The organism is Variovorax pasteuri (genome assembly GCF_051216435.1).
Taxonomy (GTDB): domain Bacteria; phylum Pseudomonadota; class Gammaproteobacteria; order Burkholderiales; family Burkholderiaceae_C; genus Variovorax.
In genome coordinates, this window is record NZ_JBPJZS010000001.1 from 786,857 (window position 1) to 898,721 (window position 111,865).

Below are 111,865 nucleotides of genomic sequence, written 5' to 3' on the forward strand. Positions count from 1 at the left end.
CGAGAGCTTCAGCACCACCGCCGCGGGCTTGCCGGCCACCGTGTGGAGCAGGTCGCAATCGGCGTCGGCGGCAGGGGCGGACGGGCCCGAAGGCAGGGCCATCTGCCCCTTCTTCGTCTTCTCGGCGGCAGGCGGACCGGCCACGGGGGCGGGCACCGGCAGGCCGGCGCTGGCCAGGTGCTTCATCAGGCAAAGGTAGTAGGGCAGCTGCTCGGCGCTCAGGCGCTCGAACAGCGTCAGCACGAACTCGCCGGACTCGGTGGTCGCGAAGTAGTTGGTGTTTTCAATGCCGCCCTCGATGCCGCGCAGCTCGCGCAGCGGGCCCAGGCCCAGGCGTTGGACGAGCGCGTCCGCCTCGCCGAAACCGACTTCGGTAAAAACTGCCATGGCGGTACTCAGCGCGGCGCCGCGGCTGGGGAGAAGACGAAAGCGGAAGAACGCACGGCCATCAGAACTTCATCACGTTCCAGACGCGCGGTCCGTTGGCGCCCGTTTCCGAGGAGCCCTGGCGGCCCGTGGCCTGGTCGGCCGGCAGCACCTCGTAGCCCGGCACGTTGGACTTGGGCTTGACGTTGATGCTCTGCGTGCGGCCGCCGTAGCGCACCTCGTCGACCGAGGCGCCGCTGTCTTCGGTGTGCAGGTTCTCCACCTTCTGGTTGCGTCGGCCGTCGGCGCCGGTCTGCTCCGGCGCGGGTTGCGCCTGGGCAGGGGTGGCTGCAGCGGGCGCGGGCTGCTGCGCGTGCACGGCGGTCACCGCGGCAAGGGGGGCTGTGAAAGCCAGCGCCAGCAGGATGCGGCGGGCGACCAGGAGTGTGGAGCTAGGCATGCCCCGATTGTAGGCGCGCGCCCGGTTTCGGCGCGTCGGTTGCCACCTCTGGCCGTCGTGGTTCTGGACGCCGCGTCGGGCACGGCAAAATGCCCCGATGACCGACAAGAAAACGCTGCTGCTCGTCGATGGCTCGAGCTATCTCTACCGCGCCTTCCACGCCATGCCCGACCTGCGGGCCGTGCCCGGCGACCCCAAGAGCCCGGCGACCGGCGCGATCCGGGGAATGATCAACATGATGACCGCGCTGCGCCGCGAGGTGCGCGCCGACTACGCGGCCTGCATCTTCGACGCCCCCGGCAAGACCTTCCGCGACGACTGGTACCCCGAGTACAAGGCCAACCGCTCGCCCATGCCGGACGACCTGCGCAGCCAGATCGACCCCATCCACGAAGTGGTGAAGCTGCTCGGCTGGCCGGTGCTGAGCGTGCCCGACGTGGAGGCGGACGACGTCATCGGCACCTTGGCCAAGATCGCCGCCGCGCAGGGCGTCGAGGTGATCGTCTCCAGCGGCGACAAGGACCTGAGCCAGCTGGTGGACGAGCACATCACCATCATCGACACCATGAACGGCAAGCGGCGCGACGTGGCCGGCGTGACGGCCGAATTCGGCGTGCCGCCCGCGCTGATGGTCGACTACCAGACGCTGGTGGGCGACACCGTCGACAACGTGCCCGGCGTTCCCAAGGTCGGGCCCAAGACGGCCGCCAAGTGGCTGCTGGAGTACGGCTCGCTCGACGCCCTGGTCGAACGCGCCGCCGAGGTGAAGGGCGCCGCCGGCGAGAACCTGCGCCAGGCCCTGGACAAGCTGCCGCTGAGCCGGCGCCTGGTGACCATTCGCACCGACTGCGACCTCGAAGGCCATGTCACCGGCCTGCCGTCGCTCGACGCGCTGCCCGTGAGCGCGCCGCAGACCGCAGAACTCAAGCCCTTCTACGAGAAGTTCGGCTTCAAGAGCCTGGTGAAGGGGCTCGAAGCCCAGGAAGTGCCGCCCGAACTCATCGAGGAAAACCTCAAGAAGAAGTCGGCCTCCAAGGCCAGCAGCGACCAGGGCGGCCTGTTCGACGAGCCTTCCGAGCTCGACGCGCTGGAAGCCGCCGCCCCCGCGAGCAACCTCAGGTACGACACGATCACCACCTGGGAACAGTTCGACGCCTGGCTCGCCAGGCTCGAAGCCGCCGAGCTCGCCGCCGTCGACACCGAGACCACGTCGCTCGACGAAATGGTCGCGCAGATCGTCGGCGTGAGCTTCAGCGTCACGCCGGGCGAGGCGGCCTACATTCCGCTCGCGCACAACTACCCCGACGCGCCCGCGCAGCTGCCCATCGACGAGGTGCTGGCAAAGCTCAAGCCCTGGCTGGAGAACGGCGAGAAGAAAAAACTCGGCCAGCACATCAAGTACGACCGCCATGTGTTCGCCAACCACGGCATCGAGGTGCAGGGCTACGCGCACGACACCATGCTGCAGAGCTACGTGCTCGAAGTGCACAAGCCGCACGGCCTGTCGAGCCTGGCCGAGCGCCACCTGGGCCGCAGCGGCATCTCGTACGAAGACCTGTGCGGCAAGGGCGTGCACCAGATCTCGTTCAGCCAGGTCGACATCGCCAAGGCGGCCGAATACTCGTGCGAGGACAGCGACCAGACGCTGGATGTGCACAACACGCTGTGGCCCCAGCTCGAGAAGGACGAGAAGCTGCTGTTCGTCTACCGGCTCGAGATGGATTCGAGCGAGGCGCTCTACCGCATCGAGCGCAACGGCGTGCTGATCGACGCACCCACGCTGGCCGCGCAGAGCCACGAACTCGGCACGCGCATCATGGCGCTGGAGCAGGAGGCCTACGACATCGCGGGCCAGCCCTTCAACCTGGGGTCGCCCAAGCAGATCGCCGAGATCTTCTTCACCAAGCTGGGCCTGCCGGTGGTCAAGAAGACGCCGAGCGGCGCGCCCAGCACCGACGAAGAGGTGCTGGAGAAACTGGCCGAAGACTATCCGCTGCCCGCGAAGATCCTGGAGCACCGCGGCCTGTCGAAGCTCAAGGGCACCTACACCGACAAGCTCGGCCAGCTCGCCAACCCCCGCACCGGGCGCGTGCACACGCACTACGCGCAGGCCGTGGCCGTCACCGGCCGCCTCAGCAGCAACGACCCCAACCTGCAGAACATCCCGATCCGCACCCCCGAAGGTCGCCGCGTGCGCGAGGCCTTCGTGGCGCCCGCGGGCAGCGTGATCGCCAGCGCCGACTACTCGCAGATCGAGCTGCGCATCATGGCCCACATCAGCGGCGACGAGTCGCTGCTGCGTGCGTTCACCGAAGGCATCGACGTGCACCGCGCCACGGCCGCCGAGGTGTTCGGCTCCACGCCCGACCAGGTGTCGAGCGAGCAGCGCCGCTATGCCAAGGTCATCAACTTCGGCCTGATCTACGGCATGAGCAGCTTCGGGCTGGCCAAGAACCTCGGCATCGAGACCAAGGCCGCGGCCTCGTACATCGAGCGCTACTTCGCGCGCTACCCGGGCGTGAAGGCCTACATGGACGAGACCAAGGCGCTGGCCAAGGAGCAGGGCTATGTGGAGACCGTGTTCGGCCGGCGCCTGTACCTGCCCGAGATCAACTCGCCCAACGGCCCGCGCCGCGGCGGCGCCGAGCGCGCGGCCATCAACGCGCCCATGCAGGGCACCGCGGCCGACCTGATCAAGCTCAGCATGGTCAAGGTACAGAACGTGCTTGACGAAGAAAAGCGCGGCACCCGGATGATCATGCAGGTGCACGACGAACTGGTGTTCGAAGTGCCCGAGGCAGAGGTCGAATGGGTGCGCACCGAGATCCCCCGTCTCATGGCCGGCGTGGCCGCGCTGAAGGTGCCGCTGCTGGCCGAGATCGGTGTCGGTCCCAACTGGGACAAGGCGCACTGAAGAAGAGACAACGAAACACATCCACATGCACATGAAACTCCCGCACCGCCAGTTCCTGCTCGCCGCCGTCTGCTCCGCCTTCCTGGGCACCGCCTTCGCCGCCCCCGACGCCCGCGTCGCCGCGCTCGCCGCCAAGGAAAAGCCCGCGCTGCTCGACACGCTCAAGGAGCTTGTTTCCATCGAGTCGGGCAGCCGCGACCTCGACGGGCTCGAGAAGATCTCCGACCTCATCGCCGCCAAGTTCAAGGCGCTGGGCGGCGAGGTCGAGCTGATCGACCCGAGCGCCGAGGCCTACCGCATGGAAGACACGCCCGAGAAAATGGGCCGCGTGGTGCGCGCCACCTTCAAGGGCACGGGCAAGAAGAAGATCCTGCTCATCGCGCACATGGACACGGTCTACACCGTGGGCATGCTCAACAAGCAGCCGTTCCGCATCGAGGGCGACAAGGCCTACGGCCTGGGCATCGCCGACGACAAGCAGGGCATTGCCGTCATCACGCACATCGTGTCGATGCTGCAGGCAATGAAGTTCAAGGACTACGGCACGCTCACCGTGCTGATCAACGGCGACGAGGAAATCAGCTCGCCCGGCGCGCGCGCCCTCATCACGCGCATGGGCGCGGAGCACGACGCGGTCATGTCCTTCGAGGGCGCCTACGTGAAGGACGACAAGCTCTCGCTGGCCACCGCCGGCATTGCCTCGGTCACGCTGCACGTTGCGGGCAAGGCCTCGCACGCGGGCTCGGCGCCCGAACTGGGCGTGAACGCGCTGTACGAGCTGTCGCACCAGATCCTGCAGATGCGCGACCTGTCCGACCCGGCCACCGGCCTGAAGATGAACTGGACCATCTCCAGGTCGGGCAGCAACCGCAACGTGATTCCGGCCAGCGCCACCGCGGGTGCCGACGTGCGCGTGCTGAAGGTGAGCGACTACGACCGCATCGAGCAGCAGGTGAACGAGCGCGTGAAGAAGCAGCTGATTCCCGAGGCCAAGGTCGAGCTGAAGTTCGAGCGCCGCCGTCCGCCGCTGGAAGCCACCGACGCCTCGCGCGCCATGGCCCGCCATGCGCAGCAGATCTACAAGGACGAACTCGGCCTGCCGCTGGGCGCCGACGACAAGGCCGCCGGCGGCGGAACCGACGCGGCCTTCGCGGCGCTGAAGACCAAGGCGCCCGTCATCGAGCGCTTCGGCCTGCAGGGCTTCGGCGCGCACTCGGCCGATGCGGAATACGTGCTGGTCGATTCCATCGAGCCGCGCCTGTACCTGGGCACCCGGCTCATCATGGACATAGCCCACGGCAAGACCGCAAACTGATCGGCCGTCCGCGATGCGCCTGCGCCACATCGAGGTCTTCAACGCGATCATGCTCACCGGCAGCGTGAGCGCGGCGGCGCGGCTCATCAACATCACGCAGCCGGCGGTCAGCCGCACGCTGCAGCACGCCGAGCTGCAGCTGGGTTTTCCGCTGTTCCAGCGCGCCAAGGGCCGGCTCACGCCGACCACCGAAGCGCTCACGCTGTACCCCCACATCGAGCGGCTGTTCGCGCAGCTCGACGAGGTGCAGCGGCTCGCGGCCAACCTGCGCACCGCGGGCGACACCGGCGAGCTGCGCATCCTCAGCGTGCTGGCGCTGAGCTACGACATCCTGCCGCGCGCGCTGAAGTCCTTTCGCGAGAAGCATCCGGGCTACAAGATCACGGTCGAGTCGCTGCACTCGCCGCAGATCATGTCGGCGCTGCTGCTGCAGGAGGCCGACGTGGGCTTCGCCTTCAGCCCGGCCGTGCATCCTTCGCTCACGCAGGAGACGCTGGCCGACAGCCGCATGGTGTGCATCGCGCCCAAGGGCCTGCTGCCGCGCGCGCTGGTGCGCAACGGCTCGGTCGCCCTGCACGACCTGATCAACCGGCCGGTGATCGGCCTGGACAGCCGAGACCCCGTGGGCACCAGCCTGAGCCAGGCGTGCCGGCAGGCGGGCGTGGGTTTCCAGCAGGCGGTGGTGACGGTGCAGACCTACCACGCCGCGCTGGCCATGGCGCACCACGGCATCGGCGTGGCGCTGGTCGACGGCTGCACGGCGCGCTCGGCCGACCGCGAGAAGGTCGACGTGCTCACGCTGGAGCCGAACATCCCGGTGCCGATCCGCGCGCTGCGCTTTGCCGCCAAGCCCGACTCGGTGGCGGTGCGCGGCATCACGCGGTGCATGCAGGAGGCGCTGCAGGACGCGGTATAGCGGCGCGGCGGTGATTGTGCCCTCTGCTCTGGCAGAGGGCACAGGAGTTCAGGCCTCCAGCGCCAGCACCACCCGAAGCGCCGACCCGAAGGCCAGCGTGAACCCCAGCGCGCCGTGCCCCGTGTTGAACAGCATGTTCGACGGCGCGCTCTCCAGCCGCCCGATGATCGGCAAGCCCTTCGGCGTGGCAGGCCGCATGCCCGTCCAGGGATGCAGTTCCTCGAGACGGCTCGCCTGCGGGAAGACCGCACGCGTCGCGGCCGCCAGCGTCTCGATGCGCGTGGCCGGAATGCTCGCGTCGTGCCCCACCAGCTCCGCCATGCCCGCCACCCGCAGGCGCGAGCCGATGCGTGCGAACACCACCTTGCGGGCGCTGTCCGTCACGTTCACGCGCGGTGCGGCACCCGGCGCCGGGTCGACCTCCACCGTGATGCTGTAGCCCTTGAGCGGGTACACGGGCAGGTAGGCGCCCAGCGCGCGCCCGAGCTTGTGCGAGGCCGACCCCAGCGCCATGACGAAGGCGTCGGCTTCCACGTCGCTCTCCATGCCACCCTTGCTGGTGCGCACCGCCCTGATGCGGTTCTCGCTGCGCGCGAAGCCGTGCACGTCGGTGCCGAGCATGAAGCGCACGCCGCGCGCACTCAGCGCCCGCATCAGCTCGGCACACACCTTGAGGCAATCGGCCGCGCATTCGCTGGGCGTGTACACCGCGCCGGCCATCTGGCCGCGATAGCCCTGCAGCGCCGGCTCGATGGCGACGCATTCGTCCGGCGTCACCAGCCGCTGCGCGCTGCCCATGGCGCGCTGCAGGTCGAGCTGTGCGCGCGCGCCTTCGAGCGAAGCCGCGCTGGCATACAGCACCAGCTTGCCGGTGGCGGAGAAGTCGCAGTCGGGCGAGATGTCGGAGCGCATCGCCTCGAACTGCGTGCGGCTCGACGCGGCAAGCGCCAGCAACCGGGCCGTGGTGTCGCGCGAAGTCCCGGCGTTGCAGGCCGCGAGAAATTCCATGCCCCAGCGCCACTGCAGCGGATCGAGCTGCGGGCGCAGCTTCAGCGGCGAGGTGGGCGAGAGCAGCAGCTTGGGCAGCTGCTTCCAGATGGACGGGTCGGCCAGCGGCTGCACGTACGAATAGCTGAGCTGCGCGCCGTTGCCGCCGCTGGCGCCCGCGCCGGGGGCGGCACGGTCGATCACGGTGACCTGATGGCCCTGGCGTTCGAGCTGCCAGGCGGTGGCCAGGCCCACGATGCCGGCACCGAGCACACACACATGCATGGGGCAACTTTCCGGAGGTTGAGAAGACAGCCGTGACTGTAGGTGCGCCCGCCGACCCGCGGAAATGCCAAAAGAAAGCTGGCCCATGAGTTTTGGACATGGGCAGGGGTTCATTTGGAATTGTCGCTTTGTGTCACTCCTTCTTACACTGGCGCTCTGTTCAATCCAACCGAATGAAGGCTCGAATGAAACTCTCCGTCCTGATGGCTTCCCTGGCCGCCGCGGTGCTCTTCACCGCTCCGGCGGCGCAAGCGGCCGACACGCTGGCCAAGATCGCCGAGTCCGGCAAGATCACGCTCGCCTACCGCGAGTCGTCGGTGCCCTTCAGCTACCTGGACGGCCCCAACAAGCCGATCGGGTTCTCGGTGGAACTCTCCAATGCCGTGGTCGAAGCGGTGAAGAAGAAGCTGAACAAGCCCAACCTGCAGGTCTCGCTGATGGCGGTCACCTCGCAGAACCGCATTCCGCTGATCACCAACGGCACCGTCGACCTGGAGTGCGGCTCCACCACCAACAACAGCGCGCGCGGCAAGGACGTGGCCTTCGCCATCAACCATTTCTATACCGGCACGCGCCTGCTGGTGAAGAAGTCTTCCAGGATCAAGGACTACGCCGACCTTGCGAAGAAGACCGTGGCCAGCACCACCGGCACCACCAACGCGCTGGTCATGCGCAAGTACAACACCGAGAAGAACCTCGGCATGGACATCGTGCTCGGCAAGGACCACGCCGACTCTTTCCTGCTGGTGGAAAGCGACCGCGCCGTGGCCTTCGCCATGGACGACATCCTGCTGTTCGGCCTGATCGCCAACTCCAAGTCGCCGGCCGACTACGAGGTGGTGGGCGAGCCGCTGCAGGTCGAGCCCTACGCCTGCATGCTGCCCAAGGACGACCCGGCCTTCAAGAAGCTGGTGGACGACACCTTCAGCGCCATGATGAAGAGCGGCGAGTTCGAGAAGCTCTACACCAAGTGGTTCATGCAGCCGATCCCGCCGAAGGGCGTGCCGCTGAACCTGCCGATGAGCGACCAGCTCAAGGAAAACCTCAAGGCCCTCAGCGACAAGCCGGCGAATTGAGCTCGCCCCCGGGCTGCGCGCACATCGTGTCGCTTCGCCTGCCCCCTGCCGGGGGCCATACCTGCGGCCCGGCAAAGCCGGTTCCGCGGTATTCCTGAAACAGAGAAAGATCATGGCTTCGACGAACGTAGTTGGCATCTTGGGGGGCATGGGCCCCGCGGCGGGCGCCGACTTCGTCCGGCTCTTCGTGCAGGCCTGCGCGCAGCAGATGCGCGCGCGCGGCGAGCCGGTGCGCGACCAGTCCTTTCCCGAGCACTGGCTGGCGCAGGTGCCGGTGCCCGACCGCACCGACGCGCTGGCATCGGCCGAGCAGGGCGCGCACCAGCCGCTGGAACCGATGCTGCAGGCCCTGGGCCGCCTGGCTGCGCTGGGCAGCCGTGCCGTGGCCATCGCCTGCAACACGGCGCACGCCTGGCATGGCAGCCTGCAGGCGCGTTTTCCGCAGGTCGAGCTGCTGCACATGGCACGCGAAACCGCGCGCCAGCTGGCCGCACAGGGCGCCAGCGACGTGGCGCTGATGGCCACCGAAGGCACCTACCGCGTGCGTCTCTACGAGCAGGCGCTGGCCGAGGCCGGGCTGGGCTGCCACATTCCGTCGGCCGACGAGCGCCGCATCATCACGCGCGGCATCTTCGAAGGCGTGAAGGCCGGCAACATGCCGCTGGCCGCGCAGTGCTTTTCCGACGTGGCGCTGCGGCTGGCCGAGCGCCATGGGCCCGTGACGATCATCATGGGCTGTACCGAGGTGCCGCTGGGCCTGCAGGGCTCGGCCGCCGTGGCCGGGCTGGACCTGGTCGACCCCGCGCAGGTGCTGGCGGCCGCGCTGGCACGCCGTGCGTACGGTTCCCGGGTTTGACACCAAGCCTACCGAATTTCGGGGCATAGGGCCACCGGCGGACTGGGCCTGCATTGCGGCGTGCGTTTTTCTGCGCCACGCCCCGTGTGCATCCCCCTTGACACGGTTGATAAGATGAAAGCTGCTCTGGCCAATGGAACTCCGGCGGCCAGGGCATCGAGCTTCGTCGTGTACCCCGAAGCAGGCCACGCATTCCATGCCGACCACCGCCCCAGCCATGTCAAGAGCGCGGCGGACGACGGCTGGCAACGCGCCACGGCCTGGTTCAAGCCCATGGCGTCGCCTGAACCCGGCGCCCTGTAGCCACCCCCGCCGAAGGCCGTCGAATGACGGCCTTTTCTCTTTTTATGAACGGATCACGGTCCTGAAACAGTTTCAGCGGCCGTCCCTCTTGCGCAAGCAGCTATGAATTTGATAGTCATCATCGCGGCGACCCTGGTCTCCGGCATCGGCAGCGTCTGGCTCGCGGCCCTCCTGTTGAAGGTGGGCGTGCGCAACGGCTCGGGCGGGGTGAACCCGCAGCACCTGCTGAGCCTGGCGGCCGGCGCGCTGCTGGCCACCGCCTTCATGCACCTGTTGCCCGAGGCCTTCGAAAGCCGCATCGAACCCGCGCTGCTGTTCGGGGTGCTGCTGTTCGGGCTGGTGTTCTTCTTCCTGCTCGACAAGGCCGAGCTGTGGCACCACGGGCATGAGCATCACCATGGCGACGAAAAAAGCGGGCACGAAGGGCACGACCACGGCCATCACGCCGGTCACGCGCATTCCCATGCGCACGAGCAGGGCCCCCGCACCGGCGGCTGGGCCGTGCTCACCGGCGACAGCGTGCACTGCTTCGGCGACGGCATCCTGATCGCCTCGGCCTTCACCGCCGACATGCGCTTGGGCCTGGTGGCCGCGCTGGCGGTGCTGGCGCACGAAATTCCGCACCACATCGGCGACCTCGTCGTGCTGCGCCAGAGTTCTTCCAACCAGCGCGCCGCGCTGGTGAAGGTGTCGCTTGCCGGCACCATGACCGCGCTGGGCGGCATCGTGGGCTGGTGGCTGGTCGACCAGCTGCACAGCTGGCTGCCTTACTTCTTGGTGCTGGCCGGCAGCAGCTTTGTCTACGTGGCGCTGGCCGACCTGATTCCGCAGCTGCAAAAACGCCTGCCTGCGCGCCAGACCGCCGCGCAGATCCTGTGGCTGGTCGCGGGCATCGTGCTGGTCACGGCCGTGAGCCGCCTCGCGCACGGCGAGCATGGGCACGAACACGGCCACGACGACCCGGGCCACGGCGAGCACGGCCACGTGCACAAGGACTGACACGAAAGTTCGACGTCGGCAGGCGGCATGCGCGGCGGGAAACTTTCCGACACCGACGCTGCGTGCCGGATGAGCCGCAACGGCTGAAACAGGCGCACCATAGGGGGCCTGTCAGCAATCAGCCGAGGAACCGATCATGAACAACATCGACGCCACCGCGCGAGCCGCCGCATCGTCCGAGGACGACGAGGAAGACAACACGCCCGCCGATGATTTCGAAGAACCCGAGAACGAGGGCTCCGACGACCTGTCGGAGGAAACCGGCATCGACCTGACGGATGCGAGCGAGCTCGACGCCGACAACGTGCCGGCCGACGAAGAATTCGACCGCGTCATGAACGCCCCCGACTGAAGCGCCTCAGGCCGCGTCCCGCCGCGTGATGACCTGCCCGTTGCGCGCCCCGCTGTGCGCACCGTCGCGCCAGGTCACCGCCCCATTGACGATCACCGCATCGATGCCTTCGGCCGGCTGCATCGGCGTTTCGTAGTTCGCGGTGTCGCGCACGGTCGCGGCGTTGAAGATCACCACGTCCGCGTGGTGGCCCGGCTTCAGCGTGCCGCGCTCGTGCAGGCCGAAGTTGCGTGCCGTGAGCCCCGTCATCTTCCACACCGCCGTCTCCAGCGGAAACAGCCCGACGTCGCGGCTGTAGTGGCCCAGCACGCGCGGGAAGGTGCCCCACAGGCGCGGGTGCGGCTTGTCGCCCAGCGGAATGCCGTCGGAGCCGATCATGGTCTCGTCGAACGCGAGGATGCGCTGCACGTCGTCCTCGTCCATCATGAAATAGATCGCGCTGCCGGGCTGCAGGCGAACGGCCGCCTCTTCGCCCGACACGCCCCATTCGGCCGCGATGTCCTTCAGGTCGCGCCCCGCGCACTCGGGGTGCGGCTCGCTCGACGCGATGAGCACGCGGCCTTCCATCATTCCGCGGTCGGTGCGGATCATGGTGGAGCCCGCGGTATACGGATAGCAGTCGAGCCCGATGCACTGGTGCTGCATCGCCTCCTTGATGAAGGGCAGCGTCACCTTGGTCTTGCCGAAGTTCTGCGTGTTCTGCACCTTGTGGTGCGACACCACCACCGGAATATCGAGCGCGCGGCCGATGTGGAAGGTTTCTTCCAGCGACTCCATCACGCGGTCGCTTTCGTCGCGCATGTGCGTCACGTACAGCGCCTTGCGCGATGTGAGGGGGCGGCCGACTTCGATGATCTCCTCGGTCGTGGCCTTCACGGCCGGCGGGTAGAAGGTGCCGGTCGACAGCCCGATGGCGCCGGCCTGCATCGCTTCTTCGACCAGCGCCTGCATGGCGGCGATCTCGGTGTCGTTCGCGGGCCGGTCGAGGTCGGCCATGACCACGGCGCGCAGGGTCGAGTGGCCGACCATGGCCGCCACGTTCACCGACGAGGGCGTGGCGCGCAGCGCGTCGAGGTAGGCTGCGAAGGTCGTGAAGCGGCCTTCCGCGGGTGAGTCGAGCAGGCTCAGCGGCATGGGCAGGTCCATGTCCGTGCGCAGCGGCGCGGCGCTGATGCCGCAGTTGCCGGCCACCACGGTGGTCACGCCCTGCGACACCTTGAACGGCATCTGCGCCTGCGACAGCACGGCCTGGTCGTCGTGCGTGTGCGAGTCGATGAAGCCGGGCGCGACGATGCGGCCGGTGGCGTCGATCGTCTGTTCGGCCGTGTGGCCCGTGAGCTTTCCGATGGCGGCGATGCGGCCACCGGTGATGCCGATATCGGCGTCGAAGCGCGGCGCCTTGGTGCCGTCGATCACGGTGCCGCCGCGAATCAGCAGGTCGTAGTGGGGTGTCTTGTCGGTCATCGGTGAGGTGCTTTCAACGGAAGTGGCAGGCGACCCAATGGCCGCCGCTGGAAGACGAGGGACGTTCGCTCAGCGCGGGCGTCTGCGCCTTGCACACGGCCTGCGCCATCGGGCAGCGTGTGTGAAAGCGGCAGCCCGAAGGCGGATTCGCGGGGCTCGGCGGATCGCCCTGCAGCAGCATGCGGCGCGCAGGCGTGCGCGGGTTGGGCACAGGCACGGCCGACAGCAGGATCTCGGTGTACGGATGCAGCGGCGCGGAGAACAGCGTGTTCCGGTCGGCAATCTCCACGATGTGCCCGAGGTACATCACCGCCACGCGGTGGCTGATGTGGCGCACCACCGCCAGGTCGTGCGCCACGAAAAGATAGGCGATGCCGAACTCCGCCTGCAGGTCCATCAGCAGGTTCACCACCTGCGCCTGCACCGACACGTCCAGCGCGGACACCGGCTCGTCGCACACGATGAGCTTGGGGTTCAACGCCAGCGCGCGCGCAATGCCCAGGCGTTGGCGCTGGCCGCCCGAGAACTCGTGCGGGAATTTCTTTGCAGCCTCGGGCCGCAGGCCCACGCGCGAGAACAGCCACTGCACGCGCTCACGCCGCTCGGCCGCCGCGCCCATGCCGAAGTTCTTCAGCGGCTCCGCCACGATGTCGCCCGCCGTCAGGCGCGGGTTCAGCGACGCATACGGGTCCTGGAAGATGATCTGCAGGTCGCGCCGGCGCATGCGCATGTCTTCGGCCGGCAGCGTCAGCAGCTCCTTGCCTTCCAGTTCCACCGAGCCCGAGGTCGGCTCCACCAGCCGCATGACCGACTTGGCCGTGGTCGTCTTGCCGCAGCCCGACTCGCCGACCAGCGACAGCGTCTCGCCGCGCGCGACCGAGAACGACACCCCGTCGACCGCCTGTATCGCCGGCTTGGCCGGCCGCAGCCAGCGCTTGGGCGAGATGTAGTGCTTGCGCAGGTTGCGCACCTGCAGCAGTGGCGTTGCAACGGTCGTCATGCGGCGATCTCCTCGGCACCGGCCCAGTGTTCCTCGACCGCGAAGCAGGCCACCACGTGGTCGCCGCCTTGCTGCGTGAGCCTGGGCGTCTCGGCGCGGCAGCGTTCGCGCGCATGGCTGCAGCGCGCCGCAAAGGCGCAGCCGCGGCCCAGCTCGTGCGCGGCCGGCACCAGCCCCGGAATCTCCGTGAGCCGCGTGCTCGCGGTGTTCATCGCGGGCATCGAGGCCATCAGCGCGCGCGTGTAGGGATGCAGCGGGCGGTCGAACAGGTCGATCACGTCGGCTTCTTCCACCTTCTTGCCGGCGTACATCACCACCACGCGGTCGCAGCTCTCGGCCACCACGCCCAGGTCGTGCGTGATCATCACCACGCCCATGCCCAGCTCCTGCTGCAGCCGCTTGATGAGGTCGAGGATCTGCGCCTGGATGGTCACGTCCAGCGCCGTGGTCGGCTCGTCGGCGATCAGCACTTCGGGGTTGCAGGCCAGGGCCAGCGCGATCATCACGCGCTGGCGCATGCCGCCCGACAGCTGGTGCGGGTACTCGTTCACGCGGCGCTCGGGCTCGGGGATCTGCACCACGCGCAGCATCTCGACCGCGCGCTGCATCGCATCGGCGCGGCTGGCCTTCTGGTGCAGCTGCACCGTCTCGGCGATCTGCCGGCCCACGGTGAGCACCGGGTTCAGCGAGGTCATCGGCTCCTGGAAGATCATCGAGATGCGGTTGCCGCGAATCTGCCGCATCTCGCGCTCGCTCAGCTGCATCAGGTCGGTGCCGCGCAGACGCACCGCGCCCATGTGCCGGCCCGGCGGCGTGGGCACCAGCCGCAGGATCGACAGCGCCGTCACGCTCTTGCCGCAGCCCGACTCGCCGACCACGCCCAGCGTGCGGCCCGCGCGAACGGTGTAGGAGACACCGTCGACCGAGCGCACCACGCCGGCCAGCGTGTGGAAGTGGGTGCGCAGGTTGTCGACCTCGAGCAGCGGCTCGCCGGGGGCGAGGGCAGTGTGGGACATGGTGAGGGTCATGGCGCTTCGCTCACAGTTGACGCGCCAGGCGCGGGTCGAGCGCATCGCGCAGGCCGTCGCCCAGCAGGTTGATGGCCAGCACCGTGGCCGCCAGCAGCAGCCCCGGATACAGGATGATGTGGAACGCCACCGTCACGAAGTTGCGGCCCTCGGCCATCATGTTTCCCCAGCTCGGCGTCTGCGATGGCACGCCCACGCCCAGGAACGACAGCGCGGCCTCGGTCAGCACCGCGGCGGCCGCCACGAAGGTGGCCTGCACCACCAGCGGCGCCACGATGTTCGGCAGCACGTGGCGAAGCAGGATCATCGGCAGCCGCGTGCCCACCGCATGCGCCGCCTCCACATAGAGTTGCTCGCGCAAGGTGAGCGCCAGCGAGCGCACCAGCCGCACCACGCGCGGGATCTCGGGCACGGTGATGGCGGCGATCACCGTCGTCAGGCTGGCGCGCGTCACCGCCATCAGCGCGATGGCCAGCAGGATGCCGGGGATGGCCATGAGCCCGTCCATCACCCGCATGATGGGTCCGTCCGCCCAGCGCACGAAGCCCGACACCAGGCCGAGCGCGACGCCGGCGAAGGTGGCCAGCACCGCCACCGCGGCACCCACGATCATCGACACCCGTCCGCCCCACACCGCGCGGCTGAACACGTCGCGGCCCAGTGCGTCGGTGCCGAACCAGTGCTCGGCCGACGGCGTCTGCATGCGCGCGAGCGGGTCGATGTCCTGCGGGTCGTGCGTGGCGATCCACGGCGCGGCCAGCGACAGCACCGCCACCGCGATCAGCAGCAGCGCGCCGACGATCAGCGTCGGGTGCTTGCGCACCCAGCGCCAGCGCGGCGGCACGAAGGGGGTTTCGTCATGCGCTTCGTCGTGCATTTCGTCATGCGTTCCGTCGGTGGCAGGGGAAGGGGGCAAGGGAAGTACCGTGGACATGGCGTGGGGTTCTTCAGTAGCTGATGCGCGGGTCGAACAGGCGGTAGCTCAGGTCGATCAGCAGGTTGATCAGCACGTACACGCCCGCCGACAGCAGCAGCACGCTCTGGATCACGGGGTAGTCGTGGCGCTGCACCGAGTCGATCACGAGCCGGCCCACGCCCGGAATGGCGAACACCGTCTCGGTGACGACCACGCCGCCGATCAAGAGCGCAATGCCCGCGCCGATGGTGGTGGCGATGGGAATGGCCGCGTTGCGCAGCGCATGCCCCAGCACCGGCAGCACGCCCAGGCCCTTGGCGCGCGCGGTGCGGATGTAGTCCTCGTGCAGCACCTCGAGCACGGTGGCGCGCGTCATGCGCGTCACCAGCGCGATGTACACCAGCGCCAGGTTCACGCAGGGCAGCACCAGCGAGCGCAGCCACTCGAAGGGGTTTTCGCCGAAGTGCACATAGCCCTGCACCGGAAACCACGGCAGCTGCACCGCGAAGCTGTAGACCAGCAGGTAGCCCACCAGGAACACCGGCACCGAGAAGGCCAGCACCGCGAACAGCATCACCAGCCGGTCGATCCAGCTGCCCGCGCGGTAGGCCGCGAGCGTGCCCAGCGGCACCGCCACCAGCAGCGTGATGAGCATGGTGAGCGCCGCGATCGACACGGTGGGCTCCAGCCGCTGCCCCAGCAGCTGCGTGACCGGCATCTGCGTGAAGATCGAGGTGCCCAGGTCGCCCGTGAACAGCTTGCCCACCCACAGCCCGAACTGCTGCCACAGCGGCAGGTTCAGCCCGAGCGCGGCGCGCAGCTTCTCGATGTCTTCCGTGGTGGCGAGGTCGCCCGCGATGAGCGCGGCCGGGTCGCCCGGCGACAGGTGGATCAGCAGGAACACCACCACGGCCACGACCGCCATGACCGGGAGTGTCGAGAGAAAGCGTCGAAGGATGTAGCCCATGGCGGTGCCCTTGAACTGGGGTGGCTGGCGTTGTGCTGGCGGGGGCTGCGCGAGGGTGCGGCTACTTGTCGAGCACCCACACCGTCGGCATGCCGGACCAGAGCTTGTCCAGCCCCTTGAGGTTGGCGCGCGCGGCGAACGCGGCCGAGTACTGGCCTGCGTTGATGTACGGCACGGCCTCGTAGGCGCGGCGCTGGAAGGCGTCGAGCAGTTCCTTGCGCTTGGCCGGCACGGTCTCTTTCAGCCAGGCGGTGCGCAGCTCGTCCAGCGGCTTGTCGCAGGGCCAGCCGGGCAGGGTGTTGCCGCAGGCCGCACCCAGGTAGGCGTTGGCGATGGGCGAGTTGGCGTCGAACTCGCCGGCCACCGTGACGTACATGTTCCAGCCGCCCGCATCGGCCGCGTCGCGCTTGGCGCGGCGCGCGCCGATGGAGGCCCAGTCCATGCTCTGCGCGTCGACGTTCATGCCGATGCTCTTCATGGTCTGCGCGGCCATCAGCGCCTCGGCGTTCAGGTAGGGCACGTCGCTGGGCACCATCAGCACCACCTTCTCGCCCTTGTAGCCGGAGGCCGCGAGCATCTGCTTGGCCTTGGCCACGTCGGCCTTGCGGTAGGGCTCGGCGCCGGCGGCCGTGTCGTTCGGGCTGCCGCAGATGAAGTAGGTGGCGCAGTAGGCCATGCGCATGTCCAGCGGAAAGCCCATGGCCGCCACGAAGCGTTCCTGGCTCACGGCCTGCAGCAGCGCCTGGCGCACCTTCGGGTTGTCGAAGGGCGGGTGCAGCTGGTTCATCACCAGGAAGCCCTGGTAGGTGCCGAAGGCGCCGATCTTCACGCCGGCGTCGGTGCGCAGCGGTGCGATGTAGTCGGGCGGCAGTTGCTCGATGAGGTCGACCTCGCCGCGCTTGAGCGCGGACACCGCGCTGTTGGCGTCGGGCAGGTAGAGCCATTCGACGCGGTCGAAGGTGGTCTTCTTGCTGCCGGCCAGGCCGCTGGGCGGCTCGCTGCGCGGCACGTAGTTGGGGTTGCGCACGAACACCGTCTTGTTGCCGGGCACCCATTCGTCGCGCTTGAAGATGAAGGGGCCCGAGCCGATGACCTCGGTGAGCGGCGAGGTGGCGGGCAGCTTGGCAATGCGCTCCGGCAGGATCACCGGCGGAAAGCCCGAGGGCTTGGCCAGCGCGTCGAGCACCATGCCGAAGGGCTCGTTCAGCGTGAGCGTGAAGTTGCGTGCATCGGTGGCCTTCCATTCGGCGCCCACGGCCGTCATGGCGCGGCCCAGGCTGTCGCGCGCGGCCCAGCGCTGCAGCGAGGCCACGGCGTCGGCCGAGGTCACGGCGGCACCGTCGGAGAACTTCAGGCCCGGGCGCAGCGTGAAGCTCCACTGCTTGCCGTCCTTCGAGGTGGTGTATTTCTCGACCATCTGCGGCTGGGGCTTGCCGGCGGCGTCCTGCGCGAACAGGGTGTCGTACACCATGTGGCCGAAGTTGCGCGAGATGTAGGCCGTGGTGAAGGTCGGGTCGAGGATCTTCAGGTCGGCATGCGCCACCACCTTCAGGGTCTTGGGCGGTGTCTGCGCGAGCGCCGGGAGGCTCAGGGCAGAGGCTGCCGAAAGGGCCAGGGCAACCATTGCTGCATGGGCGGCAAGCGTTCGTCGTTTCATCGTCGGATCTCCGGTCGGTGGGGCGAAAAGAAAAAGAACCAAGGAAAGATGGAGCTCAGGCCGCCACGCCGATCGGCCACTTGGGCAGGCGCGCCTTGCGATAGGGCAGGGTCGTCAGGTCCAGCGTTACCGCGCCGGGTGCGCCCGCGTAGATCACGTGCTTCGCCACCTTCGAGTACGACGCATAGAAATGCTGCGACGACTTGACGACGACGATCTTCTTCGCGGCCAGGTCGCAGCCCAGCTGGGTGAACAGGTCGGTGCCCATGGCCTGGTTGCGCCGCGTGATCAGCACGATCTCGATGCCGTCGACCTCGACGAGCGCGCAGTCGCCCATCGCCGTGGGCGTGTTCGACAGGCCCGTCATCACCAGGTCGTGCTGCAGCGCCTTCACGGTGCAGGCCAGGTCCAGCGGGTCGCCCGACAGCGGGCTGATCTTGCCGCCGATGCGCATCTGCAGCTTCGCGCCCACGCCCGCGTCGAAGGCGATGCGCACCGCAATCGGGTCCCACATGGGGCCCAGTGCCGCGTTGGTGATGCCGCGCTCCAGCATGCGGCGCAGGATGAAGGTGGCGTCGCTCGCCGCGCCGCCGCCGGGGTTGTCGGCACCGTCGGCCAGCACCACCGGGCCGCCGTCGAAGGCCAGCGCCTCGTCGAGCGAGGCGTCGATGCCCGGGTAGTTCACCGTGAGGCCGTCGCGCATGGCGATGACCTCGTCGGCCAGCTGGCGCGCGAGTGCGTCGGCCTTCGCCTGGTCGCCGTCGGTGTACACGAGCACCTTGGTGCCCATCTCGGGCACGTCGCCCCACGAAAAGCCGTGGGTGAGCGAGACCGAGAGCACGCCGTCTTTCCCCTCCAGCGCCTGCATGCGCTGCACGAAGCTGCGCGCCGGTTCGCGCGAGGTGTGCACGGTGACGATGATGTCGCAGTCCACCATCGCGGCCACGGGCCTGACCTTGCCTTCGACCGCCGCTGCGCAGATGTCGACCAGCTCCAGCCCGCGTTCGAGCACGTCGGTGTGCGGGTACTCCTTGAACGAGACCATCACGTTCGCGTTGTCCACCATCGCGGGCGTGAGGTGGTTGTGCGGGTCGAGCTCCGCGCCCACGATGACGTCGGGCCCCACGATCTGCCGCACGCGCACCAGCATGTCGCCTTCGCAGTCGTCGTAGCCGTCGGCCACCATCGCGCCGTGCAGGCCGAGCAGCACCATGTCGACGGGCAGCGCCGCGCGCAGGTCGTCCAGCATTTCGTCGCGCAGCGTCTCGTACGCATGGCGCGTGGTGATGCCGCTGGGCTGCGCGCCCGCGACCATGCCTTCGAGCAGCGTCCAGCCCTTTTCCTTGCCGCGGATGCGCGCGGCCCACAGCGGGCCCGAATAGATCGTCAATGCATCGGGATGCTGGCCGGCGGGGAAGTAGCCGCGGTCCTTGAAGGAGGCGATGCCGGTGGGCATCGGGCCGAAGGTGTTGGTTTCGGTGGCAAGGGAGGCACTGAAGACACGCATGGAGGGCTCTCGTGATGTTTGTTTTTGTGAACGGCTCAGCTGGCGGTGGCCGCGCGCAGGCGCTGCGGACCCAGCATCTCGGCCGTGAGCCCGAAGCCGGCGATGCGCTCGGGCAGCGGCAGTCCGCGTGCCAGCGCGGCGCAGGCCTCGCCCATGGCGGCCGAGGTCTGGATGCCGTAGCCGCCCTGCGCCGCGACCCAGAAGAAGCCCGGCGCGCCAGGCTCGAAGCCGCCGACGAGGTCGCCGTCGGGCACGAAGGAGCGCAGGCCGGCCCAGGTGCGCGTGGGGCGGCGGATGGTGAGCGTGGTCGCCTCCTCGATGCGGTGCATGGCGATGGCGATGTCCATCTCCTCGGGCTGGATGTCCTGCGGCTCCACCGGGTCGGCGTTGGCCGGCGAGCCGAGCAGCATGCCGGCGTCGGGCTTGATGTACCAGCCCTCGTCGGCGCCGAACACCATCGGCCAGTGCGCCACGTTGGCGCCGCTTTCGCCTTCGGGCGGCGCGAAGATGAAGGCCGAGCGGCGGCGCGGCTCGATGCCCAGCGGCGGCACGCCCGCCATGCGCGCGACGGCGTCGACCCAGGCGCCCGCCGCGTTCAGCACCACCGGTGCCTCGTACACGGCGCCGCCGGCCGTCACGCGCCAGAGATCGCCCACGCGCTCGATGGCCGTCACGCCCGCATCGCACACCAGCTTGCCGCCGGCCCTGCGCATGCCGCGCAGGTAGCCCTGGTGGATGGCGTGCACGTCCATGTCGGCGGCGTCGGGTTCGTACACCGCGCCCAGCACCTGGTCGGGGCGCAGCACCGGCACCATCTCGCGCGCCTGCTCACCGCTCAGGCGCGAGGCGCCGGTGTCCATGGCGCGCAGCACCTCCCAGTGGGCTTCGAGCTCGGCCATGTGCCCGGCGCCCGCGACCATCATGGCGCCGCGCGGCGTGAGGAGCGGGTGTTCCGCGAAGCCTTCGGGCGGGTGTTCGAGAAAGGCGCGGCTCGCCATGGTGAGGGCGCGCACCTGCTGCGTGCCGTAGCTTTCCATGAACAGGGCAGCCGAGCGGCCGGTGGAGTGGTAGCCGGGTTGGGACTCGCGCTCGAGCAGGATCACGCGGGCATGCGGTGCCAGCCAGTGGGCCGCCGAAGCCCCGGCAATGCCGCCGCCGATCACGAGGAAGTCGGCCACGATGGGTGTGGGTGTTGGAGAAGTCATCGGCGAAAAGTGTAGGAACAATTTTGCGGATACGCAAATCAAATCAGGGGCTCCAAGGGGAAACCATGGTGCACCACGCCGGTGAAATTTGCGTTCACGCAATTTGCGCATACGCAATTTCTGCGCCCGCGTCACACGGCTTGGCAGCGATGGCGCGCGCCGGACTGGCAGAATCTGCCTGCACCACCAGAGAAAGACGCGCGTGAATCCACACACAGGGACCAAGCCGGCAACCAGGCCCAAGGAGCAGCCGCCCACCCTGGACCGCACCACATTCGGCCATCGCCTGCGCACCGCGCGCAAGCGTTTCGGCTGGACGCTGGCGGAGCTGGCCGAGCGCTCGGGCGTGTCGATCACCACCATCTCGCGCGCCGAACGCGGGCAGCTGGCGCTGGGCTACGAGAACTTCACCGCGCTGGGCCGGGCGCTGGACATGGACATGAACGCGATGTTCGCGGGCGCCGGCGTCAAGCCCGCGCAGCTCGACGGGCCGGTGGTCACGCGCGCGGGCAAGGGCGTGGTGTACCGCGGCCTGGCCATCGCCTACGAGTTCCTGGGCACCACCGCGGCGGGCAAGCAGATGAGCCCGATCGTCGGCACCGTGCATGCGCGGCAGGTGCACGGGCCGGAAGACTTCGTGCGGCATGCGGGCGAAGAGTTCGCCTATGTGCTGTCGGGCGAGATCGACGTGCACTTCGACAACGGCGAGGTGGTGCGCCTGGGGCGCGGCGACTCGCTGTACTTCGACAGCCGCCTGGGCCATGCGTACGTGAGCGTGAGCCGGCAACTGGCGCGCATCATCGGCATGACGATCGGCGAGAGCGAGCACATGCAGTCCGCGCGCGAGGCGCCTGCACTGAAGCCGGTGCGCAAGCTGGCGGCGCCGAAGAATGCGCCGAAGAAGGCGCCGCGCGGCGGCAAGGGCTGAGCTGGCGCCTTCGCTTCAGCCGCAGGCGAACACGCAGGCGAAGGCCGCGCTATCCGGGGGCTGTTTCCGCCATCCGAGCTGCCTGCGCGACCAGCTCCCGCATCCATGCGTGACCCACGTCGTGCTCGTCGCGCCCGTGCCAGACCGCACGCGTGACCGACGTCGCAACTGCGTACGGCGGTTGTCGGCGAATCAGATCGCCGCTTTTCGTGAGCGCCACGGCCAGGGACGCAGGCACGACGGAAAGCATGTGGGTGTCGCGAAGCAGCGCGGGAATGGCGAGCGAGTGCGGGACGGTGACTCTGGAACGCGGCACCTCCTTCGATTCGAGGAGCGCCTCCTCCAGCGCATGCCTGTCGAACATCTCCGACTGGCGTGCGAGGCCGCGTTCGACGATGAAGCCCCCCACCGCACCTTCCTCCTCCCCGCCGACGGACAGCGTGACAAGGGGGTACTTCGCCAGGTCGCGCAGCGTCAGCTTCCTGCGGGAAGCGGGGTGTCCCTTGCGCATCAGGATGGCCTCGCCCTGGGACATCAGCGTTCGTGAGTTCAGGCGAGGCGGGATCTGCGAAAAGATGCCGATCGCCAGGTCGATGCGCCCCAGGTCGATCTGTTCGGCCAGGTCCAGCCGCGTGGAAGGCCGGATGACGAGTTCCACCCCGGGTGCGACCTTTTGCAGCTCGCGGGACAACGGCGCAACGATCACGGCAGTCACGTGATCGTTCGCCGCGAGGACGAAGCGCCGCCTGGACTTCTCGGGAGAAAACGGCTCCACGCCGAGCACGACGTCGATGCGGCGCAGCGAGTCCCGCACGCCCGGCGCCATCGCCGTTGCACGGCCGGTCGGCACCATGCCCTTTCCGGTGCGCATGAAAAGTTCGTCGCCGACGAGCTCGCGCAACCTGCGCAACGCATGGCTGACCGCGGACGGCGTCAGGCTGAGGCGCTTGCCCGCCAGGAGCAGGTTGCGGTCCTCGTAGATGGCCTCGAACACCTTCAACAGGTTCAGGTCGACACGACCGATGCTCATGATCTCGCTCCGCAAGTTGAACCGCATGCATTATGAAACTGCAAATACATCAGTTCCATTCATTTCATGCATCGCCCATGATCGCGTTCAGTCATTCAGCCGGAGACGAAACCATGAAGGCCGATACCCTCATCCACACGCAGGAGGCGCTGATCGAGCGCTGCATCCCCTTCCTCGATGAAGTGAAGGACATGACCGCCGGCAGCGCGGTCGAACGCTGGTTGAACCAGAAGTACGGGCCGCAAAGCGAGCTCTACCAGGCCTTGTCCGTCCTGGTGAGGGCGGGCGTGGCGGACGGATGGGCAGCGAACGTCGAGATCGACGGCCCGGGCTATCGCCGCAGCCGCATCGCCGAGCCCTCCGAGCGCACGCGCTACTTCAGCATCACGGCTGTCTACATGGACAGCGCCGGGAACAGGCAGGGCCATTCCGACCATCGGCTCCGCGGGCAATACCACGGCCATCCCTATGGCGAGTTCAACATGGTCGTGCCGATGAATGCCGGCGCCGCGCTGAACGGGCCGAACGGCTGGAGCACCGGCGGCTGGACCGCACCGGCGCCAGGCAGCCACCATTACCCGGAAGCCAGGGGCGGCGCCGTGATCGCGCTGTTCTTCCTGCCCTCCGGCCGGATCTCGTACCACGACGCACCACAGGGGTGACCCATGGACCTCACGGCAACGGAATGGCCACAGGACGCGATCGCGAGATGCGTCGCCACCGTCGTGCGCTCGCGGCGCTCGGTGCGTGCCTTCAAGGCGCAGCCGCTGCGCCGGGAACTCGTGGAAGAGATTCTGGAAGATGCGGCATGCGCCCCGAGCGGCGCCAACATCCAGCCCTGGCGGGTGTATGCCGTCAGCGGCGACAAGAAGGACGAATTGGCCGACGCCCTGGTCCGCGCTTCCCGCGCCGGAGCCGCCCCTGCGCCCGCCCACTTCCCCGAGCCGTTGCCGGACGTGTTCCGTGCGAGGTTGACGGATTTTGGAGGGCGCTACTACGCTTCGCTCGGAATCGATCGCAGCGACGCTGCGGCGCGCACTCGCCAGACCGAGCGCAACTACGCGTTCTTCGACGCGCCGGTAGGTTTGATCTTCAGCATCGACCGCAGATTGAAGCCGCACAGCTGGATCGACCTCGGCCTGTTCGCGCAGACCTTGATGATCGTGGCGAAGGCGCGTGGCGTCGACACCTGCCCGCAGGTTGCCTTCGCACAGTTCCACGACGTGATCGCCTCGCACCTGCACATGGCGGCGGATGAAGTGACGGTCTTCGGCATGTCCATGGGCTACGGCGACCCGCAGGCCGAGGTGAACCAGACAAGGATGCCGCGGCAGCGCGTGCGGGACTTCGCGCGACTCTTCGGGTTTTCGCCATGACTTGGCGGCAAGTCGCCTGTACGCCGTGTACGGACAGTGGATTCAGCAATCGGAGAACACCATGATGCTCGAGAAAATCCCGGGGGTGTGCATCCCCGACAGCAAACTCGCGCGCGAAGCGACCCAGCTCGTTCGCGACACCGAGGGCGATCTGCTCTTCCACCACTCGCTGCGGGTGTATTGCTGGGGCGGCTTGACGGGTCGCCGCACGGGGTTGAAGTTCGACCCCGAACTGCTCTACGCGGCTTGCATGTTCCACGACATCGGCCTCACCGCGCGCTACCAAGCCAGCCCGCTGCGCTTCGAGGTGGACGGCGCGAACGCCGCACGTGATTTCCTCCAGGGGCACGGCATCTCCGCGAGCGACATCGAGACGGTCTGGAACGCCGTCGCCCTGCACACCACGCCCGGCATACCGCAGTTCATGCGTCCCGAGATCGCCCTGTTGCAGGCGGGGGCCGGCATGGACGTGGCGGGCCGCGGCTACGAACACTTCACGGATGCGCAGCGCGAGGCCGTGGTCGCGGCCTTTCCGAGAGAGGCTGACTTCCAGCACGGCATCATCGACGCCTTCTACCAAGGCATGAAGCACCGCCCCGACAGCACTTTCGGCACCTTCAACGATGACGTGCTGGCGTTCAAGGATCCAGCCTTTCGGCGGACCGACATGTGCAGCATCATCCTCGGGTCGAGCTGGACGCGCGCTAGCACCCCCCACGGCCCGGGAGGCTGCGGTCACCACGGGTAGCGCGCCGCAGGGCTCAGTCGCTCACGAACCTCGGATCCAGTTCCGCCAGAGCGAACTTGCGCACGTGATCGACGAAGGCGCCCACCAGCAATGACGACGGCCTGCGCGCCGGCGTGAGCACGGAAAATTCCGTCACCATCACCGGCTCGAAGGGCAGGAAGGTCAGGCCCCGTTCGCCGTGCTCCAGCGCGGTGATCGGGTCCACCAGCGACACGCCGAGCCCCGCGGCCACCATCGCGCAGACGCCGGCCGACACCTGCGTCTCGACCTGCAGCTTGCGCTCGATGCCGTAGGACGCGAACAGCGCGTCGATGTGCAGCCGCGATTCGAGCGCTTGCGGATGCGAAACGAAATGCTCGCCGCTCAGGTCGGCCGGGCGGATCAGCTTTTTCTTCGCGAGCCGGTGGTCGCTTGGCATCACGCACACCATGCGGGTCGAGATCAGCCGCTCGCCGTGCGTGCTCGAGTGGCTCATCGGCAGGATGACGAAGCCGACGTCGCAGCGCTCGCTCACCACCAGGTCCACCACCGTGCGCGACGAATGATTGGCCAGCGACACCCGGATGTCGTTGTGCTCGGCCAGGAAGCCCGCAATGGCGCGCGGCAGGAAAGACAGCGCCAGCGCGGGCGCAGCGGCGATGCGCAGCGCGCCGCGCTGCAAGGCCCGTATCTCGTCGGCGGTTCGTGCGATGCGCTCCATGCCGATCAGCGAGCGCTCGACCTCCTCGCTCAGCGCCTCGGCCTCCGCGGTGGGCTGCAGGCGCCCCCGCACACGCAGGAAGAGCGCGAAGCCCACGCTTTCCTCCAGGTCGGCCACCAGCCGCGTGACGGCGGGCTGCGACACATGCAGCGACTCGGCCGCGCGCGTCACGGTCTGCCACTGCATCACGGCGCGAAAGGCCTCCAGCTGACGAATCTTCATGTGACGAACTCCATACGTGAATGTTATGGGCTTCCGAAAAAAAACGATTGTTCAGCCGGTGGCCGCGTCGCTAACCTGCGTTCTGCGAGTGAAACGAACCGCAGGACCCATTCTGGTGCGCCATAAGCAAAACGCATCACTATAGGGAAAACCCCGACTTTTTGGTGCGCAACAAAGGAAATCCCATGATGCTTCGTCCCGTTTTCGCGGCCGTGAATGCGGCGCTGTCCACTGTGCTGGCGCTCGGTGCGCTGGGCGCGGTGTCCACCGCGTCGGCCCAGCCGACCACGCTGTACATCGGCTCCTACGGCGGGTCGACGGAGAAGGCCTTCAAGGAGAGGCTGATCCCCGCGTTCGAGGCGAAGAACAACGTCAAGATCGTCTACGTGCCGGGCAACTCGACCGACACGCTGGCCAAGCTGCAGGCGCAAAAGGGCAAGCAGGAGCTCAACGTGGTGCTGCTGGACGACGGCCCGATGTACCAGGCGGTGCAGTTCGGTTTCTGCGACAAGCTAGGCAACCCGCCGGTGCTGAAGGACCTGTACCCGGTTGCGCGCATGACCGACAGCGCGGTCGGCATCGGCATCGTGGCCACCGGCATCGCCTACAACACCGAGGCCTTCAAGAAGGCCAACCTGCCTCCGCCGGACTCGTGGGAAGCGCTGACCGACAAGCGCTTCAAGCAGAAGATCGCGATTCCGCCGATCAGCAACACCTACGGGCTGCAGGCGCTGCTGACCTTCGCCAAGCTGCGCAAGGGCGGCGACAAGAACATCGACCCGGGCTTCACGGCGATGGCGCGCGAGGTCGGCCCCAACGTGCTGGCGTGGGAGCCGTCGCCGGGCAAGATGACCGAGCTGTTTCAGAACAACGACATCCTGCTGGCCGTGTGGGGCAGCGGCCGCGTGCAGGCGCTGAAGGACACGGGCTTTCCGGTGCAGTTCGTGATTCCGAAGGAGGGCGCACCGGCCCTGCTGACGGCCGCCTGCCCGGTGGCGCAGAACACCGCCCCGGCGCTCTCGCAGGCCTTCGTCAGCTACCTGCTGACGCCCGAGGTGCAGGCCATCCTCGCCGACACGCAGGGCTGGGGCCCGGCCAATGCCACCACCCAGCTCACGCCCGCGGTCGCGGCCAAGGTGCCGTACGGCAAGGCGCAGATCGACAAGCTGCTGCCCACCGACTGGCCGGTGGTCAACGAGAAGCGCGCCGAGTGGACCAACCGCTGGAACCGAACCGTCGAACGCTGAGCAGGCACGCATGACCTTTCTTCAACTCGATCGACTCGGCAAGACCTTCGGCGACTTCCGCGCCGTGGAAAGCCTGAGCCTGGACGTGGAGCGCGGCGAGTTCATCTCGCTGCTCGGCCCCTCGGGCTGCGGCAAGACCACCACCCTGCAGATGGTGGCGGGCTTCGTCGAGCCGACGCGCGGGCGCATCTGCCTGAACGGCGCCGACATCACCGGCATGCGGCCCGAGAAGCGCGGCATGGGCGTGGTGTTCCAGAGCTACGCGCTCTTTCCGCACATGACGGTGGCCGACAACATCGGCTTCGGCCTGGAGATGCGCGGCATGCGGCGCGCCGAGAAGCTCAAGCGCATCGACGAGACGCTCGACCTCGTGCGGCTGCCGGGCCTGGGCAAGCGCTATCCGAAGGAGCTCTCGGGCGGCCAGCGGCAGCGCGTGGCCATCGCCCGTGCGCTGGCGGTGCGCCCCGAGGTGCTGCTGCTCGACGAGCCGATGTCCAACCTCGACGCGAAGCTGCGCGAGGACATGCACGTCGAACTGCGCGGCATCCAGCGGCACCTGGGCATCACCACCATCCTGGTCACGCACGACCAGGTCGAGGCCATGACCATGAGCGACCGCATCGCGGTGATGCACGGCGGGCGCATCGTGCAGCTCGCCACGCCGTACGAGGCCTACGAGCGGCCCGAGTCGGCGTTCGCTTCGTCTTTCCTCGGCAAGACCAATGTGCTGAAGGGCGTGGTTGAAGCCCGCAACGCGCGCTGCTGCGAGGTGCGCGTGGGCAATTCGCTGCTGCACGTGCCGCACCAGGAGAAGGCGCTCGCGCGCGAGGTCAATGTCTACGTGCGGCCCGAGAAGGTGAGGCTGGCACCTGCGTCGGCTGCCGACGGCATTCCCGCCACCATCCGCACGCGGCTCTTCCTGGGAAACCACTGGCTGGTCGAGGTCGACAGCGCGCTCGGGCCGATGCGTGTGAGCCATCCCAACATCGGCGCGGTGCCGCCGGCCGAAGGCGAGGCCGTCGCGGTGCACTGGCTGGACGACGACCTGCGCCTGCTGGACACGGAGGCCGCGCATGGCTGAGGCCGCCACCGCCCCACGCGCGGCTTCCAGTGCCGGTGCAGGCGCGGGTGCCGCACCCTGGTTCCTCAGCGCGCCCGCGCTGCTGCTGTTCCTCGGGCTGCTGGTGATTCCGCTCGCGCTCACGGCGTTGCTGTCGTTCCACGCGTTCGACGGCACGCGCGGCGTGCTGCCCGACTACACGGCGCGCAACTACCTCGAGATCTTCTCGGACTCGTACTACTACGAGATCTTCCTGCGCACGGCCGGCCTGGCGCTGGCGGTCACGCTGCTGTCGGTGCTGTTCGGCGTGCCGGAGACCATCATCCTGTCGCGCATGAAGGCGCCGTGGCGCGGCATCTTCCTGATCGTCATCCTCGGGCCGCTGCTGGTGTCGGTGGTGGTGCGCACGCTGGGCTGGGCCATCCTCATGGGCAACAACGGGCTCATCAACGCGGGCCTGCAGGCGCTCGGCCTCACCGACGAGCCGGTGCGCCTGCTGTTCACCACGACGGGCGTGGTCATCGCGCTCACGCACGTGCTGATGCCGTTCATGGTGATCTCGGTGTGGGCCTCGCTGCAGAAGCTCGACCCGCAGGTCGAGAACGCGGGGCTCTCGTTCGGGGCGGCGCCTTTCACGGTGTTCCGGCGGGTGATCCTGCCGCAGATATTGCCGGGCATCCTGTCGGGCGGGATCATCGTGTTCGCGCTGGCGGCTTCGGCCTTCGCCACGCCGGCCATCCTGGGCGGGCGGCGGCTCAAGGTGGTGGCCACGGCCGCCTACGACGAGTTCCTGAGCACGCTGAACTGGCCGCTGGGCGCGTCGATCGCCATCCTGCTGCTCATCGCCAACGTGATCGTCATCGCGGGCTTCAACCGCTGGCTCGAGCGGCGCTACGCGCAGGTCTTCGAGGCTTGAGACACAAAGGCACCCCATGCGCAAGAACGGACTGCTCTCCCTCATCTATCACACGGTCTTCATCGCCTTCATCCTGGCGCCGCTGGTCGTGGTGGTGCTCGTGTCGTTCACCGGCAAGGGCTACATCTCGCTGCCGACCGACGGCTTCTCGCTGCGCTGGTTCCGCGCCATCGGCGGCGCCACCGAGCTGGTCAACGCGTTCTGGCTCTCGCTGTGGCTGGGCCTGGCGAGCGCCACGGTCGCGGTGGTGCTCGCGGTGCCGGCTGCGCTGGCGCTGGTGCGCTACCGCTTCCCGGGGCGCGGCGTGCTCTCGGCCTTCTTCATGTCGCCGCTGATGATTCCGCACGTGGTGCTGGGCGTGGCGTTCCTGCGCTTCTTCACCACCATCGGCGTGTCGGGGTCGTTCGTGTGGCTTGCCTTGACACACGTCGTGGTGGTGATGCCCTACGCGCTGCGGCTGGTGCTGGCCTCGGCCACGGGGCTGGACCGCGATGCCGAGAAGGCCGCGCTTTCGCTCGGTGCGAGCCGCGCGACCGCCTTCCGCCGCATCGTGCTGCCGCTGATCCTGCCGGGCGTGGTGGGCGGCTGGATGCTCGCCTTCATCCAGAGCTTCGACGAGCTCACGATGACGGTGTTCGTCGCCACGCCGGGCACCACGACGCTGCCGGTGGCCATGTACAACCAGATCGCCCAGACCATCGATCCGCTGGTGGCGTCGGTGTCGACCGTGCTCATCGTCGGCACGGTGGTGCTGATGGTGCTGCTCGACCGCCTCGTCGGGCTCGACCGCGTGCTGATCGGCAAGGGCTGAACGCGCGCTGTCCGTCTGCCCTGCATCGGGCATTTCCTTTTTCTCGCATTCCATGAACACAAGTGATTTGATCGTCGTCGGCGGCGGCCTGGTCGGCACCGCGCTGGCCTACGGCGCCGCGCGCCGCGGCACCCGCGTGACCGTGCTCGACGAGGGCGACGACGCGTTTCGCGCCTCGCGCGGCAACTTCGGGCTCGTCTGGGTCCAGGGCAAGGGCTTCGGCATGACGCCGTATGCGCGCTGGTCAATGGGGTCGGCCGCGCAATGGCCGCAGCTTGCCGCCGCGCTGGAAGCGGACAGCGGCATCGACGTGCAACTGCGCCAGCCCGGCGGCTTCCATTTCTGCTTCAACGACGACGAGATGCAGGCGCGCCAGGCGCGCATGCACGACATTCGTGCTGCGCTCGACGGCGACTACCCTTTCGAGATGCTCGACCATGCGTCGCTTGCGGCCCGGCTGCCCGCCATCGGCCCCGGCGTCGCGGGCGCGAGCTACTCGCCGATGGACGGCCACGCCAATCCGTTGAAGCTGTTGCGCGCGCTGCACGCGGCCTGCCGACACCACGGCGTGCGTTTTGCGCAGGGCAGCCGTGCGACGCGGGTCGCGCCGCTGGCCGACGGCTTCGAGGTCGAGACCGCGGCTGCGACATGGCATGCGCCGCGCGTGGTGCTCGCGGCCGGCCTCGGCAACCGCGCGCTGGCGCCGCACGTCGGCCTGCATGCGCCGGTGCAGCCCAACCGCGGCCAGGTGCTGGTGGGCGAGCGTGTCGCCCGCTTTCTGGACCATCCGACCACCTACGTGCGCCAGACCGACGAAGGCACGATCCAGCTCGGCGATTCGCTGGAAGACGTCGGCCTGGACGACGGCACCACCGCCGATGTGCTCGCCACCATCGCGCGCCGCGGTGTGCGCAGCTTTCCGGTGCTGCAGAGCCTGCGCCTGGTGCGCGCGTGGGGTGCGCTGCGGGTGATGACGCCCGACGGCTTTCCCATCTACCAGGCGTCGACGCAGTGCCCCGGCGCCTTCGTCGTGACCTGCCACAGCGGCGTGACGCTGGCCGCCAACCATGCGTTTTCCATCGCACCGTGGATCGCCGGCCAGGCGGGGAGCGATCTTCCGGCCGGCATCGACGCCTTCAGCGGCGACCGCTTCCTCAACGGCAACGAGACCTTCCACCATGCCCACTGATGTCCGCTTTCGTTCCCTGGTTCCCGCCGGCACTTCGCCGCGCGGCGAGCCGGTGGTCACCCTGCATTTCGACGGCCGCGCGCTGCAGGCGCCGGCCGGCTGCAGCGTGGCCGCGGCCCTGCTCGCCAACGGCGTTTCTGCCTTCCGCACCACGCCGGTGAGCGGGGCGCCGCGCGCGCCCTATTGCATGATGGGCGCGTGCTTCGACTGCCTGGTCGAGATCGACGGCCAACCCAACCGGCAGAGCTGCCTGGTCGCGGTGGCCGAGGGCATGCGGGTGAACACGCAAGTCGGCCTGCGTTCGCTCGATGTCCCGGGTGCCGTGCTTGCCGGGGAGGCCGCGCATGTCGAATGAACGTTGCGACATCGCCATCGTCGGCGCCGGTCCGGCCGGCATGTCGGCCGCCATCGTCGCCGCGCGGCTCGGCGCCAGCGTCGTCGTGCTCGACGAGCAGCGCGGTGCGGGCGGGCAGATCTACCGCGCCATCACCGACGCGCCCGCGCGCCGGGTCGACCTGCTCGGGCCGGACTATGCCGCGGGCCGCCCGCTCGCCGAGGCCTTTGCCACCAGCGGTGCACGGCACCTCACCGGCGCGGCCGTCTGGCAGGTCACGCCCGAAGGCGCGGTGCATTACCTGCGCGACGGTGCGACCGCGACGCTGCAGGCCGAGCGCGTGGTGATCTGCTCGGGCGCGATGGAGCGACCGTTCCCGATTCCGGGCTGGACGCTGCCGGGTGTGCTCACCGCCGGCGCCGCGCAGATCCTGTTGAAGAGCGCCGACGTGGTGCCGGCCGAACCGGTGGTGCTGGCGGGCTGCGGGCCGCTGCTCTACCTGCTCGGCTGGCAGTACGTGCGGGCGGGCGTGCCCATTCGCGCGCTGGTCGACACGACGTCGATGGCGGACTACCGGCGCGCGCTGTCGCACCTCGGCGGCGCGCTGGCCGGCTGGCGTTACCTGAAGAAGGGGCTGTCGCTCATGCGCGTGCTCAAGCGCGCCGGCGTGCCCTTCCATACCGGTGCCGAGGACCTGGCCGCGGAAGGCGGGGAGGGTGTCGAAGCCTTGCGCTTCACCGTCGGCGGCAAGCCGCATCGCATCCAGACCTCGACCCTGCTGCTGCACCACGGTGTGGTGCCGAACACCCAGTTCACCTGGTCGCTGCGGGCCAGGCACACATGGGACGACGCGCAGCTGTGCTGGCGGCCCGAGGCGGACGCCTGGGGTGCGCTGGACGTGCCACGCGTCCATGTGGCCGGCGACGGCCTGGGCATCGGCGGCGCGCTGGCAGCGGCGCTGCAGGGCGAGCTTGCCGCGCTCGGCGCGATGCATGGGCTCGGCCGGATCACCACCGGTGAGCGCGACACGCGCGCCGCGCCGGTTCGCGCGGCGTTGCAGGACCACCTGCGCATTCGCCCCTTCCTCGACGCGCTGTACCGGCCCAAGAAGGCCAACCGCATTCCGGCCGACGACGTGATCGTGTGCCGCTGCGAGGAAGTCGCCGCTGGCGACATCCGCAAGTTCGTGGCGCTCGGATGCGACGGCCCGAACCAGGCGAAGGCCTTCGGGCGCTGCGGCATGGGCCCGTGCCAGGGGCGCCAGTGCGGCCTGACCGTGACCGAGCTGATCGCCGACGCGCGCGGCGTGACGCCGGCCGAGGTGGGCTACTACCGCATCCGGCCGCCGATCAAGCCGATTTCGCTCGGCGAGCTCGCGGGCGCGGAATGAAGCGCTCGGCGGACGCGATCGTCGTCGGCGGCGGCCTGCACGGCTTGTCGAGCGCGCTGCACCTCGCGCGTCGCGGGCTTGAGGTCATCGTGCTGGAGTCCGAGTTCTGCGGCCGCCATGCCTCCGGCGTGAACGCAGGCGGCGTGCGCACGCTGGGCCGGCACGTCGCGGAGATTCCGCTTGCGCTGGCGTCCCGCGCGCTGTGGCACCGGCTGGCCGATCTTGTCGGCGACGATGCGGGCTTCGCGCCCAGCGGCCAGCTGAAGGTGGCCGAGACCGACGACGAATTGCAGACGCTGCGCGCCGACGTGGCGCGTCTGCACGCGCTCGGCTTCGACCATGAGGACATCGTGGATGCCCGGCAGGTGCGCGAACTCGTGCCCGCCATCGCACCGCATGTGGTCGGCGGCATCTGGGCGCGCGACGACGGCCATGCCTTGCCGTACCGCGCCGTCACCGCGTTCCGTCTCGCGGCCCAGCGCGCGGGTGCCGAGGTGAACGAAGAAACGCGCGTCGAACGCATCGACCATCGCGCCGGCCGCTGGCATGTGGCAACCACGCGCGGCAGCTTCGACGCCACGCACCTGGTCAACACCGCGGGCGCATGGGCCGGCGCGCTCGCCGCGCAGGCCGGCGACGCGGTGCCGGTCGAAGGGGGCGGGCTGATGCTCATGATCACGCACCGCGCGCCGCCCTTCGTCACGCCGGTGCTCGGCGCGACAGGCCGCGCGCTGTCCTTCAAGCAGTTCGCCAACGGCACCGTGCTGATCGGCGGTGGCCTGCGCTGCACCGCCGACCTGGCCGCGCGGCACGGCATCGTCGACATGCCCAGGCTCGCCCGCAGCGCGCGCACGGTGACCGACCTGTTCCCGCATCTGAAGCCGCTGGGCGTCAACCGCGCATGGGCCGGCGTGGAAGCTTTCATGCCCGACGGCATTCCCGTGATCGGGCCCAGCCGCGCCGCGCCGAATCTGGTGCATGCCTTCGGCTTCTCGGCGCACGGCTTCGAGCTGGGGCCGATCGGCGGGCAGATCGTCGCCGAGCTCGTCACCGAAGGGCGCAGCACCTTGCCGATAGAAGCCTTCGCCGTCGACCGCTTCGCGCGCCGGACGGCCGCATCCTTTCAACCCGCCCAACCCATCCAACAAGGAAACACACCATGAGCGACATCCAGCGCCACGACTCCAACGCACGCCTTTCACGCATCGTCGTGCACAACTCGGTGGTGTACGTTGCGGGCGTCACCGCGAACGACCGCAGCGGCGATGCCCAGGCGCAGACGGCCGACATCCTGGCCAAGATCGACGGCTACCTGGCCAGCGTGGGCACGAACAAGTCGCGCCTGCTGTCGGTGCAGATCTGGCTGCAGGACATCGACCGCGACTTCGCCGGCCTGAATGCCGCCTGGGCGGCGTGGATTCCCTCGGATGCCATGCCCACGCGCGCGACCTGCGAAGCCCGGCTGGCCGCGCCCGACCTGCGCGTCGAGATCATCGTGACCGCGGCGTTGTAGGCCGCGCAGCCGGACCTTACTGAGGCGGTTGTCCGGGCTCGCCGGGGCGGCCCGGCGGACGCTTTTGCTGCGCGGCGGCGGCCGCCGCCAGGCGCTGCTGCTGCTGGGCCTGCTGTTGCTGCGCTTGCTGTTGCTGGTGCTGCTGTTGTTGCTGTTGTTGCTGCGCCTGTTGCTGTTGGCGCTGCACCTGCTGTTGTTGCTGCTGGGCCTGCTGCTGCGCGCGCTGCTGGGCCTGCGCCTGTTGTTGCGCCATGGCGGCCTGCTGTTGCTGGCGTTGCTGCTGCATCGCCTGTTGCTGCTGCGCCCTTGCCGCCTGCTGGGCTTGTTGTTGCGCCTGCTGCTGCTGGCGCATCTGTTCCTGCTGGGCCTGTTGTTGCTGCCGAGCCTGGTTCTGGACCTGCTGTTGCTGCGCCTGCTGCTGTTGTTGCTGGCGCTGGATCTGCTGTTGCTGCTGCTGGGCCTGTTGCTGCGCGCGCTGCTGGGCCTGCTGCTGTTGCTCGCGCGCCTGTTGCTGACCCTGTTGCTGCTGCGCCTGCTGTCGGCGTGACTGCTCCGCCTGGGCTTGTTGCTGCTGGGCCTGTTGTTGCGCGCGCTGCTGGGCCTGCTGCTGTTGCTCGCGTGCCTGTTGCTGGCCCTGTTGTTGCTGCGCTTGCTGCCGGCGTGCCTGCTCCGCCTGGGCTTGTTGCTGCTGTGCCTGTTGCGGCCCTTGCGGGTTGCCGCCGCGCGCTTGCTGCGCCTGCTGGGCTTGCTGCATCTGCTGCTGGCGCTGCTGCATTTGTGCCTGTCGCGCTTGCTGCTGTTGATCGCGCGCCTGCTGTTGCTGCACCTGCAATTGCCGGGCTTGTTGCTGAGCCTGTTGCTGCTGGGCTTGCTGCTGTTGCTGCTGAGCGCGTTGCTGGGCTTGTTGTTGTTGAGCTTGCGCCTGTGCCTGTTGCTGCGCGATCACCGCTTGCTGCTGCTGTTGCTGACGTTGCTGTTGCTGCTGGGCCAACTGCGCCTGTTGCTGTTGCTGAGCGAAGGCCGGCCCCGCCGCGAAATTGGGCGGCGTGCCGCCGCGTGGACCGCCGTTGTTGTTGTAGACAGTGCGCTCGTTCACGTTGTTGATCACGGTGGTCGAGCGCGACACGTAGGTGCTGTTGTTGTAGACCACGGCCGGCCGTGCGAAGGCGGGCGGTGCGCCACGGTCGCGATCGCGGTCACGCCCGCGCGGACCACCCCAGTTCACGTTCCAGGAGTTCCAGCCCCAGCCATGCCGCTCGAGCGCGCTGCCCACCACCACCCCGGCGCCGAACGCAAGCACGCCCGCCGCGGCCAGCTGGCCGCCGCTGTAGCCCTGCGCCACCTGCACCGGCGGCGCATAGGCATAGCCGGGATACACCGGCTCGGACGCGCCGTAGATCACCTGCGGGTCATAGGCCGGCACGTACACCAGGTCGGGCTGCACCGGTTCGATGGTGATGTACTGCGGCGGCGGCTCGATCACGGCAGGGCCGCCGTACACCGGCTGCATGTCGGGCGACGGTGCGTAGTTCTGCGGCGCCGAGGCGCTGGCCACACGCAGCTTGTCGTTGTTCTTCAGCCGGCCTGCCTTCGAGGCGCGCTGGCGCATGACCTGGATCGCGTTCATCACGTCCGCCGGGTCGTTGTAGTAGGCCTGGCCGAGCGCCGTGGTCCAGGGGATGTTGCCCGCCAGCTGGTCGACCACCGAACGGAAGGCGGTGAGCGACTTCACGCTCGGGTCCCACGCCTGCTGGTTGGCCGCGTCGGCCAGCGGACCGGCCTTCAGGTTGCGGTTCTGCGTTAGCCAGTCGTGCGCGGCGGTGATCTGCTCGGGATAGGTGGCGCCCGCAAGGACCTGGGCCACCAGCTTGTCGGGGTAGAGCGCGATGGGCGCGACCAGCTGGTAGAGCTGCTCGGCCGAGGGCGGCGTGTAGGCCACGGGCGTGGGCGCCGCGGGAGCGGCTGCCGGTGTCTGCGGCACCGAGGGCGCGGGCATCGTGGTCGCCGGGTCGGCGGCCGCTGCGGGCGTGCTGGGGGTCTTGTCGCAGCCTGCGAGCACGAGGGCGCTGATGCACAGCGAGATCGTCAGCAGGCGGGGGGCGAAGTTGTTGTTTGTCATCGGAGTTCCATGAGGACGCCGGCGTCGGGCCCGGAACTCTTTCAACGGCGCGCGGCGGCAGGCGATGACAGAGCCTGCGCCGTGGATGCAACCGACTGTGTCGGCGATGCGCCGTCAACCCTGTCGGCGTACAGCCACATGACCCCGAGGCCAAGGGCTACAGGGCTTTGGCTTTCTTTACTTGGCGCCGCCGGTGTACTTGGTGACGTTGGCGGCGCTCACGTGATAGCCGCTCACGCCCATCATCGAGTCGTTGCGCAGGGTCTGCAGCTTGCCGGTGACCCACACGGTGTCCATGGCGCGGAACTTGGCGCCCTTTTGCGGCACCACGTGCAGGATCTGGTTGGCCGGCGGCGGCGGGGTGTGGATGCAGGCGCCGAAGTAGGGCACCAGCAGGAACTCGGTGACCTCGCCCTTGGCCTCTTCGAGCGGCACGATGAAGCCCGGGATCTTCACTTCCACGCCGTTCATCGACGGGTTGGTCGGCGCGTTGTTCGACACCTCCTGCATCTTCATGAGCAGCTCGTTGGCGCGCGGGTCGCCGTCATCCAGCGCGCTCAGGTCCATGCCCTTGAACTCCTTGGCCGGGTCCCAGTCCTTGGGCACCAGCTCTTCCCAGGTGATCTGTCGCGCCTGGCCCGCGGCGGGCTTGGCGGCGGCTGCAGGGGCTGCCGACTTGCCGCCCAGCGGGTTGGTGGCGGTGGTGTCCTTGGGGGAGGGCTCGGCGGCCCAGGCGGCAGCGGCGAGGCCGGCGCCGGCAATCAGCATTGAAAGCCGTGTGAAAGCTTTGGAGGAGTTCGATGCGTGTGCGATGGGCATGGTTCAGATCCTCGGCGAGAGGCCGTCGGCAAGAGAGAGGCGATAGGCACGGATGCCGGGCAACAGGCTTGCCAGCCATCCGGCGGCCAGCAGGCTTGCCATCAGCAGCCATTCGTTCAGTGTAGGTTCGGAAAGGCTCAGTGTCAGTCCGAACTGCGACTGCAGCCATGGCGAGAGCAGGGCGATGCCCAGCACCGCCATCACCACGCCGAAGGCCACGCCCAGCACGGTGACCATGGCGCCTTCGAGCGCGAGCAGCGCCAGCACGTGGCGCAGGCCCGCGCCCACGGCGCGCAGCACGGCGAGTTCGCGGCGGCGTTCGTTCAGGCCGGCCATCACGACCGACACCAGCCCGGCCAGGCTCACCAGCGCGACCAGCGCGGACATCAGCAGCAGCGCGTTCTCGCCGATGCCGATCACGCTCCACAGTTCGTCGAGCGCCACGCCGGGCAGGATGGCCATGAGCGGCTCGCCGGTGTAGGTGGAGATCCAGCGTTGCACGCCGAACACTGCCGCGCGGTTCTTCAGGCCCACCAGCGCGGCGGTCACGTTCTTGGGCGTGAGGTCGAACTTGCGCACCTGCTCGGCCGGAATGTGCACGCCCGGCATCGGCGCACCGCCCACCCATTCGAGGTGAATGGCTTCCATGGCGGCCAGGCCGATGTGCACCGTGCGGTCGACCGGCGTGCCGGTGCGCGCGAGCACGCCGACCACGGTGAAGGGCTTGTCCGCATGCTCGGCCACGTTGAGCTCGCCGCTGCCGTGTGCCAGCGTGATCTTCTGGCCCACGTGGTAGCCGAGCTTGTCGGCCACTTCGGCACCGACCACCGCGTCGAACAGTTCGCTGAAGGGCTTGCCTTCGCGCATCTTCAGCAGCTGCCTGTCGCCGTAGCGAAAGCGCGTGAAGTACTCGGGCGACGTGGCCAGCACCGCGAAGCCGCGGTGCGAGTCGCCCAGCGACAGCGGCACCACCCAGTCGACACCCGGGTGGGCCTGCAGCGCCTGCACGCTCTTCCACGAGATGTTGTTGGTGGCCGCGCCGATGCGGAACACCGAGTACAGCAGCAGCTGCGTGGAGCCGGTGCGCGCGCCCACGATCAGGTCGGTGCCCGAGACGGACGAAGCGAAGTTCTCGCGCAGCTCGGTGCGGATGCGCTCCACACCCAGCAGCAGGAAGGTCGACAGCGCAATGGAGAACACGGTGAGCGCGAGCGTGAAGCGCCGGTTCCATGCGCTGCGCCAGGCGATCGAGAAGAGCGCCTTCATGCGTCCACCGCCATGGCGCTCGTTGCCGCGCGGTTGATCTCGGGCAGCAGCACGTGCCGCGCAAAGCGCTGCGCGATGCGCTGGTCATGGCTCACGAAGACGAGCGCGCTGCGGTTCTCCACGCAGGCGGTGAGCAGCACGTCGAGGAAGGCTTCGCGCCGGTCTTCGTCGAGCGCCGAGGTGGGCTCGTCGGCAATCACCACTTCGGGCTGGCCGATGAGCGCGCGCGCCGCAGCCACGCGCTGCTGCTGGCCCACGGACAGTTGCAGGGCCTGGCGCTTCCACAGGTTGCGGTCCAGGCCCATCTGGTCGAGCAGGTGCTCGGCGGCCTCGCGCGAACTGCCGTTGCGCGCGGCCTGCGCCTCGCGTCTTGCCGAGAAGCGGCAGGGCAGCAGCACGTTGTCGAGCACGCTCAGGTAAGGCAGCAGGTTGAACTGCTGGAAGATGTAGCCCACGTGCGCCACGCGGCTGCGGTCGCGCGCGGCGCCCGAGAGCTTGGACCAGTCGTGGCCCAGCAGCGTGACGCGGCCTTCGTCGGCCACCAGCACGCCGGCCAGCAGCGACAGCAGCGTGCTCTTGCCGCAGCCGCTCGGGCCATGCAGGAACACCGATTCGCCGGCGGCGATGCGGAAGGCCTCGATGTCGATGCACGGCGTCTTCACGCCGGGCCAGGTGAAGCGCAGCGCTTCGGCGGCGAGCACGACGCGCAGGGGCGACGTCTCGGCTGTCACAGCCTCGGGGACGGTGCTCACAGTGTCACTTGCCCCAGCTCAGGCGGGCGGGCTGCGCGGCCTGCGCGCCGGCCGGGCGCTTCAGCTGGCGCTTGAACTGGCCTTGTGCGGAGGCGATCTGCGAGTCGATCTGGCGCAGGCCCTTGAACGCGGTGAACAGGTTCACGTCGATGAACTTCGCGGCGGCCGCGCTGGTGCAGTTGAAGGAGAAGGTGGCGTCCAGATCGGCATGGCCGGCGGGCTCGCTGGGATCGGGGTTGCCCAGGCCCAGCGCGCCGGAGCGCAGGTCGACCGGGCCGAGCTTGCAGTTGGCGGCCGGATCGACGATGAAGAGCTTGTCGGCCGCGCGCAGCTGGGCGACGGCTTCTTCGACGGCCTTCTTCTCGGCGTCGGTCTTCGGGGCGCGTTCGAAGCCGACGATGTTGTCCAGCGGGGACTCCATGTCGATCACCACCGTGGGGCCGTCGATGGCCACGTCGAGCTTGAGCTGGCCGTGCACGTGGGCGTGCTGCTGCTGGGCCTGTGCGGTGAGGAACGGGGCGGCCGCGAACCATGCGGCGGCCAGTGCGAGACCGGTGGTGCGTCGAAGGGGGCGGACTCGTCGATTCGTCAATGTCATGGTTGCGCGCCTTGCCGGGTCGGCAGCCCCGGCGTGTTGCTCCATTCGCTCCAGCTGCCGGCATAGAGCGCGGTGGTCCCCAGCCCCGCGATCTGCATGGCGAGCAGGTTGGGCACGGCGCTCACGCCGCTGCCGCACTGGTGGACAACGCTCGCCGCATCGCGCCCCGCGAGCAGCGACTCGAACTCGGCACGCAATTGCGATGCCGGCTTGAACTTGCCGTCGGGACCGATGTTCTCGGCGAAGGGCCGGTTGAGGGCCCCGGGGATGTGACCGGCAATCGGGTCCAGAGGTTCCACCTCGCCGCGGTAACGCGCACCGGCGCGCGCATCGATCAGGTTCTGGTCAGGTTGGCCGAGCCGGCGCACCACGGTGTCGGTGGTGACCAGCTTCGCAAGCGGCTCGCCCGTGACGAAGTTCGACTGGAAGCGCGCGGGCTCCTCGCGCCCCGTGACCTCGCCGCCCGCGGCCTGCCAGGCCTGCAGGCCGCCGTCGAGCACGGCCACGGCGTCGTGGCCCATCCACTTGAGCATCCACCACAGGCGCCCGCAGTAGTTGGCGCCGTTGCGGTCGTACACCACGGCCTGCATGCCGTTGGCGAAGCCGATGCTGGAGAGCCATTGCGCGAACTTCTCGCGGCTGGGCAGCGGGTGGCGCCCGCCCGAGGCGGGCACGCCGTCTTCCTGCGCCACGACCACTCCGCCGTGCGCGCCGGGCACGCCGTGCCTGGCGCTCAGGTCGGTGTCGAGGTTGGCGTAGTGCGCGCCCGGGATGTGCGCGGCGGCATATTGCTGCGCGCCCGATTCGGGCTTCATGAGGTCGAAGGTGCAGTCGAACACCATGAAGGGGGTGTCGCCTGCTTGCAGCTGCTGGAGTTGTTCGACGCTGATGAGGGTGGTGTACATGTCGTGTGTCCTTCGCTGGTCGATGCGCGCAAGGCGCAGGGGGGTCAATGTTCCTCGGCTGGCGTGTCAGTGTTCCTCGGCTGGCGTGTCAGTGTTCCTCGGCTGGCGCCTTGGGCACCGCCCGCTGTCGCAACACAGTTGCAGCAATGCCGCTGGCGATGATAAGGGCCATGCCGCCCCAGCCGGCCGCGTCGATGCGATCGTCGAACAGCACCACGCTGTAGAACGCCGCGAAGACGATGCCCGAGTACTGGAGGTTGGCTACGACCAGTGTGCCGGCCTGGGTCTTGGCGGTGGCGTAGGCGCGGGTCATGCAGAGTTGTCCGAGAGCCGCCAGCAGGCCGATCGGCAGCAGCCACAGCGCATGCTGCCATGTCCACGAACTGCCGCCCGAAAACCCGGTGGCCGCCGTGGCGAACGCCCCGGCCACGGCCGAGCCGACCGCAAAGTAGAAGACCGTGCGCAGCTCGGGCTCGCCGATGCGCGACAGGGCCACCACCTGCATGTAGGCGAAGGCGGCCGTCAGGCCCGACAGCAGGCCCAGCATGCCCGCGAAGCCTTCGTTGCCGTTGACCGTGGGCTTGAGCATGAGCACCACGCCCACGAAGCCCGCGAGCACGGTCATCGCCAGCGTGCCTTGCAGCGGCGGGCGTTCCACGCGGCCGTCGCGCCCGGGCACCGGCACCCAGGCCAGCAGCGCGCCACCGATGAGAAAGGCCGCGACCCACACGCTGCTCATGTAGTTGAGCGTGACGGCGGTGGCCAGCGGCAGGTGGGCAATGGCATAGAACCACGCGCCCAGCGAGATCACGCCGATGGTGCTGCGCCAGGCGTGCATGCCCGGGTACTGCGTGGCGAGCGACACGCCGCGGTTGCGGGCCAGCAGCCAGAGGAACACGATGCCGATGAGACCGCGCCCCAGCACCATTTCGCCGCTGTTGAACCACGCCGAGGCGATCTTCACGACCACGCTCATCGTGGCGAACAAAAAGGCGCCGAGCACCATCCAGAGCGCTTGCATCGTCTCTACTTCATGAAAGGGGAAAAACGTGCCCGGGTTGCCCCGGGACTTGCCGGATGGTGCCTCGCTGCGGGCAGCAAGGCGGCCGTCACGCGGTGGTGTCTTGCATGGCCACGCGGTACCACTCGTGGAACTGCTGCATGCCGTCTTCCATGGGGCTCTGGTACGGGCCGGTCTCGTTGTCGCCGCGCAGCATGAGCGCGCGGCGCCCGGCGTCCATGCGCTCGGCGATCTCGTCGTCTTCCACGCAGGTCTCCATGTAGGCGGCCTGCTGGGCTTCGACGAACTCGCGCTCGAAGGCGACGATTTCCTCGGGGTAGAAGAACTCGACCATGTTGAGCGTCTTCGTCGGGCTCACGGGGTGCAGGGTCGACACCGTGAGCACGTGCGGGTACCACTCGACCATCACGTGCGGGTAGTAGGTGAGCCAGATGGCGCCGTACTTGGGCGGCTTGCCGTCGCGGTACTTGAGCAACTGCTCCTGCCACTTCTGGTAGACCGGACTGCCCGCGCGGCCCAGGCGGTTGGCCACGCCCACTGTCTGCACGGAATAGCGGGGCTTGAACTCCCAGCGCAGGTCGTCGCAGGTGACGAAGCTGCCAAGGCCCGGGTGGAACGGGCCCACGTGGTAGTCCTCCAGGTAGACCTCGATGAAGGTCTTCCAGTTGTAGTTGCACTCGTGCAGCTCGACGCGGTCGAGCGCATAGCCCGAGAAGTCGAGGTCGGCCTGGGGGCCCAGGCCCGCCATGTCGGCCGCCACGTCGGGGCCCGAGCCGTCGGCGTTCTTCTCGAACAGAAGACCATTCCATTCGGTGAGCGGGTAGTTGTGCAGGTTCAGGCAGGGGTCCCGATCGAAATGCGGGGCGCCGATCAGCGTGCCGGTGGTGCGCGCGTCGCTCGCAGCGTAGGTCCAGCGGTGCAGCGGACAGACGATGTTGCCGCCGGTCTGGTTGTCGAGCTGGCCGCGGCCGCGAAGGATCAGGGCCTGGCGGTGCCGGCAGACGTTGGAGATCAGCTCCACGCCCTTGGGCGTGTGCACCAGCGCGCGGCCCTGGTGTTCCTGGGGCAGGGTGTGGAAATTGCCCATTTCGGGCACGGCCAGGCGATGGCCGACGTAGCGGGGCCCTCGCGCAAAAAGGTTCTGCATTTCGCGGGCATACAGGGCCTCGTCGAAATACGCGGAAACTGGAAGTTGGCTCGTGGCCTGCTGCAGTTGAAGACTTAAATCAGACATGGAGGACCTGACCAAGCTCCCCACAGGGAGAAAAAAAGGAAGGAACGGAAGGCGCCGCCAGGAAGGTTCAACGGCCCGAAGAGGTGCTGACTTTGTCAACGAGAGAAGCTCGCATTGTACCCGTGGGGCCCCGATTCGGTCCCCGCCCTAAAATGCCCGGTTTCACCCACGTTTCGCTTGCATGCCCAAGGTGCCTTCTCCTTCCACGTCCAGCCCGGCGGCCACGCCCGATACGGGCTCGTTGCCCGTCAGTTACGAAGCCGGGCTTCAGGAACTGGAACAACTGGTGGCGGAACTCGAATCGGGCCAGTTGCCCCTCGACCAGCTGCTCGGCAGCTACCAGCGCGGCGCCGTGCTGCTCGCCTTCTGCCGCGACAAGCTGCAGGCGGTCGAAGACCAGATCAAGGTGCTCGACGCGGGCAGCCTGAAGGTCTGGACGGCTGAATGAGCGCCGTCACGATGAATCCGTCCCCCTGGGACGCCAAGACCCTCGCCGGCTGGAGTGACCCCCACCTTGCGAACGTCGAAGCCGCGCTGTCGCGCTGGGTCGGCGTCGATGCCCCCGTGCTGCTGGGCGACGCCATGCGCTATGCGGTGCTCGACGGCGGCAAGCGGCTGCGGCCCCTGCTGGTGCTGGCCGCGAGTGAAGCGGTCGGCGGCAACGCGGCCGCGGCCCTGCGCGCGGCCTGCGCCACCGAGCTGATCCACGCCTATTCCCTGGTGCACGACGACCTGCCGTGCATGGACAACGACGTGCTGCGCCGCGGCAAGCCCACGGTGCACGTGAAGTTCGGCGAGGCCGACGCCCTGCTGGCCGGCGACGCGCTGCAGGCGCTTGCCTTCGAGCTGCTGGCCCCCGAGGGCGACGAAGTTCCGGTCGCCACCCAGGCCCTGCTGTGCCGCCTGCTCGCGCGTGCCGCGGGCAGCCAGGGCATGGCCGGCGGCCAGGCGATCGACCTGGCCAGCGTGGGCGTTGCGCTGAACGAGGCGCAACTGCGCGAAATGCATCGCCTGAAGACCGGCGCGCTGCTGCAGGGCAGCGTGGAGATGGGCGCGGCCTGCGGCCCCGTCACCCCCACGGCGCTGGCCGCGCTGCGCGACTACGGCGCGGCCATCGGCCTCGCGTTCCAGGTGGTCGACGACATCCTGGACGTCGTGGCCGACTCGCACACCCTGGGCAAGACCGCCGGCAAGGACGCCGCGGCCGACAAGCCCACCTACGTTTCATTGCTGGGCCTGGACGGCGCGCGTGCACAGGCCCGCCAGTTGCTCGCCGATGCGCTCGCCGCCCTCGACAAGAGCGGCCTGGCCGATACAGCCGCCTTGCGCGCACTGGCCCACATGGTGGTCGACCGCGACCGCTGAGAGAGAAAAGAACACACCACCCCATGGCCCCGCTGCTTCCCACACTCCACGACCCCGCACCGATCCGCCAGTACGACCGGGCCCAGCTGCGCCAGCTGTCCGACGAGGTGCGCGCCTGCGTGCTCGACAACGTCTCGCGCACCGGCGGCCACCTGAGCTCCAACCTCGGCACGGTCGAGCTCACGGTGGCGCTGCACCACGTGTTCAACACGCCGCACGACCGGCTGGTGTGGGACGTGGGCCACCAGACCTATCCGCACAAGATCCTCACGGGCCGGCGCGAGCGCATGCCCACGCTGCGCCAGGCCGGCGGCATCTCCGGCTTTCCGCAGCGCAGCGAGAGCGAGTACGACACATTCGGTACCGCCCATTCGTCGACCAGCATCTCGGCCGCGCTGGGCATGGCCATGGGCGCCAAGCAGAAGGGCGAAGAGCGCCACACCGTGGCCATCATCGGCGACGGCGCGCTCACCGCCGGCATGGCCTTCGAGGCGCTGAACAACGCGGGCGTGTGCGATTGCAAGCTGCTCGTCATCCTGAACGACAACGACATGTCGATCAGCCCGCCGGTGGGCGCGCTCAACCGCTACCTCGCGCAGCTGATGAGCGGCAACTTCTACGCCGCCGCCAAGAACGTGGGCAAGAGCGTGCTGCGCAACGCGCCGCCGCTGTTCGAGCTGGCCAAGCGCCTGGAGCAGCATGCCAAGGGCATGGTCGTGCCGGCCACGCTGTTCGAGCAGTTCGGCTTCAACTACGTGGGGCCGATCGACGGCCACGACCTCGACTCGCTGGTGCCCACGCTCGAAAACCTCAAGCATCTGGACGGCCCGCAGTTCCTGCACGTGGTCACCAAGAAGGGGCAGGGCTACAAGTTGGCCGAGGTCGACCCCGTGGCCTACCACGGCCCCGGCAAGTTCGATCCCCAGGTGGGGTTGGTCAAGCCGACCACAGTGGCCAAGCAGACCTTCACGCAGGTGTTCGGCCAGTGGCTGTGCGACACCGCCGCCGCCGACGGCCGGCTCGTGGGCATCACGCCCGCGATGCGCGAAGGCTCGGGGCTGGTGGAGTTCGAGCAGCGTTTCCCGGACCGCTACTACGACGTCGGCATCGCCGAGCAGCATGCGGTGACCTTCGCGGCCGGCCTGGCGTGCGAGGGGCTCAAGCCCGTGGTCGCGATCTACTCGACCTTCCTGCAGCGCGCGTACGACCAGCTGATCCATGACGTGGCCATTCAGAACCTGCCGGTGGTGTTCGCACTCGACCGCGCGGGCTTGGTCGGCGCGGACGGCGCCACGCACGCGGGTGCGTACGACATTCCGTTCCTGCGCTGCATTCCGAACATGAGCATCGCCTGTCCGGCCGACGAGCGCGAATGCCGCGAATTGCTGTCGAGTGCGTACGCGCAGAACCACCCGGTGGCGGTGCGCTATCCGCGCGGCGCGGGCGCCGGCGTTGCGCCGCATCTCACCCTGGACGCGCTGCCCTTCGGCAAGGGCGAAGTGCGCCGCGAAGGCAAGCGCATCGCGATCCTCGCGTTCGGCACGCTGCTGTACCCCGCGCTCACCGCCGCCGAGTCGCTCGACGCGACGGTGGTCAACATGCGCTGGGCCAAGCCGCTGGACGTCGAACTGCTGCTGAAGGTGGCGGGCACGCACGATGCCATCGTCACGCTGGAAGAGGGCGCCGTCATGGGCGGCGCGGGCAGTGCGGTGCTCGAGGCGCTGCAGGCGGCGAATGTGCAAAAGCCGGTGCTGCAGCTGGGGTTGCCCGACCGGTTCATCGAGCATGGCGATCCGGCGACGCTGCTGTCGAGCATCGGGCTCGATGCGGCCGGCATCGAGAAGTCCGTCGCCGACCGCTTCGGCCGCAGCTGAGGTTCAGGTTTTGCTCCTTCCCCCAGTGGGGGAGGGAGAAATGCAGGTCAGGTGCCCAGGTACGCGTCCTGCACCTTGGGATTGCCCAGCAGCTCGCGCCCCGTGCCCGACAGCACGATCGACCCCGTCTCGATCACATAGGCCCGGTCCGCGATCTTCAGCGCCTGGCGCACGTTCTGCTCCACCAGGAAGATCGTCAGACCCTGCTTGTTGATCTCGCGCAGCGTGCGGAAGATGTCCTGCACGATGATCGGCGCCAGGCCCATCGAGGGCTCGTCCAGCAGCAGCACGCGCGGCTTGGCCATCAGCGCGCGGCCGATGGCGAGCATCTGCTGCTCGCCGCCCGACAGGTTGCCAGCCAGCCCGTCGGCCCGGTCCTTCAGCACCGGGAAGAGTGTGTAGATGCGCTCCAGGTCGGCCACGCGCGCGGCCGCGCCGTCGCGCCGCGTGTAGGCGCCCAGCTCCAGGTTCTCGCGCACCGTCAGCGTGGTCAGCGTGGCGCGGCCCTCGGCCACCTGCACCACGCCGCCGGCCACGATCTTGTGCGGCGACAGCGCGGTGATGTCCTGGCCCGCGAACGTCACAAGCCCGGCCGCCTTCTTCACCAGGCCCGACAGCGCCAGCAGCGTGGTCGACTTGCCGGCGCCGTTGGCGCCCACCAGCGTGGTGATCTGGCCTTCGTGCAGCTCGAAGTCGATGCCCTTCACGGCCTGCACGTGGCCGAAGGACACCTTCAGGTCCTGCACCTTCAGCAAGGGGTTCGTCGTCGTCATCGTCCCCGCGCTCATGCAGCGGCCTCCTGGTCGTTGGTAGCTTCGTCGTCTTCGCGGCCGAGGTAGGCCTCGATCACCTGCGGGTCGTTGCGGATCTGCTCGGGGCCGCCGCGCGCGATGATGCGCCCGAAGTTCAGCACCGCGATCTGCTGGCACAGGCCCATCACGAAGCGCATGTCGTGCTCGATCATGAACACCGTGAAGCCGCGCTGCGCGATGTTTTCGATCTCCACCATCAGCTCGCTCTTCTCGGTGCTGTTCATGCCGGCGACCGGCTCGTCGAGCAGCAGCAGCTTGGGTTCGGTGGCCAGCGCGCGCGCCAGCTCCAGCTTGCGCTGGTCGCCGTACGAGAGGTTGTCGGCCACGTCGTTCGCCTTGTGGTCCAGCTTGACCCAGCTGAGCAGTTCGCGCGCACGGTCGCGCGCGCGCTTCTCCTCGCTGCGGAACAGGCCCGAGCCGGCCAGCAGGCCGAAGGGGCCGTAGCGCAGCTTGGCGTCCATGCCGACCGTCACGTTCTCCAGCAGCGACATCTCCTTGAAGATGCGGATGTTCTGGAAGGTGCGCGCAATGCCGCCACGGGTGATCTGGAAGGGCTTGCGGCCTGCCAGGTCCTGGCCTTCGAAGTGGATGGTGCCGCTGGTGGTGGGCAGCAGGCCGGTGATCAGGTTGAACACCGTGGTCTTGCCGGCGCCGTTCGGGCCGATGAGCCCGAAGATGCCGCCCTTGGGAATGTCGAGGTTCACGTCCTGCAGGACTTTGAGCCCGCCGAAGTGGCGCGACACGTTCTTCAATGTCAAAAGCGTGTTGTCGCTCATTTGAATACCTCCGTGCTTCGCACTGCGGTGCGAGCTTGCTTGGGGCGGCCCGGCGCGGCGCTCATGCCGCGCTCCCCTTGCGGCCGAACCACTGGCGGATGCGCGCCGGGTCCCAGATGCCCTTGGGCAGGAACAGCACGATCAGCACCAGGATGAAGCCGTTGACCACCAGGCGGAAGGCGCCCAGCCCGCGCAGCATCTCGGGCAGCAGCGTGAGGATGGTGCCGCCCAGCACCGGGCCGGTGAGGCTGCCGATGCCGCCCAGGATCGCCATCGTCAGGATGTCGACCGCGCGGTTGAAGCCGTACTCGGCCGGACCGATGAAAAAGGTCAGGTGCGCGTTCAGCGTGCCCGCCAGGCCGGCGATGGCGCCGCCCAGCACGAAGGCCAGCATCTTGTGGCCCGCCACGTCGATGCCCATCAGGCCGGCGGCGGTTTCGTCTTCCTTGATGGCCTCGAAGGCGCGGCCCACCTTGGAGCGGCGCACGCGCCACAGCACCAGCAGCACGAGCACCAGCGCCAGTGCGACGTGCCACCACTCGGTCGATTGCGGAATGCCGTTCAGCCCCAGCGCGCCGCCCGTGAGCGACTCGGCGTTCAGGATGGCGATGCGCACCACCTCACCGAAGGCCAGCGTGGCCATGGCCAGGTACACGCCCGACAGCCGCAGCGTCGGCTTGCCGATGATGAAGGCCACCAGCGCCGGTGCCGCCATGCCCGCGGCAATGGCCACCGGAAAGGGCACGCCGTAGTTCAGCGTGAGGATCGACGCGGTGTACGCGCCGATGCCCATGAAGGCCGCGTTGGCCAGGGCGAGCATGCCGCAGGCGAGCGTGAGCCAGATCGAGAGTGCCAGCAGGCCGTTGATGCCCAGCGAGAGCACCAGGTTGCTGTAGACCGACCAGAAATTGTCGAGCGCTTCCATTTAGACCTTGCGCTCCTTCAACGAACCGAAGAGGCCCTTCGGGCGCACCAGCAGTACCAGGAACAGCAGGCCGAAGGCGACAGCGTCGCGCATGTTGGAGCCCACGTAGGCCACCGACAGCACCTCGGCGAAGCCGAGGAACAGGCCGCCGAGCAGCGCCCCGCGGATGTCGCCCATGCCACCCAGGATGATGACCGCGATGCCCTTCTCGAGCATCGGCTGGCCCATCAGCGGGAAGAGGGCGTTCGAATACAGGCCGATCAGCACGCCCGCCACGCCGCCCAGGCCGGCGGCCACGAACGAGGTCAGGAAGAACAGGCCCTCGACGTTCACGCCCACCAGGTACGCCGCCTTGGGCGACTCGGCGATCGCGCGCAGCGCCCGGCCCAGTTGCGTGCGCTGCAGCGACAGCATCAGCACGCCCATGAGCACGAACGACGCGAGCACGATGCCCAGTTCGAGCACGGTGACGTGGATGCCGGCGAACACCAGCGCGTCGTCGGGAATGGTGCCGGCCGGGAAGCGCAGGTTCTCCGCGCCGAAGATGCCCTGGATGCCGTTGTTCAGGATGATGGCCACGCCGATGGTGGCGATCATCGGGATCAGGTGGGGTGCGTTGCGCTTGCGCAGCGGTTTGAGCACCAGCACGTCGATCAGGAAGCCCAGCAGGCCGCAGAACGCGAAGGCGAACGGCAGCCCGACCCACAGCGGCATGCCCGACACGCGCATGAATTCGGCCGCCGCATAGGCGCCCACCATGAACACCGCGCCGTGCGAAAGATTGATGACGCCGAGCACGCCGAAGATGAGTGTGAAGCCGAGCGCGAAGAGTGCGTAGACGCACCCCAGCGACAAGGCGTTGACAAGCTGCTGATCGAGCACGATGGGCTTCCGTCAGGCCGCAACCGGGAAGGCGTTGCGGCAAATCAAAAAAGAAAACGGCGCAGTCGGCAGTCCTGCGCCAGGGGCGAGAGGCGTGGCGGGCCGTGCGGTCCGCCACCGAAGAAGCAAGAACCGGCCTTGCTTACTTCTCGATCACGAACGCAGTGCCCTTCGTGACGCTCACGATGGCCTGCTGCTGCGCGTCGTAACCGGCGGGCTTGCCGGCCTTGTCCTTGGCGCGCGCGAAGGTGAAGGCGCCGGTGGCACCGGTCCACTTCACGCTGGGCAGCGCGTCGCGCAGGGCGGTGCGGTCCGCGGCCAGGTTGCCCGAGAGCTTCACGCCCTTGAGGGCCTGTGCCACCACGTACAGGCCGTCGTAGGCCTGTGCTGCGAACTGGTCGGGCGCTGCCTTGAACTTGTCGTTGTAGGCCTTCTGGAACTTGGTGTTCTCGGGCGTGGCGTTGCTGGCCGACCAGGGGCTGCCGACGTACAGGTTGTCCGAGCTGCCCTTGGCCAGTTCGAAGATCTTGGTCGAGTTCATGCCGTTGCCGCCGATGATCGGCACGTTCAGGCCGAGCTGGCGGGCCTGCACCATCACCGGGGCGCCTTCGGCCAGCAGGGCGGACAGCACGATGGCGTCGGGGTTGGTGGCCTTGATCTTGGTGAGCTGGGCCTTGAAGTCGACGTCGCCCTTGGCGAAGGTCTCGGTCGTGGTCACGGGCAGCTTCAGGTCATCCAGGGCCTTCTTGAAGTTGTCGTAGCCGCTCTTGGTGAACACGTCGTCGTTGCCGTAGAGCACCGCCACCTTCTTCACGTTGGCGTGCTTGATGGCCACGCGCAGCGTCTCGGGCAGCACGTCGGCTTCGGTCACCGAGTTGCGGAAGATGTAGTCGCCGATGGAGGTGATGCCGTCGGCCGTGTTCGACGTGCCGAAGGCCACGGTCTTGGACGCCTGTGCGATCGGGTCGGCCGCCTGGGCCGAGTTCGACAGCGTGGGGCCGAAGGTCATCAGGACCTTGTCCTGGAAGATCAGCTTCTTGAAGACGTTGATGGCGTCTTCCTTCTTGCCCTGTTCGTCCTCGATGGCCAGCACGATCTTGTCGCCGTTGATGCCGCCGGCGGCGTTGATCTCGTCGGCTGCCAGCTGAAAGCCGTTGCGGATGGCCGAGCCGTACTGGGCGGCACCGCCCGACAGGGCGGCGGCAACGCCGATCTTGATGTCGGCCGCTTGCGCGCCGAAAGCGGTGGCCGCGGCGAACGCGAGCAATGCGGGCTTGAAGGAAGTAGGGAGTCTCATGTTTGGATGCCGTTGTCAGAGAGGGATGTAAGGCGATTTAACATTTTATGCCTCGTTGGCCCGACCCTCCCTGGCCCATGCCGCATCGGCACGCCGTGCGGCGCAGGGTAAACCCCCGCCGGGCGCTGTAAGTGCGTTTTTACAATCGCCCCGGCTTATACAAAAGTCCCCAACGCGGTCACAAGCCGTGTTTTGTTTTTCCCAAGAACTCGGAGAGCTATCAATGGATCGTCGTTCCCTCATCAAAAACGCCGGCATCGCGGGCGTTCTGGCTGCCGGCATCGCCCCCGCCGTTCATGCCCAGGCCACCGTTCGCTGGCGCCTGGCGTCGAGCTTTCCCAAGTCGCTGGACACCATCTTCGGCACCGCCGAGGTGTTCTCGAAGAGCGTCAGCGACATGACGGGCGGCAAGTTCCAGATTTCGGTGCATGCGGGCGGCGAGCTGATGCCCGCGTTCGGCGTGGTGGACGGCGTGCAGAACGCCTCGGTCGAGATGGCCCATACGGCCCCGTACTATTTCTACGGCAAGGACCCGACCTTCTGCCTGGGCTGCGCGGTGCCCTTCGGCATGAACACCCGCCAGCAGAACGCATGGATGTACGAAGGCAACGGCCTGAAGCTGATGCGCGCGTTCTACGCCAAGTACAACATCATCAACCTGCCGGGCGGCAACACGGGCGCGCAGATGGGCGGCTGGTTCCGCAAGGAAATCAAGTCGGTCGCCGACCTGAAGGGCCTGAAGTTCCGCACCAACCCGTTCGCGGGCAAGGTGCTCGAGCCCTTCGGCGTGATCCCGCAATCGATTCCCGGTGCCGACCTGTACCCGGCGCTCGAAAAGGGCACGCTCGACGGCCTGGAATGGGTCGGCCCGTACGACGACCAGAAGCTCGGCTTCAACAAGATCGCCCCGTTCTACTACTACCCCGGCTGGTGGGAAGGCGGCCCGGAGCTGGACTTCTACATCAACACCAAGGCATGGGAAGGCCTGTCGGCCGACTACAAGGCGATCGTCGAGGCGGCCGCCGCGCACGCCAACATCACGATGACCGCCAAGTACGACGCCAAGAACCCGATCGCGCTGAAGCAGCTCGTGGGCTCGGGCACCAAGCTGCGTCCGTTCTCGCAGGACGTGATGAACGCGGCCTTCAAGTCGGCCCAGCAGATCTACTCGGACCTGAACAACAGCAACCCCGAGTGGAAGAAGATCTACGGCGACTGGTCGAAATTCCTGGCCGACCAGAACGCCTGGTTCCGCTACACGGAAGGCACGTTCGACCGGTTCATGCAGCAGCAGAAGCTGTAAGCCTCATCCGCTTCGCCTCACAGCAAGAAGCCCCGCCGGGTTCGGCGGGGCTTTTTGTCTTCTTGGGGTTGCAACGGTGCCTCTCGATCACCCGTCCCGAATCGCCGACTACCGCGCTTCAGCCGCGGGCGCAGGCGACGAAGGCACAGCAAGCTCAGCGACGCGTTGGCCGAAGGCGATCAGCACCTGGGGGTCGCAGGCATGGAACCAGGTGATGCCGCCGTAGCGCCGTCGCACCAGCAGCCTCGGCGCAATCACGCGTTCGAGCATGCGGATGTGCACCAGCTTGAGCTGCGCCACGTCCTGCGCCTTCACACGCTTGTCCCACAGCCAGGTCTGCACCAGCACGTCGCCCTCGAGCCGCGTGCGGCTGTACACGATCCAGTAGCCGACCCACACCACGCACAGCGCCGCGATGCCCATCACCACCAGCGCGCTCGTCGTCCAGTCGGCTGTGCGCAGCGACGGCAGGCTCCAGATCGCGAAGGCGAAGAGATCGACCACCAGCACCACCGCCAGCGTGCGCAGCAGCGGCGGGAAGGCCGCGCTTTCGATGGAGGCCGGCGCGTCGCGTGGTGCTTCAGCGGCGCCGCGCTCGCTCACGGCTTGGCGGCTTCGGTGGAAGCCGGTGGCGAGGCGTCGGACGCTGCGGGCGGCTCGTCCTTCTTCTCGTTGCCGAACGGGTCTTCCATGTTCACGCCGTTGCTGTCGGGCGCGGGCGGCGGCTCGGCGTCGGCGGGCATGTCCAGGTTGACCTTCTCGATGTCCACGACCTTTTCCTTGTCCAGGAACACGGTGACGGTCTGCGGGAAGAAGATCACGATCGCCACCAGCAGCAGCTGCATCATCACCCACGGCACCGCGCCCAGGTAGATGTCGCGCGACTCCACCTTTCGGGGCAACGCCCCGTTCTTGAAGAGGGTGTCCGCGATGCCGCGCAAGTAGAACAGCGCAAAGCCGAACGGCGGGTGCATGAACGAGGTCTGCATGTTCACGCACAGCAGCACGCCGAACCACACCATGTCGATGCCCAGCTTGTGAGCCACGGGGCCCAGCAGCGGCAGGATGATGAAGGCGATCTCGAAGAAGTCGAGGAAGAACGCGAGGAAGAACACGAAGATGTTCACCGCGATCAGGAAGCCCACCTGCCCGCCGGGCAGGCCCGAGAGCATGTGCTCGATCCACCTGGCGCCGTCCACGCCCTGGAACACCAGCGAGAACACGCGCGAGCCGATCAGGATGAACACCACCATCGCCGTCAGGCGCATGGTGCCTTCCATGGCGTCCTTCATCAGCTGCCAGTTCAGGCGGCGGTGGATGAGCGCCAGGATCAGCGCGCCCACCGCGCCCATGGCGCCGGCCTCGGTCGGCGTGGCGATGGCGCGGTCCATGAAAGGCAGGCCGCCCATGGAGCCGAGCACCGCGAAGATCAGGATGGCCGAGGGAATGATGCCGCGCAGGCACTTGCCCCACAGCGCCCAGCCATGCAGCGTGCGCGCGCTCACGGGCAGGCCGGGCACGTAGTGCGGACGGATGCGCGCCACCAGGAAGGTGTAGATCGCGAAGATGAGGACCTGCAGGATCGACGGACCCCAGGCGCCCTTGTACATCTGGCCCACGTCGGTGCCGAGCTGGTCGGCCATGACGATCAGCACCAGCGAGGGCGGAACCAGCTGCGTGATGGTGCCCGACGCGGCGAGCACGCCGGTCGAGTAGCGCATGTTGTAGCCGTAGCGCATCATGACCGGCAGCGAGATCATGGCCATGGCAATCACCTGGCCGGCCACCGTGCCGGTGATGGCGCCCAGGATGAAGCCCACGATGATCACCGAGTAGCCAAGCCCGCCGCGGATGGGGCCGAAGAGCTGTCCCATCGAGTCGAGCATGTCCTCGGCCAGCCCGCACTTTTCCAGTACGGCTCCCATCAGGGTGAAGAACGGAATCGCCAGCAGCGTTTCGTTCGACAGGATGCCGAACACGTTCAGCGGAAGGTTGGCCATGAAGCCGGCCGGGAACCAGCCCATCTCGATGGCGAAGAAGCCGCAGATCAGGCCCAGGGCCGAGAGCGAGAACGCGACCGGGAACCCGATCAGCATGATCACCACGAGCCCCGCGAACATGATCGGGGCGAAGTTTTCCATGTGCATTGCTACTTACCTGCCGTGCGGACGTCGAAGGGGGAGGGGGCGAGAAGCGAAAGGTGCGCGAAGGGCGCGCATCACTGCACCGGCTTCTCGTAGTGCGTGTCCATCGTGATCAGGCCGCGCAGGTAGGCAATGCGCTTGATGATTTCCGAAACGCCCTGCAGGAACATCGCCGCGAAGCCCACCGGCATCAGCAGCGCCGCGGGCCAGCGGACCAGCCCGCCGATATTGCCCGACATCTCTCCGGTGACCCAGGTGTTCCAGAAGAACGGCCAGGTCAGGTAGGTGAACAGGCCCATCACCGGCAGCAGGAAGAAGGTGAGGCCGAACAGGTCGACATACACCGGCCCGTAGCCCTTCAGCTTGCCGTAGATGATGTCCACGCGCACATGCTCGTTGAAGCGCAGCACCACGGGCGCGCCGAGCATCACGGTGGCGGCGAACAGGTACCACTGGATCTCGAGCCAGGAGTTCTTGCTGAAGTCCAGACCGTAGCGGATGAGGGCGTTGCCGGCCGAGATGAGCGAGGCGCCGAGGACGGCGTAGCCGGCGATCTTGCCGAGTTTTTCGCTGACCCAGTCCATGCCGGTCGCGAACTTGAGGAATACAGACAAGGGGTGTCTCCCACGAAGCCCAGGGGTGAAGCGCCGGCCCCTGGTGGGGGCTGCACAAAAGCCGCGGATGTTACCGCGGTGAACCTTTGTATTGACTTGGCACGGAGGCGGGGTTTACCCGGGATCGCAGCGTTTCGAGGCCACTGCGAACTCGTTGAAAAGCGGGCTCGGTTGCCATAATCGCCCATGTCTTCGCGCCTTCCGCCTTCGACGCCTCCGGGTACCACGGCCTTGCCCCATTCGATCGATTCGCCCGACATGTGCCGCGCCGGCCGCGAGCTGCTGTCGCTGGCCCTCATCGACGCCCGCAACCACACGCTGCACCTGTTGTCGCTCTACGAGCAGGCGCTGGGCACCGAAGCGCTCGGCATGCCCCCCGTTCCAGAGGAAGAGGGCGTGGTGCCACCGGCCTGGCTCGCAGGGCACATCGGCTGGTTCGCCGAATGGTGGATCGGGCGCAACACGCAGCGTGCCTTCGGCGTCGATTGCCCGGTGCGGCCCACGCGGCTCGCGGCCATCGAGCCGGGTGCCGACGACTGGTGGAACCCGGCGCAGAGCGCTCCGGGCCGGCGCTGGTCGCCCGACCTGCCCGACCTGGGCCAGACCAAGGCCTATCTGCTCGAGACGTTGGAGAGCACGCTCGAGCTGCTCGAGCATGCGGCCGAGACCGACGCGGGCCTGTACTTCTACCGGCTCGCGCTGTTCCATGAAGACCTGCGCGGCGAGCAACTCGTGGTGATGGCGCAGACGCTCGGGTTGCCGCTGGACATCGAGCAGGCGCCTGTCGCGGTCACGCGCGAGCCGTTGCTGCTGCCCGCCACGCGCTGGGAACTGGGGCTGCCGGAGCGCGGCTTCGCCTTCGCGCAGGAGTGCAGCGCGCACCGCATCGACGTGCCCGAGTTCGAGATCGACGCGCAACCGGTGACGTGGAGCCAGTTCATCGAGTTCGTCGACGACGGCGGTTACGACCGCGAGGAACTGTGGCATTCCGATGGCTGGCGCTGGCTGGCCGCGCAGGTCGAGGGGCGGCGCGGACCGCGCCATGTCGAGCAGATCGGTGTGGCGCGCAACGGCAGCGGCGGCTCGGTGCTGCAGCAGCGCTTCGGCGCCACGGTGCGCGCGGCCGGCCACCACAGTGCGGTGCACCTGAGCTGGTGGGAGGCGGATGCGTGGGCGCGCTGGGCGGGGCGCCGCATCGCGACCGAGGTGGAGTGGGAAATTGCCGCGAGCACGGCCGCGCGGCGCGGGTTCCGCTGGGCCGATGTGCACGAGTGGACCGCAGGAACGCTGCAGCCCTGGCCCGGCTTCAGGGCCGACCCGTGGAGCGCGGGCAGCGAGTTCGATCCCACGGCGTTCTTCGGCAGGGCGCGGGTGTTGCGCGGGGCATCGTTCGCCACGCGTGCCCGTCTTCGCTCACCGCGGCGTCGCGGCTTCGCGCTGCCCGAGCGCGACGACGGCTTCTTCGGCTTTCGCACCTGCGCGCTGTAGCCCGGCCTCAGCGCTCGCCGCCGCCTTCGGACGACAGCGGCGGCGCCACTTCCTCCAGCGGCTTGCGCTCCGCATCGGCGGCATAGCGCAACGCCAGCAGCCCCGCGGCGATGACCAGTGCGGCGCCGATGCAGTAGCCCACCATCACCGCGCCGCGACTGCCTGTCTCGATCAGCAGGCCGAACAGCACGGGCGCCGCGAAGCCGCCCGCGCCCATGCCGATCGCATAGAAGATCGCGATGGCCATGGCGCGCATTTCCAGCGGAAACACCTCGCTCACCGTCAGGTAGGCCGAGCTTGCCGCCGCCGAGGCCAGAAAGAACACCGCCGACCAGCACAGCGCCTGGCTGCGCGCGTCGAGCCAACCCATCATGAAGGCCCAGCCCGTGAGCGCCAGGCCGACGCCGGCCAGCACATAGGTCAGCGCGATCATCTTGCGCCGTCCCACGCTGTCGAACAGCGGGCCCAGCAGCAGCGGCCCCAGCACGTTGCCGAGCGCGAACGGAAAGATGTAGAGCGCCACGCTCGCATCGGGCACGGCGTAGAAGCGGGTGAGCACGAGCGCGTAGGTGAAGAAGATCGCGTTGTAGAAGAACGCCTGCGAAACCATCAGCGCCGCGGCCACCACGCTGCGCTCCCTGTAGCGCCTCAGCAGCACGCGCGCCACGTCGCGCATCGACGGGCTGTGGCCGCGCGCGGCGGTGTAAGCCACATGGCCCTGCGCAGCGGGCAGCGGGCCGTGGTGCTTGCGCACTTCGGCTTCGATGTCCGCGACGATGCGCTCGGCTTCCTCGGTGCGCCCGTGCGCCAGAAGCCAGCGCGGGCTCTCGGGCACATGGCGCCGCACCAGCAAGATGGCCACCGCCAGCACCCCGCCCAGCGCGAAGCCAGCGCGCCAACCCCACACCGGGCCGATCACGCGCGCATCGAGCAGCACCAGGCTGAGCCCGGCGCCGAGCGCCGCGCCGATCCAGAAGCTGCCGTTGATGGCCAGGTTCACGCGCCCGCGCACCCGTGCCGGAATGAGCTCGTCGATGGCCGAGTTGATGGCCGCGTACTCGCCGCCGATGCCCAGACCGGTGACGAAGCGGCAGAGCGCAAAGAACGCGAAGTTGGGCGAGAAGGCCGTGGCCAGCGTGCCGATGGTGTAGACCACCAGCGTGACCAGGAACAGCTTCTTGCGCCCCAGCCGGTCGGTGAGCCGGCCGAAGACCAGCGCGCCCACCACCGCGCCCGCGATGTAGACCGAGCCCGACCAGCCGATCTCGCCGGCCGTGAGCCCGAGGGTGTCGGGCCGCTCGAGCACCGCGCCGATGGAGCCCACCAGCGTGACCTCCAGCCCGTCGAGGATCCAGGCCACGCCCAGCGCGATCACCACGCGCCAATGCCAGCGCGACCACGGCAGGCGGTCCAGGCGGGCGGGGATGTCGCTGCGCAGTGCCGTCATGCCGTCGATTATTGGAAGGCGGCCGGCGCGCCGCCTGTAGGACCGGGGCTTCGATGAAGCCGCGGTCCCTTCGAGGGTCAGGCCGTCTCGGCCAGCGCGTCAGCCAGCGCGTTCACCATGCGGTCGATTTCCGCCTTCTCCGAGATGAAGGGCGGGGCGAGCTGGATGGTGTCGCCGCCGTAGCGCACGTAGAAGCCCTTCTTCCAGCAGTTCATCGCGATCTCGTACGGGCGGCGTGCGGGCTCGCCCGGTAGCGGCGCGATGGTCAGGCCGGCGGCCAGGCCGAAGTTGCGGATGTCGCTCACGTGCTTGCTGCCTTTCAGGCTGTGCACGGCGTTCTCGAAATGCGGCGCCAGCGTCTGCACGCGGCCGATCATGTCTTCCTTCTGCAGCACGTCGAGCGCGGCGATGCCGGCGGCGCACGCCACCGGGTGCGCGCCGTAGGTGTAGCCGTGCGGAAACTCGAGCATGTAGTCGGGACCGCCCGCGGCCATGAAGGTGTCGTAGATGTCCTTGCTCGCGACCACCGCGCCCAGCGGCTGCGCGCCGTTGGTCACCTGCTTGGCGATGTTCATGATGTCGGGCGTCACGCCGAAGGCGTCCGCCCCGGTGAGCGCGCCGCAGCGGCCGAAACCGGTGATCACCTCGTCGAAGATCAGCAGGATGTTGTTGGCGGTGCAGATGTCGCGCAGGCGCTTGAGGTAGCCCTTGGGCGGAATCACCACGCCGGCCGAACCCGAGAAGGGTTCGACGATGACGGCGGCGATGTTCGATGCGTCGTGCAGCGCGATCATGTCGAGCAGGCGGTCGGCCAGGTCGGCGCCTTGGTCGGCCATGCCGCGCGTGAAGGCGTTCGACGCCAGCTGCGTGTGCGGCAGGTGGTCGGCTTCCACGCCCTGGCCGAAGAGCTTGCGGTTGGCGCCGATGCCGCCCACCGAGATGCCGCCGTAGTTCACGCCGTGGTAGCCCTTCTCGCGGCCGATCAGGCGGGTCTTGCTCGCCTGGCCCTTGGTGCGCCAGTAGGCGCGCGCCATCTTCAGCGAGGTGTCGGCGGCTTCGGAGCCCGAGCCGGTGAAGAACACGTAGTCCAGGCCGGCGGGCGTGAGTTCCTTGATCTTGTTGGCCAGCTCGAACGAGAGCGGGTGGCCGAACTGGAAGGCGGGCGAGTAGTCGAGCTTGGCGATCTGGCGGCTCACCGCCTCGGTGATCTCGGGGCGGCCGTGGCCCAGGCCCGAGCACCACAGGCCCGAGAGACCGTCGAAGATCTTGCGCCCGTCGATGTCGGTGAAGTAGGCGCCCTTGGCCTCCACGATGATCCGCGGATCGGCCTTGAAGCTGCGGTTGGCCGTGTAGGGCATCCAGTGCGCTTCGAGCCAGGCGGCGTCGGTGCGCGTGGTGGACGTCGGTTCGACGGCGGGGGTGGCAAGGGTCATGGCGCTTCCCGCATGAGCGGGCTCCGAAGGGGGTGATGAGATGTGCCGATTGTTCGCACAGCCTTCAGTGTGGAGAATGGCGCAATATCAATGTTCACTTGACGATTCATGCAAGTAAAAGAAAAGGCCCAGAACGGTGCTTCCGGCACCCGCAACCGCGCCGTATTGGGGCAGCTCAGCGACATGGACCTGCGCCTGCTCAAGGTGTTCAAGAGCGTGGTCGACTGCGGCGGCATGGCGGCCGCCGAACTGGAACTGAACATCGGCACCTCGACCGTGAGCCGCCATGTGAAGGACCTGGAAACGCGGCTGGGCCTGGTGCTGTGCCGGCGCGGGCGCGCGGGCTTCGCGCTCACCGCCGAAGGGCAGCGCGTGTATGACGAAACGCTGCGCCTGCTGGCCTCGGTCGACGCCTTTCGCGGCAGCATCGACGACATCCACAACCGCATGGGCGGGCAGCTGGAGCTGGCGGTGTTCGACAAGACGGCCACCAACCCCAACGCGCGCATCGGCGAGGCGATTGCGCGCTTCACCGAGATGGCGCCCGAGGTGAGCCTGGCGCTGCACGTGGGCTCGATCAACGCGATAGAGCAGGGCGTGCTGGAAGGCAACTTCCAGATCGGCATCATCCCGGCGCACCGCAGCTCCAAGAGCCTGGTGTACGCCGACCTGTTCGACGAGACCATGCTGCTGTACTGCGGTGCGGGGCATCCGCTGTTCGGTGCGAGCCACGCCAGGCTCACCTGGGCCAAGCTGCGCGAGCACCATTTCGCGGGGCTGGGCTACCACTCGCCGAACATGGAGCTGAGCCACCGCGCCAAGCTGTCGCGCAAGGCCACGGGCTTCGACCAGGAGGCGATTGCCACGCTGATTTTGTCGGGGCGCTTCCTCGGGTTCCTGCCCGACCACTACGCGCAGGTGTTCGAGCAGCGTGGGCTCATGAAGGCGGTGCTGCCGGCGCGGTTCAACTATGTGTGCCGGTTCGTGAGTTTGCTGCGCAGGTCACCGAAGCCGTCGCGGGCTGTGCTGGCGTTTCAGGCGTGCCTGGCGCAGGCGCACCGGTAGCAAAGGCTCAGCGCTGCCCGCTCGGCAGCAGCAAATGCTTCGCCCCGATGTGCGCTTCCATCTCGTGCATGTGGTGCTCCGCATCGACCATGTGCTCGGACATCAGCCGGTGCACCTCGGCCGCGTCTTCCTTGCGGTAGGCCGCCAGCAGCTGGGTGTGATAGTCGACGTTGGTCTCGCCGAAGTGGTGGTGGTCCAGCGCCTTCTTGTAGACCACGAGGTCGCGCAGCAGGTCGTTCAGGAAGCGGCACATGAAGGAAAGCACCGGATTGGGGCAGCTTTCGGCCAGCATGGTGTGGAACGCGAGCTCGGCTTCGCGCTGGATGCGCAGTTCGTCCTCGTTCGTCGGCTCGATGGTGCACAGGCGGACGTTGTCTTCCAGTTTTTCGAACTGCTCCGGCGTCAGCTTGCCCACCACGCTCACGGCCAGTTCGGGTTCCAGCACCTTGCGCAACTGGTAGATGTGGTGCCCGTCGAGGTGGTGAAAGTGCAAAAAGTTGCGCAGCGGCTCCGACGCATGGTCGACCGACACCTGCTGCAGGTACGCGCCGCCGCCGGGCCCGGTGCGAATGGCGATGAGCCCGCGCACCTCCAGCGCCTTCAGCGCCTCGCGCACCGTGCTCTTCGAATAGCCGAAGAGCTCGATCAGCTCTTTCTCGTTCGGTAGTCGGTCGCCGGGCTGCTTGCGCTCCGCCACGATCCAGCGCTTGACGTCCTCGACGATGACGTCCGAGAGCTTTTGCCGCTTCGGGCGGTTCTGCCCCACTCTCATTGAAACGCTCCATGCCCATCGGGAGATGCGCGGGATGCGCAACAGCGGGCGATCTTAAACGGCGTCATCGGCGAGCTCGGGTTGGCAATGGGCACAAGGCTTGCTTGCGGGTTTTTACCAGCATATTAATACGATTTATCCGCTTAAATTCGCCGGCACCCGCAGGCACCCCTTTTCCTTGTTTCCCACCACGACCGGAGAACTCCATGCAACGCAGACACCTTCTTCAGCTGGCCGCCCTGTCGGCTGCCCCGGCCTCGCTCCTGGCGAGCCGCTCCGTCTTTGCGCAGTCGGCCGAGGCCATCCGCTTCGGCTGCCCGGTGCCGATGTCGGGCGCCTTCGCAGCCAACGGCAAGTACGCCGACCTGGGCATGAAGCTGGCCATCGAGCAGTACGGCAGCGTGCTGAAGCGTCCGCTGGCCTACACGGTGCTCGACACCGAGGGCAAGCCTGCCACCGCCGTGCGCAAGGTGCAGGAAGCCTCGCAGCAGCAGGGCGCCAAGTTCTTCGCGGGCGGCATCCTGTCGTCCGAAGCGCTGGCCATGGGCAAGGAGGCCGAGAAGGCCGGCGGCCTGTTCATCACCACGGCGGGCGCGGATGAAATCACCGGCAAGGACTGCAACCCCGCCACCTTCCGCTGGTCGGTGCCCACCTTCGGTGCGATCGAGCAGACGGTGCGCCCGCTGATCGCCTCGATGCCGAAGGCCAAGCGCTGGTACACGATCACGCCGCAGTACGTGTTCGGCGACGGCCTGCTGAGCGCGGCCAAGAACATCTTCCAGGAGAAGGGCATCGAGCACGTGGGCAACAGCTACCACTCGCTCAACGAGAAGGAATTCAGCGGCTACCTCACCAACGCCATGGCGGCCAAGCCCGACGTGCTGCTGCTGCTGAACTTCGGCGCGCAGTCGTCGGCCGCGCTGCGCCAGGCGGTGAGCTTCGGCATGCACAAGAACATGACGATCCTCATGGCCTGGGCTTCGGGCCTGGAGCAGTTCGACGAGCTGGGCGCCGACCTGTGCGACGGCGTGTACTTCGGTGCGCAGTACTGGCACACGGCCGATACCCCGCTCAACAAGGACCTGGTGAAGCGCACGGCCGACAAGCTCAAGATCGTGCCCAACTACAGCCTCGCGGGCTCGTACATCTGCACCAAGATTCTGATCGACGGCATCGTGAAGGCAGGCACGGTCGACCAGAAGGCCGTGATCGCCGCGCTCGAGGGCATGAAGTACGACGGCCTCACGGGCGCCGAGGAAATCCGCAAGGCCGACCACCAGGTCATCAAGGACTACTACCTGCTCAAGGGCAAGGCCAAGTCGAAGATGGCGAACCCGGCCGACTACGTCGACGTGGTGAGCTCCGGCAAGTCGTTCCTGCCCGTCGACAAGACAGGCTGCAAATTGAGCTAACCCCCAGGCTTGCCCACTGCGTGTGGCCTCCGACCCCCTTTCAGGGGGGCATCACCTGCGGCCCGGCAAAGCCGGTTCCGCGGTGTTCTCGAAGGGGCGCCGCATTCGAGCCTGTCACTACGCATCACCATGTCTGTCTACCTGCTCCAGACCATCAACGGAATCGGCATCGGCATGCTGTATTTCCTGCTGGCCGTTGGCTTGTCCATCGTGTTCGGCCTGCTGCGCTTCGTGAACTTCGCGCACGGCGCTTTCTACCTGCTGGGTGCCTACCTGTGCTTCCAGGCCATGCAGTGGGGCCTGAACTTCTGGGCCGCGCTGGTGGTGGTGCCGCTCGCGGTGGGCGCGCTGGGCTGGCTGGCCGAGAAGCTGCTGCTGCGCCGCGTGTACGCCAAGCCGCACGAGTTCCACATTCTCGTGACGGTGGGCCTGGCGCTCGCGGTGCAGGAGATCGTCATCGTGTTCTGGGGCCCGCTGGGCAACAGCGTGCCCACGCCCGACCTGCTGCAGGGCGTGGTGATGTGGGGCGACTTCATCTATCCGAAGTACCGGCTGTTCGTGATCGGCTTCACCGCCGTGCTCGCGGTGCTGCTGTGGTGGGTGCTCGAAGGCACGCGCCTGGGCAGCGCGGTGCGCGCGGGCAGCGAATCGACCGAGATGGTGTCGCTGCTGGGCATCAACGTGTTCCGCGTGTTCAGCCTGGTGTTCGCGCTGGGCGCGGCCACGGCGGCGCTGGCCGGCGTGCTGGCCGCGCCCATTCGCGGCGCGGAGCCGTTCATGGGGGTGGAGGCGCTCAGCGTCGCCTTCGTGGTGGTGGTGATCGGGGGGCTCGGCAGCTTCGGCGGCGCGCTGGTCGGCGGGCTGCTGATCGGCATCGTGCAGAGCCTCATGAGCACCATCTGGCCGCCCGGCGCGAGCCTGATGATCTACGTCGCGATGGGGGCCGTGCTCCTGCTGCGCCCGCATGGCCTGCTCGGCCGCAGAGGATGAACCACGCCATGCCAAGAAAATATTCGTTCCTCCTGGCGCTCGTCGTGGCGCTGGGCCTGCCGCTGGTGCTGCGCTCGGGTTCGCTCGCGAGCGAGGTGCTCATCTACGCGCTTGCCGCCGTCGGTTGCAACCTGCTGCTGGGCTACACCGGCCTGCTCTCGTTCGGCCAGGGCATCTTCTTCGGGCTGGGCAGCTACACCATCGCGATCCTGCTCACGCGCCTGCAACTGCCCATGCCGCTGGCCTTGCTCGCAGCCATTGGCATGGGCGCGCTGGGCGCGGCGCTGGTCGGCTGGGTGGCCATTCGCCAGCGCGGCACCTACTTCGTGATGCTCACGCTGGCCTTCGCGCAGATGTTCTATTTCGTGGCGTACACCGCCTCGGGCCTCACGGGCGGCGACAACGGCCTGCTCGACGTGCCGCGCCCCGCCTTCATGGACACGCCGTGGAAGTACTACGCCTTCGTGGCGGTGATCTTCCTCATTGCGTTCGCGTTGCTCTTGCGTGTGACCGATTCGGTCTTCGGCCGCACGCTGCTGGCCATTCGCGACAACGAGGACCGTGCCGCCGCGGTGGGCTACAACCTCAAGCGCTTCAAGCTGCTGGCCTTCGTGATCTCGGGCGCCGTCACCGGCCTGGCCGGCGGCCTGCACGCGATGATGACCGGCATCGCGCCGCTGTCGAACGCGGAGTACCACACGAGCGAGATGATCCTGGTCATCACCGTGATCGGCGGCACCGGCAACCTGTTCGCCTCGGTGCTGGGCTCGGCCTTCTACGTGCTGCTGGCCGACTGGCTCTCCACGCTGTGGCCGCGCTGGCTGCTGCTGCTGGGACTGCTGCTGATCGGCGTGAGCATCGGCATGCAGCGCGGCTTGTGGGGCTTGGGCGAGAGCGCCTGGCGCCGCGTTTTCCGCAAGACCGTGCCTGCCACCCAGGCGCCGGTTGCACAGCCTGTGTCGCAAGGAGAAAAGGCATGAGCGACGTTCTCATCGAAGCCATTGGCGTCACCAAGCACTACGGCAAGTTCGCCGCGCTCGGCGGGGTCGACCTGAAGATCCGGCGCAACACCGTGCACTCGGTGATCGGGCCGAACGGCGCGGGCAAGACCACGCTGTTCCACATGCTCACGGGCACCGGCACCACCACCGGCGGGCGCATCCTGTTCGACGGCCACGACGTGACGGGCGAGCCCGACTACAGGCGCGTGCAGCGCGGCATGGCGCGGTCGTTCCAGGTGACGAGCCTGTTCGCGAGCCTGTCGGTGCGCGAGAACCTGCGCGTGGCGGCGCAGGGCGTCGCGCCGCGCCAGGCCATGAACTGCTGGCGCGCGCCGGTGGGCGAGCGCGCCTGCGCCGAGACGGTGGCCGAGGTGCTGGCACGCGTGGGCCTCGAGCGGCTGGCGGACACGCCGGCCAGCGTGCTGTCGCACGGCCAGCAGCGCCGCCTCGAAGTGGGCATGGCGCTGGCCGCCAGGCCCAAGGCGATCTTTCTCGACGAGCCGACCTCGGGCATGGGCATCGACGACCTCGACGACATGAAGCAACTGATTCGCGGCCTGCGCGACGCGCACACCGTGGTGCTGATCGAGCACAACATGAACATCGTGATGGACATCTCCGACACCGTGACCGTGATGCAGCTGGGCCGCGTGCTGGCCGAGGGGCTGCCGGGCGACATCCGCTCCGACGCGCGCGTGCGCACGGCGTACCTGGGCAACATGATCACCGGGGGAAAAGCATGAGCGCCAACATCCTCGAGGTCGAAGGCCTGCACGCCCACTACGGCAAGAGCCACGTGCTGCAGGGCGTGACGCTGACCGTGGGCGAGGCCGAGCTGGTCACGCTGCTGGGCCGCAACGGCGCGGGCAAGTCGACCACGCTCAAGGGCATTGCGGGCGCGGTCACGCCCACCGGCGGCAGCGTGCGCTTCCAGGGCGAGAACGTGGCGGGCCAGGCGCCGCACCGCATCGCCCAGCGCGGCGTGTGCCTGGTGCCGGAGCACCGCGGCGTCTTCAAGCTGCTGTCGGTGGAAGAAAACCTGCTGCTCGGCCAGCGGCGCGAATCGCCCTGGCAGCTCGACGACATCTACCGCATCTTTCCGCGCCTGAAGGAGCGGCGGCGCAACGGGGGCGGGCAGCTCTCGGGCGGCGAGCAGCAGATGCTGGCCATCGGCCGCGCGCTCATGAACCACCCGCGCCTGCTGATCCTCGACGAGCCGGTCGAAGGCCTGGCGCCCGTGATCGTGGAGGAAATCGTCGCGCAGCTCAAGACCATCAAGGCGGCCGGCGTGGCCATCCTGCTGGTCGAGCAGAACCTCGAAGTCTGCGTGCAACTGGCCGACCGCCACTACATCGTGGAGCAGGGCGTGATCGTGCACGAGGCCGCCAACGCCGACTTCGTGGCCGACCACGAAGTGAAAGACCGCTACCTGGGCGTGGGGCTTGCTTGAGGCCCTGCGCACTTCTTCTCTCATTCGCACAACCATGACAACACACACCGAACTCCGCATCGACGGCCAGCGCCTCTGGAACTCGCTGATGGAACTGGCGCAGCTCGGCGCCACCGAAAAAGGCGGCGTCTGCCGCATTGCGCTGACCGACCTCGACCGCCAGGGCCGCGACCTGTTCACGCGCTGGATGCGCGAGGCCGGCTGCGAGGTGCGGGTCGACGCCATCGGCAACATCTTTGCGCGCCGCGCCGGGCGCAACAACGCGCTGCCCCCGGTGACCACCGGCAGCCACATCGACACGCAGCCCACGGGCGGAAAGTTCGACGGCAACTACGGCGTGCTCGCCGGCCTGGAGGTGGTGCGCGCCCTGAACGACGCAAAGGTGCAGACCGAAGCGCCGATCGAGGTGGCCGTGTGGACCAACGAAGAGGGCTCGCGCTTCGTGCCCGTGATGATGGGCTCCGGCGTGTTCGTCGACGCCTTCACGCTGGAACACGCGCTGGCGCAGCGCGACACCGAGGGCGTGAGCGTGGCCGATGCGCTGCAGGCCATCGGCTATGCGGGCAGCACGCCGGCATCGGTCGCCGCGTCGCCGGTGGGCGCGTACTTCGAGGCGCACATCGAGCAGGGCCCCGTGCTGGAAGCCAACGAGCGCGTGATCGGCGTGGTCGAGGGCGCGCTGGGCCAGCGCTGGTACGACGTGGTGGTGCAGGGCATGGAAGCGCATGCCGGCCCCACGCCGATGGAACTGCGCAAGGACGCGCTGCTGGCCGCGTCGGAACTGGTGATCGAGGTGAACCGCATCGCATTGGCCCACGCACCGCATGCGCGCGGTACGGTCGGCTGGATCGACAACTATCCGAACTCGCGCAACGTGATCCCGGGCCGCGTGAAGCTCAGCGTCGACCTGCGCGCGGCCGACGACGTGGTGCTGTCGGCCATGGACGCCGAACTGAAAGAGGCGGTGCAGCGCATCGCCACCATGGGCAAGGTCGCCACCACGGTGGAACAGGTCGTGTACTTCCCGCCGCAGCCGTTCACGCCCAAGCTCGTGTCCGCCGTGCGCGACGCCGCGCAGGCGCAGGGCCTGAGCTGGATGAACGTGATCAGCGGCGCGGGCCACGACGCCGTGTACCTGGCGCGCGTGTGCCCCACGGCCATGATCTTCGTGCCCTGCCTGGACGGCATCAGCCACAACGAGATCGAGGACGCGCAGCCCGACCACCTCGAGGCCGGCTGCAACGTGCTGCTGCAGGCGATGCTGCAAAGCGCGGGGGTCGTGTCGTGAAAGTGCTGATCGCGCGCCTCAACCACGAGACCAACACCTTCTCGCCCGTGCCCACGCCGCTCGCGGCCTTCGGGCCCGACGGCCCGACCTTCGGCCAGCAGGCCTACACCGACAACAAGGGCATGCGCACCGCGATGTCGGCCTTCATCGACCTGGCCGAAGCGGCGGGCGCGACGCTGGTCACGCCGGTGTCGGCCTCGGCCAACCCCAGCGGGCCGGTGGACGCGCAGGCCTACACCGTGCTCACGCAATGCATCGTCGACGCGGCGCCGGGCTGCGACGCCATCCTGCTCGACCTGCACGGCGCGATGGTCGCGCAGAACAGCACGGACGGCGAGGGCGACCTGCTGGTGCGCCTGCGCGCCGCCGCGCCGGGCGTGCCCATCGGCGTGGCGCTGGACCTGCATGCCAACGTCACGCCGGCCATGGTCGGCAACGCGGACGTGATCGTCGGCTTCAAGACCTATCCGCACATCGACATGTACGAAACCGGCGCGCATGCCGGCCGGCTGCTGTTCGACCTGCTGGCCGGGCGCAGCCAGCCCCACATGCGGTGGCGTCAGCTGCCGCTGATGGCGCACACCTTGCGCAGCGCCTCGTTCACCGGCGCGATGCAGCGGGCCATCGAGGCGGCGCAGGCGGCCGAGGCGTCGGAGTCGCTGGCGGTGTCGATCCTGGCGGGCTTCTCGCTCTCGGACATCGAGGCGCCCTGCATGAGCGTGATCGTGGTCGACGCGCACTCGCCCGAGCGCGCGCAGGCCACGGCCGACCGCATCGCCACGCAGATGTGGAACGAGCGCGAAGCCTTCATCTACCGCAGCGAGCCATTGGCGCAATCGATTGCGCGCGCCAAGACGGCCGCCGAGGGGGCCACGCGGCCGGTGCTGCTGCTGGACCACGGCGACAACTGCATGTCGGGCGGCAGCTGCGACACCATGGACGTGCTGCAGGAGGCGCTGGCACAGGGGCTGCACGGCATCGGCGTGGGGCCGCTGTGCGACCCCGAGGCCGTGGCCGCGCTGATCGCGGCGGGCGAGGGCGCCGAGGTGACGGTCGCGCTGGGCAACAAGGTCTCGCTCGCCGGCATCGGCCTGTCGAAGACGCCGGTGCGCCTGACCGGCACGGTTCGCGTCATCAGCGACGGCGAGTACGTCATCACGGGCCCCACCTACACCGGCCAGCGCAGCAGCATGGGCCGCACCGTGCTGTTCGACATCGGCGCGGCGCGCATCGTGGTGACCGAGCGCACGCAGGAGCCGTGGGACATCGGCGTGTTCGAGTGCGCGGGGCTCGACCCGCGCACCGAGCGCTTCCTGCTGCTGAAGTCGCGCATGTACTGCCGGCCGGTGTTCGAGCCGCTGTCGGCCGCGCTGGTGGAGTGCGACAGCCCCGGCGTGACCAGCTCGGACTACAGCCTGTTCCCGTTCGGCAAGGTGCGCCGCCCGGTGTTTCCGCTGGACGCGGATGCGTCGATGGACGCAGCCGCACTGGCTGCTTCATCGCCCGCTGCATAACCTGCCACGTCATCGACGCGCATCGCGTGCGGCGCGACCATTCCTTCACCCCGCGATGTTGCGGGTTTGACACCGCCAAAGGAATCGTCACCATGAACACCGCCGCACACGATGCCGCCGCCATCGCCCGCAACTACATCGCCGTCTGGAACGAAACGGACGCCGCGCGCCGCGCCGAACTGATCGAAGCCGGTTGGGCCCCCGACGCCCGCTACGTCGACCCGCTGGCGCAGGCCAGCGGCCGCGAGCAGATCCACGCGCTGGTCGGCGCGGTGCACCAGCGCTACCCGGGCTTTCGCTTCAACCTGCTGGGCAAGGCCGACGCGCATGGCGACCATGTGCGCTTCTCGTGGACGCTGGGGCCCAGCGGAGCGGAAGACCTGATCCAGGGCACCGACTTCGCGCAGATCGACGCGGGCAAGCTGCGTTCGGTGACGGGCTTTCTCGACAAGGTGCCGGTCGGCGCCTGACAGGCGGCGCTCAGTCGGCGGCGCCGGCGGGCCGGCCGCGCCACAGCTTGCGATAAACCGTGGCCCGGCTGATGCCCAGGGCCCGCGCGGCCTCCGCCACATTGCCGCGGGCATCGGCCACCGCCTTGCGGATCAGCGCGGTCTCCACGTCGCGCAGGCGGGGCCGGGCGTCGGCGGCCGGCAGCTCCGGCGAGCGGCGGCTGCCACCGTTGTGGGGGCGCACCTGCACCCGCAATCCCGACCACAGAGGCACCTCGAGCACCGCATCGCCGCTGCGGGCCGCGTCGAACATCATGTGCAGCGGCAGCGCGAACAGGTCGTTGAAGTGCAGGGCCTGCTCGCTGTGCGCCAGCGGCTGGTGCAGCATCTGACGGGCGGCCGCATTGGCGCCGGTGACCTGGCCGGCGCCGTCGATGCACAGCAGCCCCTCGGTGGCCTCGCTGCCGGCATTGCCCGGCCAGGCCAGGTGCAGCAGCAGCTCGCACGGCTCGCGCATCACCAGGGTGTTCTCGATGCTGCGCGCGCTGAGCGTGGCCAGGTGGCGCAGTTCCGGCCGTTCGATCACCTGGACGCCGCTCAGGTCGAGCATGCCGATGCAGTCGCCCCGTGGACCGAAAAGCGGCGCCCCGGCGCAGCTGAAGACGCCGATGTCGTCGAAGAAATGCTCCCCGCGGTGCAGCCACACCGATTCCTGCTCGGCCAGCGCGGTGCCGATGGCGCTGGTGCCGATGGCGCGCTCCGACAGGTCGACGCCGATGCGCCCGATGTCCCGCGCATAGCGGCTGGCGGCGTCGGTGCCGTCGGGCAGGTTGCCCACGTCGACCACGATGCCCTGGGCATTGGTCAGGATGGCGAAATAGCGGGTGTCGGCAATGGCGCGCGACAGCCGCTCGATCACCGGCCTGGCCGCCGTGATCAGCGCCCGGTTGCGCTCGACGACGTCGCGGCTGCTGGCCTGGCTCACCGGGTCGAAACTGACCCGGTTCTGCGGCCGCCAGCCGGCCTGGAGGCAGCGCTGCCAGGAGCGGGCGATCCATGAATCGACGCTGGCCTCGGCCCGGATCGGGGCCGGTTCGCCGTCAATCAGCTCACGGCGGGCCTTGGCAATGGCGACGGAGCGCTCTGGCGCCTGCGAAACAAGGGAGACGGGCATCGTGTGTCTTCGCGCGTGGGGCGGTTTTTCTTGCCCGCCGAACGGCAAGCTGTTTCATTTTGAGAATTTCGCGCGGTCTGTGCAAGTGTCAAGGGTTTTTGCCTAGGATAGGCCCAAAGCCCGGCATCAAGATGCTTCGCTGAACCAGCCATCACCTTTCACGGAGACAGCCACATGCAGGTCGCTTTCAAGGTCAACGGTCGCCAGGTCGCGGTCGACGCTCCTCCCAACACCTTTCTCGTCCACGCCATCCGGGAGCACCTTCACCTCACCGGCACCCACGTGGGCTGCGACACCGCGCAGTGCGGTGCGTGCACCGTCCATCTGAACGGTCGTGCGGTCAAGTCCTGCAACATCCTGGTCGCTCAGGCGGCGGGCGCCGACATCACCACCATCGAGGGCATCGCCGAAGCCGACGGCACCATGCACCCCATGCAGGCGGCTTTCAAGGAATGCCACGGGCTGCAATGCGGTTTTTGCACCCCCGGCATGGTCATGAGCGCCATCGACCTGTGCACCCACCACCCCAAGTCCAGCGAATCGGAGATCCGCGAGCTGCTCGACGGCAACCTGTGCCGCTGCACGGGCTACCAGAACATCGTGAAGGCCGTGAAGATGGGCGGCGAGGCCATGGCCTCGGGCACCCCGGTCAAAGTCACCGTCTCGGCCTGAAGGGAGCAGCATCATGGGTGCTTCCGACTTCTCCAATCTTCCTCACATCGGCGAGGCGCTTCGGCGCAAGGAAGACTATCGCTTCCTGACCGGCGCGGGCAACTACACCGACGACATCACGCTGGCCAACCAGAGCCATGCGGTCTTCGTGCGCTCGCCGCACGCGCATGCCACCGTCAAGTCGGTCGACATCGCCGAGGCCATGAAGATGCCCGGCGTGGTCGGCATCTTCAGCGGCAAGGACATCGAGGGCAAGATGGGCGGGCTGCCTTGCGGCTGGCTCATCAACAACCCCGACGGTACCCCCATGAAGGAGCCGATGCACCCGATCCTGGCGATCAACAAGGTGCGCTACGTGGGCGACCACGTCGCGATGGTGGTGGCCGAGACGGTCGAGCAGGCCAAGAACGCGGCCGAGGCGGTGGTGGTCGACTACGACGTGCACCCCGCGCTTGTAAGCGTGGCCGACGCCGCGAAGAAGGCCAGCGGCGTCACGCTGCACGACGAAGCGCCCGACAACCAGTGCTACAAGTGGACGCTGGGCGACAAGGCGGCGGTCGATACCGTGTTCGCCACGGCCGCGCATGTGACGAAGCTCGACCTCGTCAACAACCGGCTCATTCCCAACCCCATAGAGCCGCGCGTGGCCATCGGCAGCTACAGCCGCGGCACCGACGACTACACGCTGTATGTGTCCAACCAGAACCCGCACGTCGAACGCCTGCTGATGACGGCCTTCGTGCTGGGACTGCCCGAGCACAAGGTGCGGGTGATTGCCCCCGACGTGGGCGGCGGCTTCGGCTCCAAGATCTTCCTGTACGCCGAGGACGTGTGCCTGACCTGGGCGGCCAAGCAGCTCAACCGCAACATCAAGTGGACGGCCGAGCGCTCGGAGTGCTTCCTGTCCGACGCGCACGGCCGCGACCACGTGAGCCACGCCGAAATGGCGATGGACGCTCAAGGCAAGTTCCTGGCGATGCGGGTGCACACCGACGCCAACCTGGGCGCCTACCTGTCGACCTTCTCGACCGCGGTGCCGACCATCCTCTACGCCACGCTGCTGGCCGGCCAGTACGCCACGCCGCAGATCTACGTGGAGGTCGATGCCTGGTTCACCAACACCGCGCCGGTCGACGCCTACCGCGGGGCGGGCCGGCCCGAAGCCACGTACCTGCTGGAGCGGCTGGTGTCGCGCTGCGCCTGGGAAATGAACCTGGGGCAGGACGAGATCCGCAAGCGCAACTTCATCACCACCTTCCCGTACCAGACGCCAGTGGCGCTGCAATACGACACCGGCGATTTCCATGCCTGCATGGACAAGGCACGGGCGCTGGCCGAGGTCGACGGTTTTGCGGCGCGCCGGTCGGCGAGCGAGGCGAAGGGCAAGCTGCGCGGCATCGGCTATTCGAGCTACATCGAGGCCTGCGGCATTGCGCCGTCGAACATCGCGGGCGCGCTCGGTGCGCGTGCGGGCCTGTTCGAGTGCGGCGAGATCCGCGTGCACCCGACCGGCAGCGTGACGGTGTTCACCGGCTCGCACAGCCACGGCCAGGGCCACGAGACCACCTTCGCGCAGGTCGTGGCGGCACGGCTGGGCATTCCGGTCGACAACGTCGACGTGGTGCACGGCGACACCGGCCGCGTGCCCTTCGGCATGGGCACCTACGGTTCGCGCTCCATCTCGGTGGGCGGCGCCGCCATCATGAAGGCGCTCGACAAGATCGAGACCAAGGCCAAGAAGATCGCCGCGCATTTGATGGAGGCCAGCGATGCCGACATCGAGTTCGCCAACGGCGAATTCACCGTCAAGGGCACCGACAAGAAGATCCCGTTCGGCCAGGTGGCGCTCACCGCCTACGTGCCGCACAACTACCCGCTCGACAAGCTGGAGCCGGGCCTGAACGAAACCGCCTTCTACGACCCGACCAACTTCACCTTTCCGGGCGGCACCTACATCTGCGAGGTGGAAATCGACCGGCAGACCGCCGAGGTGCGCGTGGACCGCTTCACCGCGGTGGACGACTTCGGCACCATCATCAACCCGATGATCGTCGAGGGCCAGGTGCATGGCGGGCTGGTGCAGGGCATCGGCCAGGCGCTGCTGGAGAACTGTGTTTACGACAACGAGACCGGCCAGCTGCTCACCGGCAGCTTCATGGACTACGCCATGCCGCGCGCGGCCGAGTTTCCGCTGTTCAAGCTGGACACCGTGTGCACCCCGTGCACGCACAACCCGCTGGGCACCAAGGGCTGCGGCGAGGCGGGGGCCATCGGCTCGCCGCCGGCCGTGATCAACGCCGTGCTCGACGCGCTGGCGCCCCTGGGCGTGAAGGACTTCGACATGCCCGCATCGTCCAGCCGCGTCTGGGAAGCGATGCAGAAGGGCAGCGGCAGCGCCGCAAAGGACGCGATGCCGCAGCAACCCGCGCTGGCCGCCAGCACCCAGGGCCGTCCCGCACCCTGAACAACAAGAAGGAACCACACCATGTACGCCTTCACACTCGAACGGCCCGCTTCCGTGGCCGATGCGGCCAAGCTCGTTGCCGCCGGCGCCAAGCCGCTGGCCGGCGGCCAGACCCTGCTGGCGTCGATGAAGCTGCGGCTTTCGGCGCCCGAACAACTGGTGGACCTGAGCGGCATTGCCGAGCTCACGGGCATCAAGAAAGACGGCGGCAGCCTCACCGTCGGTGCCATGTCGCGCCACCTCGACGTGGCGAACAACGCCGACGTGAAAGCCGCCTTTCCCGCGCTGGCCGACCTGGCCTCGCGCATCGGCGACCGGCAGGTGCGCGCGATGGGCACCCTCGGCGGTTCGGTGGCCAACAACGACCCGGCGGCGTGCTACCCCAGCGCGGTGCTGGGAACCGGTGCCACGGTCGTCACGTCGAAGCGCGAGATTGCGGCGGACGATTTCTTCCAGGGCCTGTTCACCACGGCGCTGGAGGACGACGAGCTGATCACCGCGATCCGCTTCCCCATCCCGAAGCGCGCCGTGTACGAGAAGCTGCGCCAGAAGGCCTCGCACTTTCCGCTGGTCGGCATCTTCCTGGCGCAGTACGACAGCGGCGTGCGCGTGGCCGTCACCGGCGCGGGCAACGGCGTGTTCCGCCATGCCGGCCTGGAAGATGCGCTCAACAAGAGCTTTACCGCCGCGTCCGCCGCTGCCGTGAAGATCGACGCGAGCGACCTGAACAGCGACCTGCATGCCTCGGCCGCCTACCGCGCGAACCTGATCAGCGTGCTGACGCAACGCGCGGTGACCAAGGCGCTGGGCTGAACCAGCCCGGTCTCACCAACGGACACCGGAAGGCGCGACACCCTCGCGCCTTCCGCTACCCTGCGCCATGATCTTCCCGACCATCGATTCCCTCTCCAACGGGTTGGTGCAGGCCGGCTACTTTGCCGACCGCCGCCTGGCCACCGCCGTGTTCCTCGCGCTCAAGCTTCAGCGCCCGCTGCTGCTCGAAGGCGAGCCCGGCGTCGGCAAGACCGAGCTGGCCAAGGCGCTGTCGAAGGCACTGAACCGCGAGCTGCTGCGCCTGCAGTGCTACGACGGCCTGGAGCAGCGCGAGGCGCTCTATGAATGGAACTATGCCGCGCAGCTGCTGCACATGCGCGCGGCCGAAGCCAGCGGCGCCGCGCGCGACGTGGAGGCCGAGGTCTACCAGCCGCACTACCTGATCCGCCGCCCCCTGCTGCAGGCACTGCAAACGCCCGCACCCGGCGCCGTGCTGTTGATCGACGAAGTGGACCGCGCCGACGAGCCCTTCGAGGCCTTCCTGCTCGAGTACCTGGGCGAATACCAGGTGAGCATTCCCGAACTGGGCACGGTGAGCGCGGTGGTGCCGCCGGTGACCATCCTCACGAGCAACCGCACGCGCGAGCTCAACGACGCGGTCAAGCGCCGCTGCCTGTATCACTGGCTCGACTACCCCGAGCGCGAGCGCGAGCTGGCCATCGTGCGCGCCCAGGTGCCGCAGGCCGGCGAGACGCTGTCGGCGCAGGTGTCGGCCTTCGTGGCGCGGCTGCGCGAGGCGCCGTTCGTCAACGCCTTCCAGCGCGCACCCGGCATCGCCGAAAGCGTCGAGTGGGCGAGGGCGCTGATTGCGCTGGACACGGTGGAGCTCGACCCCGAGGTGGTGGTCGACACCGCCGGCATCCTGTTCAAGCAGCGCGACGACGTGGCCGCGCTCACGCTGGAACTGGCGTCGGACCTGCTCAGGCCCGAGGAGCCGGCCGCGCGCTGAGCGCGCCGGGCATGCGCATGGCCGGCATTCCGCAACTCGGCGACGTCCGCAGCGGCAAGCTCGCCGGCAACATCACCGCCTTCGGCCGGGCGCTGCGCCGCGCAGGCGTGCGCACCGACGCCATGCGCATCGCGCTGGCCGCCGAGGCCGCCATGCTGGTGGGCGTGGAAGACAAGCTCGACCTGGGCGCCGCGATGGAGGCCGTGATGGTCAGCCGCGAACAGGACCGCATGGTGTTCCGCGAGCTGTTCGATGCCTGGTTCCGCGACCCGGAGCTGGCCAACAAGCTGCTCGCCCAGATGCTCCCGAGCGCCGAAGGCAAGGCCGAGCCGTCGAAGCGCCGTCCGCGCGTGCGCGAGGCACTCACCGCGCCGCGCAACGCCGCCCGGCCCGCCGAGCCGGCCAAGCCCGACAAGGAAGTGGAGTTCGACGCCGCCATGACGGCGAGCGACCGCCAGCGTCTTCAGCATGCGGACTTCAACGCGCTCGGCGCGTCGGAGTACCGGCTGGTCGAGCGGCTGGCCCGTGACGTCACGTTGCCGATTCCCGCATTGCCGTCGCGCCGCCTGCGCCCCGCCGGCGACGCGGGCCGCCAGCATGTGCGCATGCATTGGCCTGGCGTGCTGCAGCAAGCGGCGCGCACCGGCGGCGAGATCCTGCGGCTGCCCCGGCTGGCCCGGCGCGAGCAGCCCCTGCCCCTGCTGGTGCTGGTCGATGTGTCGGGCTCGATGGAGCGCTATGCGCGGCTGCTGCTCGCCTTCCTGCATGCGGCGACGCGCCGCGCGGGCCGGCGCGACGTGTTCGCCTTCGGCACCCGCCTGACCGACCTGACCCCGGCCTTCCGGCTGGCCGACACCGACGCGATGCTGCTCGCGGCCGGGCTGGCCATCGACGACTTTGCCGGCGGCACCCGGCTGGGCGACTCGCTGGGCGAACTGCGCCGCGCCCACGCCCGTCGCCTGACCGGCCGCCGCACGCTGGTGCTGGTGATCAGCGACGGGCTCGACACCGGCGAACCCGCCGTGCTGGAACACGAACTGCTGTGGCTCAAGCGCCATTCGCGCCGGCTGCTGTGGCTCAACCCGCTGCTGCGGTTCGACGGCTACGCCCCTCTGGCCCGTGGGGCCAGCGTGCTGCACCGCCAGGCGGACGCGATGCTCGCGGTTCACAATCTCAGCGCACTGGAGCAACTGGCCGCGAGCCTGGCCGCCCTGATGCGGTCCGGCAGATAGCGCGCTGCCGGCAAGGACAAAAAAGGAACCCACCATGGAAATGCTCGGAAACCGCCGCCTCGGCGTCACGCAACAACAAGCCTGGGAAGCCCTCAACGACCCCGAAACGCTGAAGAAGTGCATCCCCGGCTGCGACAAGTTCGAGCTCACGGGCGAGAACACCTACAGCGTTGCGCTGGCGCTCAAGATCGGCCCGGTGTCGGCCAAGTTCAGCGGCAAGGTGATGCTGTCGGACATCGTGGCGCCCGATGGCTACAAGCTGACCTTCGAAGGGCAGGGCGGCGTGGCGGGCTTCGCCAAGGGGTCGTCGAGCGTCTCGCTCAAGCCGCTGGCCGATGCGGTGCCTGCCGATGCCGAGGCCGCCGATGCCGAGGCCGCCTCGACGCCGGGCGCCGGCTGCGAGCTCGACTACACCGTGCAGGCCCAGGTCGGCGGCAAGATCGCCCAGCTCGGCCAGCGCCTGATCGACGGCGCCGCCAAGTCGACCGCCGACGATTTCTTCAAGCGTTTCGACGCCGAGATGCAGAGCCGCTACGGCCCGCCGCCCGCGGCTGCCGAAGAGGCCGAAGCGCCGGCCGGGAAGGCCGGCATGATGTCCGGCCTCATGAAGAAGATCGGCCTGGGCAAGAAGGACAAGGACGGCGACCCGGACGCGCCCGCCACGCCCGGCGACGCGGCCTGAGGAAGCGACCCGCGCCATGGAAAACCTCGATGTCATGGTGTTGCGCACGCTGCGCGACTGGCGGCGTGCCGGCAAGCGCGCGCTGCTGACCACCGTGGTGCGCACCTGGGGCTCGTCGCCGCGGCCGGTGGGCTCGATCATGGCCCTGGCCGAAGACGGCGCCGTGGTCGGCTCGGTCTCCGGCGGCTGCATCGAGGACGACCTCATCGCCCGCTACAGCCATGCCCACGGCAAGGGCGAAGACGTGCCGCTGGGCGCGCCGCCCGCGCTCGTGAAGTACGGCATCACGGCCGACGAAGCGCATCGCTTCGGCCTGCCCTGCGGCGGCACGCTGGAGTTGCTGCTCGAGTACGCGCCCGACGCCGATGCGCTCGACCAGCTGGTGGCTCAGCTCGAACAGGGCAAGCTCATGAAGCGCACCGTGACGCTCGCCACCGGCACGGTGCAACTCGCGCAGGCGACGGCGCCCGACGAGCTCACCGTGAACGACACCGAGCTCACCAACACCTTCGGCCCCGAGTACCGCATGCTGCTGATCGGTGCCGGCCAACTGGCCGAATACCTCGCGACCATGGCCAAGTTCAGCGGCTTCGCCGTGACGCTGTGCGACCCGCGCGCCGAGTACCGCACCGCGTGGTCGCTGTCCGGCGTGCACATCACCACCGAGATGCCCGACGACGCGGTGCTGGCCTTCAGGCCCGATCGCCGCAGCTGCGTGGTGGCGCTCACGCACGATCCCAAGCTCGACGACCTCGCGCTGCTCGAAGCGCTGCAGAGCGAGGCCTTCTATGTGGGTGCCATCGGCTCGCGCCGCAATGCCGACGCGCGGCGCGACCGCATGATCGAGCACTTCGAGCAGACCGATGCGTCGCTCGCGCGCCTGCGCGGGCCCATCGGCATCTACATCGGCAGCAAGACGCCGCCGGAGATTGCGGTCAGTGTGATGGCGGAGATTCTTGCGGTGAAGAATGGGGTGACGCTGCCGCGCGAGGTCGAGGTGGCGCGCGCCAAGGAAATGCAGCAGCTGCAACCGAGCTGAGCGCGCAGCGCCTCAGCCTATCGGCCATCAGCCCATCAACCCGATTTGGCCTGCGGCGGTACGTCGCCGCCCTTTTGCCGCTCGCGGAACAGCGCCGCGCGCATCAGGAAGATGGTGGTGATGGGCGCTGTGAGCGCAATGAACAGCACGATCAGCACCGCGTGCAGGAACAGGCTGAAGCCCTGCACCGAGAAGTACACGATGGTGGCGATGGTCATGCACCACACGCCCACCGTCGCACCCAGCGTGGGCGCATGGATGCGGCGGAAGAAGGTGGGCAGCCGCACCAGCCCGAAGGAGCCGATGGCCGCAAAGGCGGCACCCAGCACGGCGAACACCGCGGTGATGATCTCAGCCCACAGGGGCAGCGGCCCCACGATGAAATCGTTCATTCGATCACCTCGCCGCGCAGCAGGAACTTGGCGATGGCCGTCGATCCCACGAAACCGAACAGCGCGATCAGCAAGGCCGCCTCGAAGTAGACGTTGCTCGCGTAGATGATGCCCAGCACCAGCATCATCAGCATGCCGTTGATGTAGAGGCAGTCCAGCGCCATCACGCGGTCTTGCGCGGTGGGCCCGATCAGCAGGCGCGAGAGCGCGCACAGCATGGCCACGGCCAGCAGGAAGAGCGCGAACTTCAGGGCCCAGAAAAGGATGGGTGTCATGACTCGAAGATCTCCATCAGGGGGCGTTCGTAGCGCTGCTTGATCTGTGCCACGAAGGCCGCTTCGTCGGCCAGGTCGAACACGTGGATCAGCAGCATGCTGCGGTCGAACGACACTTCGCCCCAGGCGGTGCCGGGCGTGAGGCACATGATCATCGCGAGCACGGCCAGGCCGTTGGGGTCGCGCATGTCCAGCGGAATCTGCACGAAGGCGGCCCGGATGTGCGAGGTGCGGCGGGTGAGCAGCAGCCGGGCCACGTCGTACGCCGACTTGAGCATGTCGTACGTCACCACGAGCGACAGCCGCAGCGCCACGCCGGGCCGGCGCATGCGCACGGTGGCGGGCCGCAGGCCCTTGGTGATGAGCGGCACCGCAATGGCCAGCACCACGGCCGACAGCAGCGTGGCGGCCTCCAGCGATTGCTCGAGCAGGATCCAGACGACGAACAGCGCGAAGGACAGCGGCGGGGAAGGAATCAGGCGCTTCATGGGGCCGGTGCTTCCTTCTTCACGGGGTTGGGAACCTGCTTGGCGCCGAGCACGGCGTTGCGGTACGCCGTGGGCGTTTTCAGGCCCTCGGCCGTGGCCTTGGCGTGCTGCATCACGGGCTCGGCCCACACGGTCAGCGCCACGCAGGCCGCGAGCAGCGCGGCCACCGGCAGCACCTCGAGCGCGGGCAGCGAGGGCATGGTGGCGTGGGGCTGCGTCCAGAAGTGGCGGATGCCGGTGCGGCTCAGCGCAACCAGCGACAGGAAGCCGGAGACGATCAGCAGCGCAAGAAAGGTCCAGCCGGCGATGCCGACCCCGCCGGTGCCGAGCAGGCCCGACAGCATCGCGAACTTGCCGACGAAGCCCGACAGCGGCGGCAACCCCGCGAGCAGCAGCGTGCAGCCCATGAAGCTCAGGCCCAGGAAGGCGACGCCCGCGGGAATCGCGCGGCCGTAGAGCGCCTGGGCCTCGTCGTCGAGGTTCACGTCGGAGAGCACCCGCAGGTCTTCGGTGAGGTAGGGCGCGTTGCCGGCCGCCTCGTGCGGCGCCACGCTCATGCCCGCGTTGCGCCAGCGTTCGATCATGTCGATCAGCAGGAAGAAGGCGCTCACCGCGAGCGTGGAACTCAGCAGGTAGTACAGCGCACCGGCCCACACGGCCGGCTGGCCCAGGCCGACCGCCGCGAGCAGGGTGCCGGCCGACACCAGCACGCTGAAGCCCGCCAGGTTGGAGAGCCGCTGCGTGCCGACGATGCCGATGGCGCCCACGAACAGCGTCGCCAGCCCGGTGCCGACCAGCGCCACCTGCCCGAAGGCGGCCGAGTCGCCGGTGTCGGGCGCGAACAGCACGGTCCACAGCCGCAGGATCGTGTAGATGCCCAGCTTGGTGAGCAGCGCAAACACCGCGCCCACCGGCGACACCGCCGCGCTGTACGCCGGTACCAGCCAGAAGTTGAGCGGCCACGCGCCCGCCTTGGCGAAGAAGGCCGTGGCGAGGATGGCCGCCGCCGCGTGCACCAGGCCGCGGTCGCCGGGCGAGAGCTCGGCGATGCGCACGCCCAGGTCGGCCATGTTCAGCGTGCCCGTCACGCCATAGAGGATGGCCGCGCCGATCAGGAACAGCGACGAGGCCGCCAGGTTGATCGCGATGTAGTGCAGCCCCGCCTGCACCCGCAGGCGCCCCGAGCCGTGCAGCAGGAGGCCGTAGGAGGCCGCGAGCATCACCTCGAAGAACACGAACAGGTTGAACAGGTCGCCGGTGAGGAAGGCGCCGTTCAGGCCCATCAGCTGCAGCTGCAGCAGCGGATGGAAGTGCACGCCCGCGCGGTCCCAGCGCGAGGTGGAATAGATCGACGCCGCAAACGCGATGACGCCCGTGAGCGCGACCATCATGGTCGAGAGCCGGTCGGCCACCAGCACGATGCCGAACGGCGCGCGCCAGTTGCCCGGCAGGTACACGCCGATGGAGCCCGGGCCGCCGCCGGTGTCGGCCGCGTTCACCCAGCGCAGCAGCGCCAGCGCGGCCAGCAGGCCGATCAGGCCCGAGACCACGCTCAGTGCCGACTTGGTGCGCCGCCGGTTCTCGCCCATCAGCAGCATGAGCGCGGCCGTGAGCATGGGCACGAGGATGGGCACCGCCACCAGGTGCGGCATGCTGAACTCGAGCAGTTCGTCCAGCAGGTGGAAGATTTCTTTCACTCCGCCTCCTGCCGTTCTTCACCGTCCACGTGGTCGGTGCCGGTAAGGCCGCGCGAGGCGAGCATCACCACCAGGAACAGCGCCGTCATGGCGAAGCCGATGACGATGGCCGTGAGCACCAGGGCCTGCGGCATCGGGTCGGCCGTGTTGGCCAGCGTGGCCGCGAAGCCCTTGATGAGCACCGGCTCGCTGTCGACCTTGAGCCGGCCCATGCTGAAGATGAAGAGATTCACCGCGTAGGAGATCAGCGTCAGGCCCATGATGACCTGGAAGGTGCGCGGGCGAAGCAGCATGTACACGCCCGAGCCGGTGAGCACGCCGATGGCGAGTGCGAGCACGATTTCCATCAGTGCGCTCCCTCCGCCGCTTCGGATGCGGCCTGGGCCTCTTTTTCGGCCTGCTCGTCGGCCCAGCGGTGGCTTCGCACCGATTGGTGGGCCAGGGCAGTCAGAATCAGCATGGTGGCACCGAGCACCAGCGCGAACACGCCGATGTCGAAGAACAGGGCACTGGGCACGTGCACTTCGCCGAGCAGCGGCAGGTGCAGGTGCGCGGTGTGCGTGGTCAGGAAGGGGTAGCCCATCGCGACTGCGCCGCCGCCGGTGGCCAGCGCCAGCAGCAGGCCGATGGCGATCCAGCGGCGCGGGTAGATGCGCAGGTGCTCTTCCACCCACTCGGTGCCCGACACGATGAACTGCAGCACCAGCGCCACCGACATCACCAGCCCCGCGACGAAGCCGCCGCCGGGCGCGTTGTGGCCGCGCATGAAGAAATACACCGACACCAGCACCGCCAGCGGCAGCAGCAGCCGCACCAGCACGGCCGGCACCATCAGGTAGCCGACGGCGGTGTCGGTGGCGCGACGCGGGTTCAGCAGGTCGCTGCTGCCGTCGTCGACCTGCAGGCGCTGCTGGACCGGCAGGGCCATCGACTCGATGGCGGGGCGAAAGCGCCGCAGCAGTGCATACACGGTGAGCGCCACGATGCCCAGCACGGTGATTTCGCCGAAGGTGTCGAAGCCGCGGAAGTCGACCAGCATCACGTTGACCACGTTGGTGCCGCCGCCTTCGGTGAGCGCGCGCTCCAGGAAGAAGGGCGAGATGCTCTGGGGGAAGGTGCGCGTCATCATGGCCCAGGCCATGGCCGCCATGCCGGCGCCGGCGATGCTCGCCACCAGCAGGTCGCGCCCGCGCCGACCCCAGGGGCGCAGCCGCGCGCGCGCGGGCTGAATGACGTCCTTGCTGCGCATCGGCAGCCAGCGCAGGCCCAGCAGAATCAGCACCGTGGTCACGGCTTCGACCACCAGCTGCGTGAGCGCGAGGTCGGGGGCGGAGAACCAGATGTAAGTGACGCACGACACCAGCCCCGCGCCCGAAGCGAGCATGAGCGCTGCGAGCCGGTGGAACTTGGCCTGCCAGGCGGCGGCCAGCGCGCAGGTGCCGCCGATGATCCAGGTCATGGCGAACATCGGCGAGAAGGGAAGCAGCTCGCGCGTGCCGGGTGCGGCGGGCGAGGTCCACAGCGACGCGGCGGCGCCGGCCACGGCCACGAGCACCAGCAGCAGCAACTGCCACTGCATGCGGCGCGTGCCGAACAGGCGGCGGCTGCGCCGTCCGGCTTCGCTCAGCAGCGCGAGCAGGTGCTCGAAGATGACCTGGCCGTCGAAGCGGTGCAGCAGCGGCGTGTTCTCCAGGCCGCCACGCGCGCGCTGGCGGCGCTGCAGCAGGTACAGCGCGCCGCCGCCCACCAGCGCCACGAAGCTCATCATGAGCGGCAGGTTGAAGCCGTGCCACACGGCCAGGCTGTACTCGGGCAGCGTGCCGCCGACCACCGGCGTGGCGGCAGCCGCGAGCAGCGGGCCGATGGACCAGGCCGGCGCCACGCCGACCACCAGGCACACCAGCACCAGCAGTTCGACCGGCACGCGCATCCAGTGCGGTGGCTCGTGCGGGTGCTTGGGCACGTCGTTGCCGCAGGGCGGGCCGAAGAACACATCGAACACGAAGCGCGCCGAGTACGCCACGCTGAAGATGCCCGCGATGGTGGCGATCACCGGCAGGCTGAAGTCGATCCAGGGCGTGGCCTGGATGAAGACCGTCTCGGCGAAGAACATTTCCTTCGACAGAAAGCCGTTGAGCAGCGGCACGCCAGCCATCGAGGCACTGGCGATGATGGCCAGCGTGCCGGTGATGGGCATGAGCCGCATCAGGCCGCTGAGCTTGCGGATGTCGCGCGTGCCGGTCTCGTGGTCGATGATGCCGGCCGCCATGAAAAGCGAGGCCTTGAAGGTCGCGTGGTTCATCACGTGGAACACGGCCGCCACGGCCGCGAGCGGGCTGTTCAGGCCCAGCAGCAGCGTGATGAGGCCGAGGTGCGAGATGGTCGAGTAGGCCAGCAGCGCCTTCAGGTCGCGCTGGAACATGGCGATGAAGCCGCCGAGCAGCAGCGTGATGGCCCCCGCGCCACCCACCAGCCAGAACCATTGCTCGGTGCCCGAGAGCACCGGCCACAGGCGCGCCATCAGGAACACGCCGAGCTTCACCATGGTGGCCGAGTGCAGGTAGGCCGAGACAGGCGTGGGCGCGGCCATGGCGCGCGGCAGCCAGAAGTGGAACGGGAACTGCGCGCTCTTGGTGAAGGCGCCCAGCAGCACCAGCACCAGCGCCACGGGGTAGAGCGCATGCGCGCGGATCAGGTCGCCCGAGGCCAGCACTTCGTCGAGGTCGTAGCTGCCGACGATGCGCCCGAGCACCAGCACGCCGGCCAGCAGGCACAGCCCGCCCGCACCGGTGACGGTGAGCGCCATGCGCGCCCCGCGCCGCGCGTCGCGCCGGTGGTGCCAGTAGCCGATCAGCAGGAACGAGAACAGGCTGGTGAGCTCCCAGAACAGCACCATCTGGACAAGGTTGCCCGAGAGCACCACGCCCATCATCGCGCCCATGAACGCGAGGAAGAACGAGAAGAAGCGCGGCACCGGGTCGGAGGCCGACATGTAGTAGCGCGCATAGAGCACCACCAGCGCGCCGATGCCCAGCACCAGCATGCAGAACAGCCATGCGAAGCCGTCCATGCGGAACACGAGGTTCAGGCCGAGGGCCGGCAGCCATTCGATTTCTTGCCGCAGCACATTGCCATGCGCGATCTGCGGGAAGAACCATGCGGCCTGGATGGCGCAGCCCAGCGCGACCAGCCCCGCGAGGGTCGACTCCCTGTTGCGCGCGTTGGACGGCATCAACGCGGCCAGCACGCTGGCGATAAAGGGGAGTGCGACGAGAAAGACCAGGGGCATTGGGGTTGATTCTATCGGCCGCCCCTATGGAAAGCCTTATCTATAACCGTAAGACATAAGGCTGTTTTCGGGGCATTCAGCTCGAGAAGGCCTGCACCGTTCGGATGCCGAGCCAGGTGAAAAAGAGCGATCCGCCGAGGTGGGCCATGGCCGTCAGCATGGCCACGCCGAGCCTGCCCTCCAGCAGCATGGTCGTGACCTCGGCCGAGAACGTCGAGAAGGTGGTGAGGCCGCCGAGGAACCCGGTCACCAGCGCCAGTCGCCAGACCGGATCGAGGTCCGGCAGCAGTTGGAAGGTGGCAATGACCACGCCGATGAGGTAGCCGCCGATCAGGTTGGCGGCGAGCGTGCCCCAGGGCATGAGGCCGCCGGCGCCGAACCAGAGGGCAAGGCCCCAGCGGGCCAGCGCGCCGATCGAGGCGCCCACGCAGATCGCAAGAATCGGAAGCAGCATGCGTCTATTGTCGGCGTGTTGTTCCGCGCCTCAGGGTGCCCGTGGCTGCAACTCTCCGCGGCCTTTCCCTGCCCGTGTCACATGTTCGCCGCATGTGCTTCGCGCATGAAAAAGCCGCCCGAAGGCGGCTTTGCGTTGCATCGATCCGGGTGGGATCAGCGCGGCATCAGGGCGGCATCAGGACTTGGGGGCCTTGGCTGCCTTGGCCTCCTTCGGCTTGGCGGATGCCGCGCCACCGAAGCTCTGGCCATTGACCGTGAGGCCCTCGGCCGACAGCTTCTCGGCGTTCTTTTCCTTCACGCCCTTCACGCGCTGCATGAAGTCGGGCCAGTCCTTGAACTCGCCTTCCTTGCGCGCATCGAGGATGCGCTTGGACATCGAGGGACCGACGCCCTTGATGCCGTCGAGGTCGGCGGCCGTGCCCTTGTTGACATCGACTGCGGCGAAAGAGGCGACCGCGAACAGCATGGCGGTAGCGGCCAGGATCTTCTTGAACATGATTTTTTACTCCCTGATTGGTTGATATGGCTGACAGCCGACAAGAACGTCGGCCCGCGCTCAACGGGAGCAGGAAACGGGGCGTTGACGCGCAAAAGCATATTCAGCGCCCACGTGACCATTGTTCAGAATCGTGATCGGAGTTCTCAGAGTTCTTCGACGCGGCGCGGCGGATAACTGTCCCAGGCCTGGCAGCCGGGGCAGTGCCAGAAGTACTGGTGCGCCTCGAAACCGCAGGCCGCACAGCGGTAGCGCATGAGCGGGCGGGTGGCCTGGTCGAGCGCGCGTTGCACCTGCGGGTGGAACTGTTCGTGCTCGAATTTTTCGCCGGCCAGCCAGCGCGATGCCGCGACCAGCGAGGGCTGTTGCGCCAGGTGCGCGATGTAGCCGTCGCGCGGGGTGGGCTGCGGGTCTTCGGCCGTGGCGGTCGGCGTGCCGCCGAGCGCGATCATCGATTCGAGCACGTCGATCGACGGCGACTCCACATAGCGCCGCTGCAGCAGTGCGAGGGCGTCGGCTTCGCGGTGCGCGGCCACGGCGGCCTGCTGCAGTGCGGCGGCGTAGAGCGGCAGCGCGAGCGGGGCGGTGCCGCTCAGCGCCACCAGCGTGTCGAAGGCCGCGGCCGCCTCGCCGTTGCGCAGTTGCAGGTTGGCCGTGTCGATGGCGGGGCGTGGTGCCTGCGGTGCGAGCGCGACGGCTTGCGCGAGCAACCCGGCCGCACCCGGCAGGTCGCCGGAGGCCACGCGCTCGGTCGCCTGCTCGCAGAGGTGGTGCGCGCGTCGCGTGCTGTAGCTGGCCTGGTCGGACTCGTCGAGCTTTTGCGCCACGTCGGCGGCCTGCATCCATTCGCGCGAGCGTTCGTAGATGGCCAGCAGCGAGAGCCGTGCCTCGTTCTCGTAGCGCGTGCCTTCGAGCTTCTGCAGCGCGGCCTCGGCCCGGTCGAGCAGGCCGGCGCGCAGGAAGTCTTGCGCCAGCGCGTGCTGGGCGCGTTCGCGGTCGCTGCGGCTCAGGTCGCCGCGTCCGAGCAGGTGCTCGTGCACGCGCACGGCGCGCTGGTACTCGCCGCGGCGGCGGAACAGGTTGCCGAGTGCGAAGTGAAGCTCCTGCGTGTCGGGGTCGTTCTGCACGGCCTCGATGAAGGCGTCGATGGCCTGGTCCTGCTGCTCGTTGAGCAGGAAGTTCAGGCCGCGAAAGTAGGCCTTGGGGGCCTGGCGGTTCTCGAGCTTGAGTTGCCGGATGTCGAAGCGCGATGCGAGCCAGCCCAGCACGAAGGCGACGGGCAGGCTGATCAGCAGCCAGCTGGGATCAAAGTCCATGTTGACGTACGGCGGGAAGGTCGGTGGCGGAAATGGAGGGCGCTGCGGCGGCAACCGCCGCGGCGGTCGGCGGCATCGGCATCTGGGCTTCGGGCGTCGCGGGCACCTGTGCCGCTGCGGCGCGGTGTTTCCACCAGCCGGGCAGCATGCCCAGCGCACCGACCACGAGCCCGCCGGCGAATGCCGCGAGCACCACGAGCACCAGCGGCGCGCGCCAGTAGGTGCCGAAGAAGAAGTAGACGGTCGCGTCCTGCTGGTTGTTCAGCGCGAAAGCGAAGAGCGTAAAAAAAATGGCTGCCTTGAGCAGCCACAGGAGGTATTTCATAGCTGTTCCCGTTGCCGGGAGCATTCTACGTTTGCAGGCATTTCGAATCGCCTGCGTGTCAGGCCTTGCGGGCCCTGGCTTCCTTGCCGGCATCGAGCTCCGCGGTCTTTGCATCGACCGCTTCGCGCAGCGCCTTGCCCGGTTTGAAGTGAGGCACCCGCTTCTCTGGAATCTGCACGCTCTCGCCCGAGCGCGGGTTGCGCCCGATGCGCGGCGGACGCCGGTTGACCGAGAAGCTGCCGAAGCCACGGATCTCGATGCGGTGTCCGCGCACCAGTGCGTCGCTCATCGCGTCGAGGATGGTCTTGACGGCGTATTCGGCATCGCGGTGCGTGAGCTGCGCAAAGCGCGCTGCAAGTTCTTCGACGAGGTCTGAGCGGGTCATGGGCCAAACACAAAAACGTGGACGAAAAAAAAGACAGAGCGGCCCCAAGGGCCTGCTCTGTCTTCGGACTCAGCTTACTTGTTGTCGCTGTTGTCGAGCTTGGCGCGCAGCAGGGCGCCCAGGCTCGTCGTGCCCGCGTTCTCGCGTGCCGACTGCTGGCTCAGGTTGGCCATGGCGCCTTGTTCGTCGACCATGTCCTTCTGCTTGATGGACAGCTGGATGTTGCGGGTCTTGCGATCCACATTCACGACGATGGCGGTGACTTCGTCGCCTTCCTTCAGCACGTTGCGGGCATCTTCGACGCGGTCGCGCGAGATTTCCGAAGCACGCAGGTAGCCGAGGATGTCCTCACCCAGGTCGATTTCAGCGCCACGGGCGTCCACGGTCTTGACCTTGCCGGTCACGATCTGGCCCTTGTCGTTCACGGTGGTGAAGGTGGTGAATGGGTCGCTGTCGAGCTGCTTGATGCCCAGGCTGATGCGTTCGCGGTCGACGTCCACAGCCAGCACGAGCGCTTCGACTTCCTGGCCCTTCTTGTAGTTGCGAACGGCGGTTTCGCCGGTTTCGTTCCACGAGAGGTCCGAGAGGTGAACCAGGCCGTCGATGCCGGCAGCCAGACCCACGAACACGCCGAAGTCGGTGATCGACTTGATCGGGCCCTTGACGCGGTCGCCGCGCTTGGTGTTTTGCGCGAACTCTTGCCACGGGTTGGCCTTGCACTGCTTCATGCCCAGGCTGATGCGGCGCTTGTCTTCGTCGATTTCGAGGACCATGACTTCGACTTCGTCGCCCAGCGAGACGATCTTGTTCGGAGCGATGTTCTTGTTGGTCCAGTCCATCTCGGACACGTGCACCAGGCCTTCGATGCCGGGTTCGAGTTCGACGAACGCGCCGTAGTCGGCAATGTTCGTGACCTTGCCGAACAGGCGGGTCGATTGCGGATAGCGGCGCGAAACGCCCATCCACGGGTCGTCACCCATTTGCTTCAGACCCAGCGAGACACGGTTCTTTTCGGTGTCGAACTTGAGGATCTTGGCGGTGATTTCCTGGCCGGCCTGAACGACTTCGCTCGGGTGGCGAACACGGCGCCATGCCATGTCGGTGATGTGCAGCAGGCCGTCGATGCCGCCGAGGTCCACGAACGCACCGTATTCGGTGATGTTCTTGACCACGCCGCGGACAACAGCGCCTTCCTTCAGGGTTTCCATCAGCTTGGCGCGTTCTTCGCCCATGCTGGCTTCGACCACGGCACGGCGCGACAGCACGACGTTGTTGCGCTTGCGGTCGAGCTTGATGACCTTGAATTCGAGGGTCTTGTTCTCGTACGGGGTCAGGTCCTTGATCGGACGCGTGTCGATCAGCGAGCCCGGCAGGAACGCGCGGATGCCGTTGACCAGAACGGTCAGGCCGCCCTTGACCTTGCCGCTGGTGGTGCCGGTGACGAAGTCGCCCGATTCCAGGGCCTTCTCCAGGGCGAGCCACGAAGCGAGACGTTTGGCGGTGTCGCGCGAGAGGATGGTGTCGCCGTAGCCGTTTTCAACGCTGCCGATGGCAACGGAAACGAAATCGCCGGCCTGGACTTCGAGTTCGCCCTTGTCGTTCTTGAACTCTTCGATCGGCACATACGCTTCGGACTTCAGACCGGCGTTGACGACGACGTGGTTGTGTTCGACACGCACGACTTCGGCCGTGATGACCTCGCCGGTGCGCATTTCGGAACGCTTCAGGGACTCTTCGAATAGGTCGGCAAAAGATTCAGACATTTATGGTTCCTTCCGTCAGGCAGGGTTGGCAGGCGCTCGTGCGAAATTGCGTGCGGCTGCTGTGGGTCTGTAGACGGCGGTTGGTTGGGCGTGAGCCCGGGTTCGTTGAACAACCAGAAGGCCAGTGCGCTGTCGCGCGAGAAGAGCCTGCTGGAGCGGTGTGCGCCAGCCGGAACACCCGGTTGGCGCGAGCCCTTCAAGCGGACTTGAAAGGCTGTACTTGCTGCCACCAGTTCAACACCGTATCGATCGATTGCTCGATGGACAGCTGGGAGTTGTCGAGGTGGCGCGCATCCTGCGCCGGCTTCAGAGGGGCGACGCTGCGGGAGGAGTCCCGGGCGTCACGTGCTTCCAAGTCGGAGCGAAGGCTGTCGAGTGTAGTCGAAATACCCTTTGAAATCAACTGCTTATGGCGCCGTTCGGCGCGCTCGGCGGCGCTGGCCGTGAGGAACACCTTGAGCGCCGCGTCGGGGAAGATGACGGTGCCCATGTCGCGGCCGTCGGCCACCAGGCCCGGCAGGCGGCGAAAGCGCTGCTGCAGGGCCAGAAGCGCGGCGCGCACGGCCGGCAGCGTGGAGACCCGCGAGGCGTCCATGCCGGCGGCTTCGGTACGGATGTCCTCGCTGACGTCCTCGCCGGCGAGCAGCACCTTGCCATCGGTGAACTGCAGGGGCAGGGCGGCCGCAAGGGTGGCGATCTCGGCTTCGTGCCGGGTGTCGGCGCTCAGCCCGGCGCGCCGCATGGCCAGGCCTGTCACGCGGTAGAGCGAGCCCGAGTCGAGGTAGTGATAGCCCAGCAGGCGCCCCACTTCGGCTGCAAGCGTTCCCTTGCCGGAGGCGGTCGGGCCGTCGATGCAGATCACCGGTACCTCGGTGGCTTCTGCTACCGAGAACAGGGTTTCGAAGTAGTCGGGGAAGGTCTTGGCGACACAGTGCGGTTCGAGGATGCGCACCGGCACGCCCGCCGGGTTGAACGCCGCCAGCGAGAAGCACATGGCCACCCGGTGGTCGTCGTAGGTGTGGATGGCTGCCGCCCGCCAGCCGGACTGGGCCAGCGGGTGCACGCGGATGAAGTCGGGCCCGGCCTCGACGGTGGCGCCGAGCTTCTTCAGTTCGTTGGCCATCGCGTCGATGCGGTCGGTTTCCTTCACCCGCCAGCTCGCAATGTTGCGCAGCGTGGTCGGGCCGTCCGCGTAGAGCGCCATCACGGCCAGCGTCATCGCGGCGTCGGGGATGTGGTTGGCGTCGATGTCGATCGCCTTCAACGGCCAGGCGCCGCGGCGCACTTCCAGCCAGTTCGGGCCGCTGTCGACCTGCGCGCCCATCTGGCGGGCCGCGTCGATGAAGCGGATATCGCCCTGGATCGAATCGATGCCCACGCCCTCGATGCGGATGCCAATTTTGCCGGATACGCCCGTCGCTATTGCACCAAGCGCTATGAAATAGCTAGCAGAAGAGGCGTCCGCTTCCACATGGATGTCGCCCGGCGAGCTGTAGCGGCTGCCGGCGGGAATGGTGAAGCGCTCCCAGCCGTCGCGCCGCACCCGGATGCCGAAGCGCGCCAGCAGGTTCAGCGTGATCTCGATGTAGGGCTTGGAGATGAGCTCGCCGACCACCTCGATCACGATGTCGCGCCCCGCCGGCACATCAGCACCGGGCGTGGGGGCAAGACTGCCCGACGCGAGCGGCAGCGCCAGCAGCAGCGCGGTCAGGAACTGGCTGGACACGTCGCCGCGCACGCGGATCGGCGCGTCGAGCGCCAGTTCGCCGTGGGGCATCGGGTGGATGCGCAGTGGCGGGTAGCCGGGGTTGCCGAGGTAGTCGATGCGGCAGCCGAGCTGCGTGAGCGCGTCGACGAGGTCGCCGATCGGGCGCTCGTGCATGCGCGGCACGCCGCTGAGCTCGAATTCGCCGCCCAGCAGCGACAGCGCCGCGGTCAGCGGACGCATGGCGGTGCCGGCGTTGCCGAGGAACAGCGGCAGCAGCGTGCCGCCGGGTTTCAGCTGGCCGCCGAGGCCGGTGATGCGAAGCGTGTTTCCGTCGGGGTCGATGCCGCAACCGAGCGCGCGCAGGGCGTCGAGCATCACGCGCGTGTCGTCGGAGTCGAGCAGGTCGTGAACCGTCGTGGTGCCGCTGGCCAGCGCGGCCAGCAGGAGCACGCGGTTGGAGATGCTCTTGGAGCCCGGCAGGCGCACCGCGCCGGCAGCGCCTGCCAGCGGCGGGAGGTCGAGGAAGGCCGTCGAGAACATGTCAGTTGTCCTGTTGCTGCGACGACGTGCCAGCGGCCGGCTTCCAGGCCGCGCGGGCCTTGCTGGCGGCGGCGATCGATTGCTCCAGCGCCTGCAGGTCGCCTGCGGTCATCAGCGCCTCGAGGTCTTCCAGCGCCTTGCGGAAGGCCTGCGACTGCTGCAGCACCTGTTCGCGGTTGGCCAGCAGCACGTCGCGCCACATGACCGGGTCGCTGGCGGCAATGCGCGAGAAGTCGCGAAAGCCCGGTCCTGCGAGGCTCAGGAAGCGGTCGCCCTGCGGCTGCGCGGCGATGGCGTTGGTATAGGCGAAGGCCAGCAGGTGCGGCAGGTGGCTCACGGCGGCGAAGGCGGCGTCGTGCTCCTCGTGCGTCATGGTGAGCACATGGGCGCCGATGCCGCTCCACACCTGCGAGGCGCGCTGCACGTTGGAGCGCAGCGTGGTCTTGACCGGTGTCAGCACGACCTGGCGGCCGGTGAAGAGCGAGGCTTCGGCATGCTCGATGCCCGCGACTTCCTTGCCGGCGATCGGATGGGCCGGCACGAAGTTCGCGAACTGCTTCTGCAGGCCGTTGCGTGCGGCCTCGATCACGTCGCCCTTGGTCGAGCCGACGTCCATCACCAGCGTGTCGGCCGAAATGCCGTGGCGGATCGCCTTGAACATGGCCTCCGAGGCCGCGACCGGCACGGCGAGCAGCACGAGGTCCGCCCCCGATACCGCCAGCAGCGCCGAGGGCGCCGCCACGTCGATCACGCCGAGCTGGCGTGCCCGCTCGGTGGTGGAGGGCGACTTGCTGTAGCCCACCACGCGCTTCACCAGCTTCGCGCGCTTGAGCGCGAGCGCAAAGGAGCCGCCCATCAGGCCGCAGCCGATCAGTCCCAGTTGTTCGAACATGCTGTCTGCCTGCCGCTCAGGCCTTGACGGGGTATGCGCCCAGCACCTTGTAGAAGGCGCACAGGCCGCGCAGCTCGGCCAGCGCCGCGGCCACATTGGGCTGCGAGGGGTGGCCGTCGAGGTCGATGTAGAAGTAGTACTCCCACTGGCCGGTGCGCGCGGGGCGCGACTCGAAGCGCGTCATCGACACGTTGTTGGCCTTCAGCGGCACCAGCAGGTCGTGCACCGCGCCCGGGCGGTTCGGCACCGAGACGATCAGGCTCGTGCAGTCGCGGCCTGAGGCCGGCGGCATGGCCAGCGTTTGCGGCAGGCAGATCACCGAGAAACGGGTGCGGTTGTAGGAGTCGTCCTGGATGGCGTGCGCCACGATGTGCAGGCCGAAGCGGGTGGCGGCACGTTCGCCTGCCAGCGCGGCCCAGGCCGGGTTGGTGGCCGCAAGGCGTGCACCTTCGGCGTTGCTCGACACGGCGCGCCGCTCGGCGTTGGGCAGGTGCTTGGACAGCCAGGTCTGGCACTGCGCCAGTGCCTGCGGGTGGGCCAGCACGGCCTCGACGCCTTCGAGCGAGTTGCTGCTGCGCAGCAGGTGGTGACGCACCAGCAGGCTGACTTCGCCGACGACATGGGTGGGCGAATGCAGGAACAGGTCGAGCGAACGGGTGACCACGCCTTCGGTCGAGTTCTCGACGCCGACCACGCCGTACTGGGCGCTGCCTGCCGCCGTGGCGTGGAACACCTCGTCGAAGCTGGCGCAATAGACCAAGTCGGCGGCGCCGCCGAAGTACTCGACGGCGGCCTGTTCGCAGAAGGTGCCTTCGGGGCCCAGCACGGCCACGCGCTGCGGCGACTCGAGCGCCAGGCAAGCCGACATGATTTCGCGCCAGATGGCTGCGACATGGAGGTCCTTGAGCGGACCGCCATTGCTCTTTTGCATCTTGTCGATGACCTGCGCCACACGGTCGGGGCGGAAGAACGGCGTGCCTTCGCGCTTCTTGACCTCGCCCACCAGTTCGGCGACGTGGGCCCGCTCGTTGAGAAGGCTGAGCAGTCTCTGGTCGAGCGAGTCGATCTGCACGCGCAGATCGGAAAGGCCTTCGGATTTATCGGCGGGAGCGCCGGACGAGGAGGGTGGTGTGGGTGCGGAATCGGTCATCGGTGCGAGCAACTGAGCGGGGCACGCGACTAGGCGTGCGATCGCTCGAATTCTCGCATGTAGCCCACGAGGGCCTGCACCCCTGCCAACGGCATGGCGTTGTAGATGCTCGCTCGCATGCCGCCGACCGACTTGTGGCCCTTGAGCTGGAGCAGCTCGGCCTTGCGCGCGCCGGCCAGGAAGGCCTCGTTGCGGGCCTCGTCGGCCAGGAAGAACGGCACATTCATGCGCGAACGGCAGCTCGGGTCGATGCGGTTGGCGTAGAAGTCGGAGCCGTCGATGAAGTCGTACAGCAGCTTCGCCTTGGCGATGTTGCGTTGCTCCATGGCAGCCACGCCCGTCAGGTCGCCTTCCTTCTGTGCAAGCAGCCACTGGAAAGTGAGCCCCGCCATGTAGATGCCCCAGGTCGGCGGGGTGTTGTACATGGAGTTGTTGTCGGCCACCGTCTTGTAGTTGAACGCGCTCGGGCAGATATCGAGCGCATGGCCCAGCAGGTCGTCGCGCACGACCACGATCGTCAGGCCGGCCGGACCGAGGTTCTTCTGTGCGCCGCCGAAGGCCAGGCCTACGCGGGACCAGTCGACGCTGCGGGAGGCCACGTGCGAAGAGAAATCGATGACCAGCGGGGCCGTGCTGCCAAGTCCGGCCAGGTCGGGCAACTGCTGGAATTCGATGCCGTTGATGGTCTCGTTGGAGCACACGTGAACGTACGAGGCGTCCTTCGACAGCTGCCAGGTCGCGGGATCGGGCAGCTTCGTGTGCTGGTTGTCGGCGTTTGTCGCGACCACGCGTGCCGTGCAGTAGCGCTGCGCTTCCTTGTGCGACTTGGCGCTCCAGCTGCCGGTGATGACGAAATCGGCGGCTTTGCCGCGCGACAGGTTCAACGGGACGATGGCGTTTTCGCCCAGCCCGCCACCCTGCATGAACAGGATGTGGAAATTAGAGGGAATGGCCAGCAGCGTGCGGATGTCGGCTTCGGCCTGGGTGCAGATCGCACCGAATTCCTTGCCGCGATGGCTCATCTCCATCACGCTCATGCCGCTGCCCTGCCAGTCGAGCATGTCGGCGGCGGCGCGTTGCAGCACCGCCTCCGGCATGGCAGCCGGACCGGCCGAGAAGTTGTAGGGGCGCTTGCCGGCCGGCGTCTGCTGCTGCTGGGTCACTTTGCTTTTACTTCTTGGCTGGAGCCTTGGCGGGTGCCTTGGCAGCGGGGGCTTCGGTCGGGGCACCCAGTGCCTTGGCCACGTTCTCGTCGAGTGCGCGCATCTTGGGTTCGATGGTGGCGCGCGTGTCGGTGACCAGCTTTTCCGTCAATGCGGTCTGCATCTTCGGGTTCAGTTCCTGGTACTTCTTGCTGAGCGGCGAGTTGATCCAGGCCAGCAGTTGCTTGAGTTCGTCTTCGCTGAAGCTCTGCTCGAGCAGTGGGGTGAGGGCGCCCGGTGCCAGTTGAATCGCCTTGTCGCGAACGATCGGGTAGGCGTCGTCGAAGTACTTCTTCAGCTCTGCATCGGCGGCCTTGGCGGCCGATTCACGCTTGGCTTCAGGAACTTGCGTCTGCAGATACTGCGAACCCGCCTGTGCGATCGGAGCGCTCGATTGCTCGACCAGGCCGCGCGCCAGCGATTCGATGCCGGGGCGCTGGATGTCGATGAACTGCTTGATGAGCGTGGCCTTGTCCTGGGCCATTGCGGCCATGGAACTGCCTGCCAGGGCGACCGTCAGAAGTGCGAGTTTGATTTTTTTCACTGAGGATTCTCCGTTGAAGATGTGGAAGTATCGTCCGCGTCCGGCTCGCTCTCGCCGTTCGCGTCGTTTTCGACGATACGTTGTAGCCCGCTGAGTTTGGCGCCTTCGTCAAGCCCGATCAGCGTGACGCCTTGCGTCGCGCGACCCAGTTCACGAATTTCGGCAACCCGGGTGCGCACCAGCACGCCCTTGTCGGTGATGAGCATGATCTCATCGTCCGCATGCACGAGTGTGGCGGCAACGACCTTGCCGTTGCGCTCACTCTGTTGAATCGCGATCATGCCTTTGGTTCCCCGGCCGTGACGGGTGTATTCGGTAATGCTTGTGCGCTTTCCGTAACCGTTTTCCGTGGCGGTGAGCACGCTTTGCTGCTCGTCCTCGGCCACCAGCATGGCGATCACGCCCTGTCCCGGGTCCAGCGACATGCCGCGCACGCCGCGTGCATTGCGGCCCAGCGGACGAACGTCTTCCTCGTCGAAACGCACGGCCTTGCCGCCGTCACTGAAGAGCATCACGTCGTGCTTGCCGTCGGTGAGCGCGGCGCCGATCAGGTAGTCGCCTTCGTCGAGGTTGACGGCAATGATGCCGCCCTTGCGCGGGTTGTTGAACTCGTCGAGGGCAGTCTTCTTGACGGTGCCCATCGACGTGGCCATGAACACGTACTGGTCGGCCGGGAAGACGCGCTTTTCGCCGGTCAGCGCCAGCACGACGTTGATCTTTTCGCCTTCCTGCAGCGGGAACATGTTGACGATCGGGCGGCCGCGCGAACCGCGCGAGCCCGCGGGCACTTCCCATACCTTGAGCCAGTAGAGGCGGCCGCGGTTGGAGAAGCACAGGATGTAGTCGTGCGTGTTGGCGATGAAGAGCTGGTCGATCCAGTCATCTTCTTTCGTTGCCGTGGCTTGCTTGCCGCGGCCGCCGCGCTTTTGTGCGCGGTATTCGCCTAGCGGCTGGCTCTTGATGTAGCCGCTGTGCGAGAGCGTGACCACCATGTCGGTCGGAGTGATCAGGTCTTCGGTCGACAGGTCGAACGCGCTGTGTTCGACCTGGCTGCGGCGTGCGCCGACCTTGGTCTGGCCGAATTCCTGTCGGATGGTGCCGAGTTCGTCGCCAATGATGATCGAGACGCGCTCGGGCTTGGACAGGATGTCGAGCAGGTCGTCGATCTCCGCCATGACGTCCTTGTATTCGGCGACGATCTTGTCCTGTTCAAGGCCGGTCAGGCGCTGCAGGCGCATCTGCAGAATTTCTTGCGCTTGCGTGTCCGAAAGGCGGTAGAGACCATCCGAGCCCATGCCGAATTCGCGCTCCAGGCCTTCGGGACGGTAGTCGTCGGCGTTGATCACGCCGCCGTCGGCGCGCGAACGCGTCAGCATCTCGCGCACCAGCTTGCTGTCCCAGCTGCGGGTCATCAGCTCGGCCTTGGCGACGGGCGGCGTCGGTGATTCGCGAATGATGCGGATGAATTCGTCGATGTTGGCGAGTGCCACCGCGAGGCCTTCCAGCACGTGGCCGCGTTCACGGGCCTTGCGCAGCGTGAAGACGGTGCGGCGGGTTACCACTTCGCGGCGGTGCTGCAGGAAGACCTGAATGAGGTCCTTCAGGTTGCACAGCTTCGGCTGGCCGTCGACCAGCGCCACCATGTTGATGCCGAAGGTGTCCTGCAGCTGCGTCTGCTTATAGAGGTTGTTCAGCACGACCTCGGGCACTTCGCCGCGCTTGAGTTCGATCACCAGGCGCATGCCCGACTTGTCGGACTCATCCTGGATGTGGCTGATGCCCTCGATCTTCTTCTCGTGCACCAGTTCGGCCATGCGCTCCTGCAGCGTCTTCTTGTTGACCTGGTAGGGGAGCTCGTCGACGACGATCGCCTGTCGCTGGCCGCGGTCGATGTCCTCGAAGTGGCACCTCGCACGCATCACGACCTTGCCGCGGCCCGTGCGGTAACCGTCCTTCACGCCGTTGATGCCGTAGATGATGCCGGCGGTGGGGAAGTCGGGCGCGGGCACGATTTCCATCAGTTCGTCGATGCTCGCTTCGGGATTGCGCAGCAGATGAAGACAGGCGTCCACCACCTCATTCAGGTTGTGCGGGGGAATATTGGTGGCCATGCCGACCGCAATACCACCCGAGCCATTGACCAGCAAATTAGGCAACTGGCTCGGTAAAACCTTCGGTTCTTTTTCGGAGCCGTCGTAATTGTCCTGAAAGTCGACGGTTTCCTTGTCGATATCGGCCAGCATTTCATGCGCAATTTTGGCCAGCCGGATTTCCGTATAGCGCATTGCGGCCGCGTTGTCTCCGTCGACCGACCCGAAGTTGCCCTGGCCGTCGACCAGCATGTGGCGCATCGAGAAATCCTGGGCCAGCCGCACGATGGTGTCGTAGACCGACTGGTCGCCGTGCGGGTGGTACTTGCCGATGACGTCGCCGACGATACGGGCCGACTTCTTGTATGGCCGGTTCCAGTCGTTGTTGAGCTCGTGCATGGCGAACAGCACCCGCCGGTGCACCGGCTTGAGGCCGTCGCGGGCATCGGGAAGCGCCCGGCCCACGATCACGCTCATGGCGTAATCGAGATAGCTGCTGCGCATTTCCTCTTCGAGACTGATGGGCAGGGTTTCTTTTGCGAAGGAGGTCATGGGCGAGTGGCTGGCGGCAGGAAGCCGAAATTTTACGCTGTGAGGGGTGTCGCACCGCCGCAACACAAGGCGTCTATTCCGCCTCCGTCCTACGCTTCCGGGGTGCCCGGCGGCCTGTTTGCCAAAGACCCTATGGCACAATCGCCTCAACGTTTTGGGTGGTGGTCACTTAAAGCGTCCTTGATTCGCAGCGCGGCTGCGGCTTTTTCCCCAAGAGGAGAACCATGAAGAAACTGAATAAAGTGGCGATGATGTTTGCAGTCGCTGCGCTCGCCACTGCCGCCGGCGCGCAGACCCGTGTCACCGCTGCGGACGGCGGTCCTACGATCGACAACTGGCAAAACGGCACTGGCGAACTGGTTTGGAAGAACGGCACGAACGAACTGTGCTGGCGCGATGCCAACTGGACGCCTGCTACGGCTGCTGCCGGTTGCGACGGCGCTCTGGTTCCGGCTGCTCCGGCTGCTGTGGCTCCCGCCCCTGGCGTGGTGCCTCCCGCACCCCCGGCACAAGTCGCTGCTTCGAAGGTGACCTTCGCTGCGGACGCCTTCTTCGACTTCGACAAGTCGGTTCTGAAGCCTGAAGGTCGCGCCAAGCTGACCGACCTGGTCGAGAAGATCCGTGGTGTCAACCTCGAAGTGATCATCGCTGTGGGCCATACCGACTCGATCGGTACGGACGCCTACAACCAGCGTCTGTCGGTGCGTCGCGCCGAAGCCGTCAAGGCCTTCCTGGTCTCGAAGGGCATCGAACGCAACCGCGTCTACACCGAAGGCAAGGGCGAGAAGCAGCCAGTGGCTGACAACCGCACCAAGGAAGGCCGCGCCAAGAACCGTCGCGTGGAAATCGAAGTGGTTGGCACCCGCGCCAACTGATCGATCGATTCCATCGACCGTGAAAACCCCGCCTCGGCGGGGTTTTTTTATGGTCGTCTAATTAATGATCGATCTTGCCAAAGCCCATGCGGCGTTGACTTGGCATTGCTCGTTTCATAATCGCTGCATGACAGAAAACGTGAATGCAGACCCGGCCGAACTGGCCAAGTTCTCAGAACTCGCACATCGTTGGTGGGATTTGGAGAGCGAATTCCGACCGCTGCATGAAATCAATCCATTGCGCCTTGACTGGATTGAAGGCATTGCGCCGATCTCGCAGCGCCGAGTGCTTGATATCGGTTGTGGCGGCGGTATCCTGGCCGACTCCATGGCGCGCAAGGGGGCGGATGTCCTGGGCATCGACCTGGCGGGCAAAGCGCTCAAGGTTGCGCAACTGCACGCGCTCGAAGCTGGCACGCGGGGGGTGAAGTACCGGGAGATCAGCGCCGAGGCCATTGCAGCCGAACAGCCAGGCAGCTTCGATGTCGTCACCTGCATGGAAATGCTCGAGCATGTGCCGCACCCGGCCTCGGTCATTCAGGCCTGCGCCACGCTGGTCAAGCCGGGTGGGTGGGTGTTCTTTTCCACCATCAACCGCAACCTGAAGGCGTTCATGCTCGCGATCGTGGGCGCCGAGTACGTTCTGGGCATGTTGCCGCGCGGAACCCATGAGTATGCGAAGTTGATCCGGCCAAGTGAGCTTGCCGGCTACTGCCGTGCAGCGGGCCTTGACCTGCGACATACGCGCGGCTTGGAGCACAACCCGTTGACCCGGCGCTACTGGCTCAGCGGCGATACCAGCGTCAATTACATGTTCGCGACGCAGAAGCCCGCCTTGCCGGAGTTGCGAGGATGACGGGGGCATTGATTCAGGCCGTGTTGTTCGACCTCGACGGCACACTGATCGACAGCGCGCCCGACCTGGGGGCCGCAGCCGACAAGATGCGAACCGATCGCGGCCTTGCGTCGTATCCGCTCGAGCGATATCGGCCGATGGCCGGTGCCGGTGCGCGGGGAATGCTGGGCGTGGCGTTCGGCATCACGCCGGAATCGCCCGAGTTCGACGAACTGCGCGAGGAGTTCTTCGTTACTTACGAGCGCCGCATGCTGCTCAACACGCAAGTGTTCGACGGCGTTCAGGCCCTGATCGAAGCGCTGCGAGAGCAGGGCCTGCTTTGGGGTGTCGTGACCAACAAATCGATGCGTTTCACCGATCCGCTGACGCGCGCCATGGCGCTTTTCACGAGTGCGGGTGCGGTGGTGAGTGGCGACACCACCCCTTTTGCAAAGCCGCATCCCGAACCTTTGCATGAAGCTGCTCGTCGCCTTGGCGTTCCTTCAGAGGCGTGCGTCTACGTCGGTGACGATGAGCGCGACATCATCGCGGGCCGCGCCGCAGGCATGCGAACGGTCGCGGCCACCTATGGCTACATGGGAACGCAGGCCGATTCGACGCGATGGAATGCAGATGCTTCAATCTCTTCACCCCTGGAGCTCTTGAAGTTGCTGAATAGCGCCTAAAATGGTTTGCTTGGGGCTGCACTGGTTTCGACGTGGGTTCGGAGTCGCAGCGGGGCATGTCGAGCTGAATGCGCTCGTAAAACAGATTCAAACAAACTAACTGCAAACGACGAACGTTTCGCACTCGCTGCTTAATTGCCAGTGAGCTTTGCAACAGCAGGCCGATGGGCTGGGCAAGGGGGTGACAGAGCAATCTGAAACCTCCCGGCTGCAAAGATAATTACATGGGCTGGCTTCGATCCGGGTACCTTGGGTCGAGGCGAGAAAATAGGGTGCTGGCGTCCGGTTTAGCGTGTGACTGCGCGACTCAGGAAGCGAGACTTAAATCAGATCACTAAACATGTAGAACTGCGCGATGAAGGCTTGCGGACGGGGGTTCAAATCCCCCCAGCTCCACCACATTCTTGCGGACGGGTCTCACTGACCGTGAAGCCCGCGACGCGTACCACCGCCGTACGTCGTTGTAGCTTTTCGTTACCGACCCATGACGCTTGAGCCCATCGAGGGCAGGGCTGAACGCGTTCTCGTCATCGAGCGCTGCTCGGCGCCCGGTTGGCAAATCTCAGATGTTCAGTTGCACTGGAACAGCACGCCCTGTTCAGCCGGCGCCTTGCCCAGCCAACGCGGTGTCTTGCTTCTTGCGTCGCAATAGTCCGCAGCCTGAACATAGGTCATGGCACGAAGGACGCCTTCTCGAACCTGTGTAACTTCGTTGGGAGGTGTAGAGCAGCCAGTGAGGACCAAGGCAAGCGGAAGCAGTGTGCGCCAATTCATCGGGCCATTCTAAGACCGGGGATCGTTGGCTCCGTGCTCGCGGCCAGGGTATGGATACCGGAAGTAGCTCCCCGGATTGCCGAACAGTTGCCGTGCCAGTTGCACCGGGTCTTCGCTCTTGTGCTTTTCGTAGAGCACCGGTCCCCAGATGATGAAGCCGTCGATGCTCAGTCTTCCAGGCGCCGGCTCGATGGCTTGCCAGGCATGGGCGAATTTCGATATCCAGGCCAGTGCTTCCTGGAGCGCATGATTGGTCGGGGCGGTGGTTTCCTCTGTCGCAGGCATTGCGGATCTCCTTGCTGAAAATACTGTACAAATATACAGTAGACTATGCCCATGCAAACCATGCCCGCCACACTCTGGATCGCCGCTTGTGCGCACCGGCTGCATCGGCAGTGGCACACCGTGGACCTCCTCGAACTGGAAGACGTCGCACGCGACCTGTGGCGCGACGATCGCTTGCGTGCCATGTGGCCCGAGGACGCGGCCACGCATTGGCTGCGCCCTGTCATTCGCACGGTGCTCGCGCCAGTGCCTCTGAATTTCTCCTTGACGGGTAAACCGTCCCCCGCTGGTCAACCTGTGCGGGGGCCTTGATGCATGCCAGCAGATAGGCTTTCAAGCCCAGCCGAATGGCTGGGCTTTTTTTATGCGCCGGTTCGCGAAGCAGTGCGCAGGCCAACGTTTTTTCGCTTCAACGCGAGGCTATAGTCGCCCAGCGTTGTCACATTGCAGTCACTGCAACTTTCGCTGCACCACGCAATGCGCAAGGCCTGTGCGCCCGCCCAGATCCCGAAAAAGGACACCCGTGCCGGATACCCTGACCTCCACGTTGACCCGCTACTACGACGAAGTGCCCTATGACTCGCACCCGTTCCCTCAGTCGGCGATGGAGCACCTGGAGGCGCTGGCCTTCCTCTTCGGGCTCGATGCGCCCGACCCCTCCACCGCGCGCGTGCTCGAACTCGGCTGCGCCGCCGGCGGCAATCTGATTCCCTTCGCGGCGCGCCACCCGCAGGCCCGCGCCGTCGGCGTCGACCTGTCCCCGGTGCAGGTCGCGCATGGCGTGGCGGCCATCGGGCATGCGGGACTGCGGAACATCGACCTCAAGGCCTTCGACATCGCGGACATCGACGCCTCGTTCGGCCAGTTCGACTACATCGTCTGCCATGGTGTGTACAGCTGGGTGCCGGGCCCCGTACAGGACGCGATCCTGCGGATCTGCTCGCAGAACCTGGCGCCGAACGGCGTGGCCTACGTGAGCTACAACGTGTACCCCGGCTGGAAGGCGCGCGAGATCGTGCGCGACGCCATGATGCTGCGCGGCGGGCCGCGGGACACGCCGGAAGAACAGCTTTCGTACGCTCGCGGCATGCTCGATTTCCTGGAGCAGTCGGCGCGCCCCGACAGCGTGCTCAAGAAGACGCTCGAAGAGACGATGCCCATCGTGCGCAGCGCCAGCAGTTCGTACCTGATGCACGAGTTCCTCGAGCCTTGCAACGCGCCGTGCTACTTCAAGGAATTTGTCGCCCGGGCCGCCGCCCACGGCCTGGCCTACCTCTGCGACGCCGAGCCTTCCACCATGTTCGTGCAGAACTACGGCGAGAAGGTTCGCGATCCGCTGCTGCGCGAATGCGGCGGCAGCCAGGTCCTGATGGAGCAGTACCTCGACTTTCTGGTTAATCGCACCTTCCGCCAGACGCTGCTGGTCGGGCAAGCGAACGCCGAGAGCATTCGCTACCGGCTGGACCCCGCGCGCCTTCGTGTGCTCGAGTTCGCAGGTGTGTTCACCCCCGAAGACGGCGGCGCGTTCACGCGCGACGCGCGAGCGCAGCCTTGCAATGCCATTCGCGGCCTGAAGGTCACGCCGAGGCTGCCGGTGCAGAAGGCGGTTGCGCAGTTGCTGGATGCCTGCTACCCCGCGTCGATGTCGCCACACGCCTTGATCGAAGCGGCAGCCAGGCTTGCCGACGAATCGCCAGCCGCCGTCGAGCCCGTCGTGATGGCCATGCTGGAGGAGCTGCTGATCCTCGGCGCCCTGCGCATCCGTCGCTCGCCGGCGCCGGTGGCCTCCGCGGTGTCCAGCCTGCCCCAGGCGCTGCCCGCGGTACGAAGCGCGCCGACGTTGCCCTTGGGCGCGGGCGCCACGGCCAGCGCATGCAACCAATGGCACGAGTCCGTGGCACTGTCGCCGCTGGAGCGCAGCCTGCTGGCGCTGCTCGATGGCACGCGCTCGCACGAGGCGCTGGCCGAACATCTCGAAGCCGAAGTGCGCGACGATCGCCTGCGCTTCGTCAAGGACGACCAACCGCTGACCGACCCTTCGGAGGTGAAAGAATTCGCCCGTCAGCAAGTTGCGCTGGCGCTGGCTTCCTTGCGACGCAAGGCCTTGCTCACCGCCTGACCATTCATTCTTCATCGACCACAGAGGAGACTCTCGCATGCAACCCATTCACTGGACCCCCAACCTGCGCGCCGCCGTTGCTGCGGTGCTCGCGCTGGCGGCCGCCGGCGCGTCCCACGCGGCGTCGCAGGCGCCCGTCGCGGCCGAGCACGGCATGGTCGTGAGCGCGCAGCACCTGGCCAGCAAGGTCGGCGTCGATGTGCTCAAGCGCGGCGGCAATGCTGTCGACGCGGCGGTCGCCGTGGGCTACGCGCTGGCGGTGGTGTACCCCGCCGCGGGCAACCTCGGCGGCGGCGGCTTCATGACCGTGCAGCTGGCAGACGGCCGCAAGACCTTCCTCGACTTCCGCGAGAAGGCGCCGCTGGCCGCCACGGCCAACATGTACCTCGACAAGGACGGCAACGTCGTCAAGGGCCTGAGCACCAACGGCCACCTGGCCGTGGGCGTGCCGGGGTCCGTGTCGGGCATGGAATACGCGCGCGAGAAGTACGGCACCATGAAGCGCGCCGACCTGATCGCCCCCTCGATCCAGCTGGCCGACAAGGGCTTCACGCTGGAGCAGGGCGACATCGACATGCTCTGGACCGCCACCGCCGACTTCCAGAAAGACCCGGTCTCCGGCGCCATCTTCCTGAACAAGGGCCAGCCCTTCCAGGTCGGCCAGAAGCTGGTGCAGAAGGACCTGGCAAAGACGTTGAAAGAGGTCAGCGCCAAGGGCCCCGACGGCTTCTACAAGGGCTGGGTCGGCAATGCCATCGTGGCTTCCAGCCAGGCCGGCAAGGGCATCATCACCCAGGCCGACCTGGACCAGTACAAGACGCGCGAACTCGCCCCCGTGGAGTGCGATTACCGCGGCTACCGCGTGGTGTCGGCACCGCCGCCCAGCTCGGGCGGCGTGATCATCTGCGAGATGCTCAACATCCTCGAGGGCTACCCGCTCAAGGACCTGGGCTTCCGTTCGGCGCAGTCGGTGCACTACCAGATCGAGGCCATGCGCCACGCCTACGTGGACCGCAACAGCTACCTGGGCGACCCTGACTTCGTGAAGAACCCGCTCGACCGCCTGCTCGACAAGGGCTATGCCGAGAAGATCCGCGCCGCCATCGACCCGAAGAAGGCCGGTGTCTCGAAGGACATCAAGCCCGGCGTCGCGCCGCACGAAGGCAGCAACACCACGCACTACTCGATCACCGACCAGTGGGGCAATGCCGTCTCCGTCACCTATACGCTGAACGACTGGTTCGGCGCAAAGGTCACGGCCGCCAAGACCGGCGTGCTGCTGAACAACGAGATGGACGACTTCACCTCGAAGATCGGCGTGCCCAACATGTACGGCCTGGTGCAGGGCGAGGCCAATGCCATCGCCCCGGGCAAGCGCCCGCTGAGCTCCATGAGCCCGACCATCGTGTCGAAGGACGGCAAGCCGGTGTTCGTGGTCGGCACGCCGGGCGGCAGCCGCATCATCACGGCCGTGCTGCACACCATCCTGAACGTGGTCGACTACGGCATGAACGTGCAGGAAGCCGTCGATGCGCCGCGCTTCCACCAGCAATGGCTGCCTGACGTCACCAACGTCGAGGTCTTCGCGCTGAGCCCCGACACGCGAAAGATCCTGACCGACATGGGCCACAACCTGGGCGTGCCGCAACCGGCCAACCACCTCGCGGCGATCATCGTGGGCGCGCCTTCGCTGGGCGGCAAGCCGGTCGGCAACAACCGCTTCTACGGTGCCAACGACCCGCGCCGCAACACGGGCCTGGCGGCGGGCTACTGAACCTGCGGCACACTTGAAGGCGGTCGTGCCCTTGTCGGCGCGGCCGCTTTTTTCATTTCCATGCACCTGCAAGACATTCTCTACACCCAGGGCTTCGGCACACGGCGCGTCTGCGCGGGCCTTGCGCAGCAAGGCCACGTGACCATCGACGGCCGGGCCGTGACTGACCCCTTCGCCGACCTCGACCCCGAAGGCCTGCTTTTCACCGTCCAGGGCACCGCGTGGGCGTACCACGAGAAGGCCTACCTGATGCTGCACAAGCCGGCCGGCACCGAGTGTTCGCAGAAGCCCTCGACCTACCCGAGCATCTACACGCTGCTGCCGTCGCCGTTGCGCCTGCGCCCCAACAAGGGCGCAGTGCAGGGCGTGCAGGCCATCGGCCGGCTCGACCAGGACACCACCGGCCTCCTGCTGATGACCGACGACGGCCAGTTCATCCACAAGATGGGCTCGCCCAAGCACCACGTGCCCAAGGTCTACGAGGTGACGGCCAAGCACCCGGTGGACGAGGTGCAGATCGCGAAGTTGCTGGCCGGCGTGGTGCTCGACGACGACCCCAAGCCCGTGCGCGCCGCCGCCTGCGAGTCGGACAGCCCGCTCCACCTGCGGCTCACGCTGACCGAAGGCAAGTACCACCAGGTCAAACGCATGCTGGCCGCGGTCGGCAACCGGGTCGACGGGCTGCACCGTTCGCGCATCGGCGACCTGGCGCTGCCCGAGGCGCTGGCCCCGGGGCAATGGCGCTGGCTCACGGCCGAAGAGGTCGCGGCGCTGCGCGCGCCCTCGAAACCCGCCAAACCACCGAAATAGGGGGAGAAAGAGCGCGTGGCCGGTCAGCCAGCCTTAAGGCCGGATCGTTAAGATCGTCAGCTCTCTCTCGGAACCTTCCCTTGCGACTTCCTGCTCGACCGAACGGCCGCCTCGCGGCTCTGATTTTTTCCTGTCTGACGGTTCTGGCGGCGCACACCGCAACCGCAGCACCGGCCGAACCACCGCCGATCTTCGTGCTCAACTCGCTGGACGCCAGCGTGAGCGTGATCAATCCGGCCGACTGGACCGAAAAGCAGCGCATCGCCACCGGCAAGGAGCCGCATCACCTCTACATGACGCCCGACGAAAAGTCGGTCATCGTGGCCAATTCGGCCGGCGATTCGCTGACCTTCCTGAACCCTAAGACGGCCGAGGTGCAGCGTGTGGTGTACGGCATCATCGATCCGTACCAGCTGCAGTTCTCGCGTGACATGAAGTGGTTCGTCACGGCGGGCAACCGCCTGAACCACGTCGATGTGTACCGCTGGGACGGCAAGGACCTGAAGCTGGCCAAGCGCATCGCCAGCGGCAAGACGCCCAGCCATATCTGGATCGACAACACCAGCACCATCGCCTACGTGACGATGCAGGACAGCGACGAGATGATCGCGGTCGACCTGCCCACGCAAACCGTCAAGTGGCGCACCGCCACCGGCCCGATGCCGGCCGACATCTTCGGCGTGCACAACGACAAGACCCTGCTGGTCGGCCTGACCGGCGGCGACGGCGTGCAGGTGTTCGACGTGGCCGGCGCCGAGCCCAAGCTGGTCGGCAAGATCCCCACCGGCAAGGGCGCCCATGCCTTCCGCTCGGCTGGCGACGGCAAGACCGTCTTCGTGAGCAACCGCGTGGCCAACACCATCAGCCGCATCGACCTGGCGACGCTCAAGGTCGTTGCCAACTACGCCGTGCCCGGCGGCCCTGATTGCATGGACGTGTCGGCCGACGGCAAGACGTTGTACGTGACCTCGCGCTGGGCCAAGAAGCTCACCGTGGTCGACCTCGTTGCCCAGAAGGTGGTGCGCCAGGTCAACGTCGGCCGTTCGCCGCACGGCGTGTGGACGCTGGACCATGGCAAGCGGACGTAAGCGCATCGGCGCGGCTTTCGCGCTGTTGGCCGCAAGCGTCATTCCTGGCGCGTGGGCGGCGCAGGGCGCGGCCACCTGCAAGAAGCCGGTTTACCTGACCTTCGATACCGGTCACATGGGCATCGCCCCGCTGGTGGCCGACGTGCTCAAGCGGCAGAACGTGCGCGTCACCTTCTTCGCCGCCGCGGAACGCACCCAGACCGACGGCGACAGCCTCGACGATCACTGGGCGCCATGGTGGAAGGCGAGGGCGGCCGAGGGCAACGAGTTCGGCTCGCACACCTACGACCACGCCTACTGGCGCGCCGACGTCAAAGGCACGCCGCCGAGCTTTCGCATCAGGCCTTCGGCCGGACCGCAGGACGGCAAGGAATCGACCTGGACCGCCGCCGAGTACTGCGCCAACATCCGCAAGTCGTCCGACCGGCTGGCCGCCATCACCGGCAAGAAGCCGCTGCCCCTGTACCGTGCACCCGGCGGCAAGACCTCGCCCGCGCTGCTGGCGGCCGCCGAGGGCTGCGGCTACAAGTACGTCGGCTGGGCGCCTGCGGGCTTCCTGGGCGACGAACTTCCGAGCGAAAAATTCAGCAATGCCAGGCTCCTCACCCAGGCGCTCGACACCATCCGCCCCGGCGACATCCTGCTCGCGCACCTGGGCATCTGGTCGCGCAAGGATCCGTGGGCGCCGGCCAATCTCGAACCGCTGCTCGTCGGCCTGAAGGCCAAGGGCTTCTGCTTCGAGACCCTGCGCCAGCACCCCGACTTCCGCGCCTGGATCGCATCCCATCCTTGAGGTTTCTGTCGTGATCGAGTGGTTGACGGACATTTTTTCCACGTTGCAGGGCTGGTTCTTCGAAGCCGTGGTTCAGCCGCTGGTCTTCGCGGTGGGCCTCGGCGGCTGGACCGAGGACGCCTTCGACGCCACCGGCTGGCTGCTGGTCGGCGCCATCCAGATCGTGGTGCTGATCGCGGTGATCGGCCCGCTGCAGCGCTGGCGTTCGGTGGAGCCGGTGGTCGACCGTCAGGCCATCCGCATCGACGTGCTCTACACGCTGATCCACCGGCTTGGCCTGTTCCGCCTGGCCATCTTCTTCACGCTGCAGCCCTTCTTCGACGACGCCATGGGCAGCCTGCGCACGGCAGGGTGGGGTACCTTCCACCTCGACGAGGTGTGGCCTGGCGTGACCGACGTGCCGGTGCTCGCGTTTGCGATCTACCTGGTGGTGCTCGACTTCGTCGGCTACTGGATCCATCGCGGCCAGCACCAGTTCAACTGGTGGTGGGGCCTGCACTCGCTGCACCACTCGCAGCGCCAGATGACCATGTGGAGCGACGACCGCAACCACCTGCTCGACGACATCGTTCATGACACGCTGATCGTCGTCGTGGCGCAGCTCATCGGCGTGGCGCCGGGCCAGTTCATCGCCTTCGTCGCCTTCACCCAGCTCAGCGAAAGCCTGCAGCACGCCAACCTGCGGCTGAGCTTCGGTGCGCTCGGCGAGCGGCTGTGGATCAGCCCGCGCTTTCACCGGCTGCACCACAGCATCGGCCTGGGCCACGAATCGAACGGCAAGAGCACGCTGGGCGGCCACAACTTCGGCGTGCTGCTCCCCTGGTGGGACATGATGTTTCGCACCGCCAACTTCGAGAACCGCTACGACCCCACGGGCATCCGCGACCAGGTCGAACCCGGCGCCGACGGCCGCTTGCGCGAGTACGGCCGCGGCTTCTGGTCGCAGCAGTGGCTCGGCCTGAAGCGAATGGTCGGGCGCGGCTGAGGGGCTCCGGCCCCTGAATGGCTTGCCCGAGGCGTTATCCTCGCTGCCTCATGCGCCTGCTCCTCGATTCCTTCTGGCGCGCGGTCGCCTACTGCATGCTGCCGCGCGTGATCGTGCTGTCGTTGCTCCCATTGGCGTTGATGGTGGCTTTGGCGGCCGGTCTCGGCTATTTCTACTGGGAAGCGTCGGTGGCCTGGACGCGCGGTGCGCTGGACGCCTGGCCGCTGCTGTCCAGCTTCTGGGCCTGGATCGGGCGGCTGTTCTCGGGCGATGTCGCCGGCATGCTGGCGCCGCTGGTCGTGGTGTTCGCCGCCACCCCGCTGATCGTGGTGCTCTGCCTGCTGATCGTGGCCGGCTTCATGGCGCCGGCACTCACCAGGCTGGTGGCCGAGCGGCGTTTTCCGTCGCTGGAGCAGAAGAAGGGCGCCTCTTTTTTCGGCAGCGTTCTGCGTTCGCTCGGCGTCACCCTCCTTGCGCTGATTGCCCTGGTGGTGTCGATGCCGCTGTGGCTCATTCCGCCGCTCGTGCTGATTCTTCCGCCGCTCATCTGGGGCTGGCTCACCTACCGCGTGATGAGCTTCGACGCGCTGGCCGACCATGCCAGCCCCGAGGAACGCGCCGCGCTGCTGCGCGCGCACCGGCTGCCGCTGCTGTGCATCGGCGTGCTGTGCGGCTACCTGGGCGCGGCGCCCAGCCTCGTCTGGGCGTCGGGCCTGCTGTTCGCGGCCGCCTTCTTCGTTCTGGTGCCGATCGCCATCTGGATCTACACACTGGTCTTTGCCTTTTCGGCGCTCTGGTTCGCCCACTATTGCCTCGACGCGCTCGGGCAGTTGCGGGCCCAGCGCGCAGTGGCCGAGGTGGCTGCGGCGTCGGCCGCCGGCGGCACACCGGCGCTGGAGGCCGCGCAAGCCAACAAGGCCGCTCTTTCTCAATGGGGTTCACCATGACACGCGCATTCGGTCTCATCGTCGTCGGCGACGAGATCCTTTCCGGCAAGCGGGCCGACAAGCACATGGCGAAGGTCATCGAACTGCTCGCCGCCCGCGGCCTGCAGCTCAGCTGGGCCGAATACGTCGGCGACGAGCCGGCGCGCATCACCGCGGCGCTCGCCCGTGCCTTTGCCTCGGGCGACATCGTGTTCTCGACCGGCGGCATCGGTGCCACGCCCGACGACCACACCCGCCAGTGCGCTGCCAAGGCGCTGGGCGTGCCGCTGGCGCTGCACCCCGAGGCCGAGCTGCTGATCCGCGAGCGCATGCAGGACACCGCGCGCGAGCAAGGCGTGCCCTACGAGCCCGACCGGTCCGACAACGTGCACCGGCTCAACATGGGCGTGTTCCCGCAGGGCGCCACGCTCATCCACAACCCGTACAACAAGATCCCTGGCTTCAGCGTTGCGGACGTCCATTTCGTGCCGGGCTTCCCGGTCATGGCCTGGCCGATGGTCGAGTCCGTGCTCGACGGCCGCTACGCCGATCTGTTCACCCGAAATGCCGTCGCCGAGAAGTCCGTGATCGTTTTCGGTGCCATGGAAGCCACCCTCACGCCGCTCATGCAGGCCATCGAAGACCGGCATGCCGGCATCAAGGTGTTCAGCCTGCCGAGCGTCGATCACCCTGAATATGGCCGTCATATCGAGCTTGGCGTGAAGGGCGACCCCGTCCGGCTCGATGCGGCCTATGCCCAGCTCATCGAAGGTCTGCACGGTTTTGATGCCAAGCTTGGACCAGAATTGGTGCGTTAATGTAGACCGCACCAATTTGGTGAAATTTCGCTTTTATTTGGGGTTTGCAGCGGTCACCAAGGCCTCATCCGGTGAGGTGACAATGGCACAGAAACTGCATCCCTCGTCCCTGTATTCCTAACCACCATCCAACTCAGGAGAAACTGATGGCAAAGACCGTCGCCGATGTACTCAAGCTCGTCAAGGAAAACGAGGTCAAGTTCATCGACTTCCGCTTCACCGACACCCGTGGCAAAGAGCAGCACGTCACCGTGCCGGTCTCGGCTTTCGATGAAGACAAATTCACCTCGGGCCACGCGTTCGACGGTTCCTCCATCGCCGGTTGGAAGGGCATCGAAGCCTCGGACATGCAGCTCATGCCCGACCCGAACACCGCCAACATCGACCCCTTCTTCGAAGAAACGACGCTGATCCTGACCTGCGACGTGATCGACCCGGCAGACGGCAAGGCCTACGAGCGCGACCCGCGTTCGCTCGCCAAGCGCGCCGAGGCCTACATGAAGGCTTCGGGCCTGGGCGACACCGCCTTCTTCGGTCCGGAACCCGAATTCTTCGTGTTCGACGGCGTTCGCTGGAAGAACGACATGTCCGGCTGCTTCGTGAAGATCGATTCCGAAGAAGCCTCGTGGAACACCGACAAGGAATACGAACACGGCAACACCGGCCACCGTCCGGCAGTCAAGGGCGGCTACTTCCCGGTGCCCCCGGTCGACAGCTTCCAGGACATGCGCTCGGAAATGTGCCTGGTGCTCGAAGCCCTCGGCATCCCGGTCGAAGTGCATCACCATGAAGTGGCCAACGCCGGCCAGATGGAACTCGGCACCAAGTTCAGCACGCTGGTCCAGCGCGCCGACTGGGTCCAGCTGCAGAAGTACGTGATCCACAACGTGGCCCACGCCTACGGCAAGACCGCCACCTTCATGCCCAAGCCCATCGTCGGCGACAACGGCTCCGGCATGCACGTGCACCAGTCGGTCTGGAAGGACGGCAAGAACCTGTTCGCCGGCGACGGCTATGCGGGCCTGTCGGACTTCGCACTGCACTACATCGGCGGCATCATCAAGCACGCCCGTGCCCTGAACGCCATCACGAACCCCGGCACCAACAGCTACAAGCGCCTGGTGCCCGGCTTCGAAGCCCCGGTGAAGCTGGCCTACTCGGCCAAGAACCGCTCGGCCTCGATCCGCATCCCGTTCGTGGCCAACCCCAAGGGCCGTCGCGTCGAAGCGCGCTTCCCCGATCCGCTGATGAACCCGTACCTCGGCTTCGCTGCGCTGCTGATGGCCGGTCTCGACGGCGTGGAAAACAAGATCCATCCGGGCGAAGCCGCCAGCAAGGACCTGTACCACCTGCCGCCGGAAGAAGACGCGCTGATCCCGACCGTGTGCCACAGCCTCGACCAGGCCCTGGAATACCTCGACAAGGACCGTGCGTTCCTC

At 67.6% G+C, this 111,865-nt stretch carries 106 protein-coding genes, 1 other RNA gene and 1 pseudogene (2 of these 108 cut by a window edge); 56 read left to right on the plus strand and 52 right to left on the minus strand.

The genetic code is table 11. The features are described 5' to 3' along the window. Positions 1-387, minus strand: partial view of a homoserine kinase gene (locus tag ACSFBM_RS03625; protein ID WP_435483172.1) — the start only. Its footprint begins 690 nt before the window's first position; only the first 387 of its 1,077 coding nucleotides appear in the window; its start codon is at positions 385-387; the stop codon falls past the left edge of the window. Between the two features lie 61 nt (positions 388-448). After that, positions 449-826: a hypothetical protein gene (locus ACSFBM_RS03630; protein WP_435483173.1), complete on the minus strand. Its 378-nt coding sequence runs from the start codon at positions 824-826 to the stop codon at positions 449-451. A gap of 97 nt (positions 827-923) precedes the next feature. Here ACSFBM_RS03630 and polA point away from each other — a divergent pair, with 97 nt between their 5' ends. Genes polA through ACSFBM_RS03645 form a run of 3 tightly spaced genes read left to right on the plus strand, consistent with a single transcriptional unit; the run spans position 924 to position 5,971 of the window. Continuing rightward, positions 924-3,740 carry a DNA polymerase I gene (polA, locus tag ACSFBM_RS03635; protein ID WP_435483174.1) on the plus strand — a complete coding sequence of 939 codons (2,817 nt, stop codon included), beginning with the start codon at positions 924-926 and terminating at the stop codon, positions 3,738-3,740. 31 nt (positions 3,741-3,771) lie between these two features. Further along, a complete protein-coding gene (locus ACSFBM_RS03640; RefSeq protein ID WP_435483715.1) occupies positions 3,772-5,055 on the plus strand; it encodes a M20/M25/M40 family metallo-hydrolase in 1,284 nt (427 codons plus the stop codon). A 13-nt stretch (positions 5,056-5,068) separates the two neighbouring features. Next, positions 5,069-5,971, plus strand: a complete 903-nt coding sequence (locus tag ACSFBM_RS03645; RefSeq protein ID WP_435435392.1) for a LysR family transcriptional regulator — start codon at positions 5,069-5,071, stop codon at positions 5,969-5,971. A gap of 48 nt (positions 5,972-6,019) precedes the next feature. On the opposite strand, the gene ACSFBM_RS03650 is transcribed toward ACSFBM_RS03645, so the two are convergent. Beyond that, positions 6,020-7,243 carry a D-amino acid dehydrogenase gene (locus ACSFBM_RS03650; protein WP_435483175.1) on the minus strand — a complete coding sequence of 408 codons (1,224 nt, stop codon included), beginning with the start codon at positions 7,241-7,243 and terminating at the stop codon, positions 6,020-6,022. 185 nt (positions 7,244-7,428) lie between these two features. Between ACSFBM_RS03650 and ACSFBM_RS03655 the strand changes: the two genes are divergently transcribed. From ACSFBM_RS03655 to ACSFBM_RS03675, 5 genes and pseudogenes are all read left to right on the plus strand, one after another. Further along, entirely contained in the window at positions 7,429-8,319 is an 891-nt protein-coding gene (locus ACSFBM_RS03655) for a transporter substrate-binding domain-containing protein (RefSeq protein WP_435483176.1), read from the plus strand. Between the two features lie 112 nt (positions 8,320-8,431). After that, entirely contained in the window at positions 8,432-9,175 is a 744-nt protein-coding gene (locus tag ACSFBM_RS03660; RefSeq protein WP_435483177.1) for an aspartate/glutamate racemase family protein, read from the plus strand. 90 nt (positions 9,176-9,265) lie between these two features. Then, a pseudogene (locus tag ACSFBM_RS03665) lies at positions 9,266-9,478 on the plus strand (dienelactone hydrolase family protein); the annotation flags it as partial. Between the two features lie 102 nt (positions 9,479-9,580). Beyond that, positions 9,581-10,477 carry a ZIP family metal transporter gene (locus tag ACSFBM_RS03670; RefSeq protein ID WP_435483178.1) on the plus strand — a complete coding sequence of 299 codons (897 nt, stop codon included), beginning with the start codon at positions 9,581-9,583 and terminating at the stop codon, positions 10,475-10,477. Positions 10,478-10,613: 136 nt separating this feature from the next. Next, positions 10,614-10,829, plus strand: a complete 216-nt coding sequence (locus ACSFBM_RS03675; protein WP_435483179.1) for a hypothetical protein — start codon at positions 10,614-10,616, stop codon at positions 10,827-10,829. Positions 10,830-10,835: 6 nt separating this feature from the next. On the opposite strand, the gene ACSFBM_RS03680 is transcribed toward ACSFBM_RS03675, so the two are convergent. From ACSFBM_RS03680 to ACSFBM_RS03715, 8 genes are all read right to left on the minus strand, one after another. Beyond that, positions 10,836-12,293 carry an N-acyl-D-amino-acid deacylase family protein gene (locus ACSFBM_RS03680; RefSeq protein ID WP_435483180.1) on the minus strand — a complete coding sequence of 486 codons (1,458 nt, stop codon included), beginning with the start codon at positions 12,291-12,293 and terminating at the stop codon, positions 10,836-10,838. A 13-nt stretch (positions 12,294-12,306) separates the two neighbouring features. After that, on the minus strand, positions 12,307-13,293 hold the full coding sequence (locus ACSFBM_RS03685; protein ID WP_435483181.1) for an ABC transporter ATP-binding protein: 987 nt from the start codon (positions 13,291-13,293) through the stop codon (positions 12,307-12,309). Continuing rightward, complete coding sequence (locus tag ACSFBM_RS03690; protein ID WP_435483182.1) at positions 13,290-14,321, minus strand: ABC transporter ATP-binding protein; 1,032 nt, start codon at positions 14,319-14,321, stop codon at positions 13,290-13,292. Before ACSFBM_RS03690 ends, ACSFBM_RS03685 begins: the two co-directional genes overlap by 4 nt. Before the next feature lie 10 nt (positions 14,322-14,331). Next, the gene (locus ACSFBM_RS03695) at positions 14,332-15,198 is read right to left on the minus strand and encodes an ABC transporter permease (RefSeq protein WP_435483716.1); all 867 of its coding nucleotides are present in this window, start codon (positions 15,196-15,198) and stop codon (positions 14,332-14,334) included. 70 nt (positions 15,199-15,268) lie between these two features. Beyond that, positions 15,269-16,204, minus strand: a complete 936-nt coding sequence (locus ACSFBM_RS03700) for an ABC transporter permease (protein WP_435483183.1) — start codon at positions 16,202-16,204, stop codon at positions 15,269-15,271. Positions 16,205-16,265: 61 nt separating this feature from the next. After that, a complete protein-coding gene (locus ACSFBM_RS03705; protein ID WP_435483184.1) occupies positions 16,266-17,861 on the minus strand; it encodes an ABC transporter substrate-binding protein in 1,596 nt (531 codons plus the stop codon). A 55-nt stretch (positions 17,862-17,916) separates the two neighbouring features. Beyond that, on the minus strand, positions 17,917-19,368 hold the full coding sequence (locus tag ACSFBM_RS03710; RefSeq protein WP_435483185.1) for a M81 family metallopeptidase: 1,452 nt from the start codon (positions 19,366-19,368) through the stop codon (positions 17,917-17,919). Between the two features lie 35 nt (positions 19,369-19,403). Then, positions 19,404-20,573, minus strand: a complete 1,170-nt coding sequence (locus tag ACSFBM_RS03715) for an NAD(P)/FAD-dependent oxidoreductase (RefSeq protein ID WP_435483186.1) — start codon at positions 20,571-20,573, stop codon at positions 19,404-19,406. Positions 20,574-20,775: 202 nt separating this feature from the next. On the opposite strand from ACSFBM_RS03715, the gene ACSFBM_RS03720 reads away from it, so the two are divergent. Beyond that, on the plus strand, positions 20,776-21,501 hold the full coding sequence (locus ACSFBM_RS03720; protein WP_435483187.1) for a helix-turn-helix domain-containing protein: 726 nt from the start codon (positions 20,776-20,778) through the stop codon (positions 21,499-21,501). Between the two features lie 49 nt (positions 21,502-21,550). On the opposite strand, the gene ACSFBM_RS03725 is transcribed toward ACSFBM_RS03720, so the two are convergent. Then, the gene (locus tag ACSFBM_RS03725; RefSeq protein WP_435483188.1) at positions 21,551-22,531 is read right to left on the minus strand and encodes a LysR family transcriptional regulator; all 981 of its coding nucleotides are present in this window, start codon (positions 22,529-22,531) and stop codon (positions 21,551-21,553) included. A gap of 113 nt (positions 22,532-22,644) precedes the next feature. Between ACSFBM_RS03725 and ACSFBM_RS03730 the strand changes: the two genes are divergently transcribed. The 3 genes from ACSFBM_RS03730 to ACSFBM_RS03740 all read left to right on the plus strand — a co-directional run bounded on the left by ACSFBM_RS03730 (position 22,645) and on the right by ACSFBM_RS03740 (position 24,655). After that, positions 22,645-23,193, plus strand: coding sequence for a 4-hydroxylaminobenzoate lyase (locus tag ACSFBM_RS03730; protein ID WP_435483189.1), 549 nt, complete (start codon positions 22,645-22,647; stop codon positions 23,191-23,193). Positions 23,194-23,196: 3 nt separating this feature from the next. Beyond that, positions 23,197-23,907, plus strand: a complete 711-nt coding sequence (locus ACSFBM_RS03735; RefSeq protein ID WP_435483190.1) for a nitroreductase — start codon at positions 23,197-23,199, stop codon at positions 23,905-23,907. Positions 23,908-23,971: 64 nt separating this feature from the next. Next, entirely contained in the window at positions 23,972-24,655 is a 684-nt protein-coding gene (locus ACSFBM_RS03740; RefSeq protein WP_435483717.1) for an HD domain-containing protein, read from the plus strand. A 13-nt stretch (positions 24,656-24,668) separates the two neighbouring features. Here the strand turns inward: ACSFBM_RS03740 and ACSFBM_RS03745 are convergent, their stop codons facing one another. After that, a complete protein-coding gene (locus tag ACSFBM_RS03745) occupies positions 24,669-25,577 on the minus strand; it encodes a LysR substrate-binding domain-containing protein (RefSeq protein WP_435483191.1) in 909 nt (302 codons plus the stop codon). A 188-nt stretch (positions 25,578-25,765) separates the two neighbouring features. Between ACSFBM_RS03745 and ACSFBM_RS03750 the strand changes: the two genes are divergently transcribed. Genes ACSFBM_RS03750 through ACSFBM_RS03790 form a run of 9 tightly spaced genes read left to right on the plus strand, consistent with a single transcriptional unit; the run spans position 25,766 to position 34,037 of the window. Continuing rightward, a complete protein-coding gene (locus ACSFBM_RS03750) occupies positions 25,766-26,824 on the plus strand; it encodes an ABC transporter substrate-binding protein (RefSeq protein WP_435483192.1) in 1,059 nt (352 codons plus the stop codon). A gap of 10 nt (positions 26,825-26,834) precedes the next feature. Next, on the plus strand, positions 26,835-27,905 hold the full coding sequence (locus tag ACSFBM_RS03755) for an ABC transporter ATP-binding protein (RefSeq protein WP_435483193.1): 1,071 nt from the start codon (positions 26,835-26,837) through the stop codon (positions 27,903-27,905). Then, positions 27,898-28,800: an ABC transporter permease gene (locus ACSFBM_RS03760; RefSeq protein WP_435483194.1), complete on the plus strand. Its 903-nt coding sequence runs from the start codon at positions 27,898-27,900 to the stop codon at positions 28,798-28,800. Before ACSFBM_RS03755 ends, ACSFBM_RS03760 begins: the two co-directional genes overlap by 8 nt. A gap of 16 nt (positions 28,801-28,816) precedes the next feature. Further along, positions 28,817-29,611 (plus strand): ABC transporter permease, encoded by a 795-nt coding sequence (locus ACSFBM_RS03765; RefSeq protein ID WP_435483195.1) that lies wholly within the window; start codon positions 28,817-28,819, stop codon positions 29,609-29,611. Positions 29,612-29,663: 52 nt separating this feature from the next. Continuing rightward, positions 29,664-30,800 carry an NAD(P)/FAD-dependent oxidoreductase gene (locus ACSFBM_RS03770; RefSeq protein ID WP_435483196.1) on the plus strand — a complete coding sequence of 379 codons (1,137 nt, stop codon included), beginning with the start codon at positions 29,664-29,666 and terminating at the stop codon, positions 30,798-30,800. Continuing rightward, positions 30,790-31,155: a (2Fe-2S)-binding protein gene (locus ACSFBM_RS03775; RefSeq protein ID WP_435483197.1), complete on the plus strand. Its 366-nt coding sequence runs from the start codon at positions 30,790-30,792 to the stop codon at positions 31,153-31,155. The genes ACSFBM_RS03770 and ACSFBM_RS03775 overlap by 11 nt, the downstream gene beginning before the upstream one ends. After that, positions 31,145-32,524 carry an FAD-dependent oxidoreductase gene (locus ACSFBM_RS03780; protein WP_435483198.1) on the plus strand — a complete coding sequence of 460 codons (1,380 nt, stop codon included), beginning with the start codon at positions 31,145-31,147 and terminating at the stop codon, positions 32,522-32,524. The genes ACSFBM_RS03775 and ACSFBM_RS03780 overlap by 11 nt, the downstream gene beginning before the upstream one ends. Further along, a complete protein-coding gene (locus tag ACSFBM_RS03785) occupies positions 32,521-33,687 on the plus strand; it encodes an NAD(P)/FAD-dependent oxidoreductase (RefSeq protein WP_435483199.1) in 1,167 nt (388 codons plus the stop codon). The genes ACSFBM_RS03780 and ACSFBM_RS03785 overlap by 4 nt, the downstream gene beginning before the upstream one ends. After that, entirely contained in the window at positions 33,684-34,037 is a 354-nt protein-coding gene (locus ACSFBM_RS03790) for a RidA family protein (RefSeq protein ID WP_435483200.1), read from the plus strand. The genes ACSFBM_RS03785 and ACSFBM_RS03790 overlap by 4 nt, the downstream gene beginning before the upstream one ends. A 16-nt stretch (positions 34,038-34,053) precedes the next feature. Here the strand turns inward: ACSFBM_RS03790 and ACSFBM_RS03795 are convergent, their stop codons facing one another. The 8 genes from ACSFBM_RS03795 to ACSFBM_RS03830 all read right to left on the minus strand — a co-directional run bounded on the left by ACSFBM_RS03795 (position 34,054) and on the right by ACSFBM_RS03830 (position 42,751). Further along, positions 34,054-36,156, minus strand: a complete 2,103-nt coding sequence (locus ACSFBM_RS03795; protein WP_435483201.1) for a DUF3300 domain-containing protein — start codon at positions 36,154-36,156, stop codon at positions 34,054-34,056. A 177-nt stretch (positions 36,157-36,333) separates the two neighbouring features. Beyond that, positions 36,334-36,975, minus strand: coding sequence for a DUF3299 domain-containing protein (locus ACSFBM_RS03800; RefSeq protein WP_435483202.1), 642 nt, complete (start codon positions 36,973-36,975; stop codon positions 36,334-36,336). Positions 36,976-36,978: 3 nt separating this feature from the next. After that, positions 36,979-38,241, minus strand: coding sequence for an ABC transporter permease (locus ACSFBM_RS03805; protein ID WP_435483203.1), 1,263 nt, complete (start codon positions 38,239-38,241; stop codon positions 36,979-36,981). Then, a complete protein-coding gene (locus ACSFBM_RS03810; protein ID WP_435483204.1) occupies positions 38,238-38,993 on the minus strand; it encodes an ABC transporter ATP-binding protein in 756 nt (251 codons plus the stop codon). The genes ACSFBM_RS03805 and ACSFBM_RS03810 overlap by 4 nt, the downstream gene beginning before the upstream one ends. A gap of 4 nt (positions 38,994-38,997) precedes the next feature. Next, on the minus strand, positions 38,998-39,591 hold the full coding sequence (locus tag ACSFBM_RS03815; protein WP_435483205.1) for a DUF2796 domain-containing protein: 594 nt from the start codon (positions 39,589-39,591) through the stop codon (positions 38,998-39,000). After that, positions 39,588-40,496 carry a sulfurtransferase gene (locus tag ACSFBM_RS03820; RefSeq protein WP_435483206.1) on the minus strand — a complete coding sequence of 303 codons (909 nt, stop codon included), beginning with the start codon at positions 40,494-40,496 and terminating at the stop codon, positions 39,588-39,590. Before ACSFBM_RS03820 ends, ACSFBM_RS03815 begins: the two co-directional genes overlap by 4 nt. 88 nt (positions 40,497-40,584) lie before the next feature. Continuing rightward, positions 40,585-41,517 (minus strand): DMT family transporter, encoded by a 933-nt coding sequence (locus tag ACSFBM_RS03825; protein ID WP_435483207.1) that lies wholly within the window; start codon positions 41,515-41,517, stop codon positions 40,585-40,587. Between the two features lie 88 nt (positions 41,518-41,605). Continuing rightward, positions 41,606-42,751 carry an aromatic ring-hydroxylating oxygenase subunit alpha gene (locus ACSFBM_RS03830; RefSeq protein ID WP_435483208.1) on the minus strand — a complete coding sequence of 382 codons (1,146 nt, stop codon included), beginning with the start codon at positions 42,749-42,751 and terminating at the stop codon, positions 41,606-41,608. A gap of 181 nt (positions 42,752-42,932) precedes the next feature. Here ACSFBM_RS03830 and xseB point away from each other — a divergent pair, with 181 nt between their 5' ends. The 3 genes from xseB to dxs are packed head-to-tail and all read left to right on the plus strand — an operon-like array spanning position 42,933 to position 45,990. Further along, complete coding sequence (xseB, locus tag ACSFBM_RS03835; RefSeq protein WP_435483209.1) at positions 42,933-43,199, plus strand: exodeoxyribonuclease VII small subunit; 267 nt, start codon at positions 42,933-42,935, stop codon at positions 43,197-43,199. After that, positions 43,196-44,116, plus strand: coding sequence for a polyprenyl synthetase family protein (locus tag ACSFBM_RS03840; protein WP_435483210.1), 921 nt, complete (start codon positions 43,196-43,198; stop codon positions 44,114-44,116). Before xseB ends, ACSFBM_RS03840 begins: the two co-directional genes overlap by 4 nt. Positions 44,117-44,139: 23 nt before the next feature. After that, complete coding sequence (gene dxs / locus ACSFBM_RS03845; RefSeq protein ID WP_435483211.1) at positions 44,140-45,990, plus strand: 1-deoxy-D-xylulose-5-phosphate synthase; 1,851 nt, start codon at positions 44,140-44,142, stop codon at positions 45,988-45,990. 47 nt (positions 45,991-46,037) lie between these two features. Here the strand turns inward: dxs and ACSFBM_RS03850 are convergent, their stop codons facing one another. From ACSFBM_RS03850 to ACSFBM_RS03870, 5 genes are all read right to left on the minus strand, one after another. Then, positions 46,038-46,778, minus strand: a complete 741-nt coding sequence (locus tag ACSFBM_RS03850) for an ABC transporter ATP-binding protein (RefSeq protein ID WP_435483212.1) — start codon at positions 46,776-46,778, stop codon at positions 46,038-46,040. Next, on the minus strand, positions 46,775-47,578 hold the full coding sequence (locus ACSFBM_RS03855; RefSeq protein WP_435483213.1) for an ABC transporter ATP-binding protein: 804 nt from the start codon (positions 47,576-47,578) through the stop codon (positions 46,775-46,777). The genes ACSFBM_RS03850 and ACSFBM_RS03855 overlap by 4 nt, the downstream gene beginning before the upstream one ends. A gap of 61 nt (positions 47,579-47,639) precedes the next feature. After that, entirely contained in the window at positions 47,640-48,503 is an 864-nt protein-coding gene (locus ACSFBM_RS03860; protein WP_435483214.1) for a branched-chain amino acid ABC transporter permease, read from the minus strand. After that, complete coding sequence (locus ACSFBM_RS03865) at positions 48,504-49,385, minus strand: branched-chain amino acid ABC transporter permease (protein WP_435483215.1); 882 nt, start codon at positions 49,383-49,385, stop codon at positions 48,504-48,506. 142 nt (positions 49,386-49,527) lie between these two features. Further along, a complete protein-coding gene (locus tag ACSFBM_RS03870; RefSeq protein ID WP_435483216.1) occupies positions 49,528-50,682 on the minus strand; it encodes an ABC transporter substrate-binding protein in 1,155 nt (384 codons plus the stop codon). 223 nt (positions 50,683-50,905) lie between these two features. On the opposite strand from ACSFBM_RS03870, the gene ACSFBM_RS03875 reads away from it, so the two are divergent. Further along, complete coding sequence (locus tag ACSFBM_RS03875; RefSeq protein ID WP_435483217.1) at positions 50,906-51,985, plus strand: TRAP transporter substrate-binding protein; 1,080 nt, start codon at positions 50,906-50,908, stop codon at positions 51,983-51,985. Positions 51,986-52,093: 108 nt separating this feature from the next. Here the strand turns inward: ACSFBM_RS03875 and ACSFBM_RS03880 are convergent, their stop codons facing one another. The 3 genes from ACSFBM_RS03880 to ACSFBM_RS03890 form a co-directional block, all read right to left on the minus strand. Then, a complete protein-coding gene (locus ACSFBM_RS03880; protein ID WP_435483218.1) occupies positions 52,094-52,588 on the minus strand; it encodes a hypothetical protein in 495 nt (164 codons plus the stop codon). Next, entirely contained in the window at positions 52,585-54,132 is a 1,548-nt protein-coding gene (locus ACSFBM_RS03885; protein ID WP_435483219.1) for a TRAP transporter large permease, read from the minus strand. Before ACSFBM_RS03885 ends, ACSFBM_RS03880 begins: the two co-directional genes overlap by 4 nt. A 71-nt stretch (positions 54,133-54,203) precedes the next feature. Then, on the minus strand, positions 54,204-54,743 hold the full coding sequence (locus tag ACSFBM_RS03890; protein WP_435483220.1) for a TRAP transporter small permease subunit: 540 nt from the start codon (positions 54,741-54,743) through the stop codon (positions 54,204-54,206). A 186-nt stretch (positions 54,744-54,929) separates the two neighbouring features. Here ACSFBM_RS03890 and ACSFBM_RS03895 point away from each other — a divergent pair, with 186 nt between their 5' ends. After that, positions 54,930-56,231 (plus strand): SUMF1/EgtB/PvdO family nonheme iron enzyme, encoded by a 1,302-nt coding sequence (locus ACSFBM_RS03895; protein ID WP_435483221.1) that lies wholly within the window; start codon positions 54,930-54,932, stop codon positions 56,229-56,231. A 7-nt stretch (positions 56,232-56,238) separates the two neighbouring features. Here the strand turns inward: ACSFBM_RS03895 and ACSFBM_RS03900 are convergent, their stop codons facing one another. After that, complete coding sequence (locus ACSFBM_RS03900; protein ID WP_435483222.1) at positions 56,239-57,678, minus strand: MFS transporter; 1,440 nt, start codon at positions 57,676-57,678, stop codon at positions 56,239-56,241. 77 nt (positions 57,679-57,755) lie between these two features. After that, positions 57,756-59,111, minus strand: a complete 1,356-nt coding sequence (gene aptA / locus ACSFBM_RS03905) for an omega-aminotransferase AptA (protein WP_435483223.1) — start codon at positions 59,109-59,111, stop codon at positions 57,756-57,758. A gap of 108 nt (positions 59,112-59,219) precedes the next feature. On the opposite strand from aptA, the gene ACSFBM_RS03910 reads away from it, so the two are divergent. Then, positions 59,220-60,176: a LysR family transcriptional regulator gene (locus ACSFBM_RS03910; RefSeq protein ID WP_435483224.1), complete on the plus strand. Its 957-nt coding sequence runs from the start codon at positions 59,220-59,222 to the stop codon at positions 60,174-60,176. A 7-nt stretch (positions 60,177-60,183) separates the two neighbouring features. Here ACSFBM_RS03910 and ACSFBM_RS03915 read toward each other — a convergent pair whose 3' ends face one another. Next, positions 60,184-60,948 (minus strand): FadR/GntR family transcriptional regulator, encoded by a 765-nt coding sequence (locus tag ACSFBM_RS03915; protein WP_435483225.1) that lies wholly within the window; start codon positions 60,946-60,948, stop codon positions 60,184-60,186. A gap of 206 nt (positions 60,949-61,154) precedes the next feature. Between ACSFBM_RS03915 and ACSFBM_RS03920 the strand changes: the two genes are divergently transcribed. From ACSFBM_RS03920 to ACSFBM_RS03955, 8 genes are all read left to right on the plus strand, one after another. Next, on the plus strand, positions 61,155-62,360 hold the full coding sequence (locus tag ACSFBM_RS03920) for an ABC transporter substrate-binding protein (protein ID WP_435483226.1): 1,206 nt from the start codon (positions 61,155-61,157) through the stop codon (positions 62,358-62,360). A gap of 129 nt (positions 62,361-62,489) precedes the next feature. Beyond that, complete coding sequence (locus ACSFBM_RS03925; protein ID WP_435435427.1) at positions 62,490-63,350, plus strand: branched-chain amino acid ABC transporter permease; 861 nt, start codon at positions 62,490-62,492, stop codon at positions 63,348-63,350. 8 nt (positions 63,351-63,358) lie between these two features. Then, positions 63,359-64,330, plus strand: a complete 972-nt coding sequence (locus ACSFBM_RS03930; RefSeq protein WP_435483227.1) for a branched-chain amino acid ABC transporter permease — start codon at positions 63,359-63,361, stop codon at positions 64,328-64,330. After that, the gene (locus tag ACSFBM_RS03935) at positions 64,327-65,094 is read left to right on the plus strand and encodes an ABC transporter ATP-binding protein (protein WP_435483228.1); all 768 of its coding nucleotides are present in this window, start codon (positions 64,327-64,329) and stop codon (positions 65,092-65,094) included. Before ACSFBM_RS03930 ends, ACSFBM_RS03935 begins: the two co-directional genes overlap by 4 nt. Continuing rightward, complete coding sequence (locus ACSFBM_RS03940; RefSeq protein WP_435483229.1) at positions 65,091-65,801, plus strand: ABC transporter ATP-binding protein; 711 nt, start codon at positions 65,091-65,093, stop codon at positions 65,799-65,801. Before ACSFBM_RS03935 ends, ACSFBM_RS03940 begins: the two co-directional genes overlap by 4 nt. A gap of 34 nt (positions 65,802-65,835) precedes the next feature. Then, entirely contained in the window at positions 65,836-67,089 is a 1,254-nt protein-coding gene (locus ACSFBM_RS03945) for a Zn-dependent hydrolase (RefSeq protein ID WP_435483230.1), read from the plus strand. Beyond that, the gene (locus tag ACSFBM_RS03950) at positions 67,086-68,603 is read left to right on the plus strand and encodes a M81 family metallopeptidase (RefSeq protein ID WP_435483231.1); all 1,518 of its coding nucleotides are present in this window, start codon (positions 67,086-67,088) and stop codon (positions 68,601-68,603) included. Before ACSFBM_RS03945 ends, ACSFBM_RS03950 begins: the two co-directional genes overlap by 4 nt. Positions 68,604-68,695: 92 nt before the next feature. Further along, positions 68,696-69,073 (plus strand): nuclear transport factor 2 family protein, encoded by a 378-nt coding sequence (locus ACSFBM_RS03955; RefSeq protein WP_435483232.1) that lies wholly within the window; start codon positions 68,696-68,698, stop codon positions 69,071-69,073. A 10-nt stretch (positions 69,074-69,083) separates the two neighbouring features. Here the strand turns inward: ACSFBM_RS03955 and ACSFBM_RS03960 are convergent, their stop codons facing one another. After that, positions 69,084-70,226: a helix-turn-helix domain-containing protein gene (locus ACSFBM_RS03960; protein ID WP_435483233.1), complete on the minus strand. Its 1,143-nt coding sequence runs from the start codon at positions 70,224-70,226 to the stop codon at positions 69,084-69,086. 174 nt (positions 70,227-70,400) lie between these two features. On the opposite strand from ACSFBM_RS03960, the gene ACSFBM_RS03965 reads away from it, so the two are divergent. The 7 genes from ACSFBM_RS03965 (at position 70,401) to ACSFBM_RS03995 (ending at position 78,098) form a co-directional block, all read left to right on the plus strand. Beyond that, positions 70,401-70,898 carry a (2Fe-2S)-binding protein gene (locus tag ACSFBM_RS03965; RefSeq protein ID WP_435483234.1) on the plus strand — a complete coding sequence of 166 codons (498 nt, stop codon included), beginning with the start codon at positions 70,401-70,403 and terminating at the stop codon, positions 70,896-70,898. 13 nt (positions 70,899-70,911) lie between these two features. Further along, positions 70,912-73,362, plus strand: a complete 2,451-nt coding sequence (locus tag ACSFBM_RS03970) for a xanthine dehydrogenase family protein molybdopterin-binding subunit (protein ID WP_435483235.1) — start codon at positions 70,912-70,914, stop codon at positions 73,360-73,362. A gap of 21 nt (positions 73,363-73,383) precedes the next feature. Then, positions 73,384-74,175 (plus strand): FAD binding domain-containing protein, encoded by a 792-nt coding sequence (locus tag ACSFBM_RS03975; protein WP_435483236.1) that lies wholly within the window; start codon positions 73,384-73,386, stop codon positions 74,173-74,175. A 67-nt stretch (positions 74,176-74,242) separates the two neighbouring features. Then, the gene (locus ACSFBM_RS03980) at positions 74,243-75,145 is read left to right on the plus strand and encodes an AAA family ATPase (protein WP_435483237.1); all 903 of its coding nucleotides are present in this window, start codon (positions 74,243-74,245) and stop codon (positions 75,143-75,145) included. A 17-nt stretch (positions 75,146-75,162) separates the two neighbouring features. Beyond that, positions 75,163-76,377, plus strand: a complete 1,215-nt coding sequence (locus ACSFBM_RS03985) for a vWA domain-containing protein (protein ID WP_435483718.1) — start codon at positions 75,163-75,165, stop codon at positions 76,375-76,377. A gap of 34 nt (positions 76,378-76,411) precedes the next feature. After that, entirely contained in the window at positions 76,412-77,059 is a 648-nt protein-coding gene (locus ACSFBM_RS03990; RefSeq protein WP_435483238.1) for an SRPBCC family protein, read from the plus strand. 16 nt (positions 77,060-77,075) lie between these two features. Continuing rightward, positions 77,076-78,098 carry an XdhC family protein gene (locus ACSFBM_RS03995; RefSeq protein WP_435483239.1) on the plus strand — a complete coding sequence of 341 codons (1,023 nt, stop codon included), beginning with the start codon at positions 77,076-77,078 and terminating at the stop codon, positions 78,096-78,098. Positions 78,099-78,133: 35 nt separating this feature from the next. On the opposite strand, the gene mnhG is transcribed toward ACSFBM_RS03995, so the two are convergent. From mnhG to gyrA, 18 genes are all read right to left on the minus strand, one after another. Continuing rightward, a complete protein-coding gene (gene mnhG, locus ACSFBM_RS04000) occupies positions 78,134-78,490 on the minus strand; it encodes a monovalent cation/H(+) antiporter subunit G (RefSeq protein ID WP_116908112.1) in 357 nt (118 codons plus the stop codon). After that, complete coding sequence (locus ACSFBM_RS04005) at positions 78,487-78,765, minus strand: K+/H+ antiporter subunit F (RefSeq protein WP_435435442.1); 279 nt, start codon at positions 78,763-78,765, stop codon at positions 78,487-78,489. The genes mnhG and ACSFBM_RS04005 overlap by 4 nt, the downstream gene beginning before the upstream one ends. After that, on the minus strand, positions 78,762-79,253 hold the full coding sequence (locus ACSFBM_RS04010; RefSeq protein ID WP_435483240.1) for a Na+/H+ antiporter subunit E: 492 nt from the start codon (positions 79,251-79,253) through the stop codon (positions 78,762-78,764). Before ACSFBM_RS04010 ends, ACSFBM_RS04005 begins: the two co-directional genes overlap by 4 nt. Then, complete coding sequence (locus ACSFBM_RS04015; RefSeq protein WP_435483719.1) at positions 79,250-80,905, minus strand: monovalent cation/H+ antiporter subunit D; 1,656 nt, start codon at positions 80,903-80,905, stop codon at positions 79,250-79,252. Before ACSFBM_RS04015 ends, ACSFBM_RS04010 begins: the two co-directional genes overlap by 4 nt. A 41-nt stretch (positions 80,906-80,946) precedes the next feature. Further along, positions 80,947-81,297 carry a Na+/H+ antiporter subunit C gene (locus ACSFBM_RS04020; protein ID WP_435483241.1) on the minus strand — a complete coding sequence of 117 codons (351 nt, stop codon included), beginning with the start codon at positions 81,295-81,297 and terminating at the stop codon, positions 80,947-80,949. Further along, a complete protein-coding gene (locus ACSFBM_RS04025; protein WP_435483242.1) occupies positions 81,297-84,239 on the minus strand; it encodes a monovalent cation/H+ antiporter subunit A in 2,943 nt (980 codons plus the stop codon). Before ACSFBM_RS04025 ends, ACSFBM_RS04020 begins: the two co-directional genes overlap by 1 nt. A gap of 76 nt (positions 84,240-84,315) precedes the next feature. Next, a complete protein-coding gene (gene crcB / locus ACSFBM_RS04030; RefSeq protein ID WP_435483243.1) occupies positions 84,316-84,693 on the minus strand; it encodes a fluoride efflux transporter CrcB in 378 nt (125 codons plus the stop codon). Positions 84,694-84,870: 177 nt separating this feature from the next. After that, entirely contained in the window at positions 84,871-85,191 is a 321-nt protein-coding gene (locus ACSFBM_RS04035) for a ComEA family DNA-binding protein (protein ID WP_435483244.1), read from the minus strand. A 146-nt stretch (positions 85,192-85,337) separates the two neighbouring features. Beyond that, positions 85,338-86,507 carry a lipopolysaccharide assembly protein LapB gene (gene lapB, locus ACSFBM_RS04040; protein WP_435483245.1) on the minus strand — a complete coding sequence of 390 codons (1,170 nt, stop codon included), beginning with the start codon at positions 86,505-86,507 and terminating at the stop codon, positions 85,338-85,340. Then, positions 86,497-86,832 (minus strand): LapA family protein, encoded by a 336-nt coding sequence (locus ACSFBM_RS04045; RefSeq protein WP_435435449.1) that lies wholly within the window; start codon positions 86,830-86,832, stop codon positions 86,497-86,499. The genes lapB and ACSFBM_RS04045 overlap by 11 nt, the downstream gene beginning before the upstream one ends. Positions 86,833-86,890: 58 nt before the next feature. Continuing rightward, entirely contained in the window at positions 86,891-87,217 is a 327-nt protein-coding gene (locus ACSFBM_RS04050; RefSeq protein ID WP_108134806.1) for an integration host factor subunit beta, read from the minus strand. A 74-nt stretch (positions 87,218-87,291) separates the two neighbouring features. After that, positions 87,292-88,980, minus strand: coding sequence for a 30S ribosomal protein S1 (gene rpsA, locus ACSFBM_RS04055; protein ID WP_187108569.1), 1,689 nt, complete (start codon positions 88,978-88,980; stop codon positions 87,292-87,294). Between the two features lie 196 nt (positions 88,981-89,176). Beyond that, on the minus strand, positions 89,177-91,228 hold the full coding sequence (locus ACSFBM_RS04060; protein WP_435483246.1) for a bifunctional 3-phosphoshikimate 1-carboxyvinyltransferase/cytidylate kinase: 2,052 nt from the start codon (positions 91,226-91,228) through the stop codon (positions 89,177-89,179). Between the two features lies 1 nt (position 91,229). Beyond that, positions 91,230-92,120, minus strand: coding sequence for a prephenate dehydrogenase (locus ACSFBM_RS04065; protein WP_435483247.1), 891 nt, complete (start codon positions 92,118-92,120; stop codon positions 91,230-91,232). 16 nt (positions 92,121-92,136) lie between these two features. Further along, positions 92,137-93,270 carry a prephenate dehydratase gene (pheA, locus tag ACSFBM_RS04070; RefSeq protein WP_435483248.1) on the minus strand — a complete coding sequence of 378 codons (1,134 nt, stop codon included), beginning with the start codon at positions 93,268-93,270 and terminating at the stop codon, positions 92,137-92,139. Between the two features lie 29 nt (positions 93,271-93,299). After that, positions 93,300-94,367 carry a 3-phosphoserine/phosphohydroxythreonine transaminase gene (gene serC, locus ACSFBM_RS04075; protein WP_435483720.1) on the minus strand — a complete coding sequence of 356 codons (1,068 nt, stop codon included), beginning with the start codon at positions 94,365-94,367 and terminating at the stop codon, positions 93,300-93,302. 73 nt (positions 94,368-94,440) lie between these two features. After that, complete coding sequence (locus ACSFBM_RS04080; RefSeq protein ID WP_435483249.1) at positions 94,441-95,016, minus strand: DUF2059 domain-containing protein; 576 nt, start codon at positions 95,014-95,016, stop codon at positions 94,441-94,443. Next, entirely contained in the window at positions 95,013-97,658 is a 2,646-nt protein-coding gene (gene gyrA, locus ACSFBM_RS04085) for a DNA gyrase subunit A (RefSeq protein WP_435435454.1), read from the minus strand. Before gyrA ends, ACSFBM_RS04080 begins: the two co-directional genes overlap by 4 nt. A gap of 224 nt (positions 97,659-97,882) precedes the next feature. Between gyrA and ompA the strand changes: the two genes are divergently transcribed. The 4 genes from ompA (at position 97,883) to ssrA (ending at position 100,453) form a co-directional block, all read left to right on the plus strand. Further along, complete coding sequence (gene ompA, locus ACSFBM_RS04090) at positions 97,883-98,533, plus strand: outer membrane protein OmpA (RefSeq protein WP_435435455.1); 651 nt, start codon at positions 97,883-97,885, stop codon at positions 98,531-98,533. 127 nt (positions 98,534-98,660) lie between these two features. Then, entirely contained in the window at positions 98,661-99,389 is a 729-nt protein-coding gene (ubiG, locus tag ACSFBM_RS04095; RefSeq protein WP_435483721.1) for a bifunctional 2-polyprenyl-6-hydroxyphenol methylase/3-demethylubiquinol 3-O-methyltransferase UbiG, read from the plus strand. Next, positions 99,386-100,054 (plus strand): phosphoglycolate phosphatase, encoded by a 669-nt coding sequence (gene gph, locus ACSFBM_RS04100; RefSeq protein WP_435435457.1) that lies wholly within the window; start codon positions 99,386-99,388, stop codon positions 100,052-100,054. The genes ubiG and gph overlap by 4 nt, the downstream gene beginning before the upstream one ends. A gap of 12 nt (positions 100,055-100,066) precedes the next feature. After that, positions 100,067-100,453, plus strand: a transfer-messenger RNA (tmRNA) gene (gene ssrA, locus ACSFBM_RS04105). Between the two features lie 384 nt (positions 100,454-100,837). Here ssrA and ACSFBM_RS04110 read toward each other — a convergent pair. Further along, entirely contained in the window at positions 100,838-101,113 is a 276-nt protein-coding gene (locus tag ACSFBM_RS04110) for a hypothetical protein (RefSeq protein WP_435483250.1), read from the minus strand. Between the two features lie 51 nt (positions 101,114-101,164). On the opposite strand from ACSFBM_RS04110, the gene ACSFBM_RS04115 reads away from it, so the two are divergent. From ACSFBM_RS04115 to glnA, 10 genes are all read left to right on the plus strand, one after another. Then, positions 101,165-101,425, plus strand: coding sequence for a hypothetical protein (locus ACSFBM_RS04115; RefSeq protein ID WP_435483251.1), 261 nt, complete (start codon positions 101,165-101,167; stop codon positions 101,423-101,425). A gap of 211 nt (positions 101,426-101,636) precedes the next feature. Next, a complete protein-coding gene (locus ACSFBM_RS04120; RefSeq protein ID WP_435483252.1) occupies positions 101,637-103,232 on the plus strand; it encodes a class I SAM-dependent methyltransferase in 1,596 nt (531 codons plus the stop codon). A 37-nt stretch (positions 103,233-103,269) separates the two neighbouring features. Continuing rightward, a complete protein-coding gene (ggt, locus tag ACSFBM_RS04125; RefSeq protein ID WP_435435460.1) occupies positions 103,270-105,006 on the plus strand; it encodes a gamma-glutamyltransferase in 1,737 nt (578 codons plus the stop codon). A 60-nt stretch (positions 105,007-105,066) separates the two neighbouring features. Continuing rightward, on the plus strand, positions 105,067-105,816 hold the full coding sequence (locus ACSFBM_RS04130; protein ID WP_435483253.1) for a pseudouridine synthase: 750 nt from the start codon (positions 105,067-105,069) through the stop codon (positions 105,814-105,816). An 80-nt stretch (positions 105,817-105,896) separates the two neighbouring features. Then, complete coding sequence (locus tag ACSFBM_RS04135; protein ID WP_435483254.1) at positions 105,897-106,904, plus strand: YncE family protein; 1,008 nt, start codon at positions 105,897-105,899, stop codon at positions 106,902-106,904. Then, positions 106,888-107,697, plus strand: coding sequence for a polysaccharide deacetylase family protein (locus ACSFBM_RS04140; RefSeq protein WP_435483255.1), 810 nt, complete (start codon positions 106,888-106,890; stop codon positions 107,695-107,697). Before ACSFBM_RS04135 ends, ACSFBM_RS04140 begins: the two co-directional genes overlap by 17 nt. Positions 107,698-107,707: 10 nt before the next feature. Beyond that, on the plus strand, positions 107,708-108,682 hold the full coding sequence (locus ACSFBM_RS04145) for a sterol desaturase family protein (RefSeq protein WP_435483256.1): 975 nt from the start codon (positions 107,708-107,710) through the stop codon (positions 108,680-108,682). Between the two features lie 50 nt (positions 108,683-108,732). Next, positions 108,733-109,629, plus strand: coding sequence for an EI24 domain-containing protein (locus tag ACSFBM_RS04150; RefSeq protein WP_435483257.1), 897 nt, complete (start codon positions 108,733-108,735; stop codon positions 109,627-109,629). Next, positions 109,626-110,426, plus strand: coding sequence for a competence/damage-inducible protein A (locus tag ACSFBM_RS04155; protein WP_435483258.1), 801 nt, complete (start codon positions 109,626-109,628; stop codon positions 110,424-110,426). Before ACSFBM_RS04150 ends, ACSFBM_RS04155 begins: the two co-directional genes overlap by 4 nt. Before the next feature lie 146 nt (positions 110,427-110,572). Beyond that, on the plus strand, positions 110,573-111,865 hold the 5' portion of the coding sequence (gene glnA, locus ACSFBM_RS04160; RefSeq protein WP_093434476.1) for a type I glutamate--ammonia ligase. 123 nt of this gene lie beyond the right edge of the window; only the first 1,293 of its 1,416 coding nucleotides appear in the window; its start codon is at positions 110,573-110,575; the stop codon falls past the right edge of the window.

What these genes read in the sequence shown, in the direction of transcription:
- ACSFBM_RS03770 (WP_435483196.1), top strand. Translation starts at nt 29,664, where the DNA reads ATGAACACAAGTGATTTGATCGTCGTCGGCGGCGGCCTGGTCGGCACC.
- ACSFBM_RS03955 (WP_435483232.1), top strand. Translation starts at nt 68,696, where the DNA reads ATGAACACCGCCGCACACGATGCCGCCGCCATCGCCCGCAACTACATC.
- crcB (WP_435483243.1), bottom strand. Translation starts at nt 84,693, where the DNA reads ATGCTGCTTCCGATTCTTGCGATCTGCGTGGGCGCCTCGATCGGCGCG.
- ACSFBM_RS03750 (WP_435483192.1), top strand. Translation starts at nt 25,766, where the DNA reads ATGCTTCGTCCCGTTTTCGCGGCCGTGAATGCGGCGCTGTCCACTGTG.
- ACSFBM_RS04130 (WP_435483253.1), top strand. Translation starts at nt 105,067, where the DNA reads ATGCACCTGCAAGACATTCTCTACACCCAGGGCTTCGGCACACGGCGC.
- ACSFBM_RS03870 (WP_435483216.1), bottom strand. Translation starts at nt 50,682, where the DNA reads ATGAGACTCCCTACTTCCTTCAAGCCCGCATTGCTCGCGTTCGCCGCG.
- pheA (WP_435483248.1), bottom strand. Translation starts at nt 93,270, where the DNA reads ATGACCGATTCCGCACCCACACCACCCTCCTCGTCCGGCGCTCCCGCC.
- ACSFBM_RS03985 (WP_435483718.1), top strand. Translation starts at nt 75,163, where the DNA reads ATGGCCGGCATTCCGCAACTCGGCGACGTCCGCAGCGGCAAGCTCGCC.
- polA (WP_435483174.1), top strand. Translation starts at nt 924, where the DNA reads ATGACCGACAAGAAAACGCTGCTGCTCGTCGATGGCTCGAGCTATCTC.
- ACSFBM_RS03655 (WP_435483176.1), top strand. Translation starts at nt 7,429, where the DNA reads ATGAAACTCTCCGTCCTGATGGCTTCCCTGGCCGCCGCGGTGCTCTTC.
- ACSFBM_RS03780 (WP_435483198.1), top strand. Translation starts at nt 31,145, where the DNA reads ATGTCGAATGAACGTTGCGACATCGCCATCGTCGGCGCCGGTCCGGCC.
- ACSFBM_RS03925 (WP_435435427.1), top strand. Translation starts at nt 62,490, where the DNA reads ATGTCTGTCTACCTGCTCCAGACCATCAACGGAATCGGCATCGGCATG.
- xseB (WP_435483209.1), top strand. Translation starts at nt 42,933, where the DNA reads ATGCCCAAGGTGCCTTCTCCTTCCACGTCCAGCCCGGCGGCCACGCCC.
- ACSFBM_RS03945 (WP_435483230.1), top strand. Translation starts at nt 65,836, where the DNA reads ATGACAACACACACCGAACTCCGCATCGACGGCCAGCGCCTCTGGAAC.
- ACSFBM_RS03990 (WP_435483238.1), top strand. Translation starts at nt 76,412, where the DNA reads ATGGAAATGCTCGGAAACCGCCGCCTCGGCGTCACGCAACAACAAGCC.
- lapB (WP_435483245.1), bottom strand. Translation starts at nt 86,507, where the DNA reads ATGGACTTTGATCCCAGCTGGCTGCTGATCAGCCTGCCCGTCGCCTTC.
- ACSFBM_RS04005 (WP_435435442.1), bottom strand. Translation starts at nt 78,765, where the DNA reads ATGACACCCATCCTTTTCTGGGCCCTGAAGTTCGCGCTCTTCCTGCTG.
- ACSFBM_RS03640 (WP_435483715.1), top strand. Translation starts at nt 3,772, where the DNA reads ATGAAACTCCCGCACCGCCAGTTCCTGCTCGCCGCCGTCTGCTCCGCC.
- ACSFBM_RS03630 (WP_435483173.1), bottom strand. Translation starts at nt 826, where the DNA reads ATGCCTAGCTCCACACTCCTGGTCGCCCGCCGCATCCTGCTGGCGCTG.
- ACSFBM_RS03700 (WP_435483183.1), bottom strand. Translation starts at nt 16,204, where the DNA reads ATGGGCTACATCCTTCGACGCTTTCTCTCGACACTCCCGGTCATGGCG.
- ACSFBM_RS04015 (WP_435483719.1), bottom strand. Translation starts at nt 80,905, where the DNA reads ATGCCGCACCTGGTGGCGGTGCCCATCCTCGTGCCCATGCTCACGGCC.
- ACSFBM_RS03920 (WP_435483226.1), top strand. Translation starts at nt 61,155, where the DNA reads ATGCAACGCAGACACCTTCTTCAGCTGGCCGCCCTGTCGGCTGCCCCG.
- ACSFBM_RS03760 (WP_435483194.1), top strand. Translation starts at nt 27,898, where the DNA reads ATGGCTGAGGCCGCCACCGCCCCACGCGCGGCTTCCAGTGCCGGTGCA.
- ACSFBM_RS03790 (WP_435483200.1), top strand. Translation starts at nt 33,684, where the DNA reads ATGAGCGACATCCAGCGCCACGACTCCAACGCACGCCTTTCACGCATC.
- ACSFBM_RS03830 (WP_435483208.1), bottom strand. Translation starts at nt 42,751, where the DNA reads ATGTCTGATTTAAGTCTTCAACTGCAGCAGGCCACGAGCCAACTTCCA.
- ACSFBM_RS04110 (WP_435483250.1), bottom strand. Translation starts at nt 101,113, where the DNA reads ATGCCTGCGACAGAGGAAACCACCGCCCCGACCAATCATGCGCTCCAG.
- dxs (WP_435483211.1), top strand. Translation starts at nt 44,140, where the DNA reads ATGGCCCCGCTGCTTCCCACACTCCACGACCCCGCACCGATCCGCCAG.
- ACSFBM_RS03725 (WP_435483188.1), bottom strand. Translation starts at nt 22,531, where the DNA reads ATGAGCATCGGTCGTGTCGACCTGAACCTGTTGAAGGTGTTCGAGGCC.
- ACSFBM_RS03995 (WP_435483239.1), top strand. Translation starts at nt 77,076, where the DNA reads ATGGAAAACCTCGATGTCATGGTGTTGCGCACGCTGCGCGACTGGCGG.
- ACSFBM_RS03685 (WP_435483181.1), bottom strand. Translation starts at nt 13,293, where the DNA reads ATGACGACCGTTGCAACGCCACTGCTGCAGGTGCGCAACCTGCGCAAG.
- ACSFBM_RS03710 (WP_435483185.1), bottom strand. Translation starts at nt 19,368, where the DNA reads ATGCGTGTCTTCAGTGCCTCCCTTGCCACCGAAACCAACACCTTCGGC.
- ompA (WP_435435455.1), top strand. Translation starts at nt 97,883, where the DNA reads ATGAAGAAACTGAATAAAGTGGCGATGATGTTTGCAGTCGCTGCGCTC.
- ACSFBM_RS03965 (WP_435483234.1), top strand. Translation starts at nt 70,401, where the DNA reads ATGCAGGTCGCTTTCAAGGTCAACGGTCGCCAGGTCGCGGTCGACGCT.
- ubiG (WP_435483721.1), top strand. Translation starts at nt 98,661, where the DNA reads ATGACAGAAAACGTGAATGCAGACCCGGCCGAACTGGCCAAGTTCTCA.
- ACSFBM_RS03645 (WP_435435392.1), top strand. Translation starts at nt 5,069, where the DNA reads ATGCGCCTGCGCCACATCGAGGTCTTCAACGCGATCATGCTCACCGGC.
- ACSFBM_RS03775 (WP_435483197.1), top strand. Translation starts at nt 30,790, where the DNA reads ATGCCCACTGATGTCCGCTTTCGTTCCCTGGTTCCCGCCGGCACTTCG.
- ACSFBM_RS03755 (WP_435483193.1), top strand. Translation starts at nt 26,835, where the DNA reads ATGACCTTTCTTCAACTCGATCGACTCGGCAAGACCTTCGGCGACTTC.
- gyrA (WP_435435454.1), bottom strand. Translation starts at nt 97,658, where the DNA reads ATGACCTCCTTCGCAAAAGAAACCCTGCCCATCAGTCTCGAAGAGGAA.
- ACSFBM_RS03795 (WP_435483201.1), bottom strand. Translation starts at nt 36,156, where the DNA reads ATGACAAACAACAACTTCGCCCCCCGCCTGCTGACGATCTCGCTGTGC.
- ACSFBM_RS04060 (WP_435483246.1), bottom strand. Translation starts at nt 91,228, where the DNA reads ATGTTCTCGACGGCCTTCCTCGACCTCCCGCCGCTGGCAGGCGCTGCC.
- ACSFBM_RS04050 (WP_108134806.1), bottom strand. Translation starts at nt 87,217, where the DNA reads ATGACCCGCTCAGACCTCGTCGAAGAACTTGCAGCGCGCTTTGCGCAG.
- ACSFBM_RS03740 (WP_435483717.1), top strand. Translation starts at nt 23,972, where the DNA reads ATGCTCGAGAAAATCCCGGGGGTGTGCATCCCCGACAGCAAACTCGCG.
- ACSFBM_RS03735 (WP_435483190.1), top strand. Translation starts at nt 23,197, where the DNA reads ATGGACCTCACGGCAACGGAATGGCCACAGGACGCGATCGCGAGATGC.
- ACSFBM_RS04140 (WP_435483255.1), top strand. Translation starts at nt 106,888, where the DNA reads ATGGCAAGCGGACGTAAGCGCATCGGCGCGGCTTTCGCGCTGTTGGCC.
- ACSFBM_RS03930 (WP_435483227.1), top strand. Translation starts at nt 63,359, where the DNA reads ATGCCAAGAAAATATTCGTTCCTCCTGGCGCTCGTCGTGGCGCTGGGC.
- ACSFBM_RS03940 (WP_435483229.1), top strand. Translation starts at nt 65,091, where the DNA reads ATGAGCGCCAACATCCTCGAGGTCGAAGGCCTGCACGCCCACTACGGC.
- ACSFBM_RS03875 (WP_435483217.1), top strand. Translation starts at nt 50,906, where the DNA reads ATGGATCGTCGTTCCCTCATCAAAAACGCCGGCATCGCGGGCGTTCTG.
- ACSFBM_RS03960 (WP_435483233.1), bottom strand. Translation starts at nt 70,226, where the DNA reads ATGCCCGTCTCCCTTGTTTCGCAGGCGCCAGAGCGCTCCGTCGCCATT.
- ACSFBM_RS03970 (WP_435483235.1), top strand. Translation starts at nt 70,912, where the DNA reads ATGGGTGCTTCCGACTTCTCCAATCTTCCTCACATCGGCGAGGCGCTT.
- ACSFBM_RS03670 (WP_435483178.1), top strand. Translation starts at nt 9,581, where the DNA reads ATGAATTTGATAGTCATCATCGCGGCGACCCTGGTCTCCGGCATCGGC.
- ACSFBM_RS03690 (WP_435483182.1), bottom strand. Translation starts at nt 14,321, where the DNA reads ATGACCCTCACCATGTCCCACACTGCCCTCGCCCCCGGCGAGCCGCTG.
- ACSFBM_RS03860 (WP_435483214.1), bottom strand. Translation starts at nt 48,503, where the DNA reads ATGGAAGCGCTCGACAATTTCTGGTCGGTCTACAGCAACCTGGTGCTC.
- ACSFBM_RS03765 (WP_435483195.1), top strand. Translation starts at nt 28,817, where the DNA reads ATGCGCAAGAACGGACTGCTCTCCCTCATCTATCACACGGTCTTCATC.
- ACSFBM_RS03660 (WP_435483177.1), top strand. Translation starts at nt 8,432, where the DNA reads ATGGCTTCGACGAACGTAGTTGGCATCTTGGGGGGCATGGGCCCCGCG.
- ACSFBM_RS03885 (WP_435483219.1), bottom strand. Translation starts at nt 54,132, where the DNA reads ATGCACATGGAAAACTTCGCCCCGATCATGTTCGCGGGGCTCGTGGTG.
- ACSFBM_RS03825 (WP_435483207.1), bottom strand. Translation starts at nt 41,517, where the DNA reads ATGCAAGCGCTCTGGATGGTGCTCGGCGCCTTTTTGTTCGCCACGATG.
- ACSFBM_RS03705 (WP_435483184.1), bottom strand. Translation starts at nt 17,861, where the DNA reads ATGAAACGACGAACGCTTGCCGCCCATGCAGCAATGGTTGCCCTGGCC.
- ACSFBM_RS03730 (WP_435483189.1), top strand. Translation starts at nt 22,645, where the DNA reads ATGAAGGCCGATACCCTCATCCACACGCAGGAGGCGCTGATCGAGCGC.
- ggt (WP_435435460.1), top strand. Translation starts at nt 103,270, where the DNA reads ATGCAACCCATTCACTGGACCCCCAACCTGCGCGCCGCCGTTGCTGCG.
- mnhG (WP_116908112.1), bottom strand. Translation starts at nt 78,490, where the DNA reads ATGAACGATTTCATCGTGGGGCCGCTGCCCCTGTGGGCTGAGATCATC.
- ACSFBM_RS03855 (WP_435483213.1), bottom strand. Translation starts at nt 47,578, where the DNA reads ATGAGCGACAACACGCTTTTGACATTGAAGAACGTGTCGCGCCACTTC.
- ACSFBM_RS04115 (WP_435483251.1), top strand. Translation starts at nt 101,165, where the DNA reads ATGCAAACCATGCCCGCCACACTCTGGATCGCCGCTTGTGCGCACCGG.
- ACSFBM_RS03900 (WP_435483222.1), bottom strand. Translation starts at nt 57,678, where the DNA reads ATGACGGCACTGCGCAGCGACATCCCCGCCCGCCTGGACCGCCTGCCG.
- ACSFBM_RS03975 (WP_435483236.1), top strand. Translation starts at nt 73,384, where the DNA reads ATGTACGCCTTCACACTCGAACGGCCCGCTTCCGTGGCCGATGCGGCC.
- ACSFBM_RS04045 (WP_435435449.1), bottom strand. Translation starts at nt 86,832, where the DNA reads ATGAAATACCTCCTGTGGCTGCTCAAGGCAGCCATTTTTTTTACGCTC.
- ACSFBM_RS04010 (WP_435483240.1), bottom strand. Translation starts at nt 79,253, where the DNA reads ATGAAGCGCCTGATTCCTTCCCCGCCGCTGTCCTTCGCGCTGTTCGTC.
- ACSFBM_RS04035 (WP_435483244.1), bottom strand. Translation starts at nt 85,191, where the DNA reads ATGTTCAAGAAGATCCTGGCCGCTACCGCCATGCTGTTCGCGGTCGCC.
- aptA (WP_435483223.1), bottom strand. Translation starts at nt 59,111, where the DNA reads ATGACCCTTGCCACCCCCGCCGTCGAACCGACGTCCACCACGCGCACC.
- ACSFBM_RS03850 (WP_435483212.1), bottom strand. Translation starts at nt 46,778, where the DNA reads ATGAGCGCGGGGACGATGACGACGACGAACCCCTTGCTGAAGGTGCAG.
- ACSFBM_RS04150 (WP_435483257.1), top strand. Translation starts at nt 108,733, where the DNA reads ATGCGCCTGCTCCTCGATTCCTTCTGGCGCGCGGTCGCCTACTGCATG.
- ACSFBM_RS03785 (WP_435483199.1), top strand. Translation starts at nt 32,521, where the DNA reads ATGAAGCGCTCGGCGGACGCGATCGTCGTCGGCGGCGGCCTGCACGGC.
- ACSFBM_RS04020 (WP_435483241.1), bottom strand. Translation starts at nt 81,297, where the DNA reads ATGGAAATCGTGCTCGCACTCGCCATCGGCGTGCTCACCGGCTCGGGC.
- ACSFBM_RS03915 (WP_435483225.1), bottom strand. Translation starts at nt 60,948, where the DNA reads ATGAGAGTGGGGCAGAACCGCCCGAAGCGGCAAAAGCTCTCGGACGTC.
- ACSFBM_RS03800 (WP_435483202.1), bottom strand. Translation starts at nt 36,975, where the DNA reads ATGCCCATCGCACACGCATCGAACTCCTCCAAAGCTTTCACACGGCTT.
- ACSFBM_RS03820 (WP_435483206.1), bottom strand. Translation starts at nt 40,496, where the DNA reads ATGTACACCACCCTCATCAGCGTCGAACAACTCCAGCAGCTGCAAGCA.
- ACSFBM_RS03815 (WP_435483205.1), bottom strand. Translation starts at nt 39,591, where the DNA reads ATGACATTGACGAATCGACGAGTCCGCCCCCTTCGACGCACCACCGGT.
- ACSFBM_RS03980 (WP_435483237.1), top strand. Translation starts at nt 74,243, where the DNA reads ATGATCTTCCCGACCATCGATTCCCTCTCCAACGGGTTGGTGCAGGCC.
- ACSFBM_RS03675 (WP_435483179.1), top strand. Translation starts at nt 10,614, where the DNA reads ATGAACAACATCGACGCCACCGCGCGAGCCGCCGCATCGTCCGAGGAC.
- ACSFBM_RS03695 (WP_435483716.1), bottom strand. Translation starts at nt 15,198, where the DNA reads ATGCACGACGAAGCGCATGACGAAACCCCCTTCGTGCCGCCGCGCTGG.
- ACSFBM_RS04065 (WP_435483247.1), bottom strand. Translation starts at nt 92,120, where the DNA reads ATGTTCGAACAACTGGGACTGATCGGCTGCGGCCTGATGGGCGGCTCC.
- ACSFBM_RS03745 (WP_435483191.1), bottom strand. Translation starts at nt 25,577, where the DNA reads ATGAAGATTCGTCAGCTGGAGGCCTTTCGCGCCGTGATGCAGTGGCAG.
- ACSFBM_RS03715 (WP_435483186.1), bottom strand. Translation starts at nt 20,573, where the DNA reads ATGACTTCTCCAACACCCACACCCATCGTGGCCGACTTCCTCGTGATC.
- ACSFBM_RS03650 (WP_435483175.1), bottom strand. Translation starts at nt 7,243, where the DNA reads ATGCATGTGTGTGTGCTCGGTGCCGGCATCGTGGGCCTGGCCACCGCC.
- ACSFBM_RS03935 (WP_435483228.1), top strand. Translation starts at nt 64,327, where the DNA reads ATGAGCGACGTTCTCATCGAAGCCATTGGCGTCACCAAGCACTACGGC.
- rpsA (WP_187108569.1), bottom strand. Translation starts at nt 88,980, where the DNA reads ATGTCTGAATCTTTTGCCGACCTATTCGAAGAGTCCCTGAAGCGTTCC.
- ACSFBM_RS03680 (WP_435483180.1), bottom strand. Translation starts at nt 12,293, where the DNA reads ATGACCGACAAGACACCCCACTACGACCTGCTGATTCGCGGCGGCACC.
- ACSFBM_RS03895 (WP_435483221.1), top strand. Translation starts at nt 54,930, where the DNA reads ATGTCTTCGCGCCTTCCGCCTTCGACGCCTCCGGGTACCACGGCCTTG.
- ACSFBM_RS03910 (WP_435483224.1), top strand. Translation starts at nt 59,220, where the DNA reads ATGCAAGTAAAAGAAAAGGCCCAGAACGGTGCTTCCGGCACCCGCAAC.
- ACSFBM_RS03840 (WP_435483210.1), top strand. Translation starts at nt 43,196, where the DNA reads ATGAGCGCCGTCACGATGAATCCGTCCCCCTGGGACGCCAAGACCCTC.
- ACSFBM_RS04155 (WP_435483258.1), top strand. Translation starts at nt 109,626, where the DNA reads ATGACACGCGCATTCGGTCTCATCGTCGTCGGCGACGAGATCCTTTCC.
- serC (WP_435483720.1), bottom strand. Translation starts at nt 94,367, where the DNA reads ATGCCGGAGGCGGTGCTGCAACGCGCCGCCGCCGACATGCTCGACTGG.
- ACSFBM_RS04025 (WP_435483242.1), bottom strand. Translation starts at nt 84,239, where the DNA reads ATGCCCCTGGTCTTTCTCGTCGCACTCCCCTTTATCGCCAGCGTGCTG.
- ACSFBM_RS03805 (WP_435483203.1), bottom strand. Translation starts at nt 38,241, where the DNA reads ATGAAGGCGCTCTTCTCGATCGCCTGGCGCAGCGCATGGAACCGGCGC.
- gph (WP_435435457.1), top strand. Translation starts at nt 99,386, where the DNA reads ATGACGGGGGCATTGATTCAGGCCGTGTTGTTCGACCTCGACGGCACA.